Source organism: Paenibacillus sp. FSL W8-0439 (genome assembly GCF_038008995.1).
GTDB lineage: Bacteria > Bacillota > Bacilli > Paenibacillales > Paenibacillaceae > Paenibacillus > Paenibacillus polymyxa.
The window spans coordinates 1226029-1341371 of record NZ_JBBPAK010000001.1; the positions used below are offsets into that span (position 1 = coordinate 1226029).

Sequence of the window (115343 nt, forward strand, 5' to 3'; positions counted from 1 at the left end):
TGATTCCTAGGGGAAACACCTGCTAGCTCCAATAGTTCAGTGGCAGAACAAATGGTTGCAATCACTTTATGATCATTATTTAGGGTATGAATGAGAGCTAGAAGTTGTTTGTTTGTCTTTAATTGAGTGTTATCTCCACCAGGTATAATGAGGAGTTGAATGTCCTCCGCAGACACTTCATCAAGGGCTACCGCAGGCGTAACTTTAAAATCCTCATAGGAAATGACAGGATCTTTGGATACTCCAATTGTAACAATATCCCCTTTTGTTTTCATAAAATAGGTTGCCAGCATAATTTCAAAACTAACATAACCATCATAAATTAGAACATGTGACTTCATTTATACACCCACTAACAATTTTTTAGTTTAAGTCCGTTAAAAGCGTCTTTAGGAAGATTACATATAGTCAGAATATATCATCTTGAAGAGTTTAAATCCATATTTTACAGCAATATCAATAAGTTTTGGTAATCTAACTTGTTGAATTTTGGTCAGTATGGATTCAAATTAAAAAAATAACCAGTCACCTTGAAATTAACAGCGACTGGTTATTGAGTTTTGCTCGGATGCGAGTGAAGTGAAACCTACAATAGCTTTTAAGCTGGGAAATACGGCTATGTGACACGCCAATCCATTCAGCATATTCGCCTTGCTTGGCTGTGGGATGCTCACGAATGAGGCTTCTTAGATGTTCAACCAAAGTTGTGATGACGATCAAATGACGCTGTTTCCTTTCAAATCGTGTATGCATTTTTTACATAAAAATGAATCTCTGAAATAGCTTAAATCCTGAACCGAATAGCATAAATGGCAGCAAACGCCGATATATTTCCGCATACTTAACAATCCTGTTTCAACATCCAAGTAAAATTCCAAAGACTCGCCAGCTTGAATTCCCATAGAGTTTCGCAATTCCTTAGGAATAACAATCCGGCCTAACGTGTCCAAGGGACGTGTCATACCTGTATTTTTCAAGTGACCTTCTCCTTATCATAATAATCTATCAACCAATAATCTCCTAATAAAAAAATAAAAATCTATAAAATAAAAGTATTTATCGATGTTCCAAAAGATGGTATTATCATGAATGAAAAACAATAAGTATACTATTAGTTTCAAAACTATATGAATTATTGAAATGGGAATCTATGAAGATGCTGAAAGGGTGGTTTATCCATGGAAATCACACCTACGATACAGGCAGAAGTTCAAACCTATCTAAAACGCAAAAGCTTAACCATGACCGAGTTTGGTCACACGATCGATTTGAATGTAGGTACAGTTAGTGGTATTGTGACGGGCAATCGATCTATGTCGGTTCACCAACTGGATAGTATTACTGCGGGAATGAATTTACCACCGGATTATTTTTACGAACGCTATATTGAAGAATGCATTGAAGAATGTCCGCTCAACTGGAAAAAAATCAGCCCGTTCCTGTACCGATGCATTGAGCTAGGGCGATTGGACTGCTTGCAGCGAGTTGTCATTCTATTATTGGATAACCCTAATTATCTGCCATCGCTCTTTGAAGTCGCCGAAAATGTATACCAAGACGGTTACAGCGAAGCAGCCGCATACCTGTACAAAAAGGTAGCTGAGAGCGAGAAGCAACAGCATTCAGAACGATTGGCAATCTGCCAGTATCGCTTGTTCCAAATCAAAGTCGGACAGGATCGGGCAGTAAACCTTCAGGCTGCTATTGAATTCGCCCCTTTTGTGGATCGCTTAGATGAGATAGAGCAACTGGATGCTTTAAAAGATTTGGCGAATGTCTATAGATCATTAAGCATGTGGGATAAGGTGTATGAATTCGCACATCAAATGGGTCAGTTAGGACAACTCCAATATCATCTGGTTCACAATTCCAAGCGAAAAGGAACAGAGCCACGAAAAAAGCTAAGCAGACCATTGTTTGTATACATAGTTTATGCCGAATTGTTGTGTGCTAACGCTTGTGATGCCAAAGGCAACCATGACCAAGCATTAGAGCATATTCGTGGTTATGCTGATTTAAATTGGGTAAAAGAGCAGGACTCTGATACGCTTTATTGGAAACGCAAGTATCAACAGTGGGCGAAAATTAATACTTATGTTAACAGGCTTATGTCTGGTGATATTAGTGTTCTGCCAGATTACGTAGAACATATAGCTGCCGAAAAAGAGATTTTAGCCGAGCTATTGAATGTCCTTGAAGTGGCTAATCGCTATAATGTAGATGTAGATCATATTCTCCGACGGTTTGAATCGCAAATTGCAGCGTATCAGGAGTCACCTTCTTCTGACATGTACACACAACAAGTGTTAACAGAAGAATACGTAAGGTTTTGGTACAAGATAGCCAAGTACAGCCTAAATAAAGGCAGATATACATATGGTTTCAAATGTTTATTAATCGCCTTTGAAAAAGCTGTTACAATTAACCATGTATTACTCATTGCCAATTGTTTTGGATTATTTCTTCATTTCAAAACAAATGCGGCACCTAAAACACAAGCTCAGTTCCATTCTATTTATGAGGAGGTGTGGGAGAAAAATGATCAAAAAGATGGCTTTTTGCTTGGCGGTAACTAGTTTCTTACTGGTATTCACAGTACCAGCTCAAACTGCAAATTTAAGCCATGGCACGATCCAAGTTCAAGGACACATTGGTGGATCTTGACGAGTACTAATTCATTTTATTGGCCAGCTTATTGCTGGTCTCTTTTTGTATTATTTTGTAATTTTTTGCTTCAAAATTGATCTTGGCCTATTTGTACATCCCTTCTTAAAATGAAATTCAGAGGAGGTATGTAGGATGAACAAGGATGAAAAGGTAACGTTAATTCAACAAATGGAACATGCCAGACAACACATGCATGATCTTTACGCAGAGTATGGCCTAGGACATGCCTGTGTACTGGAGCAGTCTATGCTTTTGGATGAACTGATTAATCAGTTCAACCGTATGTTTCAGACCAGGAAGCAGCCTCACCAAGTTTTGGACCAGATCCTTAACAACGACGATGGTATGCTGAGTTCATCCCCCCATTCCTATTATGCAAAACTGTGATTTCTCCCACGTAATGCTTATAATTATTCAATATAATGACTTATTTTAAAATAAAATACATATCCATGTCATAAAATGTTAATCAGTTTGGAACATGATTCATCACACTTAGACAGCAAAAAAGCAGAGCTCAATACGTGAGCCCTGCAAAAGCCTTTGACGGTATTTGAATCCCTATGCTGAAACGCTGGGACAGAAGATTAGCCAAGCTCCTGCGTGCTTTTGGAAGCACGTTTGGAGGAAAGGAACTGAAAATGAAGCCGCCAGTTCAATCGCTGTCTGCCTTTGGAGCCAACAATCCAGTTGCCGCCAGGCAGATGGGCAAAGAGCCAGCTGATACCGAGAGAAGCACTTGCCACGACGACAAACGTAATGAGCGTAGCTGTAAAATGATGATCCCCCAGGGCAAGCGGACGGGTGTAATAGGATATGAAGGACAGCACGAGTGCATGGACCAGATACCCTCCGAAGGAATAGCGTCCAATCCAGTTTAGCATACGGCGAAACGGCTCGGACCGTTGGTCTTTTTGCAAATGAAGCAGCAGCCCGTACAACAAAAGCAACTGCGAGACAATCAGTACGAAGGTGCTTGGCTTCAGATAGGTAGAAATATTGAGATTGATCGTATCGCCCGACTGGATCAGCATCGTATGACCCATGAGCATGAACAGACCAATAAAAACAAATACATTCCATGGCAACGTCTGCTGGGCCAATCCCCGCCAGGTGTCCGTCATATAGGCGCACACTGCGCCCAGCATAAAATAGAAAAAATACATAACAAAGTTATAAGTGCGGTAATCTAACAAAGTCTGCCCAAAGGACGGCAACCAAGCGCTCCATGCAGACATGTCATAGTAGGACCATTGTAACAGCAACGCATAAGCCGCAGCAGCAATCAGCATAACAGCCAAAACAAGCTGCTTGCGCTTTTTGGTGCTAAAACGACGTAGAAACGTCCGAATCCGTTCGGTTGCTTTTGCAAATAAAGGAAACCAAATATAAAACTGAAAGATCATGACCACAAACCATAGATGATATCCGCTGACAGGGATGATCATTTCCTCGAACATACCTTTGTAAAAGGATAAATTTCCCCACTGCGCGGTTGACCAGTTCTGAGTACATACCCAATAAACAACCGTCCAGCAGAGAAAAGGAACATAAATATCTCGAAACCGTCTGCCAATATAACGGGAATAGCCAATCGGTTTGTTACCATTATAAAATAACAGCGCCGCAGACAGGAAAACGAACGTCGGTGTGCCAAAACGTGTCAAATGGTACAGCATCGCGAGCATAACGGAATCCGGCTGTTGGATGTCGCTGCGATAAATATATTCGCCAATGCAATGCTGAAGCACGACAGCGAGGTAGGCAAGACCCCGTAGTTCTGTCCACTCCGCGATACGCGGCTTGCTCATCCATATCACTCCTTTTCCTCAAGATTCGCACATGTTTTTCCTAGCACAATTGTAGGTATTGTATCGTAGGAACATTAGTGCAGGATTAACGCTACCTGAAAGTATGGAGAGTGAAGTGGTTCCAATTTAATATGATTGCGTTTACAATCTAAATAAAAACAAAGCAAATTTAAATTTAAGGATACGCATAGGAAGAGGAGAGGAAGGATGAAGAAAACGCTGCTGGTGTACATGCTGTTGATTGCGGCCTTTGCTCTCTATGTGTTCAGATATGAACAATCCGAGCGGTTGAATGGAGCTTGGGAGGAAAAAGGGCTGCGAGGCAGCATCGGAGAAACGTATATGATGATTACGTTCCAGTCCGGTTTGGAATATTGGAAAAGCGGGCTCAAAGGCTTCGAGGATGCTGGGGATGCCTTGGGGGTAACGGTGGAGTACCGGGGGGCGACCCGGTATGATGCACAGGAGCAGATGACCATCATTGAGCAGGCGATTGCCCGTAAACCCGCAGGAATTGCCATATCAGCGATTGATCCACACTCCCTGATCCCGGTCATTAACAAGGCGCTGGATGCGGACATTCCTGTCGTGCTGTTTGACGCTGGAGCGCCGGGGAGCCGGGCGTATACATTTTTGGGTACGGATAATTATAAGGCGGGCGTGACCGCTGCGGAAAAAATGGCTGAGCTGTTGGGACGTGAAGGCCAAGTCGCTGTTCTGACACTGCCGGGGCAGCAAAATCATGAGGAACGCTCGCGCGGCTTTCGCGATACCATTCAGCGGCAGTATCCTGCCATGAAGGTGGTGGAAGTGGTAGATGGTCGTGCTGACGTGATGGTGTCCAGGGATGAATCGCTAAGGTTGATGAAGGCTTATCCGAAACTGGCGGGTATTTTTGTGACCGAAGCCACCGGAGGAACAGGTGTGGGTGAGGCGGCACTGAGCCAAAAAGGCAGTCATCCGCTAAAAATTATTTCTTTTGATACGAATAAAGCGACACTGGATATGATTCGTGATGGGACCATCTCGGCAACGATTGCCCAAGGGACATGGAATATGGGCTATTGGTCACTTCAATATCTGTTCCATCTGCATCATCATTTGACGATTCCTGCACCTTCTTCGTCTGGAGATAACACCCCGCTGCCCGTGCGGGTGGATACTGGGATTTCCGTCGTCACCCGAGCGAATGTAGATGATTACTATGCAAAATAAATATTGGAAGCGCATCCACTTAGGGATGCATCAAATGATGCCGAGGTTACGCTTGCGCAATATGCCTTTACGCTATCAGCTCATGGTGCTGTTCCTGCTGTTTGGCATCGTGCCTTCACTGGGACTAGGCCTGCTGGTGAATTGGACGGTGGAACGGATTATTGAGCGGCAGGTGGAAAACCATACGATGCAGTTAATTGGCAAGGTGAACGAAGCACTGGATACCAAAATGGAAAATTTACAGAACATGACGTATCTGATTGCGTTTAATCCTGAAATTGGGGAGTTTTGGAAAGGGCGGACGCTGGCTGATGGTCACGCGGGTCATACGAGTAGTGTAATGCCGGGAAATCAGGGGGAGCGAGCCAAGAAACCTCTCCTTAACCAGGCTCCCGGCTCTAAGCAGGTTGTAAGTTCCGTACAGGAGCAGGATACCTTGTATGAAATGAAGCAATTTTTGCAGGGCTTTACCACTTTATATCCTGAAATTGCCGGGATTCTGATCGTGAACGAAAAAGGAGATTATATCAGCAATGAAATGTATGCTCGAAGCACACGCAGTCTGACGGAAGAAGACTGGTACACACAGGCGGCGCAGCATGCAGGGATATTCACTGTGCTGGGACAGCCAAGTCACCGTAATGTGACCACTCATGTCCGGTACAAGGACAGTGAAATTGTCTCTGTCGTCCGTTCGGTCACGGATTCGGAGACAGGACATGTACTGGGTGTAATTATGATTGATCTTAAGCTGCGGGCTGTGTCGCAAGCTGCCAGAGATGTAACCTTGGGCAAAAGCGGGTATGTCATGGTGACAGATGCCAAGGGACGCAGTGTATATATGCCAGATATGCCTTTGATTGAGCGCATTCCGTCGCAATGGTTCGGGCCAGAGGATAGCGGGATGTTTACCCGTGAAGCCGGAGGCAGGGAATTGCTGTTCATGTTCCAGGCTTCCGAGTTCACGGGCTGGAGAACCGTGGGAGTATTCCCGGCACGCGAATCTACACTGGAAGTGCGGCAAATTCAGTTCTACGTTGTCTGTTTTGTTTTCATTGTATGTCTGTTTGGCTTAACGGCATCCTTGCGATTGTCCAGCTCTATCGCGCAGCCAATTTTCCGGCTTATGTCTTATATGCGTACGGCAGAGACGGGGGATCTTACGGTTCGCCAATGGAGTGAGCGCGGGGATGAAATCGGAATGCTGGGCCGGAGCTTTAACCGGATGCTGGAGCAAATCCGCCGTCTCATGTCGCTTAGCGAACTGAGGGAACGACAAAAACGGGATGCCGAACTACGCAGTCTTCAAGAGCATATTAAGCCGCATTTTCTATACAATACGCTAGATACCATTCATTGGATGGCCCGAAAAAATGGAGCAGACGACGTATCCGATATGGTGGGGGCGTTATCGAGATTGTTCCGCCTTGGACTGAGCAAAGGGGATGACTTTATTCCGCTGCGCTCTGAGATTGAGCATATCTCAAGCTATATGCAAATCCAGCAAACCCGTTATCGTGACCGACTTCGCTGGGAATTAAATGTACCCGACGGGCTAAAGGATCTGTTTGTGTTGAAGCTTATGCTTCAGCCTGTGGTGGAAAATGCGATTTACCACGGCATTAAGGCCAGACGTGGTCCAGGCACGATTTGCGTAGAAGCTAAAGCCGAGGACGGCAAGCTGCTGCTGACGGTACGTGACGACGGTGCAGGGATGACGGCAGAGCGTCTGCGTGAGCTGCGTGAATGGCTGGAAATACCGCTGGAGGCGATGGAAGGAAAACGGAAACAAAAGGAAGTTCGTACAAATGGCAGAAGCTACGGCATGCTGAATGTACAAGCGCGTATCCGATTGTCTTTTGGCGAGGAATATGGAATTACATTGGACAGTAAGGAAGGGACAGGTACCTGCGTTACAATCACTCATCCGTTGCTGCTGGATATGGCGCAACTGAAGAAGCCTTATGACAAAGGAGAGGGTCAGGATGACGAAATCCAAGGGAACAGACAACGCGACAACGGCGAGTCTGATTGACCAAGCCATACCAGAAGTGACGATAGGGACGGCTAAACGTTATCAAGTATTGATCGCAGATGATGAGCCGATCATCCGTGAGGGGATTCGGGACTGCCTAGACTGGACGGCTCTGGGCATGGAGGTTGTAGCAGAGGCAGAGGACGGTGAAGAAGCGCTGGAACTGATTGGTCAGCTTAGCATCGACATCGTGCTGGTCGATATGAATATGCCATTCATGGATGGAATTGAACTGATTCGGCGGCTGCGGGAAGGACGCTCGGAGTGCCGTTGCCTGATCATTTCCGGGCATGATGAATTTGCTTATGCACAGGAAGCTGTACGGCTTGGCGTAGAAGATTATATTCTGAAGCCGGTAAATGCGGATCAGCTTCACGCTGCATTGTCACGGCTTCGTCAGCGACTGGACGAGGAGCACAAACGCGCCGCCTATGTAGAACAAGCTGCCGGGCAGATTGAACGGAATATTCCGCTGCTGCGTCAGCGGTTTTGCCTGGAATGGCTGGAAGGACAGCACACGGGAAAAGACGTCATGGAGCAGTTGGCGTTTTTACGTCTTCCATCCCGGCCGCCTGTACAAATCGGCGCGGTACGGTGGCCTGCAGCAGAAGCACGGCAGACGATTATGCGTGAGAATGACCGCCAGTTGTTTCTTTTCGCCGCTGAAAATATTATTGGCGAACTGCTGGAGGACCGATCGCATGTGTTGTTTCGCGATGCGAACGGGCTGATCGGCATATGCCTGTGGCAGGAGGCACCCGAGACGATCGGCGCTTCTATAGAGCAGGCCATTGGACGCTACCTGAATATAGCGGTTCACACCCATGTGGAGTCCAACACGGGTGGGCTGGAAGGCGCAATCAATGCGTACCGGGTGAGCCGGGATCGGGTGTACGGTGAAGCGCAGCTATCTCCCATCGTACGCCGGGCACGGCAGCTTATTCAGGAAGGTTATGCCGATCGCGAGCTGACGCTGGAAGCTCTTGCCTCGCGGCTACAGGTATCGGCTGTATATCTCAGCCGTGTGCTCAAAAAGGAGCTCAACGACAGCTTCGTGACCCTCGTCACGCGTGCCCGTATCCGCAAAGCAGTGCAGCTACTGGACTCTACGACATTGTCTGTGCTTGATATAGCAGAACGTACGGGATACGATAGTCAGCACTATTTTAGCACTGCTTTTAAAAAAGCCATGGGCGTGTCTCCTGTGCAGTACCGTAAGGGCGGGGGAATTCAGGAAAATTCGTCGGAATAGGAATGTTGGATTGCGGAATTGCCTTGCGCCCTCTCATGATAATCTGTGCTAAAAAGTGTGTGTGTAATCACACCCGCACGTTCAGGGGTTTGTTACGCTGTAGATAACGAACAAATATCTATCAATATTTGGAGGAAAACGATATGTTTTGTTATCAGTGTGAACAGACGCCGAGTGGCGGGTGTAAAGTCATTGGGGTGTGCGGAAAAAATGAGACAGTAGCGAGCTTGCAGGATACAATGATTTTTGCATTAAAAGGGATTGCTGCCTATGCCACACATGCACGTCAGTTGGGATATACCGATCCTGAGGTGGATCGGATCACGCATGAAGCGTTATATATGACCTTAACCAATTCTAATTTTAATGTACAAGAGCATTTGGAGATGGCAATGAAGGTCGGAAATGCAGCTGTACGGATCATGGATGTGCTGGATCGTGCCCATACGGATCGTTTTGGCATTCCACAGCCGATTACCGTCAGCCAAAATAAAATCGAAGGTCAATGTATCGTCGTGACCGGACATAATTTGTACGCGCTGGAGGAATTACTGCGGCAGACCGAAGGAAAGGGCATCAACATCTACACCCACTCGGAAATGCTGCCTGCCCACGGTTATCCGGCATTGAAGAAATATGCACATCTGAAGGGCAATATCGGCAAGGCCTGGTATGATCAACGCAGATTGTTCGAGGAATTCCCTGGCGCGATCCTTGCCACGACCAACTGTGTTATGCCGATTAAAGGCACATATGCAGACCGCTTCTTCTCTTATGAAGTAGCAGGGCTGGAAGGTGTAGCCAAAATTGTGAACGACGATTTCTCTCCACTGATTGAACGCGCGTTGGCCCTGCCAGCCGCAGATGTAGACTCGGAACAGGTGCTTACGACAGGATACCATCATGAGACGGTCATCGGGCTGGCACCTGAGATCATTCAGGCCGTCAAAGACGGACATATCCGCCGTTTCTTCGTCATCGCGGGCTGTGACGCACCAGGCAAAGGCGGCAACTATTACCGCGAGCTGGCGACATCCTTGCCGAATGACACGGTCATTTTGACCACGTCCTGTGGTAAATTCCGCTTTAATGATGTGGACTACGGCACTGTTGGAGATACTGGCATTCCACGTTATATTGATTTGGGGCAATGCAACAATTCCGGTTCTACTGTGAAAATCGCTCTGGCTTTAGCGGATGCTTTTGGTTGTACGGTGAATGAGCTGCCTGTCAGCATTGTGCTGTCCTGGTTTGAGCAAAAAGCAGTTGCCATCCTGCTAGGCTTGTTCAGCCTTGGCATCCAGGATATTCGCATTGGGCCAAAGCCGCCTGAGTTTATTTCTTCTGGTGTACTGGATGTACTGGTGGAGATGTTTGGCTTGAAGCTAATTACGACCGCAGAGGAAGATATGAAAGCGATGCTGGCGTTGTCGTAAGAGGTAGGTGGGGAACTGCAGAGTGCAGTTCCTTTTTTTTGTTCATCGTTCATCCATTCTAATAAATATATCCGTAAGAATCTTTAAGGCCAGCTCAGTATCTTTGGTTTCACGAGTTCTTAGGAGAGACAAAATGGCTTTTATACTCGAATCTTCTTCGGTAAGCTCATCATTTTCCTTCACATATGTAAGCAATTGATAGACGCCCACGTTCAATGCCTTCGCTATTTTCTCCAGATTTTTCAAAGATATATTTCTCTCCGCACGCTCGATGAAACCAATATAACTCGAATTGAAACCTGCTTTTTCGGCTAAAGCTTCTTGGGAAAGCCCTTTAGACTTTCGAATATCTCGAATACGTGTACCGACTAATTCTAATAGTTCTGACATGAATACACCTCTCTATAGTTAGAAGTGTAGAGAAAGAGTTACATCTAATTAATATGCGTTAGTAAGTAAATTGAATTAAAAACTACTATATAGTAATATTCATTATGAAGCTTGTCCGATAGCTAGAAAATTATACATTTTAGTGGTCTAATGATATGCTACGTTGCTCACATTTGTTTCAGGATTTTGCAAAACCCTTATTTATGAATTTAAATTCAGGAGTTGATTCCTCATGAAACACTACTCCTTAAGTCCCCAACTACATAGTGATTCCGATTTCAAATTGCCGAAGTACAGCGACACCCACATATTGAATTGCATGATGGATTTTCAAAAGCTTGCCCAATACCAAATGCAGCTTGCCCAGATGATGCGTGATCATAATCAATGGCTAAACTGCCTCATTCTTTGTGATCGCGCCATGTTTTCTATGGCAAAGGCCATTTATGTGCATCGAAATCAAATCATGCCTTTATCCATTAGTCTATCCATGAACGATCTGCTTAGACTAATTCGCTCGGATGCTGAGCCGTGTTTAGATATGGTGCTGTTTATGGGTACCATGCATTATCTGGTCTCCGGAGAGGAAGAAGCATCCAGGGAGACGATGAAGCTGGAGGAAGTAGATATGTTGCTGTATAAAACAGACTCTATTCTAGAGTCTCTGTCACAACGGATCGTAGCTGATCCGTCTAAGCGGTATCCGTCTATTTTTAAAGAAAACCCGTTCAATTAAATTGTTTAATTTTTAAACTTCATATCAGAAAGGGTGTTATTTGAAATGCCTACATACAACAAGCTGGTGCGGGATCGGATCCCGCATATCATTATGTCTCAGGGGAAGGAATGTCGGACACGAATTTTGGACCCAGAGGAGTATAAGCAGGAACTGCGAACGAAGCTTCGTGAAGAGACTGAGGAATATTTTGCAGCGGACAAAGATCAGGATGCGCTGGAAGAACTAGCGGATATGCTCGAAGTCATCCGAGCGCTGGCAGAAGTACATGGAGCGAATGTACCCGAGCTGGACAAGCTGCGGGCGGACAAAGCCGAGGCCCGGGGAGGATTCCAGGAGCGGGTGTTCTTAATTGATGTCGACGAAGCTTAACGTCATTAAGTAATACCTCCCCCACCACAAAGGTTAAAATTTTATAAAAAAGGTTCAAAACCTGCAAAGACCTTCCCCGGCCTGGAATGATACCATGTGTTTGCACATAAAAAAAGAGAGGTGCTCATCGTCTCACTTATGTAAGCGCTATCTATTACTGATCTAATCAGCAATGACCTGAGGATTTTGCAAAATCCTTACCTTCAAATGACTTGCATCACATGAGGAAAGGGGAACTTCATATGAAAAAGGGAGCTGTTGTTGTATGGCTTCTGGTTTTGGCCCTGATGCTTTCGGCCTGCAATCTGGCGGAGAGTGGAACGGGCAGCAAGGAAAAAGGCTATGTGGGTATTTCCATGCCGACCAAATCGTCTGAGCGTTGGGTAGGAGACGGGGAGAATATGGTTCGGTTGTTTCAGGAGCAAGGCTATAAAACGGATTTACAGTATGCCGAGGACGTGGTGGAAAATCAAATTTCCCAAATCGAAAACATGATCACTAAGGGCGTCAATGTTATGGTCATTGCTTCGGTCGATGGAAACACGCTGACGGATGTAATTCAGAAGGCACACGACCGAGGGATTCAGGTCATTTCTTACGACCGTCTGATTCGCAACACACCGTATCTGACGTATTATGCGACCTTTGATAACTTCAAGGTGGGCGTATTACAGGCGGCATATATTGAGAAAAAGCTGGGTCTCAAAGATGGCAAGGGCCCTTTCAATATCGAGCTGTTCGGCGGATCGCCGGATGACAATAATGCATACTTCTTCTTTAATGGTGCGATGTCCGTACTTAAGCCATACATTGATTCCGGTAAGCTGGTCGTGCGCAGCAAGCAGATGACGATGGCGCAGATCGCTACACTGCGATGGGATGGAGCTTTGGCACAGTCGCGGATGGATAATCTGCTGAGTGCCTACTATTCAGGGGCCAATCTGGATGCGGTGCTCTCTCCGTATGACGGGATTAGCATCGGTATCATTTCATCCCTGAAAGGGGTCGGATATGGATCAGCGAACAAGCCGCTGCCGATCATTACCGGACAGGATGCGGAGCTGGCTTCGATCAAATCCATTGTGGCTGGAGAGCAGACCCAAACCATATTTAAGGATACTCGCAAGCTGGCTGAGCAAACGGTCGTGATGGCCAACAGCATTTTACAGGGCAAGCAAGCGGAAGTGAATGATGTCAAATCGTATAACAACGGGAAAAAGGTGATTCCTGCGTACCTGCTTGATCCAATCTCGGTGGATCGGACGAATGTGGAGAAGGATATTGTCGGCAGTCACTATTACACCAAAGAGCAAATCGGACTGAAATAAGAGTAAAAATCCAACCGAAAGGAGCGTAACCCATGACTGGAATCATCTTGGAAATGAAGGGAATTACCAAAACCTTTCCTGGCGTAAAGGCATTGGAAAATGTGAATCTCAAGGTCAAGGAAGGCGAGATTCATTCGCTGTGCGGCGAGAACGGTGCGGGCAAATCGACGCTAATGAAGGTACTGAGTGGTGTATATCCGCATGGAACCTACGAGGGGGATATTATTTTCCAAGGCAAAACGTGTGAGTTCAAGGATATCAAGCAGAGCGAGGAATTGGGTATCGTCATTATCCATCAGGAACTGGCATTGATCCCGTATCTCTCGATTGCAGAAAATATTTATCTGGGCAACGAACGCGCCAGCGGCGGCGTGATTGATTGGAAAGAGACTTTTGTGGGGACACGCGAGCTGCTGTCCAAGGTCGGGTTGAGTGAAAACCCCAATACCTTGGTTACGAACATCGGGGTCGGCAAGCAACAACTGGTCGAAATTGCGAAAGCGCTCTCTAAAAAGGTAAAGCTGCTTATTCTGGATGAACCAACAGCAGCATTGAATGAGGATGATAGTGAAAATCTGCTTAATTTGATGCTGGAATTTAAAAAACAGGGCATTTCCTGCATTCTGATCTCCCACAAGCTGAATGAGGTCGCAAAGGTATCGGATTCGATTACGATTTTGCGGGATGGGAAGACGATTGAGACGCTGGACATGAAAAAGGATGAGGTCACAGAGGATCGGATCATTAGCGGAATGGTTGGACGCGATTTGACCAGCCGTTATCCAGAGCGTCATGCCGAGATTGGCAAAGTCGTGTTGGAAGTGAAGGACTGGACAGTGTATCACGAGCATCATGCGGACCGCAAGGTGCTGGATCAGGTGAATTTGAACATTCGCCGCGGTGAGATTGTCGGTATTGCCGGGTTGATGGGTGCAGGACGGACTGAGCTAGCGATGAGTATCTTTGGCAAGTCATACGGGCGCAACATCTCGGGTCAACTGATTAAGGACGGCAAGCCGATCCAGAACAACACGGTTACGGACGCAATTAACAACGGCTTTGCCTATGTGACGGAGGATCGCAAGGAGTACGGCCTCATTTTAATGGATGATATCAAGCGCAATATTTCGCTGACCGGTCTGAACAAGCTGGCAAAGGGCGCTGTAGTTAATGAGCAGGAGGAAGTCGTCGTTGCAGAGGAAATGAAAAAAAGCATGAACATCAAAGCGCCAAGTATTTTGCAGAAAACGGGCAATCTGAGTGGCGGCAATCAGCAGAAGGTAGTACTGAGCAAATGGATTTTTGCCGGACCGGATATTCTGATTCTGGATGAGCCGACGCGCGGCATAGATGTGGGTGCAAAATACGAAATTTATACGATTATTCATCGTCTTGCCGCTGAAGGCAAGGGGGTACTGGTTATTTCGTCCGAGCTGCCAGAGGTACTGGGCTTGTGTGACCGGATTTATGTTATGAATGCCGGGCGGATCACCGGAGAGGTTAGCCGTGAGGACGCTTCGCAGGAAACGTTGATGAGATATATGACCAAGTCAGGAGGCGTGAAGCATGGAAACCATAACTAAACTATTTAAAAATAACATCCGCCAATATGGCATGATGATTGCGCTGGTCGTCATTATGATTTTGTTTGAGGTGCTGACAGGCGGCTTGCTGTTGAAGCCGATTAATATTACCAATCTGATTCTGCAAAATAGCTACATTCTCGTGCTGGCGATCGGGATGGTGCTGGTTATCATCACTGGGCATATTGACTTGTCCGTCGGCTCCATAGCCGCTTTTGTCGGTGCGGTTGCCGCCATTATGATGGTCGATTGGCAGCTTCCAGCGTGGGTCGCTGTGATTGCAGCTTTGCTGGTCGGAGCGTTAATTGGGGCATGGCAAGGGTTCTGGGTCGCTTATGTACGTATTCCGGCATTTATCGTTACCTTGGCGGGTATGCTGCTCTTCCGCGGATTAACAATGATCGTGCTGGAAGGCCAATCAATCTCTCCTTTTCCGGGGGGATTCCAGAAAATCAGTTCAGGCTTTCTGCCCGATTTTTCATCTACCGGTTATAACCTGGTATCCATCATTGTAGGTATTGCACTTACGGTATGGTTTATCGTGAACGAAATTCGCGAACGCCGCTCTCAGCTTAAATATGGATTTGAGGTTCCGTCACAGGTGTTATTTGTACTCAAATTGATCGTGGTGGCTGCTGTGATTAATCTGTTTACCTTCATGCTTGCGAGCTATGCGGGAATACCGAACATTCTCGTCCTGCTGTTCATCCTGATCGTGGTATACTCCTTCGTCATGAACCGCACGGTTATGGGGCGCCATGTGTATGCGCTGGGTGGAAATGAAAAGGCAGCGGGCCTGTCTGGTGTCAAAACGAAAAAAGTAACATTCTGGGTATTTGTCAACATGGGCGTACTGGCTGCCATTTCTGGTCTCATCTTTGCTGCACGTCTGAACGCGGCTACGCCGAGAGCAGGTACGAACTTTGAGCTGGATGCCATCGCAGCTTGCTTTATCGGTGGAGCTTCGGCGTCGGGCGGAATCGGCACGGTTTTTGGAGCCATTATCGGTGGCTTGGTTATGGGCGTACTGAATAACGGTATGTCTCTGATCGGTCTCGGTATTGACTGGCAGCAAGGGATCAAGGGCTTGGTACTGCTGCTGGCGGTTGCCTTCGATATTTACAACAAAAACAAAAGATCAGTCTAAGCTTATATTCAATATTGTAAAATAAGCAAACCTCCAGTCCCACTTGAAACTGTGGATGCTGGAGGTTTTTGCTTTGTTAGGTTTATGGCTATTAGCTAACCCAACTAAGTCGTCACCATTTGTCCGCCGTTCACATGCAGCGTCTGGCCGGTAATGTAAGAGCCGTCATCTGAAGCCAACAGCACATAGGCAGGGGCCAATTCATAAGGCTGCCCGGCACGCTTCATCGGCGTATTGCTGCCAAAGGTGCGAATGACTTCAGTCGACTGTGTGGCTGGATTCAGCGGAGTCCAGATCGGACCGGGAGCAATGGCATTCACGCGAATACCCTGATCGACCAGATTATTAGCCAAAGCGCGCGTGAAGCTGACAATGGCTCCTTTGGTAGCTGAATAGTCAATCATATTTTTTTGCCCAACATAGGCCGTAACCGATGCCGTATTGACGATGCTGGCCCCAGCCCGCATATACGGCAAGGCTTCTGTAGTCATATGGAAGAAGGAAATAATATTCGTATCAAACGTATCACGAAGCTGCTGTTCACTGATATCCAAATAGGATTCGCGCACAAACTGAATCCCCATATTATTAATGAGGATATCAATACGACCGAAGGTTTCCATCGTTTTTTGAACAACCAGACAGCAGTTGCTTTTGAGCCTTAGATCACCTGGAATTAACAAGCAACGTCGGCCAAGCCGGTGAATGACATCACGGGTCTCCATAGCATCTCGATGCTCATCGAGATAGGCAATGACCACATCGGCCCCTTCCTTGGCAAATGCGACTGCAACCGCGCGACCAATGCCACTGTCCCCGCCGCTAATAATCGCCACCCGATCCTGAAGCTTTCCCGTACCGATATACTTTGGATTATCAAAGATAGGGCGTGGAACCACCAGGTATTCCAACCCCGGCTGTCTATATTGATGCTGGGGAGGAAAAGCAATCGGAACTTCTTTACATTGGGTTTCTGTACCATAATAAGGATGCTGATATTGCCAATTCATTTAATAATCCCTTCTTTTAGGCGTTTTGAAATCCAATATATTCGAAATAGGCGCAAACGGTGAATCGGGAGTTATCGCCTTATGCCGAAATCGTCGCTCCATCTGCCGGAATATGGACACGCTTCTCCAGACCTTCACGATGGATATGTTCCGTAAGCTCGGAGCGAGTCAGTACACAATGGTTGATGGCTTCCATATGGACAGCAACGACTTGGGTGTAAGGGGCATGCTGTGCAACAACTGTTACATCTTGGGCAGTCATAATAATGGGATCACCCACTGTAAACCGCGCTCCTCCAGCGTTCACGATCGTCCAGTCAGGACGGTATTTATCCAGTGCTTCCGCGACTTCACTGCACCAAATGGTATCCCCGGCCACGTAGACGACAGGCTCACCTGGAGCCTGAAATACAAAGCCGGATACGGGTCCCATCTGCTCCCCGATTTCTCCAGTACCGTGATGTCCAGCAGTACGGGTAATCTCGATTTTCCCGACTGAGCCAGCCACCGAAATCGAAGTAACCTGTGTAAAACCGTCAGCCATGATTTGTTCTTCATTTCCGGGCTGGCAGAAGACAGGAATTTGTTTGTCCAGCCAGCGTACTGCCGCCGGGTCCCAATGGTCTGGATGCAAATGCGTGACGATGACCACGTCAGGCTGTCCAAGCGTCTGCCATTGTGGTGGCAAGGGAACCAGCGGATTGCGGAAAGTGTTTTCCGTATTGGGAACTGGTGGATTTAGGCCAGCATCACTCAGCATCGGATCAATCAGAAATTTTACTCCAGCGTATTCGATCCATAAGGTTGCGTTGCGGATTAGTGTGATTTTCATATATAGAAGCTCCTTTAATCGTAAATGTTTTTTGACCGAGTGTATTTTCGGCCGTTCTTTGTTTCTGCTACAATCATATCTGACACAAGAAGATGCAGGCTACGGCCTGCTGAAAGGAAAACCAGCATTCTCGTTTCATCATGAAAGGAAAAATAACTATGGAACTATTCGTACCTGATGAGACCGACCTGCGCATTCTTCATCATTTAATTGAAGACAGCTCTTTAACGCACAAGGAGATTGGTCAGCTTGTTCATTTGACAGGCCAAGCAGTAGGGGCACGTGTTCGAAAAATGCAGGATGCAGGTATTATTGAAGGCTATACACTGCGCTGGAACCCGGAGAAAATTGGGCAGACGATTCATGCCTTTATTACGGTTTTTCTGAATTCAGGAACGACTCACAGTGCTTTTCAGACTTTTGCACGGGAGCATCCCTCTATTGTCGAAATCCATCGGGTAAGTGGGGAGGGCTGTTATTGGATGCGGGTGCGCATGTCATCACAGTCAGAGTTAAATGCTATGCTGGATGAACTTACGAAGTTTGGTAACTACAAATTGAGCTTTTCCATTGGCGAAATTTAATGATAAAAGCTTTCGGCATTTTGTGCCGAAAGCTTTTGTTTACGAGGGCTATTGAAGTCAGTGTTATAGGCTCATTTTAAAAATATGCTGCAAGCCGTGTTGTCCCATTTTAGTGTTACCTTCATCGATAAATCCGCATTTGAGATATAGACTTTGGGCAGCAAGATTACGGGCATTGACGCCTAGTACAATCTCGCGAATATGTGGAAAGTGTGTAGAGATGAACTGTGGTAACAGAAGCAGTCCTTGTTTAGCAAACCCTTGTCCCTGATCTGCATAATGAATAGAAAACGCACGTAGCAGCAGTGCCTCAGAAGTATTCGTATAGTCTGCTAATTCATCTCCATCGTATAAAATGAAAAATCCAACCGGCCTTCCAGTAGCCGTAATCACGACTGGATGGCGGTGTGGGTCTTCCTTGGCCAGTGCCAGCATTTCAGCTGGCATTCCAGTAAATTGCTTCTGCTCATCGGGCAAATAAAAGGTATGTAAAATCGCATCATGCTCACAATGGTAAGGGACAAGCCCTACATTATTCATCATTACACTCCGATCTGTACAAATTTTAACTTACTATACATCTCGTTTGCTAAAAAAAGAAACCTGAACTCGCCTTACTTACGTATTATCCATACATAAACTAGCATAGTCAAAAGGAGACGTCTACGCTTATGAAGCCGCTTATAGAATATCGGGAAAGTCAGGATGTATTGCACCAAGAGCTGAAGCAGATTGAAAAGTGGGAGAAGGAGCAGAAGGATATTTTTTTCTGGGAAAAAATCGGCAGATGGCCCTTTATGCTGTTGGATCGGCTGACGCCCAAAATCATTAAGGACAAGCTGGAGCAGCTGCTTAACGAGATGGGTAGCTTCATTCAAAATGGTGGCAAATATTTGGTGAAAGAAGAAACAGTCCTGAGTAAGCTGAACAAGACGGCCCGTGAATATATGATTCAGCAAAATGGTGCAGCTTCCGCCTCGGATACGGAGGATCAGCCCCATTCCGGGGAAAACGCAGATGCGGAGCATAGTGAGGAATCCATGTGGGATTTGAAGCAGGCGGCTGAGCTCCCACTAACGATCATGGATCAGACTGCGGACGAGATGACGTCGGGTCGCATTACCTTTGCCACCGCTCAGGGAGCAACCACGGGAATTGGCGGTGTGTTTACGATTGCGGCGGATATCCCTATTTTGCTTGGCTTGTCACTCAAGGTGCTTCAGGAAATCGCTTTGTGCTATGGGTTTAACCCCCATGATAAGCAGGAGCGCATTTTTATTATTAAATGTATGCAATTCGCTTCATCTGATATTGTGGGGAAGAAAGCTGTATTAGAGGAACTGGCCTTGTTCGATGATCCTTCACGTCAGGCACAGGTTTTTTCCCAGATGCAGGGTTGGAAAGAGGTCATTAACACCTATCGTGATCAGTTTGGATGGAAAAAGCTGCTGCAAATGGTCCCGATTGCGGGCATTTTGTTTGGCTCCATTGCCAATCGAAGCGCTATTAGTGACGTAGCTGAAGCAGGGAAAATGCTATATCGGAAGCGCCGTATTTTGATGCGTTTGGTAGAAGAAGAGAATGAATTGGAGTAGAAGTGGGGAATTACGTTACTTTGCTACAAAACCTTTGCTATAAAGGTGTGCAGCGGCCTAGTTGGCCGCCGCACGTCAGCCTGTTACACTTCGGCTCCATTTTCTTCCGCCCAGCGATTCAGGGTTTTGTCTGTAGGAAGTAAGAAGGTTAAAATGCCGAGCAGTGGCAAAAAACCGCACAGGAACATAATGTTGGTGATGCCTACTTTGTCGATCCAGTTGCCAAGCACGAGTGCGCCCACACCGCCAAGGCCAAAGGCCAGGCCCGTAATGAGACCGGACACCGTCCCGATTTTGCCAGGCACGAGCATCTGTGCATATACGACTGTGACCGAAAAGCTGGACAACATAATAAATCCAATAATCGCCAGCAGGATCGCCGTCCAGAATTGGTTGGCATAAGGCAGCAGCAGCGCTAATGGTGCAGCTAATACCATGGACAGAAAAATCATATTGCGCTTGCCAAAACGGTCTGCCAGCGGACCACCAAAGAAGGTACCTAGCGCCCCAGCCCCGAGGAACAGGAAAATGTACAGCTGTGCATCCGCCAATGGCATTTTAAATACTTCCATCAGGTAAAACGAATAGTAGCTTCCCACCGAGGTTGAATACCACGAACGGACAAATACCAGCAGAATGAGGACAATCATGGCAAACATAATCCGGCTGCGCACTTCGGGCTTCATGCGGCGTGTCGCCGCTTTTTTGCGTGCAATGCCTTCTGTACGCAGGACGTTACCGTACCAGCGGGCAATGAATGATTGCACTACAATCCCGGCTGCCGCAATACCTGTGAACCAGATGGCGCCAAATTGCCCCAACGGGATAAAAATCCAGCTTGTGAGCATCGGTGCCAGCGATTGGCCTGCATTGCCGCCAACCTGGAAAATGGATTGTGCCAATCCCCGGCGTGATCCTGCCGCCATATGGGATACGCGCGAGCCTTCCGGGTGAAAGGCGGCTGAGCCCAGACCTACGAAGATGACTGCGATCAGCACCGCTTTATAATCGGCAGCATAGGCGAGCAGTAGCATACCAGTCAGCGTAAAGCCCATGCCGATGGGAAGGATAGCGGGCGTAGGCCGTTTGTCCGAAAACAAGCCAATGACAGGCTGCATGATCGAAGCAGTAAAGTTGATTGCGAACGAGATCCAGCCGATCTGCGTGTAGCTCAGGCGCATAGATTCCTTCAGGATCGGAAAAATCGCTGGAATGACCGACTGAATCGAGTCATTGAACAGATGAACGAAACTGATTGCAATCAGAATCGCAAAAACGGTGCCTTTCGCTTGCGATCCCGGAAGGGGGAGCAATTGGCCCGTTTCTTTTTTTGTAGCAGATTTAGTAGTCATGGCAACCTCCGGGTAAGTATGTATATTTTAAGATATAGGAAGTAATCCGATTGCAGCAAATGGCTGAAAGTGGGATAAAGTCCCTATTTGCTCTTTGCTGCTAGCCCATCCTGCTGGATACTCTTTATTGCTTGATCCTTTAATTTACAACAGATTATCGTGCTCTGAGTGTACTATATCTGCATAAGATATCCTTTATTTATCATTTTACTCTCTAATATGCATGAGTTGGTTCTCGGTTGAATGTTGTTGAAATTTCTTTTACATATAAATAAGCAAGAAGAATTTAACAAAACTAGGCTCTTTATTTAACAAACTTAAGATATGATTCTTTATGTCATACAACTTGTTGTATAGGTGATAGCTCTGAAGAGAAAGTATGAAGGGCACAAGAAAAGAGAGGATCTGATTTGAGAATGAAATTGCTAAGAAAGCCACTATCCGTTGCATTATTATCTGTACCATTACTTCTAGGTTCTCTGGGTGGAAATTACGCGAGTGCGGCAACACTGCCAACAACAGTAACTCCAACAGAACCGTCATGGGGATATTTTGTAGATCATTATAAAAATAATAGTGCTGCTAATAAGACGGAAAGCACCAATCCGACTCTCGGGTTGCTCTCTGAATTTAATAAGCTTTGGACTCCCGGCGCTACCTGGGACACAGGTACCAAACTAAACAGCAGTGTACTGGACGCTAATATTCAAAAAGTGATTGATATTGCTGCCCGTCGCACTTCCAGTGAGGCCGATGCGGCTTATTTGGACGACCGCCGAAATCAGAGCTACAGTGTAATCGACGGTCTGGGTTCACTTACTGATATATATCGAAAGAAGGCAGGTGCCACGACAACAATCAACGACGTTCCGGCCGATGCCACAACTAAGAAATATGAAGATGAGGGAACGAATGCAGGGGATACCAGTTCCAGTCTCGGCAACGTCGTGAATCTGGTCAATACCTTGCGTGGGGACTACTCTACGACGAACCCGGCCAAATCTTACTTTAGCTATCCTCGTCCGTTCCGCTGGAGCGACAATTCAGTAGTTGTTCCAAGTCTGATCCCTGCCCTCAAATCTGATGCTACTAATGATGGCGGCTTTCCTAGCGGTCATACCAATGCTGCGTATCTCAGTTCTATAGCTATGGCCTATGCCATGCCGGAGCGTTATCAGGAATTGCTGACACGAGCTTCGGAGCTGGGCAATAATCGTGTTGTTGCTGGGATGCATTCCCCGCTTGATGTTATGGGAGGACGCGTCATGGCAACAGCGATGGCTGCTGCGATCCTGTCTGATCCAGCCAATAGCAGCTTGAAGAAAGCAGCTTATCAGGATGCTCATAAACAATTGCTGTCCCAAAAAGGTACAGCCCCAGATCGGTTCAGCAATTATGCTGCGAACAAAAAAAGTTATAATGAACGACTAACGTATGGATTCAGTCAGATTAATCCAGCTACGACGCCCATGACAGTACCTAAGGGAGCTGAGGTGTTGTTAGAAACACGTCAGCCTTACCTTGACAGCACACAACGCCGTTGGGTATTGGCCACTACAGGTCTTCCATCCGGTTATCCTGTGCTTGACGATGCCGAAGGATGGGGACGCTTGAACCTGTTTTCCGCTGCGGATGGCTACGGTGCTTTCGTCAATAATGTTACAGTAAATATGGACGCCTCCAAAGGGGGTTTCAATGCGTTGGATCGCTGGCGCAACCCTATTTCTGGTACTGGAAAGCTGACTAAAAAGGGAACAGGTACGTTGAGGCTTATGGGTAGCAATACGTATTCCGGTGGTACGCAGATCGATCAAGGCGTACTTGAAGGTAATTCGCAGACAGCTTTCGGAAGTGGCACAGTTACAAATAACGGGGGAACTCTTCTTAAAAACAATGCAGGAAAGCTGATTGTTGGCGGGAATTACAAACAAACAGCCAAGGGCAAGCTTGAACTCAATCTGCAAAGTAAAAATGATGTGCTCAAAATTAAGGGAACAGCCCAACTTAACGGAAAATTACGCCTGAATTTTTCTAACAAATATGTACCAGCTAGCGGTGCGACCATTTTAACCTACGGTAAACGAAATGGGGCATTTACTTCCATCGAAGCCGCGGGTTTGCCGAGCAATTATAAAGTGAAGGTTGTCTATACAGCTGATCATGTTCAGTTGAAAGTCACGAAGTAACCCAATAGGACAATTACAGGTGCACCTTTGGAAATCACCGGATAAACCATGAAGTTATCCAGTGTCCATTCTAAAGGTGCATTTTTTGTTACTGATGAAACATGATATGACCAGTATTAATTCTAAGGGATGTTTGCTTTCGACAATATTCTACTGTTTTTATACATTTTTTAAAAAATTAGGTAAAAAAGAACTATTTACTGGTAATTTATTTGTGTTATTATACAAATATGTAAAAAAGAAGGGAGATTTTGTATGAAAAAGTCAATAATAAGTGGTATCCTAGTATTCTTTATGCTTATTGGCGCTATCGGCCCCACAAGAGCTTTGGCAGAAGATGCGACATCACCTGTATCTTCTCAGAAGGAAATTGTTAATTTTCAGTTAATTAATGACGATTTGAACAACTATGAATACACTTTTGAAAAAGGGGGGGAATCTTTCCGGATTGTCGAGAAAATTGATTTGAACAACAAGGAAGTATTTAGTAAGACTTTCAAGAAAAATAATGAAGGAGACTACGTACTAGACTCCGAAATTTCATCAAAAATGATGAAAGATACAAGCTTACTTATATCTACTAAGCAAAATGGTATTACGACAAATGAAACAATTTCTCCAACTGTAGTATCAGAGGCAAAAGATGACTTAAGCAAAATTGAGGGTGTGAATGATTTAAGTGATAGTAAAGCTCAACTTCAAGCAAGGAGTGATCTAACGGATTGGCAGTACCAAACCACTACAAAAGGGTCAACTCTAGCAGATAAGTTAACAGTGGGGGCTATATCTATTGTTATATCTGCACTTGTTCCTTATGCGGCAGTGAAGATTGTTACACAAATTGCAAATCTTTACTATCAACTAAATACACCCAATATATATTACTCTAAACAATGGTATTATAGATATACTTTAACAAATCCTCCATTACCACGTGCAGAAAGAAGCTTCACGTATTTCTATAAAGACTCAAGTTATAGCGACTTTATCTATAATAGTCCTGTAATGACAGAAAATTATACTCCTGGTTGGGGACCATGAGTTAACAATTTTATAATATAACCTCAATTAATGCACTTTTTCGTAATTTTCGAGAAAGTGCATTTTTTATTTGTAAAATGAAGTGAGACAACTAAAAAAGTACGCCTTCTGGAGAATTTACGCTAGAGTTTGAAGAGAAGCTGAACTAGACTTGGCCCTTTGAACCGATTGCAGAGCAGCGAGGGATGACAGGTAGATCGTTTGTCTGCTTCAGAACAATCTACCGCTGGATTTTACGCAATCTTCTGGCTGCAGTGGAGGTTGCGCCTTCGTCACAAAGAGCAACCTCCCCAAACTCGTTGACGCTTTTGAGTCGGTACATCTCTCTAAAGGAGTCCATAGGCGGACGATCTTTGACCACTGGGAACTCGATACCATGGTGTCCAGTCGTAGAAAGAGCAAGATTTGTCGAGCAGAATATCCAGATGTATATTTAGCCTGCCTGGCTACAGTGAATTAAGGAAAAGAATTTTCCAGTTATGCTAACTTGAAGCATTTGGACACAATTTTGCTGAGGTTACTGATGGAGACTGACCATTCCATTGTCTTATCAATAATTGTCTCAAATCTATCTAAAGTAAAAAAAGAATATTGCACTAACAATCAAAAGTAAAATATACATAATTACAAATTTAGCTTTAGGCTTGCGTATTATTTCTATAATAACCCATATAACTATTATGGCAGCTGCAAGCCAAAAAGTGATAGTAGAAGGGAAAATGACAATTAAAACAAATATAATCAAACTGAATAACAAACCGCTCCTAAATTGGTTCATGCATATCTCCTTTCATTCCTGATTTTATGTAATTGTACTACATAAATTTGTTAAAAACTATAAATGGTTTGTAATAATTTGTATTTAGTGAGTGGGCAGAAAGTGATTAACCTTAAATCGTAGTTGATTAAGACAAGTACAGATTCGTCTGTATTGCTGGACCAAGGGTATAAAAAGGTCAAAATTTGACCTTAATGTAGTAAAATAATCGCACTGTTTGAAAGCGCAGTCATGTTATTCTTAAGAAGCATATTAGTCCAAGTTTTAAAGGTTCAGACTAACTAAGAGGAACAGAGGAAAGGAAGAAGACTGATGAGTCTTGAGAAAGAATACGTTAAAATAGCCCAGGATGTCATTAAAGGGCTTGGTGGAGAAGACAATATTATTTCCATGGCACATTGTGCTACACGGTTGAGATTGATTGTAAAAGACAGGGATATTATTGATGATGAATTTATTGAAAATATTGATAAGGCAAAAGGGGTCTTTTTTACCTCCGGACAATACCAGATTATTTTTGGAACCGGTACCGTGAACAAAGTTTACGAAGCGATGGTCGGCCAGAACGTATCTGCGACATCAAAGGCAGAGCTGAAAGAGAAGGCCTCCACGCAAGATGATAACTTTTTCAAAAGAATGATCCGGGTTTTCGGAGATGTATTCGTTCCCATTATCCCTGCATTGGTAGCTACCGGCTTGTTTATGGGAGTTAGGGGCTTGGTAACTCAGCCTGCACTGCTACAGTTATTTGGACTTACACCGGATGATATTTCTGCGAATTTCATATTATTTACGCAAATACTGACCGATACCGCGTTTGCATTTTTACCCGTGCTGGTCTGCTGGTCTGCATTCAGAGTGTTTGGCGGGTCGCCGATCTTGGGAATTTTGCTCGGACTCATGCTGGTAAGTCCTTCTTTACCTACTTCCTGGGATGTCGCTCAACATGTGAAGGAACCTCTATTATTTTTGGGCTTCATCAAAATCGCAGGCTATCAGGGCTCCGTTCTGCCGGCGTTCATTATAGGGATCGTGGGAGCGATGATGGAGAAAAGAATTAGAAAATCCGTTCCCGAGGCATTGGACTTGATTCTAACACCGTTTCTGACATTGTTGCTCACACTGGTACTGGGCTTGTTCGTGATTGGTCCCATCTTCCATGAGGTAGAGGTTTTAATATTATCGGCCGTTACAGCTATTTTAAAATTGCCATTTGGCATTGGCGGGTTTATTTATGGTGGCATTAATCAGATTATTGTCGTTACCGGACTGCACCATGCGCTCAACCTGATCGAAATACAGATGCTGGTGGATGGCGGCTGGAATATGGTTAACCCGATCAGCTCGGCCTCTATTTGTGCACAAGCAGGTGCGGCGTTAGCGGTCGGCCTGAAATCGAAAAGATTAAAAACCAAATCTATTGCCTATCCTTCTGCCGTGTCTGCACTGCTGGGCATTACAGAACCGGCAATTTTTGGGGTGAACATTCGGTATGGTAAACCATTCGTGATGGGCTTGATTGGAGGAGCGGTTGGAGGATTCTTCGCACGTATCTTTAATGTTCAAGCCACAGGCATGTCGATTACAGCTATACCTGGCTTGTTATTGTATCTGAATAATCAAATTTTTCTGTATGCTTTAGTTTGTTTAATCGGTTTTGGTGTAGCATTTGCGTTGACGTGGATCTTTGGATTTAAAGAAAAAATAGAGAACAAATAGAGAATAAATAAAATTTGGTGGAGAAAATCATGGACAACAAAACATTGCTTGAGAAATTGAACAGTCTTTCAATAGAAGAGAAGATCGGCCAGCTCATCCAACTGACTGGTGATTTTTTTGAAGGAGACATGGATACGGTTGTGACGGGCCCTTTGAAAAAATTGGGGCTAAACACGGACTATAATATTTATAACACGGGCTCCATATTAAACATTACCAACCCGGAAAAAATAATCCGGTTGCAAACCGATTATTTGGAAAAATCGGTTCATAAAATTCCACTGTTATTCATGGCGGATATAATCTATGGCTACCGAACCATTTTCCCAATTCCGATTGCTCAAGCATGTAGCTGGAACTATGAGGGGATAGAGAATGCGGCTTCGATTGCTGCTCAGGAGTGCTATGAGGAAGGCATTCATGTAACCTTTTCCCCCATGGTAGATATGGTTAGAGATCCTCGCTGGGGGCGGGTGATGGAATCGCCTGGAGAAGATACCTTGCTGGCGCAGAAATATGCGCAAAGCGTAGTGCTGGGAATCCAGGGCAGCAACTTGGAAGATGGAGCCGTACCAGCTCATAAAATTGCTGCTTGTGTCAAGCATTTTGCCGCTTATGGAGCACCTGTAGCGGGACGTGAATACAATGCCGTGGATCTATCGGAGCATGCATTGCGAGAATATTATTTACCTGGATATCAAGCAGCAATAGAAGCGGGTGCCAAGCTTGTCATGACGGCTTTTAATACCTTGAATGGTGTCCCTGCGACTGGAAACGAGTGGCTTAACCGTGACGTACTAAGACAGGAAATGAAGTTTGACGGTGTATTGATCTCGGATTACGCCGCTATTGAAGAGTTAATCATGCATGGTTATGCCGAGGACGAGACTTCCGCCGCCAGGCTGGCACTGCTGGCAGGTGTAGATGTGGATATGAAGACGGCAGTGTACGCTAATCAATTAAAGAATGTAATATCTGGTAACGACTATATGCTGGAGCTTCTGAATGAAGCTGTATACCGTGTCTTACAGCTGAAAAATGATTTGGGGCTGTTTGAGGACCCGTTCCGCGGATTACAGGAAATCGTTAAACGTTCAACCAGCAGCATTCTGTCAGACGAACATAAACAAGCGGCACTGTCCTTGGTAGAAGAATCCGTTGTGCTACTGAGAAATGAAAATAATGTATTGCCATTGTCAAAGGAAACGAAGATAGCTTTAATGGGTCCCTATGCAGAAGAAAATTCCACCCTGGGTATGTGGGCGATCAAGGGAGAGCAGACAGACACTATTAATTTGAAAACGGGGTTGTTACAGCTTGTTGGCCCCGACAATCTCTCGGTATGTAGAGGAAGTTATCTGCTACCTCTTGATGCAAGGGAAACCTTCGATAAATATGCGGACAAACTGGCTATTGAAACAAGCTCTGAGGAAGTTCTACTGCAAGAAGCCATTAGGCATGCAAATGAAGCAGAGGTCATAGTCCTTGCTTTGGGAGAAAGTATTTATCAGAGCGGAGAAGGTGGATCACGAACGAATCCGACGCTGCCAGAGCCACAATTGAGATTACTTCATGAATTAAGCTTATTGGGCAAAAGGATCGTTCTGATCGTATATAGTGGAAGACCTTTGATCCTTACCGATGTTGTTGAAAAGGTTGACGCTATAGTTCAGGCCTGGTATCCAGGAACGATGGGCGGAGAAGCACTGGCTAATATATTGTATGGGAAAGTAAATCCCTCTGGGAAATTAGTAATGACCTTTCCACGTAGCGTCGGTCAGATTCCGATCTACTACAATGAGCTGAATACAGGGAGACCGAATTTAAAGGAAAATGGATCTTACCGCTTTGCGTCCCGATATATAGATGAAGTAAACGAACCCTTGTATCCGTTTGGCTATGGCCTATCCTATACCTCATTTGAATACAGTCTATTAACCGTCAGCCAAAAGGAAATGAAAACAGATGAGTCAGTGGATATCCGTATTTCTGTATCCAACACTGGAACGTATGCTGGAAAAGAAACGATTCAATTATATATTCGCGATAAATTTGCAAGTGTTGCAAGGCCAGTGAAAGAATTAAAAGACTTTAGAAAAGTATTTTTACAACGTGGCGAGACTACAGTTGTGGAATTTTCAATTGATGAAGACATGCTCAAATTTTATGGGCGTGAAATGGAATACAAGAGTGAGCCAGGTGAATTTGAGGTTTATATCGGTTCAAGCTCACAGGACATTTTGCTAAGCTTTAGTTTTACTTTGTTACCGGAGGATAAACATGAATAAAAGCGACGCTTATCATCTTAAATATCATATTACTCCTCCTTACGGGCTATTAAACGATCCTAATGGACTTGCCTTTTTCAATCAACAATATCATGTGTTCTATCAGTGGAACCCCAAAGGAACCGAACATCGAAATAAATGCTGGGGCCATGTAGTTTCGAGCAATCTGGTGCATTGGCAAAGGAAAGGCATCGCGCTTGAGCCTTCGGAATGGTATGACAAGGACGGCATTTATTCCGGAGGCGCCATAGTCCATGATGAAAAGCTGTATCTGTTTTACACAGGAAATGTAATCAGGGAAGATGGAGTCCGAGAAAGCTATCAATGCGTAGCCATTTCGGAAGATGGGGAGCATTTCGAGAAAATGGGTCCTTTGTTTGAACATCCACAAGGCTATACCAGACATGTCCGAGACCCGAAAGTATGGAGAGATCGGAACGGGAACTGGTGGCTGATCGTTGGCGCTCAAAGAGAGGATTTGACTGGAGATGCGCTTATCTACAAATCTATAGATTTGTCTGATTGGGAATGCCAAGGATCATTTTTGGACCATGATCATGAATTCGGATATATGTGGGAATGCCCTGATCTACTTCAATTTGCGGAAAATGATATTTTTGTGTTCTCTCCTCAGGGCTTACCAGAAGCAGGCGAATATTATAGAAACCCTAACCAATCGGGATATGTTGTTGGGAAATTAACGAGTACAGGAAAATTCAACGGAAACCTTACCCATTTTAAAGAGCTTGATCGGGGGTTTGATTTCTACGCACCACAATCATTCAAGGTAAATGATAGAACCATTATGTTCGGATGGATGAGCGCCATGAATGAAGAAGCAGAGAGGGCTGTTCCCACCATTCAGGAAGGCTGGATTCATGCGCTGACTCTTCCTAGAGAAATCGTATTGTCTAACGGTGTGCTATACCAGAAACCATTGCCGGAATTACAATTGCTAAGAATGGACGGTGTACATTCCAAGGAGAACATTCACAAAAATAGGGTTTGGCTGCTGCCTTCCCTACAGGTGGAGTGCAATGTTCATTTTTCGAAGCTTACAGAGAACTTCAAAATGATAGTCAGAAATGCGGTGGAAATTGACTATGATTCGGAAAAAAACAGTTTAACCGTATGGAGAACCAACTGGTTGACGAACCAGAGAGAGTACAGAAAAGCAACGTTAGCCAGTCAACTTGCAGGCATGCAAATATTTATAGAAAGCTCAAGTCTGGAGATCTTTGTGAACGAAGGCGAGGAAGTATTTTCTCTGCGTTATTTCCTGGAAGATACGGAACAACGCAGTATGGTGCTTGAAGCAGGAGACAATGAAGGAGAAATTGAGATTTATCAGTTGCAGGAATGTGATGCCATAATCAATCATTAAAACTTTATTCTTATCTTTTACCTGAGAGCTACAAGTAGGCAAGGAAAGGCTGTTCATTTCTCCGTTTGCGAGAAGAACTGCCTTTTTTGTCTTAGTCGACTGAAGAGATTTCAGCTTGTGTAGGCATTTTACTATCGGTATAGTATGAGTATTAGAGTATATGACTGAATATAATTACTGTTGATTACTCATAGCTGGTTGATGAGGTGTCGTATGAAGAAAATATATGAACATATTGAAATAGACAGAAGAAAAATGATTAACCTCTTTATGTTTCAATCGACAGATACAGAAAGAGTCATCCCTATGCATTTTCACAGTAATATGGAATTAATCTACTGTACAAGTGGAAGTCTTAAGGTGTGGCATGAAGGAAAAATAACCATTTTGATGGAAAAGGATGCACTGTTCATTAATAGCAATGTACCGCACTCCACCCAAAGTATTACGGAAAACCAGGTCGTTGTATTGCAATTTCCAGCTACCTTTTTTGCCAATGAACAAGTATTCATCCAATTAAACACGCAAGAGCAACAAGTTGAACATACTATACTTTCTAAATTAAGAGAGTTATTTATGGATATATATAACCTGCATATTTCCAAAGGGAAATATGACTATATTTTAGAGCAAAGCCGAATTATTGAACTTAAGTATTTGCTTGTTAATCATTTTAGTCAGGCAGCAGACCTACAGCCGGAGGTATTTAGTGAAAAGCAGCAAAAGATAAAGACGATCATGGACTTTATTAAAGAACATTACGCTGAAAATATTAGCCTAGCGAAAACAGCTCGAATATGTGGCTATTCGGAGGCCTATTTGTCGAGAATGTTTCATGAATATACAGGTCAGACGTTTACGGAGTACAAGCAAATTCTTTGTTTGGAAAAGGCGATTGATTTATTGGAAACAACGAATAAGTCACTTACAGAAATTTCTTACGAGGCAGGCTTTCCCAACGAGAAGTCTTTTAGAAAAGCTTTTAAGGAAGTTATGGGTAAGACCCCTTATGAATATAAAAAATCAAAATTTGATCTGAGTGTGTAAACGACGCCACAAGCGCAAATTTTTTATGGATTATTTTGATAGACTAGAAACATAGGGGCTGTCCTTGAGTCATTTTATGACTATTGGGACAGCCCCTTATTTATATTTGTAGCGAATGAGTTGAGGGGATCAGCCTATCGATTATCCACCGTCTCTGGATACATATCATGGTTCATCATACGGTGTTCTGCGATTTGCTCATACTTCGTTCCCGGCTTGCCGTAGTTGGTGTACGGGTCGATAGAGATACCGCCGCGTGGCGTAAATTTGCCCCATACTTCAATGTAGCGAGGGTCCATCAGCTTAATCAAGTCATTCATGATGATATTGACGCAGTCTTCATGGAAATCACCGTGGTTGCGGAAGCTGAATAGGTACAGCTTAAGGGACTTGCTTTCAACCATTTTAATATCAGGAATGTAGCTGATGTAGATGGTCGCAAAATCAGGCTGTCCTGTAATCGGGCAAAGGCTGGTGAACTCTGGACAATTGAATTTTACAAAATAATCGCGGTACGGGTGTTTATTATCAAAGCTTTCGAGAATGGCGGGATCATAGGCAAATGTGTATTGTGTGCCTTGATTGCCAAGTAGGGTAACGTCGGTCATTTCTTCAGGTTTTCTTCCGGTCATGTTGAGTGAGGCTCCTTAAAGTTGGTTTAGTTTGGTAAAAGAGAGAGGGAGTTATGGTGGTGGGGAGGTTCGGTTCGGTTAGGCGACGCTTCGCGAAGGATTTGAGCTTCCGATCGCTGTTGAAATGGGATTCTTTCTGATAAAAGATCTATAGGTTAGAATCCCATTTCAAAGGCGAACGCTAACGCTTCTCCAGCTTCAAATCCTCCGCTCCGCTGCCGACCGCCGTCATCACCATAAAGTCCCTACCCGTTTACATGTGGGTTGGGCAGAAGTGAAATTTCGCTCCTTATATTTAAGGAGCGTTATTTTATTGAGAAACCCCGTCTCGCGGACGAGGGCTTCTCTTGATTTATAGTTATAGATGTTGAAAAGTACTACGGTGAATTTGGCGTATATTGTGTATCACATACAGACCATATGGAATATATTGTATATACGTGTTATACGCCGCGTTTGTTGCCCCATACGAGGGTGTGGAGCTGCGGGAGTACTCTTACATCGTTGAGCCGGGAATCGTCCATGACACGATCGATAAGCCATTCATAACGATGTAAAAGAGACTCTGCGATCTGCCCGGTGTTCTCCGCGTTCATATCTGGATTACCCGTCTGGAGGAACAACGGTACGTGTGGATAGCGCTCATGAACGGTGCGGGCATAGGCAAGATCGGTGTCATCGAAGATGACGACCTTCAGGCTGCATGCTCCAGCATATAGTCTGACCGATTCATCCTCTGATTTCTTTGCGGACGTTGTGATGGAGACGTTTGTTGTAGACTTGGACGCTCCAGCCATTTTCCGGTTGGTCAGACGGACCACGATATCATCCAGCACGTCCCAGTTGGTCGTCATGCCAGAGCTGGGCGGCTTCGGGGATAAGGTCACCTCATCAATATCGTACAGCCATTCCTGCCAACGGGAGCCTTGTGTTTCGACAGCTGTAGCAATGCCTTGACTGCGTAACAGGGTAATCAGCGTCCCGAGCTGTGGCAGCAGGGCGGGATTGCCTCCGGAAAGGGTCACATGCGAGAACCGTTCGCCGCCGATGGACTGTAGTTCCTGCCAAATATCAGTGGCACTGAGACGACGGATTTGATCCTTGGCGCTGCCGTCCCAGGTAAAGGCGGAGTCGCACCATGAGCAATGGTAATCGCAGCCTGCGGTACGAACAAACATCGTTTTACGACCAATGACCATACCTTCGCCCTGCACGGTGGGACCAAACACCTCCAGCACAGGAATAGGGGCTGCTTTAGCCCTGTCGGGGGTTGCCATAGGTTGGTGAGTAGTTACAGTATTAGCAGTTACATTATTACTCATCGAACATCCACTCCCGTCGGAATTCGGCGTAGCTGGTAGGTGTCTCGAACAGTCGTACAAACTCGGTACGTCCGCCTTTAACACGATTGCAGTATGCATCCGAGGTCAAGGCTGACTCCATTTGTTCAAAGATCCAGACGACCATGTTTTCTGCCGTTGTATTCATTGGAGGGAGCGTTTCATTCAAGTAACGGTGGTCCAGAAAAGGCTCAATTCGCTCTTTCCAGATCGTTTTGATATCACCAAAATCCAGCGTCAGACCTATTTCGCTCGGTATACCGCTTATGCCAAATACGACGATATAAGTATGTCCGTGCAGATTTTTGCATTTGCCTTCGTAACAGTGCAAATGGTGGGCTGCATCGAACGTAAATTGTTTGCTTACGAGTACACGCTTGCGGTGATAACGCAACTGAGAGCGTTCAATGTCTGTCCCGAACTGCTGGAGCTTGTCGACAATACGAAAGGTACCTGGCTCACGCATGGCCTTCAGCTCCTTGGGACGAAGCGCCGCGAACTGCAAGATACTGCTCCAGTCCGGCACGACGAAGATTGCAAGCAGGACATTCGCCACAGCCATCGCCAATGATGCCGTTATAGCACGTTAGTGTACGGGTTCTTACAAATTCAAAAGCTTTCAGCTCATCGGCCATTTGCCAGGTTTCGGCCTTGTTCAACCACATGAGCGGGGTATGAATCACAAAGGGATAGTCCATCGAAAGGTTCAGTGTGACGTTCAGCGATTTAATAAAGGAATCCCGGCAATCGGGATAGCCGCTGAAATCTGTCTCGCAAACGCCTGTAATGATGTGGCGCGCTCCTTTTTGCTTGGCGAGAACCGCTGCGAAGCTTAGGAACAATAGATTACGACCGTCTACAAAGGTGCTAGGCAGTTCGCCTTCCTCTTGAGTAATGTCAATGTCGGTGCGTGTGAGGGCATTCGGGGCAAGTTGGTTGAGCAGGCTCATATCCAGTACCGTTTGCGGAACACCCAGCTCGCTGGCGATTCCGGCAGCAACTTCAATTTCCTGCTTGTGGCGCTGACCGTAATCGAACGTCACAGTTTCTACTTCGGCAAAATGTTTTTTTGCCCAAAATAAACAGGTTGTACTGTCTTGGCCGCCGCTGAATACGACGACTGCTTTTTCGTTTGTAAACATAAAAAAACCTCTCGATCTTCTTGGAATGGTGTAAGACACAGAGTCTTGTCACGTGGAAGAAGGAGAGTTCTTGAACCGGCTTCAACAAAAAACAGGCCTTGCCCCGCAAATTCATTTTTCAATGCGGAGGACAAAGCATCGTTAGTTTTTTATAGAGGGAGTTCGCGAACCTCTCCCATGCGTTATGCATGGATTTTCTTCATTAGCAGCTGCCACAAGGACAGACAGCTTCATTGATAGCATTGCCATTATAGCATGGCAGGGCTATTTGATAAACACTCCACCAAATGGAATGACTTCCCTTAAAAATCGTTTGATCACGCCATCGTCGTTCATATCCTGCTGAAGTCGCCGATGATGCTCACCAGCATGAAATAGTACGGTACCGTGCCCCGTCATTTTAAAATGATAGTTCATATGCTGGCTGGCCAAATGGTTACCATATACGGTTAACTCCAGCTTGGCGTTTTCGGGATAGGCAATGACGCTGCTCGCATCGACGTAGATTGGCTCCGACGGATGAAGCTGTTCTTGACATACCAATCCCTGCGTCAAAATGCCAATGTGGCCGATACCGTCAAATTTCATTTTAATGACATCACGGCTAAACAACATGTTTTTCATGCTTAGCAGCTTGGTACGCATTTGGATGCCGGCGCTGTACCAGAACAGGTTGCGGAAATCGTATAGCAAATCGTCGCTTCCTTCCAGCTTGATCATCTTCAGACTAAAGCCAGGAGGAAGTGCGGCAATTAGCCGGCAAGCGCCTGTGAAATCGGCCTGAATCAGTTTGTGCTTGCGATACATGCCTTTAATATTCATCAGCTTATCACTGCGACCTGAGTTGGGTCCGCGATAGGCGATGATTTGCTGCGGATGCAGAACGTGCAGCTTTTCCCCTTCAGCCAGGTCGAGCGTTACGACCGAACCGACACTTTCATCATGGTGTTGTCCTGCTTGTATGTCCATTCAGACCCTTCATCCTTTCAGGCAGTTAGTATCTTCCCGAGCGTCGACGCATCCCGTAACGCAACAGTCGGATACCGATAAAATAACCGGCCAGCAGAATGATAGCCGTGATGATGAGCATTTTATTTCGGTGTGAAGTCTGATCGCGCTGGGTTTGGAGATTTTTCAGTTCTGTAACGGTGTCGTTCAGCTTGCGATTTTGCTCCAGCAGTTGGGCGTTTTGCTTCTGGTAGGTCTCGATGCTGGTACGGGCCTTTTCCAGGTCTTCCTGTGTTTGGCGGTAGCTTTCCTTGAGCTGATATACATCGCCTGGCAAACGTGAAAACTGCTCAAAGCCTTGATATACATCATCCCAATAAGCAGCATGAGCTTCGGGTACACGGGTTACTCCAAAAATAAACAAAAGCGCTATAGCAGCGCAGACAATGCGGCGGTACAAAGCAAAGCGATAAGTTGCTCGTGCCAAGTGATGTTCCCCCTTTTGAGAAACCAAGATGTTAGATGTTACAGATCATTACCCATATCACATGGTTACGTACAATATAATGATTTGGATGCAGCATTTAGAATATATAGACGACAAATACGGGAAAAGATTATCAAAAAAACTCGATTATTAGTTTAAGTGTAACCTAAAACGGGTATATCAAGGAAGCGGCAACATTCCGGCATTTTTCCCAACAAACGAATTAAGAACCATCCGCACCTGATCAGGGCTTGAACAAAATATATGAACTAGAAATATTAAAATAGATATAGAAGGAGATCTTGAAAGATGAATGAGAGAGAACAAAACTATACAATTTTAAAAATCACTGTAAATGGCAAGCCATTATCGAAGGAGCTTATCGTGGATAGCACTACTTTTGCTCCAATATCCGATATTTGCACAAATACGAAAGTATCTTTAACAGAAACTACGATTTCATAATTTTAAATATAGAAGCAGACTATCATGTAGCCCGGCAAAAGCCGGGCTATTTTTGCGTATTTATGTAATTAGAATGGATGAAAATGTTATTTGCCGAATTAGGTCCCCTTTCATAAAGATTACCATGTATAATTTTCACAATCAAACATATGTTCCCTGACAATATAGTGTCAGATAACACTGTTAATTTAGAGTTACATGTTCTTTTAGGGGGAATTTACCAGTGGTGAAGTCAATGCTCAATGTAACGTACACATGGGACAAAGAGTCTATATCGGCGAATGGGTCCAAACAAGTAAATCTACTGATAGAATGGGGCTATGGGGCTATACGTAAAAGAAAAGGGAATCTCATACCGAAGGCAGCGGGATGTGACCTTCAACTTCAGTTCATTCCAGAAAACGGGGTAAATCTATTAAAAGCTGAAGGGGTGAGGCTCGGGTTTAAACAATCAGAAAACGGAGATTGCATGCTGGTTCACTGTGGTGATGTGCGACGGGGAAAATATAGACAAGCTATTTTAACGTTTTCTATACCGGCTCACGCGTCCGGAAGACATACGATTGGAATGATCGAGTGGAGCTGGCGCAAGCCATCGCAGGAAAAGCGAACGCTGATCCGCACAGACCAGCTTTATATCCATTACACGCACCATCTTGGTCTGCTGAGCATTCCATCCAACCCGAAGGTGGAAAAATACATAAAGCTGAATGAGACGTCCCCAATTGTAAAAAAGGCATTACGTATGTATGAGAAAGGGGAGCCTGAGCGAGGGGCGTTCATCCTTACGAGACAAGCAGATGAATTGCTTATATGTGCAGCTAGAAGCGAAGACATGGATTATCTTGAGGAAGCCGAGTTACTTCTATCCATACGCAATAAATGGAGTGGGTCTTTTGTATCGTTTACTGCGTATAGTTCTAAGGTCTTTTTTAATAAGGAAATATCGTTAGGAGATGTTCGTTTTACGAAGAATAATAGGTTGAGATAGGTAATTGTGCTAGTTTATTTGTGCAAATTAGTGAGTCTAATTTACTATCTTTTTGTAAAGGAGAGACTTCCTTGACTGATCGGTTGATACGTTTAATGCGGATTATTACTATTGTTCAGGCAAATCCAGGAATATTGGCAAGAGAGCTTGCCGAACGTTGTGAAACATCAGAACGTACCATATACCGAGATATGGAGGCGCTAAGCGCTATGCATATTCCGATTACGAATATGGGGCATGGCAAGGGGTACATTTTTATTAGCAATTTTGCTTTGTATCCTCTGAATTGGACAGAAGAAGAGGCAGAGGCTTTTACCAAGCTGGGAGAGATGATGGAAACGATAAAGCCTCTTCTACCGCCAGCTTTTGAAAGTGCTTATGAGAAAGTGATGGCCTCTAGTCAGAAAAAAAAGATGGACCAGACGAGCTTCGCGCAGGAAATGAAAAATATCATCCGGCTCGGCTCGACACTTGATCGGGAAAACCAGCCCTATCTGCTCAGGCTGATTGTTTTGGCGAGTCTTACGCAGCAGACAATTGAAGCGGAATACAGCTCGCCTCAAAATGAAGATGTATCATTGGTGCAAGTAGATCCTTATTGTTTGGTTCCTCAAGATCGGCGATTCTATATGCTTGGTTTTTGTCATAAGCAATCCGCCATGAGAACCTTTCGGATCAGCCGTTTTCGGAATATGAGGATTTTGCCGTATACGTTTCAAAAAAATACATCTGAAATGGAAATGTTTTTTAAAGGCACCTGGTCGGTGACCAAAGGAAATCAAAATATTCGGTTTGTCGTACGTTTCTCTGCCGATTCTGTATATCGGGTCAAAGAAGAGGAGCTGTTCATCAAGCCTCTTCTCAAGGATTTGCCAGATGGAAGTTTGTTGTTTGAGGTGACGGTCAATCATGACCGTGAATTTCTGGATTGGCTCACATCCTATGGAGCTGAGGCCGAGATTCTGGAACCTTTACGGTACCGCAAACGTATGCAAGAAATGCTGCGAACCTGGGGGGCGTTTTACTTCGATAAAAAGGTAGGAAATCAAGAATAACAGGGGGAAGATCCCCCGGAACGGGCCGGGGAGCTATCTGCTTAACGGTCCTTAAACAGGTTGGCGAGATTGCCGAAGGGACTGTACTGCTCCTGTTCTTCTTCTGGTGAGGAGTAGACGAGCTTTGAGCCGCGACTTTCCTCATCGTCGGCAGCATTATGAACTAATGTAAGACGATCAAAATGGTACATGAAAACCTGAGCGGTGTTCACGGCATCATCCAGTGCCCGATGCTGTTGACCGTCAAAGTCAATGTTGCACAATTCCAACGCCTGAGACAGGCTCAACTGACGATACTTTCCATTGGAACTAAACAGACGGGAAATTTGCTTCTGTATATCATTTGTATTATGAATCCAACCGAGATCTACATGATGGGTACGACAATGGGATACCAGCTTCTGACGGTCATCCGGTCCCCATGCGCATAAATAATAGGGCGAATCTGTACCGAGCCAGGCAATAAATTGCTTCACAGCTTCAGGAAAGAGTGGAGCGGCATCAATGTCTCGTTGAGTAATACCCGTGAATTGAACGGTATCTGTAGAGATCACAGGTCGATTCGATGGTCTCACAAAACTGTGAAATGTATCCGCAACGAATAGGCCATCGTCTCCCTGAATAACTTTGACGGCACCGATATCAATAATTTCGGAGGAATATCTGGCGTTACGGCTAACGGTAAATTCAAGATCATAAATAATGTATTGCATATAATGGACTCCTTCCACACACATAACTGATCCCGATGGATACCGGGACAAATGTTCTCTGCCCGAATAACTCTTCTCCATCATACCTCTCGGTTCACAACTTGTCAGCGGTTAAAAGGCATGCTTTCAAAAAAAATATGCGATGTCCAAATAATCTTGGACTATCGCATATCTATAAACTCCCTGACATACAGCAGCATCCATAACCACTTGGATTTCGAACGCTGTTTATGCTAGCTATTGAATTAGGCCGGGAGGTCCAACTTTTGACCCGGATAAATACGGTGAGGATTCTTCAACTTATTCAACTGCTGAAGCTGTTGCCAGGTGGTACCGTGTTTGCGAGAAATGGCATACAGCGTATCCCCGGATTTCACAACATATACATGGCTATTTGCAGCTTGTGCAGTAGCCGATGCCTGCTGTGGCTTGCTAGCTTGGGACTTTGCAGGTGTCAACTTTGCGGGTGCCGATTTCACAGGTGCTGGTTTCGCAGCCGATGTGGAATCGGATTGCGGTATCTCCTGCAGAGGTGCTGGCGTCGTGGCTGGAGCAGACGGTACAGCTTGTGTGGCAGGGACAGAAGTTTTTCCGTCTGCCTTGGCTTCCTGAATACGGCCGGCCGCTTGTACTTGCAGGCTGGCAGAGCCCACTTTTTGCATATAGCGGATTAACGCTTCATCCAGCGATCCGAACATACCTGCCTGTGGGTATTTAGCGAACATCGTATATTGGTCACCACCTACGGCAGTAAAATCATTGGTAGCCAGTGTGTATGTTGCCTCAGGATCAAGGGCTTTTCCAGCAATCAGAATGGAGTGAACACGGTTGCCTTTGGCTGCTGAGGTGTCTATTTTGAACGAGATACCGGACACTTGCGGGAAGCCCCCGCTTGGTTCCGGGTAGGAGGCTGCGCCATTTTCCAGTGCAGCCTGAAGGTCAGAGCCTTTCACTTTCAGGGTAACGATTTGGTTGCCGAAAGGCAGTACGGTGATGATGTCTCCCTTGGTAACCGTTCCTGCTTTGATGGAAGCGCGGATGCCGCCACCGTTCGTTAAAGCCACGTCTGCTCCCGAAACGTCACGCATAGCATCAGTGAGCAGGTCGCCGAGATTAGATTCACCCGCACGTACCTTTTCGCGCGCGCCTTCCAGATCTACACTGGTTTGTGCTACAACCTCTTTAAGAATAGGTTCTTGCTCCTTCTGAATGGAGGCGATTAATGCAGCAATTTCAGCGTTGGGCTGCACGTCAGCAGCTTGAGTCGAATCGATCAGCTTCGCTTGCTTTTGGATAACCTTGCCGCCATCGACCCACAGATCCACCACACCTAGATACTTGGTGTATTCACCTGCACTAGCGATTAACGTGCCATGGTCACCGACCAGGCCTTTTTCCAACACGGTATGGCTGTGTCCATCGATGAAAATATCAATGCCAGGCACTTCCTTCACAACCTTGAGGCTGGTGTCTTTGCTGGACGCATCTTGTCCCAGGTGACCCAGAGCAACGACGACATCTACTTTGCTGCGGATTTCGTCTACTGTCGCTTTGGCTTCAGCCGCAGGGTCGGTGAATTGAATGCCCTCCACATTTTTAGGATTGGTTTTATATGCTGTTTCAGGCGTAGTTAGGCCGATAATACCGATTTTAACGCCATCTACTTCTTTAATAGTATACGGTTGGAACAAGCGTGTTCCGTCGGTTTGCTTAATGTTGGCGCTCAGTACAGGGAACTGAATCTCTTTACTCAGCTCAACCAGATGCTTCCAGCCGTAGTTAAACTCATGGTTACCTGGAACCATTGCATCATAGCGCAGCTTGTTGATTACTTTTACGATACTCTCACCATTGACCAAAGTAGCGAAGGTCGTTCCATGAACGGTATCCCCATCATCCAGCAGTAATGTATTGGGATTGGCAGCGCGATATTGATCGATGATACCCGCCAGCTTGGCGAAGCCCATTTCCTTGTCGTTAGCGACCACGTGAGCATGGGTATCATTCGTATGTAGGATGGTGATGTGTTTACCGCTGACTGGAGTCGTTGTTGTCCCCGTTCCCGCTGTTCCCGCAGTAGTAGCTGGGTCCGCTGCTGCTGTACCGAGACATCCGAACAGAAGCGCGGCGGTCGTCAAGATCGACGAGAGTTTTTTCCATGAGTTCATGTTGTTCCTTCAACCTCCCATAAAATGAATGAATTAGAGAAACCGCTTACGTCCACATTTTATCAGATGATTGTAAAAATAACTCTTATTTTATATCAAAGCACTACATTTTTTTGAGATATCGGTTGTTAAACCCACTGTCTAGTTACCTATATTGTAGAGGCAGTAATAGACAGCAACTCATAGAATAGGAACTATTGTTCTGTTTTGTGATCAAAAAAAAGGGCAGTCTCTTTGGGCAGCCCGATCCGGGGTAAATAGTGATCCAATGTTTCGTCAGCCAGCGGCGGATTGCCTGCACTCAGCAAAAGCACGGCAAAGCGATTAGCCTGCTGTTCAAATTTTCCTGGAGAAAAGTAGGAATGCTCCTCCATAAAAAAGCGACTAATACCTTTATGCAGTCGGTCATGTCCCAATTCATGCGCACAGACGAACCGTTCCCATTCTGGTGTAAGGCCATTGTGAATGACGATAAATCTTCTGCGCAGCTTGTGATAATACAACCCTTTGGTTGTGGAACCCAGATCGCAGTATCGGATATGGATGCCTAGGGCTTTTGCAATATCGAAGGGGCAATTAGTGCGGTATTTTCGGACAAGTTGGTGAATGAGTTCCTTCATACGATCACCTACTATCCCTGATCTTTGCTCGCACCGGGATCGGCGGGCTTTTTATGTTTGTTCATTTGCTTGGCTTCCCAGAACAGACCTGTCAGTACATCCTTGATTCGTTGCCGGTCTTTTTCATCCAGCGGAATGCCATCAAACATTAATTCGTCGTCTTCCTCCAGCATTTTTTTAAAATCCCGGCGGTCTTTGGAGTTTGCCCATTCTGGTACAGTAGAACGGTAAAGTTCGTGTGGGTTTTGCTCTATTGAATCATCGTCCGCCCAATATCCGGCGGCCTTCATCATTTCGGTATAGGATACGCTGAGCGCGTCCGCTATTTTGCGGAGGGTGGAGGGTTTGGGCACTCCGCGCAGCCCATTTTCGATGCGGGAAATTTGTGAATTACTAATACCTGCGGCATCTGCTAATTGGTTGATGCTCAATTGCTTGTGCTCACGCTGCTGTTTTAGGTAAGTTCCGAATGCTGGCTGTTCCACAATGGAGCTCCTTTCTGCAATAGAATCATAGAATTAGCTTTATTATACCATTAGGCAAATAGTAAAAGCACGTAATATGCCAAAAGGCATAGAAAAGTAGAGCGAATATCCTGTTTTTGGGGCTATATTGCTTTTTTTCACGATGGATACCTATCCTAAATAATGTTATGTTATACTCAAGATACGAACAAAAGGGGAACAAAATGTAAACAAGTGCGTTTTTATTTGAAAATACATCATTGTCAAAAGGCATAATATAAGGAGTGTTGCTTTTCATGAGAAATAACTTACCCGAATTAGACCGTCGCAAAACGCAGAATGCATTGGAGGGTGTATTTGAGAAATACCGGATTTATAAAACAATAACCTTTATGGATCGGGAAAGCTTTATTACTGCTGGCTATACGGATCGCCCGAACGGACCCACGAATGTGACAAGCGACCCAACGGCCCGGACTGCTGTATATAATGTAGATGCTCCTGCCGCCCGCTTGGCCTATTGCCAAATGGTGGATGCCGTAGTGAGCCGCTTGAATGAACGTGAACAGTTGCTGATCCGTGAACGTTATTTAAAGGATGATGATGTGTTCGATTACAAGGTTTACAATTATGTGCTGGACCCGCCAGTCAGCAAAGATACGTATACGAAGCTTCGCACACGTGCTTTTTACAAAATGGCGCTAGCGCTGGCAGACCAAGGCGTTCTGAATCTGGCAAACTTGCAAAAGGGTGCGGATCGCAGACTGGGGTAGGTAAATGCATAGGGGTCACAACCTGTGGCTCTATTAACCTAGACAGCAAGGAGTATGAACCGCAACGGTGAATAAGAAGCATAGGTCTCAATTAAAATAGGAACGGAGGACGGATGTATTGAGAAGTGAACCAGAAATGATGAATATCCTTATAAAGTTTGCTATGAACGATAAAAGAATACGATTGGTCACGATGGAAGGATCACGTACAAACTTCAATATTCCTCCTGATTCATTTCAAGATTATGATATTTCTTACTTTGTAACAGATATGGATTCTTTCAAGGAAAGTGATCAATGGCTCCACGTGTTTGGGGATAGGCTTATGATGCAAAAACCCGAGGATATGGAACTTTTTCCATCAGAACTAGGTAACTGGTTTTCATATATCATTCTTTTTGAGGATGGAAATAAATTAGATCTGACACTGATCCCTATAAACGAGGTAGAGGATTATTTTACGAATAGCGATGGTTTAGTTGAGGTTCTGCTCGACAAGGATGTGCTGATCCAAGAGGAAGTGATCGCAAATGACCATCAATATTGGATTAAAGAGCCCACGGCAAAGGAATTTGATGATTGCTGTAATGAGTTTTGGATGGTTTCAACTTATATCGTAAAAGGATTGGCGAGAAAAGAAATCCTGTTTGCTATTGACCATTTGCACGAGATAGCACGACCTAATTTGCTGCGAATGATGGCTTGGAAGATTGGCTCAGAGCAAGGGTACACCTTTAGCGTAGGAAAAAACTATAAATTTATAAATCAGTACCTTCCTAATGAAGATTGGGAAAGTTTACTATCCAGTTACTCTGAAAATGGCTATCGAGAAATGTGGGAGTCTTTACTTACTTGCTATGCATTGTTTAGAAAATACGCTAAGGCTGTGGCCAGAAGTTTGGAGTATGAGTATCCAGATTACGATGAAGCCATCACTAGGTATACTGCAAATATTTATAATTCATTGAATTGAACGATGTAATAACCGCCTTTTTAAAGGGCGGTTATTTTTTTGTTTGCACATCAACAATGAGATTAAACGCATTTTTAATATAAGAACAAACGTTCGCAAAATACCGCCTAACTTCATCCCTAGTCTCTACTTTTATCGTCCATTTCCCCGGCAACGCATTCGTTATAAGGGTGTAAGATTATATCATCGGGAATCAAGACAAGAGGACATACCGAAGACACACACCGTCAAACGTTAGCCGGCCAATAGGGCCGGTTTTTTCATGCGGTCATCGTCTTTGTCACTTCCCGGGAATTCGATGTATAGAAAGGAGGAGTCGTGTTGCCTAAGCAAGGGATGCTGCAATGCATGAGTACAAGGCTACGCCGGCTGAGAGCATGGAAGTGGAAAAAAGCCTGGCTAAACAGCCACAGCATGCGAGCACAGGATACGCAAGGGTGGCATGCCACAGGATGAGACAAGCCTTTAAGCAAAAGCTCATAGACATTATTCCGGCGCTGCAAGGGCGTGTATACGATGTTCAACCCCCGTCGCAGACGGCAGAGGAGCCGTATGCGGTTATGGTGCTGGGCGAGGAAATCTGGAAGTCTTCCTGGGCCGGTTACCGGCAGGTTGTCCGCATCAAGCTGTACGCAGGACAAGCGGGGCTGGCGCAGGCCGATGTATGGGCGAATACCCTGATTGCCGGACTGCACCGAGCATCGGTGACAGGTAAAGGTGAGGACACGTCTGCTTTTACCGCGCACTATTTGGGCGTGCGGGATGCAGAAATGCTGGACACGGTTACGGGCAAGGCCTATAGAACGCTGCGTTTTGGCGTGTATGTGCCTGAAACAGAAGGTGGATCGGCCGCTTCAGCACCTGATGCAGCACAGCCGGAAGAATGGCTGGCAGCACTGGTCGGCTGGACGCAGAAGCAACTGGGCGAATTGTGGTCGGTATACGCCGACGCATGGCCCGCACAGCCGGGAAGCCACGCGGTATTATGGCGGCTGAGCGGCTGTGAAACCCGGATGGCAGGAGCCTCCATGTATGAGCTCCGCAAACGGTTCATCGGGCATATCACTGCCCCGGTCACCACCGAAGAGAACCGCGCAGCTTCCGCGCTGGTCGAAGGCTTTGCCGCTCAAATCCAGCTTCCTCTGGAGCAGGACAAGGGCCGTTATATGTCTACGGCTGAAGCCTCAGCCGATTTGCAGGCGGATGCCATTTTAGACGGTCAGCTTCGGCTGACGCTGGTACAGCGGCGTATGCGTCCGGCTGAGGAAGCGGCATTGATTCGCAGAGTGGAAATTCATCCTATTTTGAAATGAGGTGGTCCGAGTGACCTTGGAAAGCCATGAGAAGACCCCGCTACATAGCGGGCAGGAAGCAAGTGGCCCACGCTATACGCTAGAGGAACTAAAGGAACACGCAGAACAATTGTTTTCTGTAAAAGTAGAAGTGCTGGCAGGCGCCTTTTTTGGCACACAGGACAAGCTGTTTACGGTAGCAGAAGCACACACTAAAATCGAACAATTTATGAAAGCGAAGGTGGATTAATTATGGCAGGCGGAACATGGGAAAACACGAATAAACCGGTATTACCGGGTTTGTATATGAATTTTCAGGCAGCAGCAGCTTCAGCGATTCAAGGTGGATCACGTGGTACGGTCGTTGTACCCGTCAAGGCGAATTGGGGCCCTGTACGTGAGTTTGTAGAGGTGGGCAGCGAAACGGCTATTAGCCAAATCTTCTCCGGTGACAGTGAGAACGGTGCGACAGCATATTCCACGTTGTATCTGGCTTTGCTGGGCGGTCCGAAAAAACTGCTCGCTTACCGATTGGCAGATGACACGGCTGCTGAAGCGTCTGTAACACTGAAAAGCGGTGGCGAGACCCCGACCGACGTGCTGCGTTTGAAGGCTTTGTACACAGGTAGCCGCGGTAATGGTTTTGCCGTAACGGTACAGCCAACTTTGGGCGACGAGCAAGCTCGTGAGGTGCGCCTCTATGAAGGAACCAAACTGCTGGGTACGTACAAAGGCAGCGACGGTACGGCTGCTTCGATTGCCAAAGCGCTGAACGAAAACAGCGAAAACGTATGGGTGAAAGCTGAGGTTGTCGGCGAAGGCGGCATTCCAGCGGATGTCAGCGGCGTACATCTGACAGGTGGCAATAGCGGCAATAGCAAGCTGGTTAATGCCGATTACATCGCCATGCAGGAAGCATTGGAAGGACAGGAGTTTAATGTGCTGGCCCTGGATTATGCAGCCGATCTGGCTTTGCTGCAAAGCTTTGCTGCCTGGATCAAACGTGTCCGGAATGAAGGCAAAGGCGTCATCGCTGTATTCGGCGGTTCTGCGGCAGATGATGTGTCCAAAACGGCTGTCAGCTTGGCTTCTGCACGTTCTTTGGCACTGAACCATGAAGGCATCGTAAACGTGGGCACAGGCGTACGTCTGGCAGGTACGGACTACAGCTCCGCCCAAACGGCTGCCTATGTAGCCGGACTGATCGCAGGCCAACGGTTGAACCAATCCGCAACGTATGCGGTTACGCCTTTTGAGGATGTAACCCGCCGCTGGACACGTTCCGAGCAGGAACAGGCTGTCCGTAACGGGGTGTTCCTCCTGTTCTTCGATGGCCGTCAGGTCAAAGCGCTGCGTGGAATCAACAGCTTGGTGAACCCGTCTGCCGGACAAAACAATGCGTGGAAGAAAATCCGTTCCATCCGTGTCATGGATGCCATTAACGCTGACTTGCAGCGTGCAGCCGAAGAGACTTACATTGGCAAAATCAACAATACGGTGGAAGGTCGTCTGGCACTCATCGGTGCGATCAAAGAATACCTGGCACAGCTGTCGCTGAGCAACGTGATCGAGGCGGATGGCTACGATGTCATTCTCGATCCGGCTTACTACGGTGATGCGCCAGTCATCAAGCCGGAGCCGGATCAAGTGTTCCTGCAATGGAATGTGAAGCTCACCGACGTGATGGAGCAGCTGTTCGGCACATTTTACGTGCAATAAATAAGCATTTTACGCGCCTAAGCATTTCGGTGGCGATCAGTAGGATTAAGGTAGCTTTTTAACAACGAGGACTTTGTGAAATCCCGAACTATATTATGAATTATTTTGAGGAGGAAAAAGAAATGTTGGATGCTTCAAGAGTTATTTTAGGTACGTTTGGTCAGGCATATATTGATGGGGTATGGCAGACACATATTAACAAGCTGGAAGCTAGCGTGGAAATTGATAAAAGAGAATTGAATTTGGTTGGTAACACCTGGAAAGTCCATAAAAATGGAGCTAAAAAAGGTACAGGAACGATGAGTGGTTACAAAGTAACTTCTGATATGATTCGTCGCGGTTTTGAAAAATTCGATATTATTTCCAAGCTGGACGATCCCGAATCTTTTGGACATGAACGCGTTCGTTTGATTCGCTGCATGCCGGATAAAATTCAATTGGCTAACTGGACTGCAGGGGAAGAAGTGCCAGAAGAAACTACTTTCACCTTCGAAGGCTATGAGTTGCTTGATCCAATTGTTGCTGAATAATTTATTGGTTATAGTAGGCCTGGAGTAATCCGGGCCTAATTTTCAAAAATTTATTAGGGGGATTTGATATGAGTTTGCCTGAAAATATGTCGGAAGAACAAATTTTGGATAGTCTTTTTGAAGCTGCAGATAAATTACCAGAGGAAACTGTTCGTATTCAGCGCCTAGATATGCTTCTCACACTTCGTGGTTTGACATCCAACAAAGTAGATAGCATCCGTGAACGGTGCACAATTCGTAAAACGATTAAAGGCCGTGTAGATGAAAAAGTAGATACAGAAACATTCAATGCATTGCTTATCTCTGAAGCTACGGCTGGTCTAGAAGTAAAAGGTCTGCAAATTAACGGATGGGGTGATCCGCGAATTACTAGCCGGCTTAAATTGTCTGGTGGTGAACAGGCAGTACGTCGAATGCTTCTGGCAGGTGAACTGGATGCAGTAGGGGATAAAGTGCTGGAACTGTCTGGCTTCGGTGTGGAAATTGATGATCTAAAAAACTGATTCGCTCCGGCGGAATGACATCGGTGCTGTATCATCTGTGGATACGGCATCATCTCCGTCCCGGAGAGTTTTGGGCCTTAAACAGAGGGGAAAAAAATATGTTAATTGCATTTGCTGAAGAAGAACTAGACGCATTATCCAAGCAAATACAGCAATGATAGATACGAAAGGAGGTGAGTAAATGGCAGGATCAAGTAACTATAGAGTTAATATTGTTACAGATGTAGAGGATTTGATTACTACAAACCGGGAACTTAAAGCAACAAGTCGCTATATTGAGCAGATACAACGGCTTTCCGATCGCCTAGGGCGTGCCCGTTATCAGAGCTTGATTAAACTGAATACGGAACTTAAGTATATGCATAGGCATCTTGGAAATATTTATAGCCTAGCTGTTCGTCTTAGCCGGCTACGCATTAGGCCAAAAGTCTTTCTTATTGACAAGGCCACCCCGGTGCTTGAAGCGCTTATCAGAAAGTTAAAAAGCCTAAGGGATGCCTATATTGTTGCACGTGCTAAAACAGGCATTGATCAAGAAGGAACGAATAAGAAAAAAGCTAGCGGCGGCAACGGAGGAAATAATTTAAATGTTTCAAATATTGTGAACAAGTCTATCAGTGTTACTGCAAAGGTAGAAATTAAGGATCCTAAATTTGACTTTAACTTTAATTACGATATCAAAGTTAAACCACCAAGATTGAATATTAGAGTCGCAGCTCCTAAATATGCGCCTAAAATCAACGTAAAAACAGGTCCTATTCGAGTTTCCCCAAAAATTAAGGTGATCTGTAATTGTTGCTGTTGTGGGAAAAAAGGAAAAAGTAAAAAAAGCATCGCTGAACAAGATGGACCTGATGGCAAAAGCAAAAAGAAAAATAAGCGCAACAAAAAAAGTCCTAGCAAAAAACGAGGAATTCCTAAGTTGTGGGAAAAGATAAAACGTATTATTAGCCCAAAACCTGGATCTAAGCCAGTCCCAGGGGGACAACCGAGTGGGAATGCGGGGACACTTGGGAAAATTTTAAATTTCGGAAAAAAGCTACTTGGCAAAAATCCTGGCAATACACTAAAAAAATTAGCTAAGGGAGCTATGAAGGGGGGCAAAAAGCTACTTGGCCCGATTAGTTATGTTTTAGATATTGCTGACATTGCTACTGCTTCGCCAGAAGAACGTCCGGCTGCCATTACATCAGCAATTTTAGGAAATAGTCTTACGGCAGCTGGCGCAGCCATTGGTACAATGATTGCTCCAGGTATAGGTACTGTAATTGGTGGTCTTATTGGTGCAATTGCTAGCGTTATAATAGATAGTTTAGCAGGTGAATGGCTAAGTCAAAAGTTCTCTGAAATGAGTAATTGGGTCGGAGAAAAAGCTACTTCTGCGTTGGATTGGGTTGGAGAAAAAGCTATTGGTGCAAAGGACTGGATTGGCGAGAAAGCCGGTGTTGCAAAAGATTGGGTTGGAGAAAAAGCTTCACAAGCAACGGATTGGATGAGTAATAAAGCATCTGATGTAAGTAATTGGTTTTCTAATCAAACAGAAAGTCTGAAGAATGACCTCTCCAATATATTTGGTTATTCAAATAAGCCTGAGAAATCACAACCTGCTGGTTCTGTAATTAAGGCATCACAATCTTATAATCCCGCTTCCACTATACCTGTGGCGTCGTTAGCTCTGTCAAGGTTTCCTTCGGTTGATCCGGGGCTTCCATTACCATCTTTTATTCAAGATGCCCAAAACCGCTCCAAGGTAATTCAAGGCATGGGGCCAGGTGGTTCACAGATTCCTACGGCGAAAGGAGGAAAACCAGTTCCTCAATTCGTGCAAATAACGGATGAACAAATGAGTAGCTTTTCAGGTTTTCTCAAGGATTTCAAGACAGAAACGAACAACCAAATTAGTGTAACGTTACCTCCTGGAGCAGTACAGGTAACAGTTCAAGAAGATTCTATTGATTTCGACACGATGGCACTTCAAGTTGGACACCGAATCGTCAATGAAGTCCGGCAGGCGATTATTAATAGAAAGGGAGGAGGAGATAGTAGCTCTCTTAAAAAAGGTAAAGCCGTACTAGTTTAATGTAAATCTATCACAGCAGAAAGGAGGGAGGCTATGGGTATAGACTTTTTTCTGATTAATGGTCAAAGCGTATTTCAATTCCCAGTTAATCCTGAAGAGGTGAATATTTCGCGGCAGAAGGGGTATGAAACAGTTACCATGCTTACACACGGAGAATTTGATTTTCCACAAGGAGAAAAGGTGAAAGAAATCACCTTTTCTTCTTTTTTTCCCAAGGTGTATGATGCATCCTATTGTCGATATAAAAATATTCCAGACCCTAACGAAGCGATGAACAGGTTAAATGCAATGTTAAAAGCAGAGAAGCCTTACCAATTTATTATTACGAATACGCTAATTAATGTTCCTGTTTTTATCATTGCCCATAATACGACCTTTCGGGGAGGCGAGGCAGGAGATATATATTTTGAAATTACTTTGCGTACATGGCGTGAACCAAAAATAGCGTTGCGTAAAGGAACTTCCCCCCAAAAAGTAAATTCTAGTAAGCTTCCACGCACGAATCTTAAAACCAAACCTAAGACATACACTGTCAAAACTGGAGATTCGCTTTCTAAAATTGCCAAGCTGGAGTTGGGGGATAGTTCCAAATGGAAAAGTATATATCAAATGAATACAAAGATCATAGGCAACAATCCAAATAGGATCAAAGTGGGCCAAAAGCTGGTGATGCCATGAGCTACCAAGTAATACTCCAAGATAAATATGATCTTACCCCCCTAGTTGAGAAAATAACTTTAAAAGATGCTTTAAACCAGATTGCATATCAGGCGAGTATCCGTGTAGCTGCTTCTCTTGATATGCCGTCCATTACCCCAGGAATGCCTATTCGTGTCAGTGGAATTCCATTTGGAAAAAATGTGAAGGTACCCCTTCTTCACCCTGCTGTTGTGTGGGAAGTAGAGAGCTCTAATAGCGGCACAAAACGTTTCTCCCTGGTGGTATATGATCGGACGATTTATCTGGATAAATCAGAGGATGAATATTTATTTCCCAAAGGGCAGACAGCTACGCAACGGTTGCGCAAATATGCAAAGGATTGGGAGTTTCAGATCGCTTCAATACCCGATACGAAAGTGCAGTTAGGAAAAGGTATATACCGTGCCCAGACCCTGTATTCCATGATGCTTGCTGATTTGAAAGAGACAGCAAAATTAGGCGGAGACTTGTATCAGTTACGTATGACAAGTTCAGGGCTAGAGTTGTTTAAAATCGGTAGTAATCCTTCCCCCTACGTGTTAGACCAATTTATTGATCTTACGCAGTTACGGACACTTGAGGGAGCCGTAACTAAAGTCAAGGTAATGACAGCTGATGAAAATGCAGGAAGCGGACAAGAGGTGCCGTCTAAGGTACTAGCTGTAGCAGAAGGGGATACTAAAGCGCTAGGTACTTTGCAAAAACTGGTGGAAGATGATCAAGTTAAAGCCGCTGGCGGGGCCACCAAGCTAGCTAAAAGCCATCTAACTGGAATCCAAGAAACTTTTACAGTTAATTTACCAGATATTAATACCATACGTGCTGGTGAAGCTGTGATGTTACAAGGATTAAAACTGATTGTTACTTCAGTCAGTCGGGATTTGGGTAATCCAGGCAATATGACTTTAGAGCTCGCTTCCTTCGATATGGTTAAAAGGAGGTATTTTCTTGAGTAAAGATCCTTATGGTGCATTTGTAAGTGTAATGCAGTCGTCCATGGCGGGACACACCCGGCAAGCGCTTAGTGGAGTAGGTTCAGTATTAGGCACCATTACCTCCACAGGACTCAAGCTGGATGATTTTAAACATGAGCTTCAGGATTATCTAGTCGCCGAGCTGCCGGGGCTGCTATCTGTACCACGCCATATGTACAAAGGTACCTCAACCTCGGTGGAACCCGAAAATTGGGAGGGCAAAGAGCTGAAAACTTCCTTTTATATCGGGGAGGATAAGCTGAAGGATGTAAATCTGAGCCTGAACAAAGGACTTAAGCCTGGGGATCGTGTACTGGCGATGCGGGTGAATAGTGGTAACGATGTGGTGGTCGTGTGCAAGGTGGTGAATGGACGTGGCTAATTTGTTTCCCGAAACAGATGATATGATCTGGACAGACACAGATGTGACCAATCCAGATGTGCTGGAGGATAACCGTGCGGTATTTGGGCGAAGCTGGAGATTTGATTTTGAAGCTGGGGAGTTTGTAATGAGCCCTAGTCGTAAAATCGTGACTACAGGCGAGAAAGAAGCTTGGGTACAGTGGTGTGAAAAAGCCATACGCACTCCTCGCTACCGTCATGTGATCTATTCGCCTGACTATGGAAGTGAGCTGGAGGAGCTGATTGGCAGCAGCTATGGGCACGGTGTGCAAGAAAGTGAAATTAAGCGCATGGTCACAGAGGCGTTGCTAGCAGATGCACGTACGGCTAGTGTGGATCAGTTCACGTTTCGATGGGAAGGTGAGGCATGCTATTTTAGCTGCCAAATTACGAACGTGCGGGATGAGACAGAAATTGTGGAAAGTGTGGTGATCTAATGGCAGACTTGCCGGAATATTTGGTAGACCAGACGGAAGAGGAGATTTTAAATCGAATGCTGGAAAAAGTGCCTTCGGACATAGATAAGTCCGAGGGCTCTTTTATTTGGGATGCGCAGGCGCCGGTAGCATTTATGCTCTCTGAAGCGGCAATCTGGGCGCAGGAGCTGCTGCGTCGGGGGTTTGCCAGCACAGCAGCCAGTGATAACCCGGATTTTCGCTCGCCGGAACTGGATTTGCGTACAGCAGAGCATGGAGTGACACGGCGGGAAGCCGTTGCTGCATCAGGGAAGGTCAAGTTCACAGGCACAGCTGGCACAATCGTCCCGGCGGGAACGTTGGTGGCGACTCCGGCAGATGATGTATCCGGGGAAGCCTCCATTGAGTATGCGACCACGACCTCAGTCACGCTGGATGAACAGGGTACCGGGGAAGCGGCCATTCGGGCGGTCAATCCTGGACGCAGCGGCAACGTGCCAGCGGGTGTCATTCAGGTGATGGCTACTCCGATTAGCGGGGTTTCCTCCGTGATCAATACGGAGGAAACCAAAAGCGGCACAGACATTGAAAGCGACCAGCTGTTGCTGGAGCGTTTTTATGCCAAGGTGCGGAACCAGGGTACAAGCGGCAACAAGGCGCAGTATACCCAGTGGGCGAATGAGATTGCTGGAGTGGGTGGCGTGGAAGTTGTTCCACTCTGGAAAGGGCCAGGAACAGTGGGGTTATATGTGCTGGATACGGATAAACGCGCTGCCAGCCCGGAAATCGTGGCTGCGGTGCAGAAGTATATCGATCCGACCCAGGATGGGCAAGGCGAAGGGTTAGCACCAGCAGGTCCTGTGGTGACGATCATGCCAGCGGCAGAAGTGGAAATAAACATTTCGGTCAAGGTACAGCGCACCAAAGAGAAGCCGTCCACACTGGATGAAATCAAAAAGCTGATCGAAAACGGTGTGCGGACGTATTTGAAGCAGCTTGCTTTTTACAAGGCAGATCCGTTGGTAAGGTACACCCGGATTTCTGCTGTGCTGTTGGACATTCCAATTATTATTGATTTCTCTGAGCTGAAAATCAACGGACAGAGCAATCAGAATATTGAGATTGGATCAGGTCAGGTGGCAGTGCTGGGGACGGTGAGCGTCAGTGAGTAACAACGGAATGGACAGTTTTGAAGAGTTTTTGAATAACCCTGACGAGGGAAAACGTGTAAACCGTGGTGACACCTTTGCTAACCGGGTAGCAATAGCGAGAGATACAGTAAGCCAAATGAGCAGCGAGCGGGGACGCAAGCTGCTTTCCTATTTGCCTGCCTATTATGAAACCTCACGTGTGATGCGTTCCGATATGGATGCTAAAGGAAGCGAACTGGACGCCTTGTATCTTGCAATGGATGCAACGGTGGGACAGTTTTTCGTACGTACCGCCACCTGGGGGCTGGAACGCTGGGAAACGGAGTTGGGGATCGAAACCGATCTGGGGAAGCCGTTGGATCAGCGGCGCGCAGTGGTGGAATCGAAGCTACGGGGAGCAGGGACTTTTTCAGGCAAGCTTGTCAAAAATGTAGCTGAGGCGTATGACGGAGGCACGGTAGATGTTACTTTCCACCCTGCCGAATGGGGATTTACGGTCAAATTTATGGATACCATCGGAATTCCGCCCAACGTGGAGGATCTTAAAGCAGCCATTGAGGAGATCAAGCCTGCTCATATGGCGGTGGAGTATAAATTACGCTACCTGACCATTGCCGAAGTTGAGTCTATGACACTCTATGAAAATGAACATACAACACAGGATAGATATTTAGGAGGTGGCGCATAACATGGCAAGCGAAAAAACACCGAATCTTGGTTTAAATCAAATTGACCGCACATCGCCCAAAACAACATATTTTGATCTGGAGAAGTACTTGGATGAAAACTGGCGGTCTGTAGATAAATTTGCAGGTGACGTGAATGACGGTGTAAATGAGATTAAGAAGCGTCTCGATACGGCGGAACGCAAGGCGGTAACTTTGGAACCTGGGGTACAGATTGTTCATGCGGAAAAGGCTGCGCCATTTTCATTGACGGGACTAAGCGGACGTACGTTGGTGAATTTGTTGGGGCGGATGGGAAGCTGCGAGACCGTAAGCGAATGGTCCTCAAACGTAGCTATTGCAATTGATAATAATAACAAGACCAACGGTAGTAGCTCGTTTAAAATTACGCTGGGTAGTGTGCCGGCAACCGCGTCTGCAAGTTTTTTGACCACACCTGGGCGAAAATATATCGCAATAGCAGACGTAAAAAGTGGTAATACCATCAAGGTGGCAATATCAATAAATGGTATTGCCAGTGCTGTGGGTAACGATGTAAATTCAGGCTCTGTTTTTGCGCCGTCTGTTGTACGGTTCACGGCGAAGGAATATTTCCACATTGTTACCATTACAGGCACGGGTGCGACTGGTAATACGTTTAATATGGATAGTGTACGTGTGTACGAGATCAGCGATGTAGATTATGCAGCAGCCGCAAGCCTTACGCCAGTACAGGCCGCAGCTAAGTGGGCTTACGTAGACAGCGTAATGCCTGTACGTAATCCGTATGCAATACGATATGGGGAGAATCTATTGCCAAGCTTTTATGAATGGACCAAAACAGGGCATACGATATTCATTTCTGATGCATACACTACGCGTGGGACACTTGTTTCAGGTGATATCGGAACGGATGCCTACATGGTTTACTACCTCGATGCTGTTCCGAACTTAGAATACACCTTGACAAATCCAGCGGATAGTAATGGCTTTATACGGATATCAACATTCGATAAAAATGCGGTTCGACTACAAGGGATGTTTGTAAAACCTGGGGAGTCCAAAACTATTAAGTTAGGTCCCTCAGCGGTACGCATGGGTATAAATATATCAGGGATCACCTCTTATACTGATGAATTCGATACAAACCAATGGACATGGGCTGCCGGAACTGTACGCAATTTTAAAAAACCTATGCTCAACATCGGCAACACAGTTAAACCATTCAAACAGCGTGAGGATTCTATGCTTGCGCTACAAACAGACCTTTACGCCGATCCAGTTACAGGAGCTAATGCGGATGCAGTTTTTGAACGTGAGGGTCAATATTTCAAGGTAAAACGATTTGAAAGCGTCCTGTTAGAAGGTGGCAAGATTACAGCAGTGAATGGTATAGCAAATAAGACAGGATTTAAAACTATATATCCTGTAATTCCAAGCGCTAACTATAACTATGGTAGTTCTGGCGCAGCAGCAGTAAAATATAACGGTAAAATATTGTTGTGGGGTGACCACGAGTCTAGTGCGGATAGATGGTCGATAGACCCGACAGCTTTAAATTTTGCCATATCTGTCCCCGTTGCAGACAGCGGATGGGCAGACAGCTATACGCCGACATTAGACGACATCAAAGCCTACTTCTACGGCTACAAAGCCTATGATGCTAATACGATCACTCCTGCAAATGCTCAAGTCTCCACCACGGCAACGTGGAACGGTACGGGTACAAAATATTGGGTTCAGTGTGTAGGTTCGCCTCTTTTCACGCAATCCGTACCTACATCGCCATATGTAGGGTATACGCCGTACCAACTTGTTTATCAACTAGCAACGCCTACAGTTGAGCCTATCATTTCAGAGGGACAACTAAGCTTTGCTGAAGGGTATAATCAGGTTGAAGTAGGTACGGGGATTGTATTGCGTGAGAAGGCTAAAATGTATCAAGAACTAGTTGAAAAACGGTGGAACATTAACAACGGAAGTCCTGGGGAATATCAATCATCATTACTAAACTATAGGGTAGACAGATTCATAGGTATCTACCGAAACTCACAGCGCGACAACTGGACGTTGTATCGCAATACCATAACTCCCGCTGGCGCGTTGGCGCAGAGTTACAATGTCGATACATCTGCAGCTTATACTGTGTCGTACTTGACGTTCATCTCATCTCCTGTTGTCCCGATCACAGGCTCTTATGCTGCCAATGAAAAGACACTGTTGACGGACTTGGTAGACAGTGTACAGCAGAACACGGCGCGGGTGTCGGTGCTGGAGTACAGAAAGGCTGAAAAAGATAATCCGGCTACCCTTACGCCTACGCTGCTGAACGGTGTGGTCCTGGAATATGTATCATCCCCCGTTGAGTATCGTAAAACCTCAGACGGATTAGTGACGGTTCAAGGGTCAATCAAGCCCCCTTCCACGGGTGACATTGTGGTTTTCAAGTTTCCCGAAGGGTATAGACCTAAGCAGACAGTAGCGGTATCGCTTTCAGCGAATACGGGAACTACAGACGTTATGGTGCGGGGCGTTGTGTTGGGTGATGGACGGGTTCAAGTGGGTAATTCAGTACCTGTCACATGGATTCGATTAGATGGCATCCAATTTATAGCTGAACAATAAAGGAGGTCTGACAAATGAAAGCAGTACCTAAAGTAAATACAAACGGCCTTTATCTGGAGGACGAGCTGGTGGACGATGCCTTTTCAGGTGTCGTCCCTTTTTATACTCCATCTTCGCCTACGCTATCTGATACAAACCAGCAACTAGACACCCATCGGCTTGCTGACAGTAGCTCTAGTACAATAGATGTAACCAATTCAAAAAGCACCCCTGCTGGTTATACAGTAGGGATTCCAGTGCCATCTGGTCTATACCATCCTCGTTTTGACATCCAAGGTTGGCTGGCCTACGAAGCAGAATATGCAGAAAATCTGTTAGAAGCGCAAAAGGCCTTTGATCAGTTAAACAACGAATCCCAAGCTTTATTTCAGAAGCAGCATGATGAATGGCGAAATAAACCGGAAAACGAGCGTGGAGACGAACCTATATATCCTGCTCCCACTTTTAAGATCCCAGAACGAAGAAACCCGACAACGTTCTGGAGTGAAGGATTGAGTGAGGAAGAAATTAAGGAACTGACTCAAAAAGCGGAGCAACAGCCAAGCGAGACAGATCAACTGAAGCAGCGCATTGCAGATCTTGAAGTGACGTTGACCCAACTCATGCTTGGTGGCACAGGAAAATAACGTGAACTGACGACTATATGTAACAGCATTTTTTATAAAAAGAGGTGAAGTCATAACCATGGCAGATTTAACAGAGGCTCAAATGCGTATTTGTGCTCATGCTTGCATCACCCGCTATGATCGTGGAGAAGGTGATATAGTAACGATCATGGGAAGCTACGCTTTAAATGAAGAACAGCGGGAACACGTAATGAAGATTATTTTATCCACTCGTTCCGATCTAGTACCGGATAACGTAGATGATTCATCATCAACCGATGCTCCGAATGAACAGGAAGAAACGGTTAAATGGTATAACTCTATTTTCCGCAAGAAAACAGTATAGAGAACAAAACAAAAATAATGGTTGAATGCCCTTGGATTAACCAAGGGCATTCATTTTACACCTAGGTTCAAAAGGGGGAACAAATATGCATGAAAAGATCGATCAGATTTGGCTGGGGTTTTCCACGGGGACCTTGATCGGTTATTTTTTCGGGGGGTGGACTACAATGTTGACGTTGCTGTGGTGGATGGTCGTGATCGACTTTTTCACCGGATGGGCAGCGGCCTGGATTAATGGGGAGCTGAAAAGCCGCCAAGGATATTACGGTATTTTTCGCAAGGTTACCGTGTTTTTGCTCATTACGGTAGCCCATCTAATCGACGGTATTCTCGGGGATGCACACTATTTCCGGGATGCCGTCGTTTTCTTTTATTTAGCGAACGAGCTGTTGTCTATTATAGAAAATGTGGGCAGAATGGGAGTGCCGATGCCGGATATTTTGCGGAATGCGGTCGCCATTTTTGAGTCCAAGTCGAGTGGGGAAAAAATAAAGCCAACCGATCCTTCTGACAAGCAAAATAAAGCTTTATAAAGTGCTGACTGTTGCCATTACAAAAAAGGAAGACTACCTTATCGCCCTTTTTCGGCGTAAAAGTGGAAAAGCCTAAACCGTTTCCTTGGTCCAAGCATATATAACAGATACAGAGTGCTACAACATTATGAATGACAAGGAGGGAGCGCCTTATGCAAAATCGCATCCCTAATGCTGCCGAAGGCATTGACGTGTCCCGATATCAGGGAACGATTGATTGGAAACGCGTACGAGCCGATGGTAAATCGTTTGCATTTATTAAAGCAAGTCAAGGACAGCGTTACGTTGATCCAACATTTATCACGAATGCAAAAGGGATCAAGGCAGCCGGGCTTCTGCTGGGAGCTTACCATTTTGTAGATGCAACCAGTGTAAACACAGCCAAAGCGGAAGCCAGACATTTCGCCGAGGTACTGGATCAGGTGGGAGGCGCGAAAGCGCTCGGCTTACCAGCGGTGATGGATTATGAAAACAATCCGGGAAAGCTTAGCTCGGCCGCGATTCATGAGGTTGCGCTGGCATTTTTGACGGAATTTGAACGAGTAAGCGGCCGCAAGCCGATGGTATATACGGGCAATGCTTTTGCTGCCCATTTTAAAGACCCGCTGGGTAGTTATAATCTGTGGATTGCACGTTATAGTACACGACTCCCTAGTGATACCACAGCATGGAAGCGCTGGGATTTCTGGCAATACAGCGATAGTGGACGGGTTGATGGCATTCAAGGGCCTGTGGATCTGAATGTATATGCCGGAACAGAGGCCGAGCTACGCCAAGCATTTGCAGGAGAAGAGGGGGATGAGCCAATGACAGCAGAGGAAAAAGCGGCATTTAAAGCCCTGCAGCAGCAGGTCGCCGCCCTTGAAAACAGCAAAGATGTGCTCAAGCAAACATTAAATGAACAGAGTGCTTATATTAAAAAGGTGGATCAGCGAGTAGCTGAACTGGAGGCGCGTCAGGCGATGCCTGTACCGGCCTGGGCCAAGGAAGCGGTGGGTGCTGCTGTTGCAGTTAATCCGGCAAGCCCGATTGTGGATGCGAAACTGCCAAGCAGTTATGATTTTTATCGCTTACTGGTCGTGTTGAACCGTCTGGGTGTGTTTAAAAAAGACAAATGATCTTCGAAAGAACTTATACACTGCCCATCCCACTTTTATATGAAATGAGTAAAGAAACTACGAGTGAAGCCTAAATAGACAGGCGGTTAAATGCAGCCGCCTGCCCTTATGGTTAAGTGATGTTTTTTATGACCTCTGAATAGGTTGAATCCCAAAAAAAGGTAAATGGAAAATGCATCTTTACTCGAAAAGTAATTCAATATCCTCCTGACTAATCTGAGCGGTTTCAAAGTCCGAAGGAGTGAAATGAACATTCTGCTGACGAACGGTAAAATCAATGATCCGAATGATTGCTTGGACATACATATGCATAAATTCAGTTATACTTTCCTCTTCAAACATTTCTGTGCTGTACATCATATCGATCACCAATTGGTCGTTAACAACCAGGCAGTTAACTTCGATGGCGGTCGTTAGATGATTGATGTTATCTACATTTTGATTGTCTATAGTATGCCTATATACATAGTCTGAACTTTGACTTTCGTGATCGAATTGTCCCAGATAATTGAAGCGTATAGGACGAATGTCTGTATGCTTTTCAATAGCCCCTAGCATATATTTTAGGATGCCATAACCTATACCCTGATGGGGAACACGTCTGCGCAGTTCCTTGACATGTGCAATGACATTGCCTATTTCTGTGCCCGGCATTTGAATACGTAAGGGATATAACGCAGTAAACCAGCCAACCGTTCTGGATACATCTATGTGATCTAGACTCCTTCCGTGATGCTCAACCTCATAAGTGAAATCGTCCAATCCGGTCCATTCCTTTACACTTAACGCCAAGGCAGCCAGCAGTAAATCTACAGGTTCGGTATGGTAAGCCTGAGACATCTCATGGAGCAGTTTGTATGTTTGGACAGGAGACAGATGTTCTTCAACCACAGCGCATGAAGCATAGTTTACGGCAGCGGATGGTAGGCATGTGATGGATGCTGGAAAATGACGACTGCCTCCCTCCATTTCATGCCAAAAATCTTGCTCTTTCTGTAGATCCGTAGTCGTAGAATAGTGGTACAGCTCCTTGGCAAAGGCTTGAACTGAGGCTGTTTTTCTTGGGAAATTTACCTCCTCATCTTCTTTTATAGCATGGTATGCATTCAATAAATCCTCCAATATAATTCTCCAGGAAACTCCGTCTACAACCAGATGATGGGCAGTGATGAACAGTTCCCGAGTTTCCTGTCCGTGATCGAATAGAGCTGCGCGGATAGGAAGACGGTGGGACAGATCGAAACCGGATTGCAGGTTATGCACCAGGTTATTGAATTCATGTTGCCGTGCCTCGGCTGAAATAAGCATCATATCGTAACAATCCAGCTTGAACGAGACGATGGCGAGTTCTGGATTATAAAATAACTTGCCATCAGGCTCCATGCTCATCCTTAAAGCATCGTGATGCTCGATCACCTTCTGAAAGGCCTTTTCGAAAGCGGAACGATCCATTTCGTTTTTCAGCAGAAGCATGATCGATTGATTATAGTGATGAGGATTGTGAAATGTCTGCGCCATAAACCAACTGGAGATAGGAGTGGGCAGAATTTCTCCGCTGGCTGGAGCTGAATCGTATAGCTGACGCTTTGGACGTGTATAATGAGCAAGCTCCGCGATATTGGGATGCGCTAAAATATCCTGTACGCCTATCTCCAGATCATAGTTATTTAATTTGGATGTCATTTGGATTGCCTTAATAGAGTCTCCGCCCAGTGCAAAGAAATTATCATGGATACCTATGTTAGCCATCTGGAATAGCTCTTCCCAAACCTGCACGAGAATATTTTCAACCTCATTATGAGCTTCTTCATACATGCTTGTTAATCCAGAGGACAGGTCTGGTACAGGAAGTTTCCGCTTGTCGACCTTACCGTTTGACGTAAGTGGAACGGTATCCAGCCGAATTATATGGCTTGGCACCATATAATGGGGAAGACAAGCATGTAAATAATGCTTGAGAAGCTCGGGAGAGACAGCAGCATCTGATACATAGTAGGCATACAACATAGGCTGGCTATTGTCTTCGTCCGATTCCACTACATTCACAACAACGTGCTGGATACCTTGATATGAGGATAGCGCAACTTCAATTTCACCCAGTTCGATACGAAAGCCTTTGATTTTGACTTGGTGATCTTTCCGGCCAAGGTATTCAATCAGGCCATTTTCCAGCCGTATTCCCAAGTCTCCGGTTTTATACATTCGTTCTCCTGGAACAAAAGGATTATCGAGAAATCTTTCTTTTGTGAGTTCCGGTCTATTCAAATATCCTCTTGCCACTCCAGGACCGGAAATGTAAATTTCTCCTTCTACCTGTACAGGAACAGGTTTTAAGTACGCATCCAGCACATATATAGCCACATTATCAGAAGGTACGCCGATAGGAACGGATCTTCGGATATCTCGGTTCGCATCATAAATATGGATCATGCAGCCTACAACAGTTTCTGTCGGTCCGTACTCATTGTACAGAGTAACATTGCCACCAAATATGTCATGAACGTTCCGGGCAAGACTGACTTTGAAATCTTCTCCACCTACAATGAATTTGCGGACGTTCGATGTACGAATATTCGACTCTTGAAGAAGGGACAAATGGGCGGGAGTAAGCTTCACAATGGTTGTACGCTGGTCTTTCAGAATGCGAAACAATACAAATTCGTTGTAATCGTCATCCCTGTAGAGGCTCATGGCATGACCGCTGATTAATGGGGTGAATATGGAAGTGACGGTCAAGTCAAAGGCTATTGACGAATAACAGGCAAAGACCTCACGTGCGGCGGTAAAGTAGGTTTTACTTGCCCACCATATATAATTCACAAGTCCCTTGTGGTGGACTGCAACTCCTTTAGGCTTGCCTGTGGAACCAGAGGTATAAATGACATAAGCGAGCTGGTCCGGTCCGATTTTCGGCTCCAGATTGGAGTCATCACCATCGTACAGGGATGCATCATCCATACGATAGACTTCTCTGGAAAAAGAGATATCATCATCCAATGGTGCGTCGGTGAGCAGCAAGGCAGCCCCGGAATCCTCCAGCATAAAGCTAACACGGTCAGCTGGATAGTATGGATCTATCGGCAGGTAGGCCCCGCCTGATTTCAATACAGCTAAGATCGAAATGATAAGTTCAAACGAATGCCCCGCCATGATTCCGACGATACTCTCTTGGCCAATCCCCCTACTTTTTAAAAACCTCGCCAGTTGGTTAGCTCGTTCGTTTAACTCACGATAGGTTAACGTTTGCTCTTCAAAGTAACAGGCAATTTCATTAGCTTTTTCAACGACCTGCTGTTCAAATAACTGAGTAATGGTTAGGGACGAAGGATAGGGGGAGTGAGTTTGATTCAGCTCATAGATTAGCTCATTGTGTTCCTGCGTAGACAGCATTTCAATTTCCGCAATCGGAGTGTATGGCTGCTCGATCATCTCGCGAATCATATGCATGAGATGCTCAAACATTTTGGCAATCTGCAGCTCGCTGAAAGTCTTCACTCTATAGTCAAAATCCAGCGTAATTTTTCCGCTCCCCTCCCAATCACGTATAACTAGCTGCAGGGCATAAGGCTGATAACCACTGAATACCTCCTGAACTTCATAGGGGCATCCATCAAATTGGGGACTAAATTTCATATTGTAATAATTAACACACATATCAAACAGACCGTTATATCCTTTTTGGGCAAGCTCCAAATCACCAGCCAGAAGATCATACGGATATTTTTGATGAAAGTAAAAATTCATTAGCTCTGTTCCCACCTGCTTCATCCAGGAGTAGGCATCTAAAGCTTCATCCACTTGGATACGAAACGGCATTGTGCTGGTGAACATGCCAAACGTATTTTTTTGTTTTTTTCCTGATCTGTTCAGGACAGGTGTCCCGATGACTACATCGGTTTCTTGAGTCGTTCGGTAGATGTAAAGCAGAAGGGCGGATACGAATAACACATTTACAGAAAGCTTGGAGCTTTGGATAAAATTCTGGATGATGCGAGAGGTTTCGCTATCGATGGCAAAGGATGAGCGAACGGCCGAAATATCTTTACTTTTGTTGATGGGTATCATATCAGGTAAGGTTTGAAACTTTTCATTCCAGAACATTTTATTTTTGATAAAACGTTCAGATGCTAGATAGGCTTGTTCTTGATCAATGATAGGTATGTAGGAATATTCTTCATCAGCAGGGAGAGGACGGTGGTTGACTAGTAGAGTATAATACTGCGAAATTCGTTCCGACACGATATGTAAAGCCCAACCGTCTGCAATAATATGATGAAATTTACCCAAATAACCAACATCATCAGGTCCCAGCCGAAAGATAACAAAAGAATATAGTTTGGAGTTCAACAGAGGCATCGCTTGTCCGCTCACGACCTTCAGCCATTGTTCAAAATGCTGTAAAGGATCAGTCTCATGACTAAAATCAAGATATTCGATATTCTCCTTTTCATAGGGCTTAACGTATTGTACGGGTTCTCCATCTTGCTCTTCGATCCGGATACGGAGGCCTTCAGTTTTGGAAATGAAGAGCTGAATCGCATTCTCCAGTGCATCAAGCTCGAGTTCCTTTTGAATGCGTACTAGTCCGGTCAGATTATGCATGGCCGTCGTGCCATGTATTTTTTCGTTATACCAAATTCTTTTTTGAGCATGCGTTAATGCATAGAACATACATTAGCCTCCTTATACATGCAGATTTTGAAAAACGTAGAGTCTACATAAAAATGATGCTATCCGACCAAATAAAAACAATCAAGCAGAAAAAATGTATTTTTATGAGGAAAATAAAACGGATTTTCGACAATTGTATACCAATTTAAACATACGAGTTCCCTTTAAAAGGTTTTTGTAGGTTTACTAGGGAATTTCGAAAAAGTGTGAATTAACTCACTACATCCGAACGGGATGAAATGTTAAGGTGTTAATACAAATTCAATTAAATTGATAATTATTAGTTTATTACGTATTTCTGGCAATTGACTCTCCGAATTAAGATCAATACCTGGTAATCTCCCGATTTTTCGTCACATAAACCCATTCCTGTTTAATATATATTCATTATAAATTGCTTAAATATCCATAAAATAAATATAAAATCACGCATATTTATACGCCATATTGAATGCTTCGTTTTGAATACTATTTATCCTAGTGTTTTTATATAATTACTAGATAATTAGTCTTACATATATTGGTCAAGCATGCTTTGATTACATATTACAAAGAAAGCTGGAGCGATTATGGAATGTAAAAAGATGATCATGAGAAAAATGGCAGCGGTTATTCTGATTTTCGCTTTAGTGGCGGCATGTATTCTGCCCAATCACGCGGAAGCCGCAGCAGGTTTGGATCAAGCCACGACTCAACGTCTAGAAGCATTTATTCATGAGAAAATGCAGGAAGGTCATATCCCCGGAATGACAGTAGTGGTGGTTCGGGGAAAAGAAACGGCTTACCTCAAAAGTTTTGGGTATGCAAATGTGGACAAGCAAGCTCCTGTTACACCTGAGACAAGCTTTGAAATTGCCTCTTGTTCTAAAGGATTCACAGCACTTGCCGTACTGCAGCTACAGCAGCAGGGTTTGTTGAAGCTGGATGATCCTGTTTCGAAGTATTTTCCATGGTTCCAAGCCAAGTACAAACACCAAAATGTCGAGATTACACTACGACAGTTGCTACACCACTCCAGCGGCATTCCATGGTATACGATTACCGACATTCCGATCTCCAACCGCGTCGATTCACTCGAACAGGTCGTGAGGAATGTGAATGGCTTAGAATTACATAACCGTCCTGGCGAACGCTTTGAATATGCCACCATTAACTATGCCATCGTGGGGGCTGTCATTCAAAAGGTCACAGGGCAGCCTTACGAAGATTATATGAAGGCCCATATTTTTCAGCCATTGGGTCTGCATAAGACCACTCTTTACCCCACAGAAGCCGCATCCACACTGGCAACAGGCTACAAGAACGGCTTTTTTCAAGCACGTGAATATCAATCCCCTGTCTTTAGGGGGAATCGTCCTGCTGGTTATATCATGATGGACGGTAATGACCTCGCTACCTGGCTCAAGTATCAACTGGGCAGCCTGAAATCTCCCATGACTCCATTAATTATGGAAACGCATGCGCCTGACCGCACTGTAGCTCCCAGCAAGTTTGATATGTCGTCTTATGCTATGGGCTGGGCTGATTATCAAAGCGGAAATGGAGAGGTGTCGAAGGCTGGATTAAATCCGAATTTTTCTGCATATATGGTTTTTCGCCCTCAAGATCAGCTCGCTGTAGGGATCATGGCGAATAACGGTACCACTTTAACGTATATTACGGGTCACGGCCTGATGGATATTTTACGAGATCGTCAACCTGTGTCTCCATATGAAGCGGATCAGAAAACAGATAATGCATGGTCCGTCATTACGATTATGCTGGCATGTTATGTGCTGGCTGTAGGAGTTCTGCTAATTACAGTTGTACGGGACATCATCCGTAAACAACGTGTTTATAAGTCTTTAAATCCAAAAAAGCTGCTCACATGGCTGGTGTTTTTACTTTGCAGTACACCGTTTTTGTATGGAGTTTATCTGGTTCCTACTGCGATGCAGGGGGTTTCCTGGACAACCGCGATCGTCTGGTCTCCGTTTAGCTTTCCGTTTGCGATTGGAGCCTTGGGGCTGGGATTGCTCTTGAGCTTTGTCTACTTGGTGCTGGGTACGCTTTTCCCTAACGCAGATGAAACTAAACGCTCGCTTCCTTTATTGGTGATGATGAGCTTGCTGAGCGGTGCGGCGAATGCCTTTGTCATTTTTATCGTCAATTTCTCGATTGGCAGCGAGATTCCGCTCAAATACCTGCTGTATTATTTCGGGCTGGCGCTGGCAGTATATATTTTCGGCCGCAAGCTGATTGAAACCAAATTAGTGAAGATCACCTATAACATGATTTATCGAAAACGGATGGAACTCATTCAACGAGTGCTGCACAGCTCTTATGACAAATTAGAACGCATGAACAACGGCAAAATTTTAGCCACTTTAAATAATGATACGGAGATGGTCGGCTTCTCGGCTAATGTGGCGGTCGGGTTCGCAACCAGCTTGCTGACTGTCATCTGCTGCTTTGTTTATCTCGGTACGATTTCGTTTTGGGGAACAATTCTCTCGCTGGTCGTGATTGCGGTGATCGCCGCATTTTATAGCCTTGTCAGCGGTACGGCTAACCGTTATTGGGAAGAGGCGAGGGATACCCAAAACGTATATTTGGGGTTTATCGATCACATGCTCAAAGGCTTTAAAGAGCTTAGTATGCATGGTCGCAAAAAGGCGGAGTTCGGGAGCGATATTCAGGATAGCTGTGAACAGTATCGGCAAAAACGCTCGGTGTCCCGTATTAAATTTACCAATGCGCTGGTGCTGGGCGAAACGCTGCTGATTTTAATTTTAGGTGTAGTAACCTTTGTGTTCCCGACGATTTTCCCGAACATAAAGGATTACACATTAATTCAATTTGTTGTCGTGTTTCTTTATTTGATTGGACCGATCAACGGGTTGTTGCAGGCTGTGCCGGAGTTGTTCCAGATTCGGACCTCCTGGCGAAGAATTAAAACCTTTATTGCGGAAATGCCAACTAATGACAGTGGAGAAGTACATGATACTGCGAGTGGGGTAGATGAAGAGGTTGCTGTGGAACGCATTGGTTTTCACAATCTTAGCTTTGAGTACAGCAACGTGACTGGAGAGTCCAGCTTTGTGGTCGGACCTATTACGCTGGAGGCCGCTAAAGGACAGATCATTTTTATTACAGGCGGCAACGGCAGTGGTAAAACAACGCTTGCCAAGCTAATGACCGCTCTTTACCCGCCACAAACGGGATACATCACGATCAATGGAGAAGTCATTGACCCACGTACCTCGGGCGAGTATTTCTCCACCGTGTTCTCTGATTTCCATTTGTTTGAGCGTTTGTACGACATTGATTATAAGGAAAAGCAATCTGACATTGAGCGTTATCTGAAAAGGCTAGGATTGGAGGATAAAGTAACGGTTAAGGATGGATATTTCAGCACGCTCAAGCTTTCTGGCGGCCAGCGGAAGCGGCTTGCGCTATTGATCTGTTATCTGGAGGATCGACCTGTATATTTGTTTGACGAATGGGCTGCGGATCAAGATCCAGAGTTCCGAAAGTTCTTTTATCATACACTTCTGCCTGAAATGAAGGCGGCAGGCAAAATTGTGTTCGCCATCACGCATGATGACCATTATTTTCATACCGCAGACCGCCTGCTGAAGATGGAAATGGGACAGATGAAGGAGCTGGAAGTACTGAGTGCTGAAGTCAGTGGCTCATAACCAATCCATTCAAATTTATAAAAAAGTGTGGGCTTAAACATGCAAAACTACATTGTTGTCAAAGGCGCTAGACAGCATAACCTGAAAAATATCTGTTTGCGAATTCCGCGTGATCAATTGGTCGTTTTCACGGGAGTAAGCGGCTCAGGGAAATCGTCACTAGTGTTCAATACACTATATGCAGAAGGACGGCGACGCTTAATGGAGTCGCTATCCGCATATGAGCGAATGGGCTTGCGAAAAACGGAAGATGCGGATGTGGACTTGATCGAAGGGCTGTCTCCAGCAATTGCGATGGAGCAAAAGACGTTGTCCCGGAACCCAAGGTCTACTGTGGGAACACTGACCGAGCTTTCTTCTTATGTGCGGTTATTGTTTTCTCGAACAAGTCAGGCCGTTTGTCCCTATTGCCGGGAAGCATTGCCTGTTCAGAACAGAAAGAAAATCACAGAGCAGGTACTCCAATATCCATCTGATACATCCATAGATGTATATGCGCCAATCCTTTCCATGCCACATGGCGGGCCTGTAGCGTGGCTGAAGGAAATACGAAAAAAGGGCTATACCCAATTAAGCTGGAACCAAAAATTGCTGGATGTACAGCAAGCAGAAGTTTTGTTCTCCAGCATGTCTCCACAGGTAGTACACCTAGGAAAAGAGTACAACCGGCTGGAGGTACTGGTTGGCAAAGTGACGATTTCGAATTCTGTGGGGCAAGTCAAAGATATTCAAGCTCTGGTAGACAAGGCGCTGGATGTGGGGGACGGATGGATGCAAATTCGACCTATGGTTGATAAACGATCTGCATGTACTCCAAACTCCGGGTGTTGCCGTTGCGGAATGATGGTCAGTGAAATTTCGGCAGGAGCTTTTTCATCCAATAGTCCTCTGGGTGCTTGTCCGACATGTACAGGACTTGGCACACATTATGAAGTGAATCTCGAACGTGTGATTCCTGATCGATCCAAAAGTGTGGCCGAAGGAGCGATTCACCTGCTTGGCTGGCAATGCGAGAAAGAGAAATTTCATAAAAATCGAAAAATTCTAGAAGGACTGGCGAGCCGGTATCATTTTGATCTGAATACGGCGGTAAAAGACCTGCCGGATGAGGCGTTACACGCTGTGCTATACGGTACTCAAGGAGAAAAGATTGCCATTGAGAACCCTGCTACAGGTGGCAAGCCGATGCATGAAAAATTTGCAGGCATTGTAAATCTCATTTATGAGCGCTTCAACGCTAATGCCAAGGACGAAATGAGCGCCATGAAAGCGGAAGATAAGGAAGTCATGAGAGAACAAGTGTGTCCGAGCTGCGGAGGAGCCCGTTTGAAGGCAGAACGTCTTCTGTATCGTGTAGGGGATCAAACGATCCGTGATTTTTCGAATATGCCGTTAGTTGAGCTGCATGCATACTGCGATGAACTACTGCGAGCGGCCCCCCGATTTTTCCAGAGTCTTGCGGCTGTCGCACAGCCTATTTTACAGGAAATGAAGACTCGTCTGGCATTGCTGCTCGACATGGGACTGGACTACTTGAGTCTGAACCGTCCGGTGACGATGCTCTCGGGTGGTGAATCGCAGCGCGTACGCTTGACCACTCAACTAAGTTCAGGACTGATGGGGATGATCTACATTTTGGATGAACCCAGTGTCGGATTGCACCCGAAGGATACCGGCAAAATGATAGCCATGCTTCACAGGCTACGGGATTTGGGAAACACCATCTTGGTCGTCGAACATGATGAAGAGATTATGGCCCAAGCGGATTATCTTGTGGATATTGGACCTGGTGCAGGAGCGCTCGGTGGTGAAATTGTGGCACAGGGGACGGTGGAACAAGTCATGAGCAATCCCAATTCTTTGACGGGACAATATTTGGCCGGCCGGAGAGGCATTCCGTTGCCCTCAAGGCGGAGAAAGGCTCGTGACGGGAATTATCTGGAGGTGCTGGGAGCGAGGGAAAATAATCTGCAGAACCTGAACATACGTATACCGCTCGGTTGCTTGGTTTGTGTCACAGGGGTATCCGGATCAGGGAAAACCACGCTGGTTCATAACGTTATTTATGAAAAATTGCGTGCTCATCTGGATGGTAAGCCTGCATATCTGAAGCACGATGTAGAGATGAAAGGAGAAGCGTCGATTGATCAGGTGATTTGTATCGATCAGAAGCCAATTGGACGAACATCGCGATCCACTCCGGCTACCTATGTGGGGGTGTTTGACGCTATCCGTAAGTTGTTTGCCAGGACTGAAAGAGCCAGACAGCTGCAACGGAAGGATGCACATTTTAGCTTCAATTCACCGGGTGGACGCTGTGAAGTTTGTTCAGGACTCGGGGTGATCGTCACTGAAATGCAGTTTATGTCTGACGTTGAAATGATGTGCGAGACGTGCCGGGGCAGACGCTACAGCGAAGATATACTGGCCATTACATATCAAGAGAAGAATATTGCGGATGTATTGGAGATGAGTATTGAAGAAGCTGCAGTTTTCTTTGCTGACCAGCCTGTTATTTACAGCAAGCTAAAGCTTATGAACCAACTGGGTCTTGGTTATATGAAGCTGGGTCAGTCTGCAACGACATTATCTGGCGGGGAAGCCCAGCGTATTAAGCTGGTGGAGGAGCTAGGTCAGTTAAAAAAGGGGCGCAGCCAGTTATACATTTTGGATGAACCGACCACAGGCTTGCATCCTGACGACATCCAGCGTCTGCTAACCATCCTTCAACAGCTCGTAGATGAGGGTAATACCGTCCTCATCATTGAACATAATCTACATTTGATCAAAACGGCAGATTATGTGTTGGATCTTGGTCCCGAAGGAGGGACCAGAGGTGGACAGCTGGTGGTGGCTGGAACCCCTGAGCAGGTTGCAGCCTGTGTGCATTCCCATACCGGCTCATTTTTGCGTAATGTCGGAATGGATTTCAACGAGGACGAGGTGAGAGCATGAGTAACAGATTGGACCATTTACGAATTCTTCCGACAGGCCCCTTAAATTATTATTTGCAAAAGCGATACAACGATCTGCCATGGGTGCACAAGTTTGGCTTGGATCATATCAAGGTGAAAGGTGATTTTCTGCTCATTCATGCGTGGAAGCCTGGGTATGTGAAGCTAACACGGGAGCAGGCGAGTCACTTCAAAGCAGCCATTGAAAAAGGAGAGAATCCAGAGAACAAGCTTCCTAAGTTGCCGGAAGCCTGGTTAGTGGACGGGGAAGATGAGCCTGATGTAGAAGGACTCTTGGCTAAGGTTATCGTGCCCGAGTTGTTTGAACTTCTCTCCCCGGAAAATCTTAAAGAGGACGTAACCAGTCCGCAATCCATCCGGTTAAGAGCTATTTTGGAGCAGGTCGCTGAGCATGTACCTGTTTTTCCAGCCATTCAGAATCCCTATGAGCTGCGTCGTTTTCTGGAGGTCGTGAAGCGCCAAAAGCCTAAAACAGTCGTTGAGATCGGGACAGCCAGCGGCGGCGTATTTTATTGCTTAAGCCAACTGGCCGACCCGGAAGCCCTGCTCGTCAGTATTGATTATCCGGGTGGACCGTATGGAGGTGGTCAGGATGACAATGAGGTGCAGCTTTACTCCAGTTTCGGCAGCGCGAAACAGCAGTTTTCTTTTATTCGCGATCGTTCATTTCACTGCTCGACCAAACAGGATTTAAAAAAGGTTCTGGGAAATCGCCAGATTGACCTGCTATTTATTGATGGAGATCATTCCTACGGTGGTGTGAGTTCGGATTTTCGCATGTATCAAGAGCTGGTGGCACCGGGCGGCATGATTGCTTTTCATGATATCAGCATGCGACCTGAGACGTGGGGAAGAGGTTACGATGTTGGCGTTTTTTGGGACGAAGTGAAACAAAGTTATCCGTCCTTTCAGGAATTTGTAGACCCAACAGGCTGTCGAGAACCGTTTATCCGTCACCCGCAAGAGGGACTATTCGCATATGGGATTGGCACTATCATTCAAATGTAAGGGGGAACAACCATGAGCCACCGTCCATTGAACAAAACACGTGTGGAGGATGTTATTGGTTTGACTCCCATGCAGGAAGGGATGCTCTACCACTATTTGCGGGACAAGGACACAGGAGCTTATTTTGAACAATACAGCTATACGCTACGTGGCCAGCTTGATCTGTCTGTCTGCTGTGAGGCGTGGAAATGGACGGTTCAACAGCATGAAGTGCTGAGAAGCGTATTCCGCTGGGAAAAGATCCAGAACCCGGTTCAGATTATCCTAAAAGGACGCGTACTATCTTTCGCTTTCCATGACCTCACAGAAATGGAGGAGATGGAGCAAGAGACGATAATACAGGAACTGCGCGCGGCGGACCGTGCTGTAGGATTTGACCTGTCCGAGGGTCCACTACTGCGGATTATAGTGTTTAGGCTAATGCATGATCGTCATATCATGATGGTCAGCAACCATCATATCGTGATGGATGGCTGGAGTAATGGCATTGTGCTGGGTGAGTTTATCCGCGCATATCATACGCTGCGTGCAGGCCGAGAACCGGAACAGATAAGCAAGCCGCATTTCCGAGAGTACGTGAAATGGCTTGGAAAGCAGGATAAGAGCGGAAGCAAGGCATTTTGGCAAGCTTATCTGGCTGGATATGAAGCTCAGCCCCTGTACCTGCTTGATACCACTTCTGCCCCAAAAATAAGCGATACGGCTTGCGAATCGTATATATTGCCGCCAGATCTGGTGAATGAGCTGGAAGCTGTCGCGAAGGAAGAATCGGTAACGATAGGTACCCTTTTTACAGCGGCTTGGGGCGTTCTGCTGCAAAAGGTTAGCGGTCGGCAAGACGTGCTCTTCGGCACAACAGTATCTGGCCGCTCCAGCAGCTTGCCTGGAATTGAACGAATGGTAGGTCTTCTGATGAACACGGTTCCTATGCGGTTGCAGTCTGGGAATAGCGATACGCTGCAACAAGCGCTGCTCGATGTTCAGCAAGCGAGTATAGCGAGGCAGCCTTACGAAACAACACCGCTTGTGGATATACAAACTTACGGAAATTTCAGAAGCACAGAGCCTCTATTTGATACATTGCTCGTGATTGAAAATTATCCGCTGGAGATCAATCGACAAAGTGAATTGACCTTGGAATCCTTTGCCGGGCATAGCGTAACGGATTATTCACTTCTAGTGAGTATTCATCAAATGGAGCAAACAGCCATCCAAATGTTGTATCAGCCTTCAACATATGAAACATCGACAATAGAACTCTTATGTGAACGTTATGTCGCTTTGCTCAGGCTGATGGTTACAGAAAGAGATTGTGCTATTAAGGATATTCACTCCTTGACGGAGATGGAAAAGGGACTACAAGAGGTCTGGGCGATTGAATTTGATTATAGCCCGGATACTTTGAAAAGGGGTGTATGAAGATGAGAAAGCCGAAGGACTGGGAACAAATGGATTCCTATCAATGGATGACTACGAAGGAAACTGCCCACTATTACCGACTCATTGCTAATTTAATGAAGGAAATTCACGCCAAAATTCCGGATGAACAGTATCATTTGGACAAAGTAGCGACAGAAACGGATATTCGTGAGGAAAACTTTCAAGGGAAAAACTACCAACGCGCAGTCATGTATTTAATGTCGAACGGATGCGAGTGGGCTCTGAAAAATGGAAACGGCTGCACCATGTGCGGTCATTTAGCCAAGCAAACGCGCAAAGACGGCCCTCTATCCGCCCATTATTATTTGGAGCAATTTCGGAAGGAGTTCAATCGGATTGATTTTACCAAATATCCTTTACTCAATCTGTATAATAACGGCTCCATTCTCAACGACAATGAAGTTCCAGCTGAAGCATTGTGGGAGATCATACGCATGGTTGGGGAAAAGCCCGAAATCAAAATGCTGGTTATTGAAACCAGACCCGAGTTTGTAACGCAGGAAAATATGGCGGAAATTAAGCGCCTTTTACCGGATAAGCATGTGGAAGTCGCCATGGGACTTGAAATGATTGATGATTTTTTGCGGTATGTATGCATAAACAAGGGCTTTTCATTAAAACAATTTGACAAGGCCGCCCGCTTGGTGACTCAGGAGCTAAATTTACGCAGCTATGTGTTGCTGAAGCCGCCTTTTATTACGGAACAAGAGGCTATCGAGCATGCCGTACAAACGATTGAACATGCTTTTGAGATCGGTACGACGACTGTTTCACTGGAAAGCTGTACCGTACAGGATTATACACTGGTGCAGTATTTAAGTGATCAAGAGGCCTATAAACCGGCATGGCTCTGGAGCATCGTTGAGGTGGTAAAACGGACGGCGCATTTGGGGAAGATCATCGTCGGATTGTTCCAATTTTATCCTTCTCCTGTCGGGGTGCCTTACAATTGCCCGCAATGCAGTGATCGAGTGATGGAGGCGTTGAAGGAGTATAATCACACTCTTGATCCAAGCGTTCTGGAGCATCTGGATTGCAGCTGCAAGGCGGAATGGGAGAAAGAATTGAAGCACGTGCATCCTCCTTTTGAGGAGAGACTGAGTATTTTGAATAGTGAATTAATCAAGTAGTCCACCAATTAAAGATCATGTGGATTCGTCAGCTCATGAAGGCCGGGAACGGTTGACAGAGAGGGGAGTGTGTATGGACAAGAGTACGCATCTGAAAGACCGGATCATTGAAGAATATTGGATGAAAAAATGGTCTCAAGATCTGCCGCGGGAATTATTGCCTGTAAGCAAAAGCAAGTCTAACTATCAACCGGGAGCACGCAGAGAAACGCTAGAACGGGTTATTCCCAGGGAGACAATCCGCCAACTGGATCAAATGTCGAAAGGCTCGGAACTGGGACGTTTTATTTTGTTCTTGACGGCGCTGTCTGGGCTGCTTCATCGCTATTCGCAGTCAGAAGATATATGTATTGGCACGACGACGCTTGTACAGGCCCAATCCGAGCTAGGGAGTCTGCTTTTTCTCAAGCCTCGGGTTCAAGGAAGTCGAACGTGGCGTGAGCTAAACGAAGACATGAAGGCCGAGTTTTCCCGAACATTGAACCATCAGGCCAATTCTTTGTCCCTTCTCTATGACAAGTGGACATCTCTTCATGGGAGAGAGCTGCAAGAACTGTGGCAACTGGCATGTGTGGATGAGGGATTACAAACGGCAGTCGATGACCTGGATCGATTCGATCTGATAATCAAGCTTGTACCGAACGAAGAAGAAGGTCGGATACTGCAACTCGTTTATCGACCTGAGGTGTACTCGTTGTCCCTACTCGAATCCTTTGCTGCCAACTTGCTGTATGTTCTGGAACAGTGGCCTAAGAAATCAGCGGTTTCTCTGGAGGATGATGCGGCAAATATGCTGGCTCCACAGCAACGAGAGCTTCTAGTAAAGGGCTTAAATCAGACGGCTGTAGAACTGACGGATGTGAATATGCTGCATCAGTTGTTCGAAGAACAGGTGGTACAAACGCCTGAGCAAGCTGCTGTAGTCGAAGCAGAATATTGCATTAGTTACAGAGAGCTAAATGCAAGAGCCAATCAACTTGCCCGTGCTTTACAACGTCATGGAGTGGGTCCAGATGATATTGTCGGCATCATGACTGAGCCGACGGTGGAGATTATCGTGGCAATCCTGGCGGTACTAAAGGCAGGAGGTGCGTATTGTCCGATAGATCCGGCGTTTCCAGCAGAGCGGGTACAGCAGCTTTTTACGGATAGTCGGATGGAGTTGCTGATCTCACCGTCACAGTATGTGGATACCCATCCTTTTCAAGGAACAGTGCTTGATCTGTCCAATCCCGCCTTCTATACAGGCGAGACGTCCAATCTGCCAGTTCAAGGCAGACCTGATCATATGGCGTATGTCATATATACATCAGGCTCGACTGGAACGCCCAAAGGCGTGATGATAGAGCATCGACATATTGTTAATCAATTGGCTGGGCTGAAACATAGCTATGATTTCCATGAACAATTGAGACATATTTTGATGGCTCCATTCACATTCGATCCCTCTGTTCAGCAGATTTTTTTACCGTTAGCTACCGGAGGGACGCTGTATCTGGTTCCAAAAGAAGCCAAAAACGATCCGAGCGCCTTTTGGGGACTGGTACGGAAGGAACGGATTAATGTGTTAAATACCGTACCTTCACTAATGGAAGTGCTGTTGGAGCAGGCACCGGATATTGAGCATCCCTTTGCTTTTATCATCATGGCAGGTGAGGTTTGTAGCGGGCAACTGGTACAGCAATTACGCGATAAGCTGAACATAGACAAGCTGTTTAACATTTACGGCCCGACAGAAGCGGCTATTAATACGACTTTGTATGAATGCCAACCTGTAGAGCAACGGGCAACTCTACCGATAGGCAAGCCGCTATTAAATTATCAGGTGTATGTTCTAGATCCACGGCAACGCTTGCTGCCCTTTGGGGCGATTGGAGAGCTGTTCATCGCTGGAGCTGGATTGGCGCGAGGATACTTGTACAATCCACGCTTGACGGACGAACGCTTTGTGCCGAATCCGTTTGGGACCCAAACAGAACGGATGTATAAAACAGGGGATTTGGTGAGATGGTTGCCAGACGATAATCTGGAATTTATCGGCAGATCGGATGATCAGGTTAAAATCCGAGGAATGCGTGTGGAACTGGGAGAGATTGAGTCTCTTCTCAGAAGTCATCCGTCTATCAAAGAAGCGGTGGTCATCCCGCATGGATCAGGGGAGCACACCGAGGAACTTGCAGCCTTTTATACATTGAAGAGGCTGAAGACCTCGAAAGCATCTCCGTTAGGAACCAATGACATCCAATTGTACCTGAAGCAATATGTACCGGACTATATGGTTCCGGCACATGTAGTTTGTCTGGAGTCCATGCCTGTCACGGCAAATGGCAAAGTGGATAAAAAGGCGCTGCCTTTGCATCGGATTGGAGTAGTCCATACTCGTGCATATGTGGCACCACGTAATGAGTTGGAGGAACAACTGGCGGATATCTGGAAGAAGTTGCTGTCCGTGCCTGCCGTTAGTGTGGAGGACAGTTTTTTTGAAGCAGGTGGCAACTCGTTGTCTATCGTGCGACTGCAAAGCAGAATCCACCATTTACTAAAGACTCAGCTGACCATTCCGCAGCTTTTTACACATCATACGATCGCGATGCAGGCCAAAATCATTCAGTCCGGCGGTGTGGAGAAACCTATCAAACCCCTTCGCGAAATGGATACAAGACGGCAACATATCCACAGGGCTGAGCTTGGGGCCAAGGGAAGACACGGTGATGTTGCTGTGATTGGCATGGCTTGCCGTTTTCCTATGGCGGACAGTTGCGATGCCTTCTGGGACAATCTGTGTCACGAGGTGGATGCTGTTCGCGACATTCCAACTCATCGGTTACAAGATATAATTCATGGTTCAGATAATGTAGCTGGACAGTTAGGGTCGTTGCCGCAAGGGGCATATCTGGAGCAAATTGATGGATTTGATGCATCGTTTTTCCATATAGCTCCTAATGAAGCACGAATGATGGACCCGCAGCAGCGCCTGCTGTTACAGGTGGTTTGGGAAGCAATGATGAATGCGGGATACTCGGAAAAAGAGGTGTACGGGTCGAAGACGGGAGTATTTGTAGGAACAGGTACACCGCAATATTTGGACCTGATGCCACAGATTGAGCCCTCTGCTATACCGGGGAATTTACAAGCTGTGATTGCCGGTAGGATTGCTTATGTCTTTAATTGGACAGGCCCGGCAGAGGTCATTAACACGGCCTGTTCTTCTTCACTCATGGCTGTGCATCATGCGGTACAGGAGATCACTTCTGGTGGCTGTGAAATGGCTGTGGCTGGTGGTGTCAATTTGTACCTGTCAATGGTAGACGAAAATCTCTTCAATATGGGAATCGCCTCACCTGATGGCAAGACGAAAGCGTACGACGCATCGGCGGACGGTACAGGTGGTGGCGAAGGAGTAGGTGCTGTTGTACTCAAGTCACTGGAGCAGGCCGTGGCTGATGGTGATTATATTTACGCAGTGATCAAAGGAAGCGCGGCTAACTCGGATGGGCGATCCAACGGAATGACCGCTCCTAATGCCGCTGCGCAGGCTGATGTGATTGAGGAAGCCTGGAAGCGCGCGGGGATTGATCCACAGACAATTTCATATATCGAGACACATGGAACAGGCACCAAGCTAGGCGATCCTATTGAAATGGAAGGCATTGCGCGGGCTTTTGGACGCTATACAAATCGTAAACAGTTCTGTGCGGTAGGATCGGTCAAGAGCAATATCGGGCATCTGGATTCAGCAGCAGGGATTGCCGGGTTTATGAAGGCAGTGCTGGCCATGACCAAACGCCAGATTCCAGCATCCCTTCATTTTAAAGTGCCTAACCCGCATATTGATTTTGTCAATTCTCCGGTTTATGTCGCTCCGTCACTTCAGGAATGGATGCCTGAATGCGGGATTCGTCGTGCAGGTGTAAGCTCATTTGGTCTGAGCGGAACGAACTGCCATGTTGTATTGGAGGAATATACGCTCCAAAGAGAAGCTCCGCCTCCGGGCGAAGAATATTTGTTCACTTTGTCTGCCCGGACCGAACAAGCGCTCTACGCTTATGCCGAGAGGTTTGCGGCTTATTTGGGAAATAACCACGAAGCTTTGGCAGACATTTGTTACTGCACCAATATCAGTCGTGGAAACGATGCTTATCGTTTGGCTACCGTCGTCAGCTCGCAGGAAGAATTACAGCGTAAACTCAAGCTGTTTGCAGAGCAGGGCGATCAAAATGTGGCTTCCATATTACTAGATCGCGAACGAATATACGTAAATACGATAGGCAAAACAGGGGGAAATCCAGCGCCGTACAGAGTCCAGCCTGCGGAATCACTGGAACGTTTGGTGGAGGCTTATATGCAGGGCAGTGAGCTGGAGTGGGATGACTATTATCGCGGACAGAACCGGGTGCGTGTCCCTCTTCCAGGCTACCCTTTTGAAGAGAAGCGCTACTGGGTTGAACCTAAAGTTCAGCAATCACCGGATGTACCAGCCAGTGCGGAATTGATCGCTGACACGCAGAAGGGAGCTCCTGATTTCTGGCAGGCTACCGAGATGGTTTTTCAATTCGGTGAACGGTTATTGGAGGAGAGCGGATTCGCGGTAGTCCAGGGATATAAAGAGGCGGTTGATGAATTTGCGGCCCAGCTTATCATCGAACTATTCAGGCAATGGGGGACGCTCACAGAACCTGGAAAAGTATACAAAGAGTCTGAAATGCTGCATACGATAGGGATCACCTCCACATATCAGCGTCTCTTCCGGTTCATGCTGCGTTTCGTAGAGAAGCAGGGCCACGTCCGCTTGGACGGTGAAAATATAATGCTGACCGTTGATCAGTCAGTTCCCGACCTGTCGGTGTTATGTACCCAATACATCGAGCAATATCCGGCATTTGCTGGAACCTTCAAGGTGTTGAAGTATTGTCTGGACGCCTATCCGGCTGTATTAACGGGGAAAAGATCGCCTTTGAGTGTACTGTTTCCCGATGGCACACCGCAATTTCTGGAGGGCTTTGCCAATCAGGGACGTACCCTGGGCGATCTGTGTGAGACGATGGCGCTGGACGCATTAAGGCAGCATATTTTAGCACAAGCGGGAAAACGACTCCGCATTCTGGAAGTCGGGGCTGGCTCGGGAACGGTGGGTAAGGTCCTTTTTCCAGCCATAGCAGGTCTCCAAGTGGAGTATTGCTATACCGATTTGGGACGGGGCATCATTTTGGAAGCACAAAAGCAGTTTGCAGCCTATCCGTTTGTTCAATATCAAACTTTTAATATTGAAGAAGATCCTTTGGCGCAAGGCTTTGTGGCGGAACAGTTTGATATCATTATTGGTCTGAATGTGATTCATGCCACGAGCCGTTTGCGAACCTCCTTGTCCCAGTTGAAAAAGGTACTTGCCCCTGGTGGAGCCCTGTTTATGATCGAAAAGGTGCAGAACGAGCCTGCGGAAAATCTCGTGTGGGGAATGACAGAGGGATGGTGGCTGTTCGAAGATCAGGATATACGAAAGGATTCTCCACTGGTTCCGACGGAAACATGGGAGCAGTTGTTGAAGGAAGAGCAATTCACGGAAGTACGGACCTTCCCTGTGCGTTTGCCAAACCGTACTAAGGCTGAGACCGCATTGATTATCGGTCGAATGAGTGAACAAGCACAGGTGAGTACAATCGAAGATTTAATGTACCGTGTTCGCTGGACTCCAAAAGAACTGAAGAAGACAAGAGAAGGTGCACTGGCTCAGGGAAACTGGCTAATCTTTAAAGACAAGCTGGGAATTGGTGACGAGCTGGCGCTTCGCTTGACGCATGCTGACCATCAGGTGGTGACCGTAGAGATGGGGCAGATGTTTGAAAAACAGAGCCATCATCAATACACCATCCGGGCGGGTGTAGAAGCAGATTACCTTCAACTCATGAGTGAACTGAGACAACGGAATCAGCGCTTGAACGGTATCGTTCATCTCTGGACCTGCACAGATCCCCCTTCAACTCCAGTCAATATTGAAACTGTGGATGTTGCTTTGGAGTCAGGTGTCTATAGCCTTTATTTTCTGACAAAAGCATTACTGCATCAGGGTTTACATGAAACGCTCGATTTGCGAGTGGTCTCGAACTTTACACAGCGGATTTCGGATGAACAGTATATATCACCTGAAAAATCTGCGATTCACGGTTTAGTGAAGGTTATTTCTCAGGAGCATCCACAATTGCAATGTTTCGGACTGGATGTTGATACGATCCACCACACGAGGGAGCAAGTTGCGGATCTGATCATGACCGAGCTGCAAGAAAATAAAACAGATTCGTTCGTTGTCATCCGTCAGGAACGATATATCCAAGGCATGGCCCGTCTGGAATCGGACATGGTAAGCACCCCGGATACTCGGAATCATCCGAATATTCCAGCTCGGCGTTCCGTCACCATTCGTCCGGGTGCGGTGTATATCGTGACTGGTGGTGCAGGAGGCTTGGGACTTGAGGTCTGCCGGTATTTGTCCCAGCAAGCCCCGATCCATCTGGTCATTCTGAATCGGACAGAGCTGCCGGAAAAAGAGCATTGGTCACAAATTATACATGATCCGGTGGAAAGACAAGCTGATGCTGCAACTTATCGTAAGTTGTCAGCCTTTGTAGATATGGAAAAATACGGATCGCAGGTCCATTACTACGCGGGGGATGTGTCTGATTTTAGGCAGATGAAGCTGGTTTTTGAAGATGTGCAAGCTCGTTTTGGCCCCGTTAAAGGAGTGGTTCATTGCGCAGCAGCTAGCGGCGATACCAGCCGTCCATTGGAAGTTCAGAATAGGGATGACTTTGGGAAGGTACTTTGCCCCAAAATTCATGGCACGTTAGTACTGGATAAGCTTCTTGCTGAGCAAGAGACAGATTTTTTCGTTCTCTTCTCTTCGGTAGCTTCGCTATGGGGCGGAGCTGGCGGTGGTGATTATGCGGCTGCCAACACTTTTATGGATGCCTTCAGCGCACAGCGGAACATGCGGGGGCAAACGACGTTGGCAATCAACTGGTACGCATGGGAGGGACTTACAGGACCAGGCTGTATGGATTATATGCCTGTACCGGATGCACTGGCTGCTTTCCACATGAGCTTGTCTTGTCCGCTGGATCAAGTGGCTATTGGCAAGTTTGATACACAGAAGCTCCGTGAATGGGCGCCGATGATGAAAATTCAGCTTGCACCGGATATGCTGACGGATCGACATCGAGCTGTACCGCAATCCACTAAGGAGGTAGGAGCTCCGTCATTCGTCAAGCCTAACCGTTTGGTGACAGATGTGAAGGTCAGTCTGAAAGGGAAACCGACAGAACCTTACACAGAATTGGAACAGCAGATTGCTCAAATTTGGGCCGAGGTGCTGGGATACGAGGAAATTGATGTGAGTCAACATTTTTTTGAAATTGGTGGGGATTCCCTGCTTATTTTAAAAGTGCTGAGTCTTCTGAATGAACGGGTTGATCCTGAAGTGGAGGCCGGAGACCTGTTCTCATACGGTACAGTTTCACAGCTGGCGCAATTTATAGAAGGCAGGCTTGCTGCCAGTACGAGAGAAGTGACGACCCAAGGTTCACAACCACAGGTTGAAGCTTCTGACCTTGACCATGAGGACGAGGATTTGCGGAGTCTGATCAAGCGGGTAAAGGAGGACGCTATTTCAGTGGATGAGGCTATGAAAGGATATGAAAGCATATGAGGGATACGTTTGTTGAAGCCATTTTGCAGCTTGTAGCCAAACAGGAATTATCTGAAGAGCATGCGTATTCTCTGATCAAGCAATATCAAGTTCAGCTCAAAGCTGCGTCATCGTCTGCAGTCCACGAGGGGATAAACCGCAACAGGGATATAGCCATCATCGGCGTAGCTGGACGATTCCCGCAAGCAGATACCAAGGAGCAATATTGGAACAATCTGGTTCATGGTCTGAATGGGATACGAATGTTTCCAAGCTCACGTTTGGAGCAGATCCGACCTTTTTTGGATGAACACAATCAAGGGCCGTATATGCCAGCAGGTTATCTAGACGAAATAGATACGTTTGACGCTGCATTCTTTAATATTCTTCCAGGGGAAGCCAAATATATGGACCCACAGCAGCGTATGTTTATGGAAACCGGTTATGAGGCCATTGAGGATGCAGGTTATGGCGGAGAACGTATCCGTGGCTCACGGGTGGGCGTATATGTCGGCTATAGTGAAGCGAGGTACAAGGAGCTGATCGAAAGTGATTCATCCACCGCTTTTGTCGGGAATTTCCCGCCCGTTATCGCGAGCCGTCTGGCTTATGCCTTGAATCTATCTGGGCCTGCGCTCAGTGTAGCGACCGCCTGCTCCTCTTCCCTTGTCGCTTTGCATCTTGCATGTGAAGGATTGCTTGCTGGAGATTGCAGTATGGCTTTGGTGGGCGGAGTAGCCATTGGCGCTTTACCCACCAGATTGGAACCGGGAGGGCTTGGGATCACCTCGTCGCAAGGACAATCACGCAGCTTCGACGCTGATGCCGATGGTACGGGATGGGGTGAGGGTTGTGGCGTTGTTCTGATCAAGCCACTGGAACAAGCTGAGAAGGATCACGATTATATTTACTCGGTGATTAAAGCAAGTGCTATCAATCAGGATGGTGCTTCCAACGGATTGGCATCCCCGAATGCCCGAGCCCAGGAAGAAGTGATTGTAGAGGCTTGGAAGCGTGCAGGAATTGATCCGTCGACGATCTCTTACATTGAGGCTCATGGAACAGGGACCAAAATTGGAGATCCGATTGAAATCAAAGGGATTACAAATGCTTTTCGCAGGTATACGCAAAAAAGACAATTTTGTGGAATCGGCTCAGTCAAAAGCAATATCGGTCATCTGGATTCGGCCTCGGGCATGGCAGGGCTAATTAAAATGATTCTGGCTTTACAGCATAAAAAACTTCCGCCTACCCTGCATTTTGCGTATCCCAATCCGTTGATGAACTTGCATAGTTCTCCGGTCTATATTCATACAAAGCTAGCTGATTGGCGAAGTGAGGACGGGATTCCGCTGAGAGCGGGTATCAGTTCATGGGGATTAAGCGGTACAAATTGTCACGTGGTGCTGGAGGAGTATCAGGGCAGCAGAGCCTCACTATCATCGTCCTCCGATGCACCCTGCGGTGAGGAACGAGTATTTACGCTTTCGGCATATAGTGAGGATTCACTGCGAAGATTGACTGCCCGATATATTGATTTTTTGGAGAGTGACGATATTCCACCTTTGGAAAATATCTGTTATGTCCTGAACACGGGCAGAGAGCATCATGCTTATCGATTGGCAATTCCAGTTTCGGATCGGATCAGTCTTTGCTCAAAGCTGCGCCAGGCTTATAACGCATTGGTCTGTCAGGATGGAACAGGGCTGGAGCAACAGGGGATTTTTTGCACTATATATAGCGAGCCCCTGCCCCTGGCAGAAATGACGCTGGATACAGATGCACGAATGATTGCCCGGCGATATGTTAACGGAGAGAACAGACACTGGTTGGAGGATTATTCGGCAGACGGATGTGTCAAAGTTCCTTTGCCTACATACGCCTGGGACAAGCAGCGCTACTGGGTAGAGCCGCCGATCCAACGTCGAAGCCGTGGTCGTAACGAACAGTTGACAGCCTATAACGAAGTACGTGTTTCCTTTCTTGATGGGTATGTTCCGACGGAAACGGAAGACAGGCTGGCACGCATTTGGGGACGGATTTTGGGTATTGACGAGCTGTCTATAGATGCTGATTTCTTCGAATTGGGTGGAGACTCACTGCTGGCTACGGATCTGATTACAGCCATCAGTCAGGTGTTCCACACGAGAATTACATTGGTTGATTTGTTTGGACACCCTTGTATTCGTGAGCTTGCCAAGCTTGTTTCAGGAGGAGAAACAACGGATTACCCGTCTATTGAACCAGTGTCTCCACAAGCATTTTACCCCGTATCCAACGCACAGCGGCGTCAGTTTATTCTGAAGCAGCTGGCAGAAGATAATTTGAGCTACAACATGCCCGGAGCGGCTATGATCACTGGGCGTTTGGATGTGGAGCGCTTAAAAGACGCATTTGCTGCGATCATTCATCGTCATGAATCCTTTCGGACAGTGTTTGATGTCGCAGAGGATGAAATTGTGCAAATTGTTCTTCCGGAAGCTGAGCTTGCGATATCACTGGGAGTGGCTTCAGAAGAAGCCGATGTGCAAAAGCTGATGGAAGAATTTGTACAGCCGTTTTCCTTGGGAGAGGCGCCTTTACTTCGTGTATGCTTGCTGCGATTAACGGATCAGCGTGATGAAGAGGACAAGCATTTGCTGATGTTTGATATGCATCATATTGTTTCAGATGGTGTTTCCATGGAAATCCTCATTCGGGAATTTACCAGTCTTTATAGCGGGCAGAGCTTGTCACCGCTACGTATTCAGTATAAGGACTATGCAGTATGGCAAAATGCTTTTCTGCACAGCGAGCAGTTGCTGAAACAGGAGCAATTTTGGCTGAAGACGTTAACGGAAGGGCGAGAAGCAGGCTTGCCTGTTCTGAGTATGCCCTGTGATTATCCACGGCCGCCTGTGATGACTTTTGAAGGGGGCATGTATTCGTTCACGATTGACAAGGTAGCTGCTGACCGCTTGCGAGCCCTAGGACAAGAACACGGGGCTACACTATATATGACACTTCTGGCTGTATACAATGTGCTGCTGTATCAATACACAGGGCAGGAGGATGTCATTGTAGGTTCTCTCATTGCTGGAAGACGTTATACGGGGGTAGAGCATACGATAGGTCTTTTTACGAACTATTTGCCTATTCGTAATACTCCGGCAGGAGAGCGCTGCTTTACAGATTTTTTAAAGGAGGTGGCTCATCGGACTATAGCTGCGTATGATCATCAGGATTATCCATTTGAAAAGATGGTGGAGCACCTAGATCAGAAGCGTGATCTTTCACGCAACCCCATTTTTGACACCATGCTTATTTTACATAATCAGGGGATGCAGAGGACCCAATTTACGATGGGAGATTTGAAGCTGGACATGGTGGATTGGGCCAAACACAGCTCAACCATGGATTTGAAGCTCGACATTTTTCAAGGGATGCAGGGAGAGCTAAATTGCACCTTTGAGTATTATTCCCGCTTGTTTCACCAACAGACAATCGCTACACTTGCACGACACTTGCTCAGCCTGATCGACCAGATTCTGGACCAGCCTGAACAAGCTTTGGCGGAGTACCGGATTTTTTCACCTGAGGAAGCGGACAACATGAAGCGGAAACGACGAGCAAAGGACTCCACTTTTGCGATTCCTCCGATTTGCCCGCCACCAGAGGCTGAGTGGCATCCTTTATCTTTTTACCAAAAGCAGTTATGGCGACATCGGGGATCAACTCCTCATGTGATCGTTCGTGCAGCGTGGACAGGCAAGGTGGATCAGACGTTATTTGTCAGGGTATTGGAAGAACTGCAAGCCGAACACAGTACGCTCAGAATAATCTTCAGGGAAGAGACCTCCGAGCCGACTCAGCAGGTGAAGACACATCTTCCGTTGGATTACACATTCACGGATGTCATAGAGGAGGATGCAGCTTCTTGGGCGGATTCTAGTGCGGCTGCCGAGTATCGTAACCCGTTTGAGCCACGACAAGGGCCGCTGTATCGGGTTCGCTTGGGGTGTGACAACAACGAACGGTGCCAATTGATCGTGGCTGTTCATCCATTACTAATGGAATGTCTGGACATGAAAGATTGGCTGGAACGACTGTTTATCCGCTATTCCGCCGCTGTTACGGATTCAGTAGTGGATGCAGCCCACACGTTTCAGCCCATACCGCAGATTGACTTTACCTATTGGCAGCATCAGTTGTTGCAGGAAGGATATTTGGAGCCGCAAAAATCGTACTGGACCGAAGCTTTACGAAATCCGCTTCCTCAAATCGGGTTGCCGTTCAAGCGGGGAGAAGATGCTTCTGCAACGTCTGAGTGGGATTCCGTCGAGTTGACCCTCGCCACACAGGAGGCCGAAGCTCTGCACACTTTTGCCTCCAGTCATGATAGTAGTGTTACGGACATTTTATTCGCCTGTTATTTCCTGCTGCTGCGGCAATTGACGCAAGCGGAGGAGCTTTTGATCCATGTCGTTCATCCCGAGGGACATCCGGTGCAGGGGAGTGGAATACCTTTACGTATCCAGCATCCTGTGCCAGTCAGAGTTTCAATGGAGGGGCTTTCGTCGTTTAACCCTTTGCTAGACAAAGTGAAAGACAGACGTCAAGCTGCACTTCAAGCTGTTTTATATCCGTTTCATTTGCTGCTGGACCCTAATGTATTAAAGAGCGGGGCGGAGGATTCATCCCGTTTTAACGTCATATTTTGCGAAGAGGACTGCACGAGCTCTTTACCGGTGGTAGGGGAAGTGAGATTGCGTGTATATCCTGCAGAACCAGCAGCACTGCAACTGTCAGTCGTGAGATTAACAACCGGACTGACCTGTTCCCTGAGGTGGAATACCACTTTGCTGGAATCTTCCTATGTTCACTCTATGTTGGAGAGGTATCACAAAATAATCAAGACCATTGCGGGTAGTGTGTCTAGCCTGTCCAAAGTATCCCATTAACGTGCGTTTCATTCAAAGGAGGCAATTACAAATGGAATTGAGATCATCTATTGAATTTTATGACAATCGGTTTTTAATGTTCGTTCTGGATCAAATGGCTTATGAATTTGAGAAAAACGGCTCCAAGGAGGTCATTCGAATGACCTTGGGAAAATCCGAGCTACCTTTGCACGAGGATATTATTCAGTCGATGAAGGATGCATTAGATACCTTTGAAAAAAGCTCGCTTGTATTCCCACCGGGCTTGCCGGAATTAAAGGAAGCTTTGGCGGAGGAATACAAGAAAACCTACGATCTGGACATTAACCCTAACAATATCTTAATTAATGTAGGCACCAGTGCCTTATTCCGGAATTTGTTTTATTTATTAGCAAAAGAGGGGGATGAGGTACTGCTGCCGCGTCCGTATTATTCCCTGTATCATTTCTGCGCTCAATTGGTGGGGGCGAACGTTCGCTACTATGATATTAATCTGGATACGCTGGCACTCGATCTGGATTCCTTCAGGGAAAATTTCACGGATAAAACCAAAATTGTGGTAATTAATTCGCCCGGCAATCCGTTAGGCAATATTTTAACGAAAGAAGAACTGTACGCCATTGATGAAATCATCGACGGACAGGCTGTAGTCATTAATGATGAGATTTATGCCAATGTTTGCTTTGATGAACGAAGCACCTCGGTACTGGAGCTGACGGATACCAAATCAGCTTTTATTACGACGAATGCTTTCTCCAAAGGATACCGGATGTACAGTCGGCGCGTTGGCTACTGTATCGTTCCTGACGAGCTGGTCACACCGCTTACGGTCATACAGCATCATACCTTGTTGACAGCCGACCCTGTCGTGCAGTTTGGCGCGCTGGAAGCATTGGCGCATCCCGAAGAGATTGAGCAACTGGTCAGCCTGTACAAAGCAAGACGGGATTATACGGTAGAGCGGTTCAATGAGGTTCCACTCGTACGTGCCATTCCTGCTCAAGGCAGCTTTTACTTCACACTCGATTGTGAAAAGTACATGGACGAGCATGGTATTGAGACAAGTTTGGAGCTGGCGGAACAAATAATGAGAGCCAAACAAGTGGCGACAGTGCCGGGTTCTGATTTTGGATTACCGAAAATGCTGCGCCTGTCCTACTCTACAACGCGATACAACGAAGGCATAGACCGATTAGTGGACTTTTTCACAAATAGCTTGGTAGGTCAATCGGCTGGATCTGCTGCAATTCCGGTTCAGGAGTAGCTCCTATGGATCTTGATTTTGATGCATTTGAAATTCTATCGGCAGATGAGGAACGCGTCATTGCGGAGATGAATCAGACCAGCAAGGCTTATGAGGAACAGCTGACGATTCCTGATTTGTTTGTCCGTCAGGTCGCGAAAACCCCTCAGCATACTGCTATTGAAGAATATGGTTCTTCCATCACATATGCCGAACTGGAGGAACAAGCGAACCGAATGGCCCGCCTACTGTACGCAGTAGGTGTACGGCCTAACCAGCGGGTAGCGGTGGTAGCGGAACGGGGAATTGAGCTTTTGGTGGCTGTTTTCGGTGTATTAAAAGCAGGGGCGGCCTATGTACCTATTGATCCGGATTATCCGAAAAAACGGATTCAATACATGCTGCGCGACAGTGCCTGCAGTGTGCTGATCACCGAGTCTGCCAAACTGCAGACGATGCTGGAAGATTTACCGGAGAGTATGACGACCGCTGTCTGCCTCGACGAAACAAAGGTGCAAACAGATAAGCTGACTGTGTATCAACGATCGGATTGGGAGCACCAGGGAAAGGCTTCATGGCACTGTCCTGCCTGTGAAAATGATCTGGCATATCTGATTTACACCTCAGGCTCCACGGGAGATCCCAAAGGAGTCATGATGACGCATAAGGCTGTGCTGAACACGCTTTTTTGGTTGCAGGATACTTTCTGTCTGGCCGCAGCAGATGTGATTGCGCAGAAGACTTCCGCCAGCTTCACCGACTCGGTATGGGAGTTCTTCTGGCCCTTGATTTATGGAGCCAAGCTGTCCATTTTCAGTTCGGATACGGTCAAAGATCCACAAAGGCTCTATGAACAGCTGCGAGATGACAAGGTTACTATTACCCAGTTTGTTCCAGCTCAGATGAGTCTCTTTTTGGATGCGATTCCGACCGATGAGACAGACCATCCGCTGCCGGAACTAAAGTGGGTATTCAATGGAGGCGAAGCCTTGCTCGTCAATGGGGTGCGAGACTGGTACAGCACGTTCCGGGAAGCCAAGATTGCCAACATTTACGGCATGACCGAGTCAGCTATTTATGCAACCTGTTACCTGATTGACGCATCTCCGGCTGAAGGTGAGTTGAGTATTCCATTGGGCAGGCCGCTTGCGAACACGCATGTCTATATTTTGGACAAGGAGGGGCAGGTGTGCCCCTTTGAGGTCAAAGGCGAAATTTGTATCGGCGGCATTGGTCTGACGGCGGGGTACTGGAATAAGCCGGAAGCCACTGACAAGGCTTTTACCCAGCATCCCAAAACGGGCGAAAGATTATATCGTACGGGAGATCTGGGCTTGTTACGACCAGATGGCATCCTGGAGTACAGCGGACGTAAGGATGATCAGGTTCAGGTGCGAGGATATCGCGTAGAGCTGAAAGAAGTGGAACGGGCTGTATCTGTCTTTCCAGGGATTAAGGAAACGGCTGTAGTTGCCCAAACTGATGAGTTTGGTGTAACCAATCTTTTATGTTATTTTACATCGCTGGAAAAAGGGCTTGAAGTGGATGATCTGACAACTCACCTGCGTGAATTATTGCCTGAGTATATGATTCCAGGATTTTTTATGGAACTGCTGGTGATGCCGCTTACTCCTAACGGAAAGATTGATCGCAAAAATCTGCCGCAGCCGGAGCGGCGAGTTCATCGTTCAACCGCATATGTGGCGCCCCGTAACGAGAGAGAACATATGCTGGCCAAAATCTGGGCCGGAATTTTAAATATAAGTCCGGAGGACGTCGGCATCCATGACAGTTTTTTTGAAATCGGCGGCAACTCCATCTCGATTGTTCGACTGCATCGTAAGATGCAACACGCGCTGGGCAGCAAGGCGACGGTCGCTGAGCTATTCTCCTATCCTACGATTGCGGCGTATATGAATCATTTTGAAAATCAGTCCAAGGATGACGAACAACTGGATCAGGATCTCATGAGCCTGCTGGATCAAATTGAAGATGGCTCACTGGATGTAAGCCAGTCTATACGGGCGCTGGACCATCTGAAGGAGGGATAACATATGAAACGGGTTCAGAATTACTTGCTAGGCCAGGTGGCTGCAAAACATCTCTCCAAAACAGAAGCTCTGCCGATGCTAAAAGAGCTATTCGAAAATGAATCCAAAACGGTAAAAGTCGATGATATTGCTGTTGTGGGGATGGCTTGCCGTTTTCCAGGGGCGAACGGAACGGATGAATTTTGGAATAATCTCGTAAACGGCATGGATGCTGTAAGAGAATTCCCGGAAAGTCGCAGGGCGGATGTAGATCGGCCTATTCGAGATTATTTTAAAGGCAAACGATATGCGCCTGAGATTAAGTATCGCAGAGGAGCGTATTTGGACCATATTGACCGTTTTGATGCGGAATATTTTAATATTACGCCAGCGGAAGCCCGTTGTATGGACCCTTTGCAGCGCATTTTCCTCGAAGTTACCTGGGAAGCACTGGAGGATGCTGGATACGCCGAAAAGGAATTGTATGGCTCACGGACCGGGGTGTACGTAGGGGATACGGATGCTGACTACTTGCAGTTGATACAGAACATGGAGCCTTATGCTTTACCCGGCAATACCATTTCGGTCGTAGCCAGTCGGGTGGCCTACTTGCTGAATCTCGCCAGCGGTAGTCATTTGATTGATACTGCTTGCTCGGCATCTTTGGCCGCTGTACATCATGCGGTTAAAGGGCTGATTACTGGAGATTGCGACATGGCTGTAGCTGGAGGACTAAACCTAACCCTGTTTCCTGTAGACGAGGGGCTGGTGGATATCGGCATTGCTTCTCCTGATTCTGTCGCTCGTACCTTCGATGCTGCAGCGAATGGAACTGTCTGGGGCGAGGGATTTGGAGTCATTGTACTGAAGACGCTGGAAAAGGCCAAGAAGGATCGGGATCATATCTACGCCGTTATTAAAGGGAGTTCCATGAATTCAGATGGAAAGTCCAACGGTATTACCGCCCCAAGTGCCTTGGCTCAGACGGAGCTGATGAAGGAAGCTTGGCGCAATGCGGGCATACCCCCTGAAACAGTAACCTACATCGAGGCTCACGGTACAGGAACTCGTCTAGGTGATCCGATTGAGATCGAAGGCATTACCAATGCCTTCCGCAGCTACACGGACAAGCGGCATTTTTGTGCTCTGGGTGCGGTAAAAACAAACATCGGTCATTTGGACACCGCAGCTGGTATTGCGGGTCTGATCAAAACGGTGCTGTTGTTGCAAAAGAAGGAGATTCCGGCAACCCTACATTTTAACGAGCCGAATCCGCACATTAATTTCATCGAATCGCCTGTATATGTGAATACAGAGCTGGTTCCATGGGAGACGGAGGCAGGAGTACCACGGCGGGCGGGGGTCAGTGCTTTTGGTCTGGCAGGGACCAACTGCCATGTCATATTAGAAGAATATGAGCAGGATGAGTGGAGCCGGTCCGCCAGTGTAGAAGACGTGCCGTACGTATTTACGTTGTCTGCGAAGAGCAAAGCTTCCTTCAATGCTTTGGTTGACCGTTACCGTACATTTTTGGACCGTACAACTCATACACTGCCAGATATTTGTTTCACAAGCAATCAGGGACGCGGGCACTATGCTTATCGGCTTGCAATTGTAGCTACAAGCCTTGATGAGCTTAGGGAAGGGATAGAGCGTTTTGCAAACGCAGATGAAGCTGTGCGTCCAGCTTTGGCGGGAGAGAGGATTTATTATACCCGTCTGACAACCCGTGAAGAGAAAAGCTTTAAGGTGCAGCCCGACACCAGTCTGGAGAAGGTTGTAGATGAATATATGCAAGGTAGCGAGATCAATTGGGCTGCCCTGCATGATTTGGAGCAAAGGCGCCGTGTTCCTTTGCCTGTCTATCCATTTTTAGGAAAGCGGCATTGGGTGGAGTATATTCCCGAGCATGCGCTAGAGCACGAAGCGACTTCTCCAGCCATGAAATCTGAACCGGAGAAACAGGTGGATCATTGGTTTTATGAACTGAATTGGATAGCCAATCCTCTCACGGATTCTACCCTCCCAGAGCGGCCTTCTGCCGGGAAATCTTGGCTTATTCTGGCGGATGAAGAAGGGGTCGCTGATTCACTTGGTGAGTTGATGAAGGCCCAAGGAGAAACGCCGATCATTGTAGAGGCTGCATCTGCCTTTTCGGCCGTAGATCCGGGACATTATCGGATTCGTCCCGGCTTTGCGGAGGATTATGCCAAGCTGCTTGCAGCCGTGGCAGAGACCGACACGCAAGGTGGAGCAGAGCTTACCGGAATCGTGCATCTGTGGACATGTACCGAAATTCGCAGTCGCATGCGACAACTCGATGATTTGAATGAAAGTCAGGAGCAAGGAGCTTTAAGTCTTTTTTATTTAATGAAGGCAGTGCAAGCAAGTTCGATTCATCGCTCGTTGGAAATCAAAGTCGTCTCGAACTACGCACAGCTGGTCGTAGCGGAGGATACATATGTGTTCCCGGAAAAAGCGCCTCTGTGGGGATTGATGAAGGTCGTTTCACAGGAATATAGCCAGCACCGTTGTAGCTGTATGGATGTAGAAACGATCGGACGGGAGAATTCCGACATCGCTCGGGAAATCATGTTGGAATTGAATCGGGATGAAGCAGATCAAGGTTCAGCATGGCGTGGCGGTCAGCGGTATACACAACAGCTGGAACGGATGCGGCTTGCAGCCCTTCCACGTCGCAAAATTACGCTGCGCGAGGGCGGTGTCTATTTGATAGCCGGGGGAGCCGGCTCGTTAGGATTAGAAACTTGCCGCTATTTTGCCCGCCAGGCCAATGTAAAGCTAGTGCTGGTCAACCGGACAGAGCTTCCAGACCGGGGAACTTGGCAGGAACGAGCTACGGGACCGGATACTTCTGCGATTGCGAAGAAAATCCGCCGACTGTTGGAGATTGAAAGCCTTGGCTCCGAAGTTAGCTACTACGCAGCAGATATCACGAACCTGGCTTCCATGAAGAAGGTCGTTGAGGATATACAAGCACGTTACGGTCCAATTCAGGGGGTTATTAATGCCGCGATGCATTTGGAGGAAATTCGTCTGGAGCAGATGGATACCGCCGCATTTCAGCGAACCATGGAAGCCAAGGTGACCGGAACATGGGTGTTGAACGAGGTGACCAAGGAGCAGACGCTGGACTTTTACATTCTGTTCTCGTCAGTGGCTTCGCAACTGGGAGGCGCAGGTTTGGGCAGCTATGCTGCTGCGAATGCATTTCTGGATCAGTATGCCCACTATCAGAGCCGTCGCGGCATGGAAGTGATGGCGATCAACTGGTCGGATCTGGAGATGGGGGATACACCGAACGAACTGATGGATCAACGGATGTTATCTCAGCCGATTTCGTCCGAGGACTATGGAAAGCTGCTTGATCGGCTTTTGCAATATAAGCTGACCCAAGCGGTCATCGCCAACATTCGCAGCCAGAAGCTGGCTCAAGTGCTGACGCTGCTCAAGGTTCACTTTTCCCCAGACTTAACAAAGGAAATTACAGAGCAAGCACAGGGACATAACGAGCAAGAGTCAGAAGCCTACAGCCATCTGCTGGAGTCCTATCAGGAGCTGAAGCAGTTCATTACTTCTAATGAAGCTCTGAACGATATGATTCAGCGAAATGTGAAGCTGGGTGCTAAATTTGTTTCTTTTGAGGAAGAGCTATTTCATACGCTACAGCCCAAGTCACAGCTTGCGAACACTGGAGTGTACATGCAGTCTCACATCCAAGTGACCTTGATCGGCCGTGACGGAGAGGTCTATTCGGAAACAGAACGGAAGCTAGGTCAGATTTGGGGCGAGGTGCTAGGACATGAGGAAATTAGCATACACCAGGACTTTTTTGAAAATGGAGATTCCCTGATGCTGATGAGTGTCATTGCTAAAATCAAAGACCAGCTGGCCATAGATGTGCCGATTCAGGTCTTTTTTCAGGAGCCGACAGTGGCCGGGCTGGGAACTTGGATCGATGAATCCAATCGCAGCGGTTCTGAAGAGGAAGATATCATTCCGATATTACCACGTCATTTTGCTGAGGCTGAACAATAAAGCGGCTTTGTGTTGGGCTAACAGGTGAGGAGTGAAAGGAACATGTTATTCTGCGGACTGAAATTAACGCATGATGGTAGTGTAGCCTTGATTGAGGATAACAAGCTTATTTTCAGCTATGAAGTTGAAAAATTCAATAACAACAAACGCTACAGCGAAATTCCTGATTTAGATTTTGTTGAAGAAGCACTTAACCTGCATGGCTATACCTCGGCAGATGTGGATCGGTTTGTTATTGACGGCTGGGCCGGATTGAAGGAAAGCAGGGTGGATACGCGTTCTCATGGGCAGGAGTTGTCCCTTTCGGTTGCGCCTTACCGCGAAGTATCGCTTTCAGCGGACGCACTCCAAGCCTATTCGGGCAGTGGACTTGTTATTGGAGAGAAATCCTTCGATTATACCAGCTATATGCATGCAACCACACATATCGCCAGCACCTATTGTGCGAGCCCTTATGCGGTAAACAAGGAGCCGTCTTACGCGCTTGTATACGATGGAGGTATGTACCCGCGTTTTTATTACTTTGATCCAGCGAACGAAAGATTAGAAAACCTGGGCCCTCTCTTCATGTACATCGGCAACATTTATTCACTGTTTTCGCTGCACTTTGAGCCTTTCCTTCGCGGAGGACAAGGACCACGTGTGGATGATCTTTCGGTAGCGGGCAAGGTTATGGCCTATATAGCCAAGGGGCGGGTACGTTCAGAGCTGCTCGAACAGTTTGAGTTGACGTATGCGCGGCATTTTTCACCCTCCATGGAGTTTAACTGGACCTTTTCCCAGGAAATCAAGCGATATGTAGATGAGCATCATATTCCGCATGCAGACGCTTTGACGTCTTTCCATCAGTATTTGGAGCAGCTTCTTGTAACCTCGCTGGAGGCGAGTGTGACCAAGCATGGGCGCAAAACAAAGAACTTTTGCTTTATAGGAGGCTGTTCTCTGAATATTAAATGGAACAGTGCGATTCGAGAAAGCGGGTTATTTGATGATGTGTTTGTTTCTCCATTTACGAATGACACAGGCTCGGCCATTGGTGCTGCTTGTTGTGAGATGATTCATCAGACAGGTCATCCCCATTTGAATTGGTCTGTATACAGCGGGCCGATGGTCATCCAAAATGATCCAGCGGAAGGCTGGGAATCACGTGCTTGTACGGTGTCACAGCTCGCAGAGCTGCTGCATACGACAGATGAGCCGGTTGTCGTGCTGAATGATCGGGCGGAACTAGGACCACGTGCGCTGGGGAATCGCAGTATACTGGCAGCTGCCGTTCGACCGGATATGAAAGACCGCCTGAATGCCATTAAGCAACGGGAGGACTATCGTCCGGTCTCACCGATCTGTATAGAGGAGCATGCGCCTGCTATTTTTTCGCCAGGAACCCGCGATCCGTATATGCTGTTTGACCATATGCTACGTGACGAATGGGTGGAACGCATTCCGGCAATCCGTCATCTGGATGGCACAGCACGCTTGCAAACAGTAAGTCGGGAGGACAATCCGCTAATTTATGATTTGCTGCATGCGTACGAGAAATTAAGCGGCATTCCAGTTCTGTGCAATACCAGTGCCAATCTGCTCGGCAGCGGTTTTTTCCCGGATGTGCGTTCTGCAACCGAGTGGAACGGAACCCGATATGTCTGGTGCAATGAAACGTTATACGAAAAGCAGTAGCCTATCCTCGAATAATGTACAAGATGGAGGTTTAGACATGGGAGAGAAGCAGACCTATGATCTGTCTCATGGGCAGAAGCGGTTCTGGGTTCAGTCCCAACTGGACGCTCAGAGCAGCGCCTTTAACCAATCGGTAGCCGTTCGGATCAGACAAGCCGTGAATACCGCGTATTTACAGCAGGCCCTCCATATCATCGTTGAAAGGCATTTTATCCTTCGTACAGTGATTACAGTGGTCGAGGGTGTGCCGAAGCAAGTGGTGCTGGAGCAAATGACCTTAAACGTGCCTGTCTCGGATGTGTCGGACATAGGGGAGGAAACAGCGTGGTCAGAGGTGCAAAAAGAAATACAGACCATGATGAATCAGCCTTTTGATCTGGAGCAAAGTCCGTTATGGCGGGCACAGATCTATAAGCTGGCGGAAGACGACTATATTTTTCATATTTGTATGCATCACATGATTGAAGACGGTTGGTCTATGGATCTGTTTTTCCAGGAACTATTCCATATTTATCAGGCGTTGGAGCAAGGAACAAGCCTCCGTTTGCCAGATTTGCCAATTCAGTATATTGATTATGCACACTGGCAAAATCAGCAGGTGACTACCGGAAAATTAAACTCACAGGAGCAATACTGGAAATCCCGATTGAATGGCGAATTACCAAGTCTTCAATTACCACTGGATTTCCCGCGTTCAACCGTCCGGAATGCTCCGGCAGCAGTAGAAAAGGTCACTCTGGATGCGGAATTATGCGCGGGCTTGGAGCAGTTGAATCGTAGGTACGGAACCACCATGTTTATGTCGATCGTGGCCAGTCTGAATGTGTTATTGGCTCGACTAACTCAGCAGGAGGACATTATTATCGGTACTCCTGTGGCGGGGCGGAATCAAAAGCAGGTGCGCAATCTGATCGGTTTTTTTGTAAACACGCTTGTGCTTCGGAATCGACTTTCACGTGACATTTCTTTTTCCCAATTGTTACAGCAAGTCAAAGATGAATGCGCAGGAGCATATGCCCATCAGGACTATCCTTTTGATCAGCTATTGCAGGTATTGAACCGTCCGCGTCGCTTGAATCGTGCTCCGCTGTTTGACGTTCTGATTAATTTTGCAGCTGGGTCTAAAAGTGAAGAGAACTTCGGGGGAATCCCGATGGAGCGAATCAAGCTAGGGAATGGTGCGGAAGCGAATGAATTTGACTGGACTGTGATTGTCGAGTCGGTGAACGACGAAATGGTCATCTCACTCAGCTATGGAACGGATCTATTTACACCTTCAACGATGCGCAGGATTGGAGCATACTTCCGTAATATTATTGCAGGTGCCATTCAGGAGCCGGAGCAGCCCGTTTGGAAAATGGACTATATCGGGGTAGAGGAACGGACCGAAATGAACCGCATTAATGATACACAGAAGACGTATCCGGCTGGAGTCACAATTACATCCTGTATCCAGGAGCAGGTTGCTCGTGCCCCTTATGCAGTTGGTGTCGTGGACGGTAGCAAAGCGGTGACCTATGAGGAAGTGCACCTTCGTTCCAACCAATTGGGCCAATTGTTTAGCCGTTATGGAGTTCGTCCCAACTCGCTGGTTGCCATAATGGGAGATCGGGATGTACCATTGCTCACCGCTATTTTGGGGATTATGAAGGCAGGCGGGGCCTATGTGCCCATTGATCCCGATTATCCGCAATCACGAATAGAGTATATGCTCAACGACAGCTCGTGCCGCGTGCTTGTTACGGATACACGCTATTTCGGGCGGATGTTAAGCCATTTGCCCGCCAGCATTGAAACCGTCATTTGTCTGGATGAAACGGTATGGGGAGAATCGGAGTGGATCGTTAGGCTGCGTGAGGTGCGAGGACAGGAAGCTTCATTTGTTCCTGTTAAGGTACAAGACATTCCCGTTCATGAGCTAGATTCGGAAAACATTCCAGGTGAGGATGATCTTGCTTATATCATGTACACTTCCGGCTCGACGGGACAGCCCAAAGGGGTGATGATGACCCATAAAGCTGTGCTGAATACATTATTTTGGCTGCAGGATACCTTTGCTCTGGGTGCAGACGATGTCATTGCGCAGAAGACGTCTACCAGCTTCACAGACTCGGTGTGGGAATGGTTCTGGCCGCTGATGGTGGGAGCCAAATTAACCATTGTACCCACCGATATCGTCAAGGACCCTGCACAGCTATATCCATTTATGAAGCGGGAAAAGGTAACAGTCACTCAATTTGTTCCTGCGCTTATGAGTGTTTTCTTAAGTGCTGTCCGCAGTGCGGGAGAAGCTCATCCATTGCCCAATTTAAAGTGGATTTTTAACGGGGGCGAAGCGCTTCCAGTGAACGTCGTGCAGGAATGGTATTCCCTTTTTCGTACAGCTAAAATCGCCAATCTGTACGGCATGACGGAATCGGCTATCTATGCGACCCAGCATATCATTCAGCGCAAGCCAGATGAAGGTACATTACGTATTCCGCTGGGATTCCCGATTGCGAATACTCGTGTGTATGTGCTGGATCAGGACGGACAGCTTGCTGGGTACCATGTTCAAGGCGAGATTTGTATCGGCGGGACAGGACTCGCGAGCGGATATTGGGGCAAGCCGAATTTGACAGCCAGGGCTTTCACTACGCATCCGTTGACTGGAGAACGGCTCTATCGGACAGGAGACTTGGGCTGTCAGACGCCGGACGGACAATTCCAGTATTTTGGGCGTAAGGACGACCAGGTTCAGGTACGTGGATTTCGCGTCGAAATGAAAGAGGTTGAGCAGGCGCTGGTCAGTCTTCCATGTATTCGTGAGGCAGCAGTGATTGCGCATATTGAGGAAACCGGAATCGGATTGATTGGCTACTACACATTGCAGTCGTCCGAAATAACGGCAGAAGAGGTGCGCGAATATCTAAAGGAACGGCTTCCGGACTATATGGTTCCCGGTCTGTTGGTCCCGCTCGAAGCTATGCCTTTAACCCCTCACGGTAAAATCGACCGTAAGCATATGCCGGAGCCTGAGGGAAGAAGTCTCGCAGGAACAGAATATGTACCCCCAAGGGACGATATGGAGCAAGAATTGTCCGCTATTTGGGGAGAAATTTTGGATATAGCGCAAGTGGGTGTGCAGGACCCCTTTTTTGCGTTGGGTGGACATTCGCTCAAGATGGCAAAAATGATTTACCGGATTCAGGAGCGCTTGCAAGTGAATGTGACGTTCAAAGAACTTTTTGACCATCAAACGATTCGTGAGCTGGCAGATTTACTTCGTCAGAAGACCTCTGTTCATGCGGCTTCTATCGAACCGTTGCCTGAGCAGGAATATTACCCCGTTTCTGCCGCTCAAAGACGATTATATGTACTGCATCAGCTGGAAGGAGAAAGCTTGAGTAATCACGTGTTCACTGGCTGGCAATTGGAGGGTGTGATCCAACGAGAGCAGCTTGAGCGTATTTTTCATACATTATTACTCCGCCATGAGGTGTTTCGGACGGAGTTTACCTTGCTGGAGGGTGAGGTAGTACAACGGGTTCACTCAGACGTGGCTTGGAAAATGGAATATACCGAAGGATCGGCGGCTGATATGCCGCGAATTCAGCAATCGTTTTTGCGTCCGTTTGATTTGCAACAGCCCCCGCTTTTACGAGTAATGCTCGTTCGACTAGCGGAGCAGAGCCACGTGCTGCTGCTGGATGTACATCATATTATTTTTGATGGTATATCTGCGACAGTGCTTATTGATGAGTTCATCTCCCTAATGGAAGGAAGCCATCTGGAGATACCGCGCATTCAGTATAAAGATTTTACTGCATGGCAGCATACACAGCTCAGCGGGGAACATCTGAAAGAACAGGAAGCATACTGGGTGGGATTGTTCGATGAGCAGCACACTGGACAGGAAGTCCCGCTTCTGAATCTGCCAGGAGATTATCCAAGACCAAGGCAACGGAGCTTTGCCGGTGGCTCGTTGGAATTTAGCCTTCCTTCAGCATGTGCAATAAGCTTGCGAGAGCTGGCCATGGATAGTGGTGCCACGTTATTTATGATTTTGCTTGCAGCATACAATGTATTTTTGTCCCGCTACAGTGGACAGGAGGACATCGTGGTGGGTACGCCAGTAGCCGGGAGATCACATGTTCAGCTGGAACGGATGCTCGGTATGTTTGTGAATACACTTGCGTTACGAAATGCTCCCGTACAGGAGAAGACCTTCCGGCAGTTTTTGAACGAGGTTAAAGACAATGCATTGAATGCGTTTGAACATCAGGACTATCCCTTTGATATGCTTGTCAATCGCTTGCATCTTCAGCGGGATTTAAGCAGAAATCCGCTGTTTGACACCATGTTTCGGCTGCAAAACTTTATGGATGTCAGCAGGGAGATACCAGGGCTACAAGTAAAGCCTTATCCGCTGGAAAGCTCTTTTGCTTCATTTGATTTGATGCTGACCGTCGTGGAGCCAATCGCCCAGAATGAAGGCAATGATGGACAGGCTGGTCTACATTGTACCTTTGAATACAGCTCGGAACTGTTCAGCGAGCAGACTGTTCGCCAGATGGCGCAGCATTTCATTGAATTGGCGGCTCAACTGGCTTCACAGCCAGACCGTCCTCTATATGCTGCCAGCCTGCTGACTTCTGCGGAGCAATCGCATATTCTTGTCGCTCGCAATGCGACTGAGTTTGCGCTTCCGGCTGACAAGCTGATGCATCATCTGTTTGAAGAGCAGGCTGCACGGATACCGGATGCCATAGCGGTAGAATGTGGGGACCGCCGTATAACCTATGGTGAGCTCGATATGCTGTCCAATCAGATGGCGAGAACCTTGCGTAGCAAAGGAGCGGGTGTGAATACGGTGGTTGCCTTGCTGCTGGAACGATCAGTAGATTTGCTGATAGGGATGCTCGGGATCTTAAAGGCAGGAGCCGCCTATTTGCCGATCGACCCCGATTATCCTGCAGCGCGCATTGCCTACATGCTGGAAGAGAGCGGAGCGCAATGGCTTATAAGTCGGGACACGTTACTGAAAGGACTTGATTTTAGAGGCGAAGTCATTTCGTTGAATGATGAGAATATATACCGACAGGATGGAAAAAAACTAGAGATTGCACAGCCGAGTCCGAACGATTTGGCGTACATGATTTTCACCTCAGGCTCGACCGGAAACCCGAAAGGCGTGATGATCCGTCAGGAAGCTATCGTTAACCTGATCTACGGGATTACCGAGCGTATTCCGTTTGCTGAAGGGCAGACCTTCTTTTCGGTAACGACAGCCGCGTTTGATATTTTTGTATTGGAAACGTTGCTGCCTTTGGCAAAAGGGCTAAGGGTAGTGTTATCTACAGCAGAAGAGCAGGCTAATGCTGAACTGCTCCTGGAAGCTATTCGCCGAACAGGCCCGCATTTGCTGCAAATGACACCTTCGCGGCTCCAGCTTTTGCTTATGCACCCGGCAGCCCAAGAGGGTCTGCACACATTGCAGATCATGATGGTGGGAGGCGAGGCTTTACCACAGTCGCTGCTACGTCAGACACAGGATATGACGACTGCACGCATATTTAACATGTACGGCCCAACTGAAACTACAGTCTGGTCAACTGTGCAGGAGCTTACCCAGCAGGAGCGAGTGACCGTGGGTACGCCGATAACGAACACACAAGTATATATCCTGGATGGTCAGCTTCAGCCTGTACCTGATCTTGTAGCGGGTGATCTTTGGATTGGGGGCAAAGGGCTGTCAGCCGGTTATGACAAGCGCCCTGAACTGACAGCGGAGAAGTTCAAAGCTAATCCGTTCCGATTCGGTGAGCGAATGTTTAAGACTGGAGATCTGGCGCGGTGGCTGCATCACAGCGAGCTTGAAGTATTGGGCCGAATGGATGATCAGGTCAAAGTCCGCGGCTACCGGGTAGAGCTAGGGGAAATTGAACAAGCGCTGCTGGCTCATCCCGGCGTTCGGGAAGCTGTAGTCATTCAGGACAAATCGGATGAACAGGGGAGCAGTCCTCTTAGTGCCTATTGGATAGGTGAACAGACTTTATCGGTGAGTGAGCTGCGTAATCATCTGCTTGCCCGACTGCCAGAATATATGATTCCGTCGCATTTTATTATGTTGTCGGAGATGCCTTTAACGCCGAATGGAAAAATAAACCGTAGAATGCTGCCTAAGCCGGATCATAACCGCCCTCTTCTCGAAGTGGAATATGCGTCACCTGCTACAGAGGTGGAATTGCAGGTCAGCCGGATTTGGGAAGAAGTATTGCACAGAAGCGAACTTGGCATCCATGATAATTTCTTTGAGCTGGGGGGCAATTCGGTTTTGCTCATTCAAATGAATGTTCGTCTCCAGCAAATCTATCCAGGGAAAATCAATGTGGCGGACTGCTTCGCCTATCCGACGATTGCGAGACTTTCCGATTTTCTGGAACAGCAGCAAAAAGAACAAGCATGGACAGATGCAGAACAAGAACGCTATGAGCGTCAGGAGTACTACTGGCGTCGTTATTTGGTCGAACCGTTACCTTCTATTCCGTGGAATGAAGCGATGCGAGCAGCTGGAGGGGCAGATGGCCAGGCTACGTTCACTTTTACCTTACCTACTGACCTGCTGACCGTGTTGCAGAAAGCCGTTTGGAGTCAGGATTTTGCCCTATCAGACTTGCTACTGGCCGTTTATACGTATGTATTGTCACAAATGACAGGTCAGCCTGAGCTTATAGTGCTTATCGGGGAAGGACACCTATATCCCAATAAACCATCAATGCAACGTGAACCTTCTGTTTACACGGCTGTACAGCCTACCGGGGAGAGCTTGTATCCACTGCGTGTACGATTGATGGAAAATGATGATTTTAGCGTCCTGTGCAAAGAGGTTGCGAGTCATCGCCAAAAAGCGAAAGAGACAGATCTTTACCCAATCCCCGTCATGTTGCCGAATGGGGGAGGAAACGCCGATCCATCTGCTTTTCACCCTTGTGTGTTTTTGAATCACACGCCAGCGGGACATGAAGTGACCCGACAATTGGACTGGGTGATTTATATGGATGTGCGTGCAGAGCAGGTACGGTTCCTGTGCGAATATCAAGCTGGAAAACTAAACAAGACTTGGGCGGAACAATTGATGAAAGCCTATGTCCACGTCCTGCACAAGATTGCTGACCTACTATAAGGAGGATGGAACGATGAAAAAATTAGGTTTTTTATTCCCGGGACAAGGCTCCCAATATGTAGGCATGGGTCAAAGCTTATACGATGAATATTCAGTAGCGAGAGAGACCTTTGAAGAGGCCGAAGATGCATTAGGCTTTGATCTGAAGTCCCTATGTTTCACAGGTTCCATGGATGAGTTGACTCAGACCGCTAATGCGCAGCCCGCCATTTTGACTGTGAGCATTGCTGCTTATCGTGTACTGATGCAGGAATTGAAGCTTGCGCCATCCCTGGTAGCGGGTCACAGTCTGGGAGAATTTTCGGCATTGGTCAGTACAGGGGCGCTTGCTTTTTCGGATGCGGTGAAAATAGTACGTCAGCGAGGTATTCTGATGCAGGAAGCCGTCGCTCCCGGTGCAGGAGCGATGCTGGCGGTAGTCGGGAGTCATGAGCGTGAGGTGGAGGAGGTGTGCCAGCAAGCCTCTTCAGGTGGTGTGTCGGTCGGCATTGCAAATTATAATTCCTCCGAGCAGCTTGTAATTTCAGGCCATACTCCCGCGCTGGAAAAGGCCGAAGAGGAATTAAACCGTAGAGGAATCAAAACGGTTCGTCTTAAGGTGGGCTTTCCGTTCCATACGAATTTAATGCGGAGCGCTGCGGGCAAGTTTCGGGATGAGCTGGAGAGATATGATTATGGCCGTTTTCAATGGCCTGTTCTCTCTAATGTTACAGCGACACCCTATACGGATCGTCGTTATATCATATCTAACCTAACGTCGCAGATGGCCCAGCCTGTGCAATGGTATAAAAGCGTTCAATACATGTTGAATCAGGGCGTGAATCATTTTATAGAAATCGGTCCTAAAACTGTGCTGAGAAATTTAATGACAGGTATCACTTCCACAGCTCAATCCTTTGCCTTTGAGCATCCCTCCGGTCTGGAATTACTACGGAATGCTGATATTGAGTGCAAGCCGGATGGGTTGGGGCTTGTGACCTCCTGCATCGCGATTGCTGTTTCAACCCAAAATCGGAACTGGAACAATGATGAATATGAGCAGGGTGTAGTTGTTCCATATAAAGAATTGCAAAACATGCGCGAACAATTGATCGCGACCGGGACCGAGCCGACGATTGAACAAATGCAGCAAGCTCTGGACAAGCTAAAGTCCATTTTTGAAACTAAATTAACGCCTGCGGAACAACGGGCTGAGCGGTTTGAGCAAATTTTCAGCAATACGCATACACGCGAATTATTTCCCGCGTTTCAGGTCAGCTAATTGCAGCGAACATGAGGAACGGAAGGGGGTACGATGATGACCAAAACAGGATTCAATCTGGCGGCTCTTCAATTTAGTGAACAAGATTTTCTGGATGCAGGTCCGATCGCGGTCAATGAGCTGCGAGATTCGGATATTGCAGTCATCGGAATGAGCTGCAAAATTGCCGAAAGTGAAAATGTAGCTCAGTTTTGGGAGCTTCTACGGGCGGGGCAGGACGCTATACGTCCTTTTCCTGCCAGTCGCAAAAAGGAGCTGGAGAGTCTCTTCCAAGTCGGACTGTTGAATGAACAAACGGCACTAAATGAAGGTGGGTTTTTGGAGGAGATCGACAAGTTTGATTATCCCTTTTTTCAACTTTCTCCAGCAGAAGCACGGTTAATGGACCCGAACCAGCGGTTATTTTTGGAGTCTGCTTGGACTGCGATCGAAGATGCGGGATACGGGGGCAACAAGCTCTCTGGTAGCCGGACGGGAGTCTATGTGGGCTACAGTAGTGATTTTGGCGAGGAGTACAAGCGTTTTGTAGCAGAAATGGCGCCTTCCTTAGCTTCCTCAGCGATTCCAGGCAATATCCATTCTATGATTGCCAGTCGAATTGCCTATCTATTGGACTTAAAAGGACCCAGTCTGTTGGTGGATACAGCATGTTCTTCTTCTCTGGTAGCTATTCACCTAGCCTGTCGGGATTTGCGGCACGGGGATTGCGATACGGCGATTGCTGGGGGAGTAAAAGTTACACTCGTGCCTGTAAAAGAGGGAAAAGGCGGGGGGCTGGGGGTAGGCTCCTCGGATGACCGGACGAGAACATTCGATAGCATTTCGGATGGCACAGGCGGGGGAGAAGGTGTAGCTGCTGTTCTACTCAAGCCCTTGAAGCGGGCCATTCAGGATCACGATCATATTTATGCTGTCATTAAAGGAAGTGCTGTGAACAATGACGGGACTTCCGCCGGGATTACGGCGCCCAATTCGCTGGCCGGAGAGGATGTCATTGTACGGGCCTGGAAGGATGCTGGGATTGACCCGGATACCATTACATATATCGAAGCTCACGGGACAGGCACCAAACTGGGTGACCCAGTAGAGATTGATGGTATACGGAGAGCTTTTCGGCAGTATACCGACCGGAAGCAATTTTGTGCCATAGGCTCAGTCAAAACTAATGTGGGTCACTTGGATAACAGTGCGGGAATCACGGGCTTTTTGAAAGCAGTACTTGCTTTGAAGCATGCAGAAATCCCGGCGAGCCTGCATTTCACCTGTCCGAACCCGGACATCAGCTTTATTGATTCACCTGTATATGTGAACGATAATCTGCAAACTTGGCCTAAGGAGAATTTTCCGCGACGCTGCGGAGTAAGCTCCTTCGGTCTAAGCGGTACGAACTGCCATGTCGTTCTGGAGGAAGCCCCGGCTTGGGCTGACATGCAGGACGGTGGTCAGTTGGGACAGGGAACCGCAGAGACGATTCAGCTTTTTACGTTGTCTGCCAAAAATGAAACAGTGCTTGCAGCCTATGTGAAGCAATATCAGCAATATGTCACAGAACCCCAAGCCTATCCGTTACGCGATCTTTGTTACACCGCCAATACGGGACGGGGGCACCATAGCTATCGTTTGGCGATTTTATGCCAAGACTGGGATGATCTGGGGGCAAAACTGGCTCAGATTCAGATCTCTGCCTTCGGCTTCAGCGGACAAGCACAACAAGGAGAGCTTATACCGGGCGTATATTTTGGACGTCATAAGGTGGTATCTGCCCAAAAGGAAAAAGAAGCGGGTGAGCTTACGCTGGAGGAATCCAGAAGTCTGACAGCTGCAGCCCAAGAGAAACTGACCCAGTCTCCAATCGAATTTCACACCCTGAATTCTCTGTGCCGTATGTATGTTGAGGGGGCAGATGTGGAATGGGAGAGGTTATATGAAGGCAAAGCTTGCCACAGACGCAGCATTCCCACCTATCCTTTTGAACCTAAGCGATGCTGGGTGGAAGTAGAGGAAAAGGCTATAGCCTCGCAAGCTTCCCAAGTTCGTAAATTCACAGAGTTGGAAGAAATGCACCCACTTTTGGATTGTTGTTTGGCAGAAACCGAGGGACAGGATATTTATCTGACACGCTTCTCTGTGGGACGTCATTGGGTACTAAGCGAGCACAAGATAATGGAAAGCTGTATTGTACCGGGAACCACTTATCTGGAAATGGTTAGAGCAGGGCTGGAAAAATACAAGCGTCCAGGCAAGGTGCTGGAACTGTATGACGTTCAGTTTATTTCTCCGCTCATTTTGGAAGTAGAGGAAGAAAGAGAAGTACACACCATTTTGCAGCAGGAAGGTGAGACGTTTTCGTTTAAGGTGATAAGCCGAACGGGACCCTCAGCTCAGCCGTGGGAACAGCAATGGGTAAGGCATGCACAGGGTCAGGCGATGTTTGTACAGGCTAGCCACCCTGTTATGAATCTGGACGATATTCGGACTGAATGTAACGACCAGGAAGTAGTAGTGGGCGAGAATCATGCTGAAGCAGCAGATGCCTTTTCATTCGGACCGCGATGGGAGACATTGCGTACGATTGCAATTGGAACAGACCAAGTGCTGGCTAGACTGGAGCTGCCCGCAGCCTATCATATGGACTTGAGACAATACGTGCTCCATCCGGCTTTGTTGGATGTGGCAGTCGGGGTAGCAAGCCAGAGCTTGGGAAATGGTCTGTTCTTGCCATTTTCATATCAAAAGCTGCGTATTTACGACTCACTCCCACAGCATTTTTACAGCTATCTGCGTAAAAAAAGCAAGGTTAGAGAAAGTGGAGAAATTTTAACGGTAGATGTGCTCATTCTGGATGCTGAAGGTCAGGTACTGGTGGAAATTGAAGACTATGCTGTCAAACGAGTGCACGAGGCGGATTTCAAACGAAATCGGTACACAGAACATCATAAATATCATCAGCTTGTATGGAAAAAGAAAGAAGAAGCACACGCAAGGCATGAAGCAGACACAGCAACCCGAACCACAAATAATTCGGTATTCTCCGCACCGCTGGAAACGATTTTATTATTCACAGATAACCGTCCGATCGGTGTAACGCTACGTGGACAGTTGGCCCAAGAAGGGTATGATGTGGTCGAAGTAAAGCGGGGAGTCAGCTTCGCTAAACTGTCAGACCATGCTTACTTTTCTAATGGTACCGAGGAAGATCATATACACCTGTTGACAGAGGTGCGATGCCGGAACGCTAAGAAACTGATATACCTGTGGAGCGGGCAGTCTATGGTTCAGCTATTTCATCTGGCCAAGGCAATCACACAGACCAAGCCTGCTGTTCAGGAACTGACAGTGATCGCTGAGCAGGCGTATCAAGTGAACGGATTGGAAAATGAATTAAAGCCGGAACATGCGGGCTTGTTTGGACTGGCCCGGGTCATCGGTCAGGAATATCCCGATTTGACTTGCCGTTGTCTTGATATAGATACGAACACCCGGATTTCCGACATCACTCACTCCTTATGGCACGGAAATGATGATACATTTCTGACCGCTTGGCGTAACGGAGAACGTTATGTAGAGCAAATTGAGCCCGTGGATTTGATGGAAAGTAAGGCTGACCCGATTACGATCAGACCGCAGGGAGTCTATGTTATTACTGGTGGTACTGGCGGGCTGGGGTTGGCAGTCGGCCAATGGCTTGCTACGAAAGGGAAGGTCACGCTGGGATTACTGGGTCGCACACCATTGCCACCCAAAGAGCAATGGGAAACCATTGCATACGCAGATTCGAACATCAGTCCAAACTTTAGGCAGAGTTCAAAGCCAAATATGAATACAAGAATGCTGAATACGATTACCGCCTTGCTGGAATTGGAGCGGCAGGGAGCTCAGGTAGAATATTATGCTGTCGATGTAGCTGACGAGGCGGCTATGAAGCAAGCCATGAATGAATTTCGCCACAAGTATGGGGCTATTCACGGCATCATCCATGCTGCGGGTGTGGCAGGAGACGGTTATATGGCGCTCAAGAGTCAGGACCGCTTCAACGAGGTATTGGCTCCCAAGATAACAGGCACACATGTGCTTGACCGAATTACAGCTTCGGATACACTGGACTTTTTTATTCTTTTTTCATCCGTCACTTCGCTGACGGGTGGACCAGGACAAAGCGACTATACGGCGGCCAATGCTTATCTGGATGCCTTTGCCGAGTGGCGGAATCAATCCGGCCATCGCACACTTTCCATCAACTGGGCTCCTTGGCAGGAAACCGGGATGGCTTTTGAGCACAAGGTTGATTTCCAGGAGAGCTTATTCCATGCTCTGTCCACACAAGAAGGACTGGCCGCTCTTGAACAATTATTGCTTCATCCCGTTTCGCGTGTCATTGTGGGTGGCTTGCACTACGCTCAGGTGGCCGCGCTCGATTCTACTGCCATTCCTTTCGGCTTATCTCATGAAATGCGCGCTATTTTGGAACGTCATCGTCGGCTTCTACATAATCATGCGGTCATGTCATCCGATGCTGTGCGTCGTCCTGTACAGCTGCATGGTCGAGGGACAGGAGAATACAGCTCATCGGAAAAGGTAATCGCGAGCATATGGGCGGATGTGCTGGGGCTTGATGAGCTGAACATCTATGACAGCTTTTATGAGCTGGGAGGAGACTCCCTGATTGCCAGTAAAATGGTGGGACAGATGAATCAGAGCTTGTCTACAAAAGTGGATATCAGCGATATTTTCAATTATATGACGGTCCACGAATTAGCCCTGTATACGGATGGAGAAGCGAAGCAGCCCCTTCTGGCAGAAACGGAGCTGCCTTCACCCCGATCAGCCGGCTCAAATCTGATTATTCGTCCGCCGCAACAACGCGAGGTGTATCCTGCTTCATCGACACAGCGTCGATTTTATATGATGCGTCAGATGGCAGGGCACAGTACTTTGAACAACCTATGCAGTGCGATGACCATCACGGGTGATCTGGATCATCATCGGTTGGAGGAAGCCATATATGCGGTGATTCGGCGTCACAGTTCTCTGCGCACCGCTTATGAACTGCGGGATAACGAACTGGTACAGATCGTGTATCCAGAGGTAGATTTTTCGCTGGAATATAGTGAAGGGGATGGGCGCGAGTTGGAGGCGTATGTGGACGAATTTATCCGTCCCTTTGATCTGAATTGCGCGCCGCTTTTAAAGGCAAAGCTGGTCCAGCTGGAGGAGAATGTTCACCTCTTTCTGTGTGATGTTGACCATATTGCAGCCGATGGAGCCTCAATTGGTATTTTATTAAGTGAAATGATACAGGGCTATTCGGGATATGATCTATCGCAACTGCCTATGCAATATACCGATTTTATACTTTGGCAAAATCAGCGTCTGGACAGTGCCGAGATGAAAAAGCAGGAGGAATACTGGCTGGACGTATTTAAGGGAACGCTGCCTGTACTTGATTTGCCTACAGATGAGCCGCGGGCCGCGCAAATGAGCAATGCCGGGGATGTTTATACATTTGAGCTAAGCGAGGAACTAACAGCTTTGGCAAAAGAAACAGCGGTACAGCACGGGGTTACGCTTTTTATGCTTCTGTACGCTGTTTATAGTACATTATTGGCAAAATATGCGAATCAAGAAGATGTCATCATTGGCACGCCAAGCGCAGGCCGTCAATCCGAAGAGACTCAGCACATGATTGGGCTGTTCATCAATACACTGGCCCTGCGGACTGTACCATCCGAAGATAAGCCGTTCTCGACCTATTTGCAGGAGGTTAAGAAACACGCGCTTGAAGCATATAAGCATGAGGATTATCCCTTTGAAATGCTGCTGAATCAGCTTGACGTGCCGCGAGACCGGAGCCGAAATCCGCTATTTGATGTTCAGTTTATTTCCCAGAACTTTAAGGGGGAACCGATGAGCATCGACGGGCTTTGCTTTACTCCGTTGGAAGCTAAAATGGAGGCTGTACAAGTTGATCTAACGGTCATATGGCTTGAAAATGAAGGCAGGCTGCGTTTTCACTTTGAATATGCGACCCAATTGTTCAAGGAAGAGACCATACGTCGACTTGCCACTTATTACGAAAATCTTCTACAAGAAGTCGTTGCGGATGCTACACGCCCGATTGGCCTCATTTCCATGAATCATGCGGAAGAAAAGCAGCGATCCCTGTACGAGTGGAATCAAACCCAGGTGGATTATCCGCAGGAAAAGCTGGTTCACCAGTGGTTTGAAGAACAGGCTGAACAGCACCCTGATCGGATTGCTGCCGTTTATGGGCAGCATTCACTGACATACAGACAATTGAATACTAGAGCGAATCAGCTAGCGCGGCACTTGCTTGCCTATCAGTTGGCACCAGACCAAGCTGTTGGTATTTTGGTCCCCCGTTCGCTGGATATGCTGGCCAGCATGCTTGCTGTACTTAAAGCAGGAGCAGCCTATGTCCCTATGGACCCGGAACATCCGACGGAGCGGGTGGCCTACATGATGGAGGACAGTAGCGCAACTGTGCTCCTAACTTCTGTGGAAAGTGTCAGCATAACCTCACTTTGTTTTACAGGGGCTGTCGTTGATGTAAGTGATCCGGCCTTGTACAGCGGAGATGCGGATAATATAGCTTTGGCGGGCAAGGAGCTTCTGGCCTCTCACCATCTGGCGTATATTTTGTACACGTCGGGATCATCCGGTAAGCCCAAAGGTGTGATGGTAGAGCACAGAAATGTAACGAATTATATCACGGCTTTTCAGCATGAGTTCCACTTAACGGCTGAAGATGTGGTGCTCCAGCAGGCAGCCATTACCTTTGATGCATCCGTGGAGGAAATATACCCTACATTGGCAGCAGGTGGAACGCTGGCTATGGTTTCTCGGGATGAACTGAAGGACATCCAATTGCTCAATCAATTCATTCGCCAGCAGCAAGTGACCGTGGTCAGTGCCTCGCCATTTATTTTGAATGAGCTGAATCAACTGCCCCCTTTCCCGCATATTCGCATTTATATTAGCGGTGGGGATGTGCTGAAAAGTGAATATGTTACCCAGTTGTTGCGCTCCGCAAAGGTCTACAATACGTACGGACCGACAGAAGCGACCGTCTGTGCGACCTATTATCGTGTGCCGGATACTCCAGATGTTCATCCGCTGCCTATCGGACGACCTGTTGCCAATGCTGCGGTATACATCATGAATCGCAGGGGTACGGATGTTATGCCTATCGGGGTACCCGGTGAAATCTGTATCTCAGGCCGGGGGGTTACACGCGGCTACATGAACCGCCCCGAGCTGACGGAGCAGCAGTTTGTAGCAAACCCATGGATACCAGGCGAGCGTATGTACAAAACGGGTGATCTGGGCAGATACCTCGAAGATGGGCAAATTCAATTTTTAGGAAGAAAAGATCAGCAGGTTAAAGTACGGGGCTACCGTATCGAAGCGGGCGAGATTGAAAAATCGTTGCTCCAGCACCCGCATATACAGGATGGGGTTGTGCTGGTGCAGGAAGTTCTACCAGGTATGCAAGAGCTATGCGCCTACATCGTGACGGATCAGGAGTTATCGGTGGCAGAGCTGAAGACCCATCTGTCGGCAACCTTGCCTGATTATATGATTCCGTCTTACTTTGTTCGAGTCGATGCAATCCCGTTAACACATCATGGAAAAATCGATCGTCATGCTTTACCGCAGGTAAATGAAAGCATCAAGGTCGGCACGACCTATGTACAGCCAGCTACACCTCTAGAAGAGCGCCTGGTTGAGCTTTGGTCGGAAATCCTGCACCGGGAGCAGATTGGTACACAGGATGATTTTTTCCTGCTGGGTGGACAATCCTTGCTGGCAACCAAGCTGGTCTATCTTATTAATCAAGAATGGAATGTAAATCTGTCGCTGCGTGATTTCTTCCGGGCAGGCACGGTTCAAGGATTAGCGAAATGGATCGAGGAAATTCAATCAGGCCGTGAACATGGAGTATTAGTGGAACAAGACGGATTAATTAAGCCCTTTGATCTCCGGCAAAAGCCGTTGTTCCGCATTCAGGTTATTCATCAGCCCGCAAACCGTCATTTGCTGTTCATTGATATGCATCATATTATTACGGACGGTCTTTCCCAAGAAATTATCGTCGAGGAATTTGCTCGTTTATACGGTGGCATGAACTTGCCGGAATTGATGATCCAGTATAAAGATTACGCTGTGTGGCAACGTGAATTTATGAACAGTGCGGAATTCCGGCAGCAGGAGCAGTTTTGGCTGGAGCTTTTTCAAGGGGAAATTACAGAACTGCAATTGCCTACGGATTATTCACGCCCCGATGAGAGAAGAGGTGAAGGACGAGCCGTTCATTTTGAGCTGGATCAGGAATGGACGTGGAGATTAAAACGCTTTGCCCTGCAACACAATGCCACAGTATTTATGGTTTTATTGGCGGTCTATAACTTATTACTGGCCAAAGCCAGCGGGCAGGAAGATATTATCGTCGGTATTCCGGTATCCGGCAGAACCCATGCGAGTCTGAGTCCCCTGGTGGGTATGTTCGTCAATACGTTAGCCCTTCGCAACACGCCGAAGAAGGACATGACGGTGCAGGAATTTTTAATGCAGGTCAAGGAACATTCACTTCAGGCTTTTGAGCATCAGGATTATCCGTTCGAGCAACTGGTTGAGAAGTTGAATTTGGCTGGTCGAACAAACCGTAATCCGTTGTTCGATACTATGTTTGCATTATTGAACGAGTCTTCCCGTACCATCGTAGAATTACCTGGCTTGAAATTGACCCCATGTGATGAAGCGGAATATACGGGGGCACAATTTGATTTAACATTTACCGCAGCCATGACCGACCAGCATATCGAATGTATCCTTCAATACGATGTAGATCTCTTTACTGAGAAGACGGTTGAACGCTTGAGCCGCGAATTCCTTCAAATCTTACGTACGATCCTTGTCGATCCACAGCAAAAGATTGGAGAGCTTCGAATAGAAGAGGTGGCTGTTAACCCGAATGAGCATTACCAAGAGAAAGAGCTTGAGCCCATAGGTGTCCATAAGGAAGAGGCTTGGACGAATGAGCTTGCGGTTGCACTTTCGGATTCGGTGAGTGAGGCAGAATGGAAGACGCTCGTCCACGATTTCAACCAGACAGAGATGGATATGGGATCTATAAAGCTATTGCATCAATACTTTGAGGATCAAGCAAGTCGTAACCCTGAACAGGTCGCTCTCATTTCCGGTCAACAGCAGATCAGCTACCAGGAAATGAATCGGCGGGCGAATCTGGTCGCACATACTTTACTGGACTCCGGCACCCAGCCAGAGCAAGTAGTAGCTATAGTTATGGAGCGCTCACCGGAAATGATTGTTGCTTTGTTAGGCGTGTTAAAAGCAGGGGCGGCATATCTTCCCATCCATCCAGCCGATCCGAAGGAACGGATTCGCTATATCCTGGCAGACGCTGGTGCCGAGTGGATTCTGACCCATCAGCGCTGCAATGACAACTGGATGGATGAAGAAATTCAGCGGGTCATCGACGTTGATTTATTGTGTCAGGATCAGCAAGAATGCGGTAATCCAGAGCTTGCCATTCAGCCTGATCATCTGGCCTATGTCATCTTTACCTCCGGCTCAACCGGGCAGCCCAAAGGGGTAATGGTGGAACACCACGCCTTTAGTTCACGAGTGGTATGGCTAGCACAACAGCTTGAATTAAGTGAGCAGGACACAGTGCTGCAAAAAGCATCCTATACCTTTGATGGTTCCATCGTCGAACTGTTCAGCTGGTTTATGGGCGGAGGACGATTGGTATTACTGGAGGCTGGTGCAGAAACGGATACCCGTCAAATGCTGGATACCATTCACCTGCATCAGGTTACGGTGGCTTTCTTCATTCCTACTGTGCTGCAGATGTTTTTGTCAGAGCTTTCAGTCGAGGATACGCTTCAGGCAGCCACTTTGCGTTGGGTCATGTCAGGGGGCGAACCGTTAGGCCAGGAGCAAGTGCGAAACTTTAATCTAAAGTTCCCGGAGGCAAAATTACTAAATCTGTATGGACCTACGGAAGCCAGTGTGTTTGCAACAGCCTATACGTGTACATCTGTATCCCCGGAAGGTCCGATTTCCATCGGACGACCCGTGGGCAATACTCGGGCCTATATCCTAAACCAGGAACTGGCATTGGTAGGTTTGGGACAGGTAGGAGAGCTT

General features: G+C 46.7%; 73 protein-coding genes, 1 pseudogene and 1 riboswitch (2 of these 75 only partly in view). Of the genes and pseudogenes, 55 read left to right on the top strand and 19 right to left on the bottom strand.

Features of this window, described 5'->3' with window-relative positions; translation table 11 throughout:
* Together MKX36_RS05290 and MKX36_RS25370 are read right to left on the bottom strand one after the other, a co-directional pair.
* Positions 1-341 carry the 5' portion of a DJ-1/PfpI family protein gene (locus MKX36_RS05290; RefSeq protein WP_045244122.1) on the bottom strand. 166 nt of this gene lie to the left of the window's left edge, so only the first 341 of its 507 coding nucleotides appear in the window; it begins with the start codon at positions 339-341; its stop codon lies beyond the left edge, outside the window.
* A 184-nt stretch (positions 342-525) separates the two neighbouring features.
* Positions 526-977: pseudogene (locus MKX36_RS25370) on the bottom strand (AbrB/MazE/SpoVT family DNA-binding domain-containing protein).
* Positions 978-1178: 201 nt separating this feature from the next.
* Here MKX36_RS25370 and MKX36_RS05300 point away from each other — a divergent pair.
* Both MKX36_RS05300 and MKX36_RS05305 read left to right on the top strand, forming a co-directional pair.
* Positions 1179-2576, top strand: coding sequence for a helix-turn-helix domain-containing protein (locus tag MKX36_RS05300; protein ID WP_045244121.1), 1398 nt, complete (start codon positions 1179-1181; stop codon positions 2574-2576).
* Positions 2577-2799: 223 nt separating this feature from the next.
* The gene (locus MKX36_RS05305) at positions 2800-3054 is read left to right on the top strand and encodes an aspartyl-phosphate phosphatase Spo0E family protein (RefSeq protein ID WP_016821360.1); all 255 of its coding nucleotides are present in this window, start codon (positions 2800-2802) and stop codon (positions 3052-3054) included.
* A 200-nt stretch (positions 3055-3254) separates the two neighbouring features.
* Here the strand turns inward: MKX36_RS05305 and MKX36_RS05310 are convergent, their stop codons facing one another.
* Entirely contained in the window at positions 3255-4478 is a 1224-nt protein-coding gene (locus tag MKX36_RS05310) for an acyltransferase (RefSeq protein ID WP_340864352.1), read from the bottom strand.
* A gap of 207 nt (positions 4479-4685) precedes the next feature.
* Between MKX36_RS05310 and MKX36_RS05315 the strand changes: the two genes are divergently transcribed.
* The 4 genes from MKX36_RS05315 to hcp all read left to right on the top strand — a co-directional run bounded on the left by MKX36_RS05315 (position 4686) and on the right by hcp (position 10416).
* Entirely contained in the window at positions 4686-5693 is a 1008-nt protein-coding gene (locus MKX36_RS05315) for a substrate-binding domain-containing protein (protein WP_017426379.1), read from the top strand.
* Positions 5694-5727: 34 nt separating this feature from the next.
* On the top strand, positions 5728-7728 hold the full coding sequence (locus tag MKX36_RS05320; RefSeq protein WP_340864353.1) for a cache domain-containing sensor histidine kinase: 2001 nt from the start codon (positions 5728-5730) through the stop codon (positions 7726-7728).
* Positions 7679-8980: a response regulator gene (locus MKX36_RS05325; protein WP_151255450.1), complete on the top strand. Its 1302-nt coding sequence runs from the start codon at positions 7679-7681 to the stop codon at positions 8978-8980. Before MKX36_RS05320 ends, MKX36_RS05325 begins: the two co-directional genes overlap by 50 nt.
* A 143-nt stretch (positions 8981-9123) precedes the next feature.
* On the top strand, positions 9124-10416 hold the full coding sequence (hcp, locus tag MKX36_RS05330) for a hydroxylamine reductase (protein ID WP_017426382.1): 1293 nt from the start codon (positions 9124-9126) through the stop codon (positions 10414-10416).
* Positions 10417-10458: 42 nt separating this feature from the next.
* Here hcp and MKX36_RS05335 read toward each other — a convergent pair whose 3' ends face one another.
* Entirely contained in the window at positions 10459-10806 is a 348-nt protein-coding gene (locus MKX36_RS05335) for a helix-turn-helix domain-containing protein (RefSeq protein WP_016821354.1), read from the bottom strand.
* A 232-nt stretch (positions 10807-11038) separates the two neighbouring features.
* Between MKX36_RS05335 and MKX36_RS05340 the strand changes: the two genes are divergently transcribed.
* The 5 genes from MKX36_RS05340 (at position 11039) to mmsB (ending at position 15972) form a co-directional block, all read left to right on the top strand.
* A complete protein-coding gene (locus MKX36_RS05340) occupies positions 11039-11542 on the top strand; it encodes a hypothetical protein (RefSeq protein ID WP_090888229.1) in 504 nt (167 codons plus the stop codon).
* Between the two features lie 45 nt (positions 11543-11587).
* Entirely contained in the window at positions 11588-11914 is a 327-nt protein-coding gene (locus MKX36_RS05345) for a nucleoside triphosphate pyrophosphohydrolase (protein ID WP_102998633.1), read from the top strand.
* Positions 11915-12156: 242 nt separating this feature from the next.
* The gene (gene chvE, locus MKX36_RS05350; protein ID WP_017426385.1) at positions 12157-13242 is read left to right on the top strand and encodes a multiple monosaccharide ABC transporter substrate-binding protein; all 1086 of its coding nucleotides are present in this window, start codon (positions 12157-12159) and stop codon (positions 13240-13242) included.
* A gap of 32 nt (positions 13243-13274) precedes the next feature.
* Positions 13275-14825 (top strand): multiple monosaccharide ABC transporter ATP-binding protein, encoded by a 1551-nt coding sequence (mmsA, locus tag MKX36_RS05355; RefSeq protein WP_019686346.1) that lies wholly within the window; start codon positions 13275-13277, stop codon positions 14823-14825.
* Positions 14809-15972: a multiple monosaccharide ABC transporter permease gene (mmsB, locus tag MKX36_RS05360; protein ID WP_016821349.1), complete on the top strand. Its 1164-nt coding sequence runs from the start codon at positions 14809-14811 to the stop codon at positions 15970-15972. Before mmsA ends, mmsB begins: the two co-directional genes overlap by 17 nt.
* Before the next feature lie 104 nt (positions 15973-16076).
* Here mmsB and MKX36_RS05365 read toward each other — a convergent pair whose 3' ends face one another.
* Together MKX36_RS05365 and MKX36_RS05370 are read right to left on the bottom strand one after the other, a co-directional pair.
* Positions 16077-16982, bottom strand: a complete 906-nt coding sequence (locus MKX36_RS05365) for a glucose 1-dehydrogenase (RefSeq protein WP_090888223.1) — start codon at positions 16980-16982, stop codon at positions 16077-16079.
* 79 nt (positions 16983-17061) lie between these two features.
* Entirely contained in the window at positions 17062-17814 is a 753-nt protein-coding gene (locus MKX36_RS05370) for an MBL fold metallo-hydrolase (RefSeq protein ID WP_340864354.1), read from the bottom strand.
* Positions 17815-17972: 158 nt separating this feature from the next.
* On the opposite strand from MKX36_RS05370, the gene MKX36_RS05375 reads away from it, so the two are divergent.
* Positions 17973-18398, top strand: a complete 426-nt coding sequence (locus MKX36_RS05375; RefSeq protein ID WP_025364208.1) for an Lrp/AsnC family transcriptional regulator — start codon at positions 17973-17975, stop codon at positions 18396-18398.
* A gap of 63 nt (positions 18399-18461) precedes the next feature.
* Here MKX36_RS05375 and MKX36_RS05380 read toward each other — a convergent pair whose 3' ends face one another.
* Positions 18462-18938, bottom strand: a complete 477-nt coding sequence (locus MKX36_RS05380; protein ID WP_340864355.1) for a GNAT family N-acetyltransferase — start codon at positions 18936-18938, stop codon at positions 18462-18464.
* Between the two features lie 131 nt (positions 18939-19069).
* Between MKX36_RS05380 and MKX36_RS05385 the strand changes: the two genes are divergently transcribed.
* A complete protein-coding gene (locus tag MKX36_RS05385; RefSeq protein WP_340864356.1) occupies positions 19070-19993 on the top strand; it encodes an EcsC family protein in 924 nt (307 codons plus the stop codon).
* An 83-nt stretch (positions 19994-20076) separates the two neighbouring features.
* Here MKX36_RS05385 and MKX36_RS05390 read toward each other — a convergent pair whose 3' ends face one another.
* Positions 20077-21345 carry an MFS transporter gene (locus tag MKX36_RS05390; RefSeq protein ID WP_290402839.1) on the bottom strand — a complete coding sequence of 423 codons (1269 nt, stop codon included), beginning with the start codon at positions 21343-21345 and terminating at the stop codon, positions 20077-20079.
* Between the two features lie 416 nt (positions 21346-21761).
* Between MKX36_RS05390 and MKX36_RS05395 the strand changes: the two genes are divergently transcribed.
* The 6 genes from MKX36_RS05395 to MKX36_RS05420 all read left to right on the top strand — a co-directional run bounded on the left by MKX36_RS05395 (position 21762) and on the right by MKX36_RS05420 (position 31788).
* The gene (locus tag MKX36_RS05395) at positions 21762-23531 is read left to right on the top strand and encodes an acid phosphatase (protein ID WP_340864357.1); all 1770 of its coding nucleotides are present in this window, start codon (positions 21762-21764) and stop codon (positions 23529-23531) included.
* Between the two features lie 255 nt (positions 23532-23786).
* The gene (locus tag MKX36_RS05400) at positions 23787-24572 is read left to right on the top strand and encodes a hypothetical protein (protein ID WP_025364214.1); all 786 of its coding nucleotides are present in this window, start codon (positions 23787-23789) and stop codon (positions 24570-24572) included.
* A gap of 1090 nt (positions 24573-25662) precedes the next feature.
* Positions 25663-27069: a sucrose-specific PTS transporter subunit IIBC gene (locus tag MKX36_RS05405; RefSeq protein ID WP_017426394.1), complete on the top strand. Its 1407-nt coding sequence runs from the start codon at positions 25663-25665 to the stop codon at positions 27067-27069.
* Between the two features lie 29 nt (positions 27070-27098).
* Entirely contained in the window at positions 27099-29357 is a 2259-nt protein-coding gene (bglX, locus tag MKX36_RS05410; protein ID WP_340864358.1) for a beta-glucosidase BglX, read from the top strand.
* Positions 29350-30741: a glycoside hydrolase family 32 protein gene (locus MKX36_RS05415; protein ID WP_340864359.1), complete on the top strand. Its 1392-nt coding sequence runs from the start codon at positions 29350-29352 to the stop codon at positions 30739-30741. The genes bglX and MKX36_RS05415 overlap by 8 nt, the downstream gene beginning before the upstream one ends.
* 213 nt (positions 30742-30954) lie before the next feature.
* On the top strand, positions 30955-31788 hold the full coding sequence (locus tag MKX36_RS05420; RefSeq protein ID WP_019686358.1) for an AraC family transcriptional regulator: 834 nt from the start codon (positions 30955-30957) through the stop codon (positions 31786-31788).
* Between the two features lie 134 nt (positions 31789-31922).
* Here MKX36_RS05420 and queF read toward each other — a convergent pair whose 3' ends face one another.
* The 6 genes from queF to MKX36_RS05450 form a co-directional block, all read right to left on the bottom strand.
* The gene (queF, locus tag MKX36_RS05425) at positions 31923-32420 is read right to left on the bottom strand and encodes a preQ(1) synthase (RefSeq protein WP_017426398.1); all 498 of its coding nucleotides are present in this window, start codon (positions 32418-32420) and stop codon (positions 31923-31925) included.
* Between the two features lie 443 nt (positions 32421-32863).
* Positions 32864-33742 (bottom strand): 7-carboxy-7-deazaguanine synthase QueE, encoded by an 879-nt coding sequence (gene queE, locus MKX36_RS05430; protein ID WP_340864360.1) that lies wholly within the window; start codon positions 33740-33742, stop codon positions 32864-32866.
* Positions 33735-34226 carry a 6-carboxytetrahydropterin synthase QueD gene (gene queD / locus MKX36_RS05435; protein WP_340864361.1) on the bottom strand — a complete coding sequence of 164 codons (492 nt, stop codon included), beginning with the start codon at positions 34224-34226 and terminating at the stop codon, positions 33735-33737. Before queD ends, queE begins: the two co-directional genes overlap by 8 nt.
* On the bottom strand, positions 34219-34902 hold the full coding sequence (gene queC, locus MKX36_RS05440) for a 7-cyano-7-deazaguanine synthase QueC (protein ID WP_016821332.1): 684 nt from the start codon (positions 34900-34902) through the stop codon (positions 34219-34221). The genes queD and queC overlap by 8 nt, the downstream gene beginning before the upstream one ends.
* 135 nt (positions 34903-35037) lie before the next feature.
* Positions 35038-35081, bottom strand: a riboswitch (PreQ1 riboswitch).
* Positions 35082-35166: 85 nt separating this feature from the next.
* A complete protein-coding gene (locus tag MKX36_RS05445) occupies positions 35167-35871 on the bottom strand; it encodes an AIM24 family protein (RefSeq protein WP_090888202.1) in 705 nt (234 codons plus the stop codon).
* Positions 35872-35896: 25 nt separating this feature from the next.
* Complete coding sequence (locus tag MKX36_RS05450; protein ID WP_016821330.1) at positions 35897-36337, bottom strand: hypothetical protein; 441 nt, start codon at positions 36335-36337, stop codon at positions 35897-35899.
* Between the two features lie 309 nt (positions 36338-36646).
* Between MKX36_RS05450 and MKX36_RS05455 the strand changes: the two genes are divergently transcribed.
* The 3 genes from MKX36_RS05455 to MKX36_RS05465 all read left to right on the top strand — a co-directional run bounded on the left by MKX36_RS05455 (position 36647) and on the right by MKX36_RS05465 (position 38848).
* Positions 36647-36802 (top strand): hypothetical protein, encoded by a 156-nt coding sequence (locus MKX36_RS05455; protein ID WP_016821329.1) that lies wholly within the window; start codon positions 36647-36649, stop codon positions 36800-36802.
* A gap of 223 nt (positions 36803-37025) precedes the next feature.
* Positions 37026-37793: a hypothetical protein gene (locus MKX36_RS05460; RefSeq protein ID WP_016821328.1), complete on the top strand. Its 768-nt coding sequence runs from the start codon at positions 37026-37028 to the stop codon at positions 37791-37793.
* 71 nt (positions 37794-37864) lie between these two features.
* Positions 37865-38848 carry a helix-turn-helix transcriptional regulator gene (locus MKX36_RS05465; RefSeq protein WP_017426403.1) on the top strand — a complete coding sequence of 328 codons (984 nt, stop codon included), beginning with the start codon at positions 37865-37867 and terminating at the stop codon, positions 38846-38848.
* A gap of 41 nt (positions 38849-38889) precedes the next feature.
* Here MKX36_RS05465 and MKX36_RS05470 read toward each other — a convergent pair whose 3' ends face one another.
* The 4 genes from MKX36_RS05470 to MKX36_RS05485 form a co-directional block, all read right to left on the bottom strand.
* Entirely contained in the window at positions 38890-39561 is a 672-nt protein-coding gene (locus MKX36_RS05470) for a 3'-5' exonuclease (RefSeq protein WP_016821326.1), read from the bottom strand.
* Positions 39562-39806: 245 nt separating this feature from the next.
* Positions 39807-41729: a 5'-nucleotidase C-terminal domain-containing protein gene (locus MKX36_RS05475; protein ID WP_340864362.1), complete on the bottom strand. Its 1923-nt coding sequence runs from the start codon at positions 41727-41729 to the stop codon at positions 39807-39809.
* A gap of 194 nt (positions 41730-41923) precedes the next feature.
* Positions 41924-42349, bottom strand: a complete 426-nt coding sequence (locus MKX36_RS05480; RefSeq protein ID WP_017426406.1) for an ImmA/IrrE family metallo-endopeptidase — start codon at positions 42347-42349, stop codon at positions 41924-41926.
* Positions 42350-42360: 11 nt separating this feature from the next.
* Positions 42361-42834: a helix-turn-helix domain-containing protein gene (locus tag MKX36_RS05485; RefSeq protein WP_013369769.1), complete on the bottom strand. Its 474-nt coding sequence runs from the start codon at positions 42832-42834 to the stop codon at positions 42361-42363.
* A gap of 275 nt (positions 42835-43109) precedes the next feature.
* Here MKX36_RS05485 and MKX36_RS05490 point away from each other — a divergent pair, with 275 nt between their 5' ends.
* From MKX36_RS05490 to MKX36_RS05580, 19 genes are all read left to right on the top strand, one after another.
* Entirely contained in the window at positions 43110-43586 is a 477-nt protein-coding gene (locus tag MKX36_RS05490; protein WP_017426408.1) for an ArpU family phage packaging/lysis transcriptional regulator, read from the top strand.
* Between the two features lie 118 nt (positions 43587-43704).
* Positions 43705-44559, top strand: a complete 855-nt coding sequence (gene ant(6), locus MKX36_RS05495; RefSeq protein WP_123796858.1) for an aminoglycoside 6-adenylyltransferase — start codon at positions 43705-43707, stop codon at positions 44557-44559.
* 344 nt (positions 44560-44903) lie between these two features.
* Complete coding sequence (locus MKX36_RS05500) at positions 44904-45872, top strand: hypothetical protein (protein WP_017426411.1); 969 nt, start codon at positions 44904-44906, stop codon at positions 45870-45872.
* 10 nt (positions 45873-45882) lie between these two features.
* A complete protein-coding gene (locus MKX36_RS05505; RefSeq protein WP_016821321.1) occupies positions 45883-46101 on the top strand; it encodes a hypothetical protein in 219 nt (72 codons plus the stop codon).
* Between the two features lie 2 nt (positions 46102-46103).
* Positions 46104-47570 carry a phage tail sheath family protein gene (locus MKX36_RS05510; RefSeq protein ID WP_017426412.1) on the top strand — a complete coding sequence of 489 codons (1467 nt, stop codon included), beginning with the start codon at positions 46104-46106 and terminating at the stop codon, positions 47568-47570.
* Between the two features lie 122 nt (positions 47571-47692).
* A complete protein-coding gene (locus MKX36_RS05515; RefSeq protein ID WP_025678602.1) occupies positions 47693-48100 on the top strand; it encodes a phage tail tube protein in 408 nt (135 codons plus the stop codon).
* Between the two features lie 68 nt (positions 48101-48168).
* On the top strand, positions 48169-48603 hold the full coding sequence (locus MKX36_RS05520; RefSeq protein ID WP_025678604.1) for a phage tail assembly chaperone: 435 nt from the start codon (positions 48169-48171) through the stop codon (positions 48601-48603).
* A 181-nt stretch (positions 48604-48784) separates the two neighbouring features.
* Positions 48785-50683, top strand: a complete 1899-nt coding sequence (locus tag MKX36_RS05525; RefSeq protein WP_340864363.1) for a hypothetical protein — start codon at positions 48785-48787, stop codon at positions 50681-50683.
* Between the two features lie 39 nt (positions 50684-50722).
* Positions 50723-51361: a LysM peptidoglycan-binding domain-containing protein gene (locus MKX36_RS05530; RefSeq protein ID WP_290402899.1), complete on the top strand. Its 639-nt coding sequence runs from the start codon at positions 50723-50725 to the stop codon at positions 51359-51361.
* Positions 51358-52338, top strand: coding sequence for an XkdQ/YqbQ family protein (locus MKX36_RS05535; RefSeq protein WP_340864364.1), 981 nt, complete (start codon positions 51358-51360; stop codon positions 52336-52338). The genes MKX36_RS05530 and MKX36_RS05535 overlap by 4 nt, the downstream gene beginning before the upstream one ends.
* On the top strand, positions 52331-52738 hold the full coding sequence (locus MKX36_RS05540; RefSeq protein WP_340864365.1) for a hypothetical protein: 408 nt from the start codon (positions 52331-52333) through the stop codon (positions 52736-52738). Before MKX36_RS05535 ends, MKX36_RS05540 begins: the two co-directional genes overlap by 8 nt.
* Complete coding sequence (locus MKX36_RS05545) at positions 52725-53195, top strand: DUF2634 domain-containing protein (RefSeq protein ID WP_340864366.1); 471 nt, start codon at positions 52725-52727, stop codon at positions 53193-53195. Before MKX36_RS05540 ends, MKX36_RS05545 begins: the two co-directional genes overlap by 14 nt.
* On the top strand, positions 53195-54346 hold the full coding sequence (locus MKX36_RS05550) for a baseplate J/gp47 family protein (RefSeq protein WP_340864367.1): 1152 nt from the start codon (positions 53195-53197) through the stop codon (positions 54344-54346). Before MKX36_RS05545 ends, MKX36_RS05550 begins: the two co-directional genes overlap by 1 nt.
* Positions 54339-55013 (top strand): YmfQ family protein, encoded by a 675-nt coding sequence (locus MKX36_RS05555; RefSeq protein WP_340864368.1) that lies wholly within the window; start codon positions 54339-54341, stop codon positions 55011-55013. The genes MKX36_RS05550 and MKX36_RS05555 overlap by 8 nt, the downstream gene beginning before the upstream one ends.
* Position 55014: 1 nt before the next feature.
* The gene (locus MKX36_RS05560) at positions 55015-57615 is read left to right on the top strand and encodes a hypothetical protein (RefSeq protein ID WP_340864369.1); all 2601 of its coding nucleotides are present in this window, start codon (positions 55015-55017) and stop codon (positions 57613-57615) included.
* Positions 57616-57629: 14 nt separating this feature from the next.
* A complete protein-coding gene (locus MKX36_RS05565) occupies positions 57630-58241 on the top strand; it encodes a hypothetical protein (protein WP_340864370.1) in 612 nt (203 codons plus the stop codon).
* Between the two features lie 58 nt (positions 58242-58299).
* Positions 58300-58566, top strand: coding sequence for a hypothetical protein (locus tag MKX36_RS05570; RefSeq protein WP_340864371.1), 267 nt, complete (start codon positions 58300-58302; stop codon positions 58564-58566).
* 85 nt (positions 58567-58651) lie between these two features.
* Positions 58652-59098, top strand: a complete 447-nt coding sequence (locus MKX36_RS05575; RefSeq protein ID WP_016821295.1) for a phage holin family protein — start codon at positions 58652-58654, stop codon at positions 59096-59098.
* A 152-nt stretch (positions 59099-59250) separates the two neighbouring features.
* On the top strand, positions 59251-60216 hold the full coding sequence (locus tag MKX36_RS05580; RefSeq protein WP_340864372.1) for a glycoside hydrolase family 25 protein: 966 nt from the start codon (positions 59251-59253) through the stop codon (positions 60214-60216).
* A 180-nt stretch (positions 60217-60396) separates the two neighbouring features.
* Here MKX36_RS05580 and MKX36_RS05585 read toward each other — a convergent pair whose 3' ends face one another.
* Positions 60397-64887 (bottom strand): amino acid adenylation domain-containing protein, encoded by a 4491-nt coding sequence (locus MKX36_RS05585; protein ID WP_340864373.1) that lies wholly within the window; start codon positions 64885-64887, stop codon positions 60397-60399.
* Between the two features lie 584 nt (positions 64888-65471).
* On the opposite strand from MKX36_RS05585, the gene MKX36_RS05590 reads away from it, so the two are divergent.
* The 14 genes from MKX36_RS05590 to MKX36_RS05655 form a co-directional block, all read left to right on the top strand.
* Positions 65472-68567: a cyclic peptide export ABC transporter gene (locus MKX36_RS05590; protein ID WP_340864374.1), complete on the top strand. Its 3096-nt coding sequence runs from the start codon at positions 65472-65474 to the stop codon at positions 68565-68567.
* A 39-nt stretch (positions 68568-68606) separates the two neighbouring features.
* Complete coding sequence (gene uvrA / locus MKX36_RS05595) at positions 68607-71522, top strand: excinuclease ABC subunit UvrA (RefSeq protein WP_340864375.1); 2916 nt, start codon at positions 68607-68609, stop codon at positions 71520-71522.
* On the top strand, positions 71519-72550 hold the full coding sequence (locus MKX36_RS05600) for a class I SAM-dependent methyltransferase (RefSeq protein ID WP_340864376.1): 1032 nt from the start codon (positions 71519-71521) through the stop codon (positions 72548-72550). Before uvrA ends, MKX36_RS05600 begins: the two co-directional genes overlap by 4 nt.
* Before the next feature lie 12 nt (positions 72551-72562).
* Positions 72563-73969 carry a condensation domain-containing protein gene (locus MKX36_RS05605; RefSeq protein WP_340864377.1) on the top strand — a complete coding sequence of 469 codons (1407 nt, stop codon included), beginning with the start codon at positions 72563-72565 and terminating at the stop codon, positions 73967-73969.
* 2 nt (positions 73970-73971) lie between these two features.
* Positions 73972-75120, top strand: a complete 1149-nt coding sequence (locus tag MKX36_RS05610; RefSeq protein WP_017426433.1) for an archaeosine biosynthesis radical SAM protein RaSEA — start codon at positions 73972-73974, stop codon at positions 75118-75120.
* 73 nt (positions 75121-75193) lie between these two features.
* Positions 75194-82819: an amino acid adenylation domain-containing protein gene (locus MKX36_RS05615; protein WP_340864378.1), complete on the top strand. Its 7626-nt coding sequence runs from the start codon at positions 75194-75196 to the stop codon at positions 82817-82819.
* Entirely contained in the window at positions 82816-87738 is a 4923-nt protein-coding gene (locus MKX36_RS05620; protein WP_340864379.1) for a condensation domain-containing protein, read from the top strand. The genes MKX36_RS05615 and MKX36_RS05620 overlap by 4 nt, the downstream gene beginning before the upstream one ends.
* 31 nt (positions 87739-87769) lie before the next feature.
* Positions 87770-88981 carry a pyridoxal phosphate-dependent aminotransferase gene (locus MKX36_RS05625; protein WP_019686386.1) on the top strand — a complete coding sequence of 404 codons (1212 nt, stop codon included), beginning with the start codon at positions 87770-87772 and terminating at the stop codon, positions 88979-88981.
* Positions 88982-88986: 5 nt separating this feature from the next.
* Positions 88987-91011, top strand: coding sequence for a non-ribosomal peptide synthetase (locus MKX36_RS05630; RefSeq protein WP_340864380.1), 2025 nt, complete (start codon positions 88987-88989; stop codon positions 91009-91011).
* A 3-nt stretch (positions 91012-91014) separates the two neighbouring features.
* Positions 91015-95049 carry an SDR family NAD(P)-dependent oxidoreductase gene (locus MKX36_RS05635; RefSeq protein ID WP_340864381.1) on the top strand — a complete coding sequence of 1345 codons (4035 nt, stop codon included), beginning with the start codon at positions 91015-91017 and terminating at the stop codon, positions 95047-95049.
* A 42-nt stretch (positions 95050-95091) separates the two neighbouring features.
* The gene (locus MKX36_RS05640) at positions 95092-96726 is read left to right on the top strand and encodes a carbamoyltransferase N-terminal domain-containing protein (RefSeq protein WP_340864382.1); all 1635 of its coding nucleotides are present in this window, start codon (positions 95092-95094) and stop codon (positions 96724-96726) included.
* Positions 96727-96763: 37 nt separating this feature from the next.
* A complete protein-coding gene (locus MKX36_RS05645) occupies positions 96764-103891 on the top strand; it encodes an amino acid adenylation domain-containing protein (protein ID WP_340864383.1) in 7128 nt (2375 codons plus the stop codon).
* Positions 103892-103904: 13 nt separating this feature from the next.
* Positions 103905-105152 carry an ACP S-malonyltransferase gene (fabD, locus tag MKX36_RS05650; protein ID WP_340864384.1) on the top strand — a complete coding sequence of 416 codons (1248 nt, stop codon included), beginning with the start codon at positions 103905-103907 and terminating at the stop codon, positions 105150-105152.
* Positions 105153-105188: 36 nt separating this feature from the next.
* Positions 105189-115343: the 5' portion of an amino acid adenylation domain-containing protein gene (locus tag MKX36_RS05655; RefSeq protein WP_340864385.1), read on the top strand. Its footprint extends 1158 nt past the window's final position; 10155 of the gene's 11313 nt are visible here — the first part of the coding sequence; the start codon lies at positions 105189-105191; the stop codon falls past the right edge of the window.

Excerpts from the sequence above, each read along its gene's own strand:
- chvE (WP_017426385.1), top strand. The coding sequence starts at position 12,157 with ATGAAAAAGGGAGCTGTTGTTGTATGGCTTCTGGTTTTGGCCCTGATG.
- MKX36_RS05475 (WP_340864362.1), bottom strand. The coding sequence starts at position 41,729 with ATGAACTCATGGAAAAAACTCTCGTCGATCTTGACGACCGCCGCGCTT.
- hcp (WP_017426382.1), top strand. The coding sequence starts at position 9,124 with ATGTTTTGTTATCAGTGTGAACAGACGCCGAGTGGCGGGTGTAAAGTC.
- MKX36_RS05345 (WP_102998633.1), top strand. The coding sequence starts at position 11,588 with ATGCCTACATACAACAAGCTGGTGCGGGATCGGATCCCGCATATCATT.
- MKX36_RS05560 (WP_340864369.1), top strand. The coding sequence starts at position 55,015 with ATGGCAAGCGAAAAAACACCGAATCTTGGTTTAAATCAAATTGACCGC.
- MKX36_RS05480 (WP_017426406.1), bottom strand. The coding sequence starts at position 42,349 with ATGAAGGAACTCATTCACCAACTTGTCCGAAAATACCGCACTAATTGC.
- MKX36_RS05395 (WP_340864357.1), top strand. The coding sequence starts at position 21,762 with ATGAAATTGCTAAGAAAGCCACTATCCGTTGCATTATTATCTGTACCA.
- MKX36_RS05445 (WP_090888202.1), bottom strand. The coding sequence starts at position 35,871 with ATGGACATACAAGCAGGACAACACCATGATGAAAGTGTCGGTTCGGTC.
- MKX36_RS05630 (WP_340864380.1), top strand. The coding sequence starts at position 88,987 with ATGGATCTTGATTTTGATGCATTTGAAATTCTATCGGCAGATGAGGAA.
- MKX36_RS05390 (WP_290402839.1), bottom strand. The coding sequence starts at position 21,345 with ATGACTACTAAATCTGCTACAAAAAAAGAAACGGGCCAATTGCTCCCC.
- queD (WP_340864361.1), bottom strand. The coding sequence starts at position 34,226 with ATGCGTGAGCCAGGTACCTTTCGTATTGTCGACAAGCTCCAGCAGTTC.
- MKX36_RS05315 (WP_017426379.1), top strand. The coding sequence starts at position 4,686 with ATGAAGAAAACGCTGCTGGTGTACATGCTGTTGATTGCGGCCTTTGCT.
- MKX36_RS05580 (WP_340864372.1), top strand. The coding sequence starts at position 59,251 with ATGCAAAATCGCATCCCTAATGCTGCCGAAGGCATTGACGTGTCCCGA.
- MKX36_RS05565 (WP_340864370.1), top strand. The coding sequence starts at position 57,630 with ATGAAAGCAGTACCTAAAGTAAATACAAACGGCCTTTATCTGGAGGAC.
- queC (WP_016821332.1), bottom strand. The coding sequence starts at position 34,902 with ATGTTTACAAACGAAAAAGCAGTCGTCGTATTCAGCGGCGGCCAAGAC.
- MKX36_RS05625 (WP_019686386.1), top strand. The coding sequence starts at position 87,770 with ATGGAATTGAGATCATCTATTGAATTTTATGACAATCGGTTTTTAATG.
- MKX36_RS05570 (WP_340864371.1), top strand. The coding sequence starts at position 58,300 with ATGGCAGATTTAACAGAGGCTCAAATGCGTATTTGTGCTCATGCTTGC.
- MKX36_RS05525 (WP_340864363.1), top strand. The coding sequence starts at position 48,785 with ATGGCAGGATCAAGTAACTATAGAGTTAATATTGTTACAGATGTAGAG.
- MKX36_RS05490 (WP_017426408.1), top strand. The coding sequence starts at position 43,110 with ATGAGAAATAACTTACCCGAATTAGACCGTCGCAAAACGCAGAATGCA.
- mmsA (WP_019686346.1), top strand. The coding sequence starts at position 13,275 with ATGACTGGAATCATCTTGGAAATGAAGGGAATTACCAAAACCTTTCCT.
- MKX36_RS05470 (WP_016821326.1), bottom strand. The coding sequence starts at position 39,561 with ATGCAATACATTATTTATGATCTTGAATTTACCGTTAGCCGTAACGCC.
- fabD (WP_340864384.1), top strand. The coding sequence starts at position 103,905 with ATGAAAAAATTAGGTTTTTTATTCCCGGGACAAGGCTCCCAATATGTA.
- queE (WP_340864360.1), bottom strand. The coding sequence starts at position 33,742 with ATGAGTAATAATGTAACTGCTAATACTGTAACTACTCACCAACCTATG.
- uvrA (WP_340864375.1), top strand. The coding sequence starts at position 68,607 with ATGCAAAACTACATTGTTGTCAAAGGCGCTAGACAGCATAACCTGAAA.
- MKX36_RS05420 (WP_019686358.1), top strand. The coding sequence starts at position 30,955 with ATGAAGAAAATATATGAACATATTGAAATAGACAGAAGAAAAATGATT.
- MKX36_RS05520 (WP_025678604.1), top strand. The coding sequence starts at position 48,169 with ATGAGTTTGCCTGAAAATATGTCGGAAGAACAAATTTTGGATAGTCTT.
- MKX36_RS05415 (WP_340864359.1), top strand. The coding sequence starts at position 29,350 with ATGAATAAAAGCGACGCTTATCATCTTAAATATCATATTACTCCTCCT.
- MKX36_RS05550 (WP_340864367.1), top strand. The coding sequence starts at position 53,195 with ATGGCAGACTTGCCGGAATATTTGGTAGACCAGACGGAAGAGGAGATT.
- mmsB (WP_016821349.1), top strand. The coding sequence starts at position 14,809 with ATGGAAACCATAACTAAACTATTTAAAAATAACATCCGCCAATATGGC.
- MKX36_RS05610 (WP_017426433.1), top strand. The coding sequence starts at position 73,972 with ATGAGAAAGCCGAAGGACTGGGAACAAATGGATTCCTATCAATGGATG.
- MKX36_RS05535 (WP_340864364.1), top strand. The coding sequence starts at position 51,358 with ATGAGCTACCAAGTAATACTCCAAGATAAATATGATCTTACCCCCCTA.
- MKX36_RS05455 (WP_016821329.1), top strand. The coding sequence starts at position 36,647 with ATGAATGAGAGAGAACAAAACTATACAATTTTAAAAATCACTGTAAAT.
- MKX36_RS05590 (WP_340864374.1), top strand. The coding sequence starts at position 65,472 with ATGATCATGAGAAAAATGGCAGCGGTTATTCTGATTTTCGCTTTAGTG.
- MKX36_RS05325 (WP_151255450.1), top strand. The coding sequence starts at position 7,679 with ATGACGAAATCCAAGGGAACAGACAACGCGACAACGGCGAGTCTGATT.
- MKX36_RS05600 (WP_340864376.1), top strand. The coding sequence starts at position 71,519 with ATGAGTAACAGATTGGACCATTTACGAATTCTTCCGACAGGCCCCTTA.
- bglX (WP_340864358.1), top strand. The coding sequence starts at position 27,099 with ATGGACAACAAAACATTGCTTGAGAAATTGAACAGTCTTTCAATAGAA.
- MKX36_RS05510 (WP_017426412.1), top strand. The coding sequence starts at position 46,104 with ATGGCAGGCGGAACATGGGAAAACACGAATAAACCGGTATTACCGGGT.
- MKX36_RS05635 (WP_340864381.1), top strand. The coding sequence starts at position 91,015 with ATGAAACGGGTTCAGAATTACTTGCTAGGCCAGGTGGCTGCAAAACAT.
- MKX36_RS05320 (WP_340864353.1), top strand. The coding sequence starts at position 5,728 with ATGATGCCGAGGTTACGCTTGCGCAATATGCCTTTACGCTATCAGCTC.
- MKX36_RS05615 (WP_340864378.1), top strand. The coding sequence starts at position 75,194 with ATGGACAAGAGTACGCATCTGAAAGACCGGATCATTGAAGAATATTGG.
- MKX36_RS05620 (WP_340864379.1), top strand. The coding sequence starts at position 82,816 with ATGAGGGATACGTTTGTTGAAGCCATTTTGCAGCTTGTAGCCAAACAG.
- MKX36_RS05405 (WP_017426394.1), top strand. The coding sequence starts at position 25,663 with ATGAGTCTTGAGAAAGAATACGTTAAAATAGCCCAGGATGTCATTAAA.
- MKX36_RS05305 (WP_016821360.1), top strand. The coding sequence starts at position 2,800 with ATGAACAAGGATGAAAAGGTAACGTTAATTCAACAAATGGAACATGCC.
- MKX36_RS05385 (WP_340864356.1), top strand. The coding sequence starts at position 19,070 with ATGAAGCCGCTTATAGAATATCGGGAAAGTCAGGATGTATTGCACCAA.
- MKX36_RS05370 (WP_340864354.1), bottom strand. The coding sequence starts at position 17,814 with ATGAAAATCACACTAATCCGCAACGCAACCTTATGGATCGAATACGCT.
- MKX36_RS05380 (WP_340864355.1), bottom strand. The coding sequence starts at position 18,938 with ATGAATAATGTAGGGCTTGTCCCTTACCATTGTGAGCATGATGCGATT.
- MKX36_RS05340 (WP_090888229.1), top strand. The coding sequence starts at position 11,039 with ATGAAACACTACTCCTTAAGTCCCCAACTACATAGTGATTCCGATTTC.
- MKX36_RS05515 (WP_025678602.1), top strand. The coding sequence starts at position 47,693 with ATGTTGGATGCTTCAAGAGTTATTTTAGGTACGTTTGGTCAGGCATAT.
- MKX36_RS05375 (WP_025364208.1), top strand. The coding sequence starts at position 17,973 with ATGGAACTATTCGTACCTGATGAGACCGACCTGCGCATTCTTCATCAT.
- queF (WP_017426398.1), bottom strand. The coding sequence starts at position 32,420 with ATGACCGGAAGAAAACCTGAAGAAATGACCGACGTTACCCTACTTGGC.
- MKX36_RS05575 (WP_016821295.1), top strand. The coding sequence starts at position 58,652 with ATGCATGAAAAGATCGATCAGATTTGGCTGGGGTTTTCCACGGGGACC.
- MKX36_RS05365 (WP_090888223.1), bottom strand. The coding sequence starts at position 16,982 with ATGAATTGGCAATATCAGCATCCTTATTATGGTACAGAAACCCAATGT.
- MKX36_RS05400 (WP_025364214.1), top strand. The coding sequence starts at position 23,787 with ATGAAAAAGTCAATAATAAGTGGTATCCTAGTATTCTTTATGCTTATT.
- MKX36_RS05300 (WP_045244121.1), top strand. The coding sequence starts at position 1,179 with ATGGAAATCACACCTACGATACAGGCAGAAGTTCAAACCTATCTAAAA.
- MKX36_RS05500 (WP_017426411.1), top strand. The coding sequence starts at position 44,904 with ATGCATGAGTACAAGGCTACGCCGGCTGAGAGCATGGAAGTGGAAAAA.
- MKX36_RS05545 (WP_340864366.1), top strand. The coding sequence starts at position 52,725 with ATGGACGTGGCTAATTTGTTTCCCGAAACAGATGATATGATCTGGACA.
- MKX36_RS05310 (WP_340864352.1), bottom strand. The coding sequence starts at position 4,478 with ATGAGCAAGCCGCGTATCGCGGAGTGGACAGAACTACGGGGTCTTGCC.
- MKX36_RS05605 (WP_340864377.1), top strand. The coding sequence starts at position 72,563 with ATGAGCCACCGTCCATTGAACAAAACACGTGTGGAGGATGTTATTGGT.
- MKX36_RS05585 (WP_340864373.1), bottom strand. The coding sequence starts at position 64,887 with ATGTTCTATGCATTAACGCATGCTCAAAAAAGAATTTGGTATAACGAA.
- MKX36_RS05640 (WP_340864382.1), top strand. The coding sequence starts at position 95,092 with ATGTTATTCTGCGGACTGAAATTAACGCATGATGGTAGTGTAGCCTTG.
- MKX36_RS05645 (WP_340864383.1), top strand. The coding sequence starts at position 96,764 with ATGGGAGAGAAGCAGACCTATGATCTGTCTCATGGGCAGAAGCGGTTC.
- MKX36_RS05335 (WP_016821354.1), bottom strand. The coding sequence starts at position 10,806 with ATGTCAGAACTATTAGAATTAGTCGGTACACGTATTCGAGATATTCGA.